The following is a 111,236-nucleotide window of genomic DNA, read 5'->3' as shown; positions in this document are numbered from 1 at the left end:
GTCTCTTCGAGACGCCGCGCCATCGACTCCGCTTGCGACTCGTCTTCGGGCGGACGTTGCACCCCGAACAGGCCGGCGTCGTCTGCTTCGTGGTGGTTCGGGAACAGCGGGTCGAGGTCGTCGTCGATGCGCCGGGCGACGCGAGCGCCGACGCCGCGCACGTCGTACGGGTTTTTCGCGTACGTCTTGAGTTGGTAGACACCGACATCGGGATGGCCGAGAAAGAGGTCTTCGCCGATATTCTGTCGTCGCTGACCCGCGACGGCCCGCCACGCGTCCGGGTCGCGGCCGTCGTCAACAACGTCTGAGAGAATGTCTTGCCAATCTCTGACGCGCATAGTAACCGCTAGCGCCGCAGTCGGAAAGAACGTGACGGTTGTGGCGATGTCGGACGTTCGATTCGGCGTCGGTCGTGGTCACTGCACAGTCCATCGCCCGGATATTGTAGAAGGTTTTACGAAATGTCGTCCCATCGACCGGTGCGATGACTCCACTGTCGATTAGCGGTCCGGAAGTAATTGCTGTCTCATTCTCGCTTTTTCCGTACGTCGCGCCACTCGTCCTCGGTTGGGTCGTCTATCGCCTCTACACCGAACTGACCGACCTTCGGCGCGAAGTCGAGTCGATAAAAGAGTAATCCAGCCCGGACTGCGACCCGTTCTCCGCGACGCGTCAGGACGCTTCAGTGCGGTGGCTTCGGAGCCGGGTCGAACGACCGACGGCTATTTGCCCGCGCCTCACCGACGATTTCGACGTGAATCTTCGCGGCCCGCTCGTCGAGGTCGGCGAGCCACGCGATGTCGAGACGCGACACGGTGAGCGCTCGCTGGCGGAGGTGACGCTTCGCCCCGAGCGCGGGACGGCCGACCCCGTCACGGTCACGCTCTGGGGGAAGTGGACTCACGCCGCCGAGCACGCCGAACCGGGGATGGACCTGCTCGTCACCGACGTGGAGGAATCGGAGTATCGCGGTGAGACGACCTACACGACCGGAAAATCGTCGTTCGTCGTCGTCGAACCCGACTTCCTCGTTGACGTGACCGACATCCGCTCGTGGGTACAGTGCTCGCGGATGTACTACTTAAACAAACTCTCGGGCATCCCGCTGAACTATCCGGTCGTCAAAGGGACCATCGTCCACGACGTGTTCGGCGACCTCCTCCGCGGCCGCGACCTTGACTCGTCTATCGACGAACGCATCGACGAACGCGGCCTCGAACTCGGCTTACTCGGGCGAGACGTCGAGGAAGTCGCGGACGAAGTCCGCCGAAACGCCGCCGCCATCGAGGGCTGGCTCTCGCAGGGCGTCCTCACCGACGAGGACGAGTGGCGCTCGGAGTACACACTCATCTCGCCGACGTTCGGTATCAAGGGCCGCGCCGACGCGCTCCGCCGCGGTTCGCCCGTCGAACTCAAAACCGGCAAGAACCTCAAGCGCGACCCGCGGTTTCAGGACAAGATTCAGGCCGCGGCGTACGCGCTTATCCTCGACGAACGCGGTGTCCCGGTCGATACGGGAACGCTCCTTTACACGAAGAACACGACACTCGACCGAACCGAAGAGTCCGGCGACCTCTCGCCCGCGAAGGACTTCTCGATTGGACGCGGTCTCCTCGAATTCGTCGTCCGCACCCGCAACGAAATCGCCGCGATGGAACACGACGTGTCGGTGCCGACGGGCTACGAGTCGAACTCGAAGTGCCAGTACTGCTTCGAAAAAGACACCTGCATGGTCGTCTCCGGCCGTCTCGGGCAAGAGTCGAAAGCTGGAGCCATCGGCAACCCGGTTCCCGAGGACGAACGCGAATACTTCGACCGCTTCTATCGCGCCATCGAAGACGAGCGGCGCGCGGTCCACAATGAGTACCGCAAACTGTGGGACCAGACCGCCGAAGAGCGTGCCGACGACGACCGAGCCATCATCGGTCTCGAACCGCTCGGCCGCGAGGAGCGACCCGACGGCACCTGGGAACTCCACGCGAAGAAGACTGACGACGCGGTGTCGAAACTCCGCGAAGGGGACGTCGCGCTCGCCAGCGACGGCCACCCTGTCGAGGGCCACGCCGAACTCGCCCGCATCGTCGAACTCGGCGCGGAAGTGGTCGTCACGACCGACGAACCCGTCCCGCTTCGCCGCCTCGACGTGTACCCGTCTGAACTCACGGTAGACCGCCTGTTGACGGCGCTTCACGACGGGGTTCTCAAAGGCTCTCCCGACCGGAAGGACGTGTTGTTCGACCGTCGTGCGCCCGTTTTTTCGGACCGCTCTACCGGAACGACCCACATCGACAACAACGAGGGACAGGACGAAGCGGTCAGCCTCGCCATCGACGCGGACGACCTCGCGCTCATCCACGGGCCGCCGGGGACGGGCAAGACCTACACTATCGCGCGAACAATCCGCGCGCTCGTCGAAGACGGCAATCGGGTCCTCCTGTCCGCCTTTACGAACCGTGCCGTGGACAACGCTCTCGAAGCACTGCGCGACCAAGGGTTCGAGGACGTAGTTCGTGTCGGGACCGAAACCGGCGTCCGAGAGGACATGCTCGACGTTCGACTCTCCCGAAGCGGCGACCCCGACACGCTCGCAGGCACACTTCACGACGCGCCGGTCGTGGCCGCGACGACCGCGACCTGTGGCTCTCGGGTGATGCGCGAGCAGTCGTTCGACGTCGCCCTCGTTGACGAAGCCTCGCAACTCACCGAACCGGGAACCCTCGCCGCCGTGAACCTCGCAGACCGATTCGTCCTCGTCGGCGACCACAAGCAACTCCCGCCCGTCGTTCGTGCCGAAAACGACCTCCAGACGTCGCTGTTCCAGCGCCTCATCGAGACCTATCCGGAGGCGTCGGTGATGCTTGACCGCCAGTACCGGATGTCACAGCGGATTCAGGCGTTCGCCTCCAAGGAGTTCTACGACGGCGCGCTCCGTCCTGCGACCGGCGCGGTAGCCGCACAGCACCCTCGTGACCTCGGTATCGACGTGCGCGACCTGCCTCCCGAACTCGAATCTCCAGTCGCGTTCATCGACCCCGACGGGCGGCGCGTCGGCAACACGAATCCGACCGAGGCCGACCGCGTGGCCGACATCGTCGCCGCCTACGAGACCGCCGGTGTCGATGCCGACGATATCGGCGTCATCGCGCCCTTCCGCGCGCAAGTGGCCGAAATCTCCCGCCGAACAGACGTGACGGTCGATACGGTAGACCGATTCCAAGGCTCGTCGAAAGAGGTCATCGTCGTCTCGTTTGTCGCCACCGGCGACCTCGACGGCCCGCTGTTCGAGGACCACCGCAGAATCAACGTCGCCCTCACGCGGGCCAAAAAGGCGCTGTGTCTCGTCGGCGACGCGGCCGCGCTCGAATCGGACCCGTTCTACGACCGACTGTTGGACTGGGCGCGGCGGTAGCCGACTCTCCTGTCTACGTTTCGCACCGCCAGTCGCTCCGCCGACAGGTTCACCTTTCTTCTGCCGTACTCCGAAGGCATGGACCTTCCACTCGGCGACGGTTCGGTCTCTGTCTCGCTTCCGTCGTGTTCGGTCGATGTGGCGCGCCCGCCGGGTGGCGACGCTATCGACCCTCGACACGCGGCGGCGTCAGCCATGGACAAGCCCCACGGCCCGCCGCTCGCCGGACTCGTCGATTCGACAGACGAGGTGGCAATCGTCGTCACCGACGTCACCCGCGACACCCCCGACGAAGTGCTCTTGGACGTGCTCTTCGACCACTTGCCGGTTCCGCGAGAGACCGTCACAATCGTCGTCGGTCTCGGTCTCCACCGGCCGATGACCGACGCGGAACTCCGTGACGGTCTCGGCGAGTACGCCGACCTCGCGGTGAACCACGAACCCGACAGCGTGGTCTCTCTCGGCGCGGTCGATGGCTGTCCCGTCGCCGTCCACCCCGCCGTCGCCGACGCCGACGTCGTTCTCTCGACCGGGATGGTCGAACCGCACCAGTACGCCGGTTTTTCCGGCGGCGCGAAGACGGTCACCATCGGCGCGGGTTCGGAGTCCATCATCCGCTACACGCACGGTCCCGAGATGCTCTCGCGGGACGGCGTCCGCCTCGGTCGCGTTCGCGGAAATCCGTTCCGTGAAACGCTCGATAGGGCCGGTCTCATTGCCGGTCCCGACTTCTGTCTTAACGTGACCAACGGTCCCGATGGATTCCTCGGTGCGGCCGCCGGTGACCCGACCTCGGTCGTTCGCTCGCTGGCGGCAACCGCCCGCGACGCCCTCTCGGTATCCGTCGAGACCGACTACGACGCGGTCGTCTGCGGGGTCGGCGCGCCGAAGGACGCAAACCTCTATCAGGCGACTCGCGCCGCGACCTACGTCGCGCTCGGCGACCGAAACCCCCTCGAAAACACCGACGCTGACGACGGCGGCCGACTCGTCGTCCCCGCGGCGCTCCCCGAGGGTGCCGGCGACGGGTCCGGCGAGAAGCGCTTTTTCGACGCGTTCTCAACGGCGACTGACGCCAGCTCGCTCTACGAGTCGATGCGAGCGGGCTACGAACCGGGTGCCCAGCGAGCCTTCGTCGTCGCGCGCGTCCTCCGGGACCACGACGTGTACGTGACGAACTCGGCGTCACCCGACGTGGTCGAATCGTGTCTCATGTCTCACCGTGAGTCTCCCGAAGACGCAATCGAACCCGGGGGTCGCGTTCTCGTCGTCCCCGATGCGCTGAGCACGCTGTTGGTCTGAACGCCCGTCATACGCACCGCTCACTTACTGACCCACCCACGCGTTAGCCAACGTCGAGGTCGATGTCGGCGTCGGCGTCGATTTCGTCGCGGACGCGCTCGTGGAACGCTCGCAGTACGGCGCTTTCGTCTTCGGCGAGCACCACGTCGCTCGCCATCAACGTCGCCAAGCCGAAGGCCCGCGGTGTCGGCGTCGAGACGCTGTGTGCGGTGACATCGACTGTCCCGTCTCGGACGGCTTCGAGTACGTCCTCGATAGCCGCGAGACTGAGTTTGTCTTCCAGAATCTCGCGGTAGGTCTCTTCTATCACGGCGAACTCGTCGAGGTCCTGTGCGAACGACAACAGCATCTCCGAGGAGACCTGCTGTTGGGCCGCGGATTTCTCGTAGCCTTTGTAGCGCTTTAGAATCATGAGCGAGCGCGTTGCGTTGATTCGGAAATAGCGTTTCAGGAGGTCGGTTCCGTCGAGGGCCGCACGAAGGTCCGCTTCGACCGTCTCGGGATTCAGGTCGCGGAGGAGTCCCGCGAGGTCCACTTTCCGATTCAGCGGCATCGAGATGGAAAAGCCGTTGTCGGCGACGGCGACCTGTACGTTCGCGTTGGTCCGGCGGGCGGCGTGGTACGCGAGCAGACGCGAGAGACCGTCGTTGAACTGCCTGCCGTAAGTGCAGTGAACGTAGTAATGGCGGCGGTAGGTTTCGCGGTCCAATTCGGTCTCGACGACCAGTCTCGACGGGGTTGCAACGCTTTCGCTCCCGGCGTATTGAACTTGCTCGTCGAACATCCGCGTGACGGCGCGGACGCTGTTTTCGTCGAGCGGGCGGTCTCTGAGCCACGACCGAACCGCGGGCGGGCCGCCGGCGTCGAGTCGTTCGACGAGTTCGGCCTGAAACGCGGCTATCTCGCGGCCGAGGTCGTACGAAAGTGGGAGTCGCTCGGAGAACCACGACGGGACCGTGGGCCGTTTGGCGGTTCGGTCAACGTACACCTTGGACCCACGGCGGTAGCGGTAGGCGAAGTTGTCGCCGCCGAGGACGAACACGTCGCCTTTCTCCAACGTGTCGAGGTAGCTTTCGTCCAGCGTGCCGACCCACTGGTCGCTCCCACGAACCAACACGTCGCAGGTGAACGAGTCGGGGATGGTTCCGATGTTCGTCATGTAGATGACGCGGGCCATCCGACCGCGTTTCCCGACGAGCGGTTCGCCGACCGCGTACTCCTCGTAGTGGTGGTCACCGTCCGGCGGGTCGTTGGTGTCGCGCCAGATTTTCGCGTAGACGTTCTTGTCTTCGAGACCGTCGTAGTCGGCGGTGAGATACCGAAAGAGTCGTTCGAAGTCGTCGTCGGTGAAGTTGCGGTAGGGGTAGGCCCGCGTGAGCGTGTCTCGGACCTCCGACTCGGGGCGAATCGAATTGATTGCCATCCCGTAGACCTGCTGTGCGGCCACGTCGAATGCGTTCTCGGGGATGAACACCCGGTCTACGAACCCCGCTTCGGCCTTCGTCAACATCACCGCGCATTCCACGAGTTCGTCCCTGTCGAGGGCGATGACCCGCCCTTCGACGGTCTGGCCGAGTTGGTGTCCCGCCCGCCCGACTCGCTGGAGAAGCGAGGCGACCGACTTCGGCGACCCGACCTGCACCACGAGGTCGATGTGCGGCATGTCGATACCGAGTTCGAGGCTCGTGGACGTGGTGACGACCTGCAACTCGCCGGCTTTCAGTTTGGACTCGATCTCCTGTCTGCGTTCTTTCGAGAGACTGCCGTGGTGGCATCCCGAGTTGGTCTCGTCGATGTCGGCGTAGGTCTCTCGAAGGTTGTGGAGGACGCGTTCTGCCCCCGAACGTGTGTTCGTGAAGACGAGCGTGTTCGTGTGCGAGGCCACGAGTTCGTGCAAGCGGTCGTAAAACCGCGTCTGCACCTCGGCGCGCGGCGTCCGAATCAGGTCGTCAGTCGGACATTCGAGTTCGATGTCGAAATCGCGGACGAATCGTGTGTCTACGATGTCGTACTCCCGCGGGTCGCCGTCTTCGTAGCCGACGAGGAACTCAGCGACCGTCTCCAGCGGTTCGACGGTGGCCGAACAGCCGATTCGCGTCGGCGACGTGTCGGCGAGGTTCTCCAGTCGTTCGAGGGAGACGGACAGGTGGGTGCCGCGTTTGTTCTCCGCGAGGCTGTGAATCTCGTCTACGACGACGTACTCGACGGTCCGAAGTTTCTCTTTGAACTTCGGCGAATTGAGCAGAATCGCCAGCGTCTCGGGGGTCGTGTTGAGGATGTGCGGCGTCTCCGAGAGCATCTTCTGGCGATCGGCAGACGACGTATCGCCGTGGCGGATGGCGTGTCTGATGTCGATTGTTTCGTCGCGGTCGGCGGCGATATCCGTGATGCCGTCGAGCGGCTCCGTGAGATTTCGATGAATATCGTTTGCGAGCGATTTGAGCGGAGAGACGTACAGACAGTAGACCGAGTTGTCGAGACCGTCGGCGGACTCGCGGTCGCGGCGGAACAACTCGTTGATGATGGCGGTGAAAGACGCGAGCGTCTTGCCCGACCCGGTGGGAGCGCAAATGAGAGCGTTCCGTTCCTCGTGGATGAGTGGAATCGCCCCGCGTTGCGGCGGGGTGAAAAAGCCGCCGTTGCCGGGGACGAACTCGCCGAACTGCCCGACCCACCATTCCTGTACGGCGGGTTCGAGTAGGTCGAGTACGTCCTCGTCGGTGACGGGCACCGTCTCGGCGTCGAAGTCGTAGTCGTCCCCCATCGCGGTGAGGAGGGAACGGCCACGCTGAGTCATTACCACGGGGTTAGCCTGCGCAGGTATGAGGGTTGTGTCGCGGAGCCGTCGTGGTTGTGTCGCGGAGCCGTCGTGGCCGGGTGCGACGAGCCGAGAGGGTAGTGGCGGAGTTGAGGCGGTGTGAGAAGAGAGTGGTGTGGTAGTCGTGTGAGCGTCGGGCCAGCGGTAGTCGTGTGAGCGAAGGCGGTCGGTTTTGTTACTCGCTCGTTCGCGGGTCAACGACGTGACGGAGCGCATCGCCGAGCACGCTGAACGACACGACCGTTACGCAGAGGGCGACGACCGGAACCGCCGAAACCCACCACGCTCGCGGGAACGACGACATGCCGGTCCGAATCGTTCGCCCCCACGACCCGGTCGTGACGACGGTGAGGTCCATGTAGGACAGCGCCGCCTCCACGAGGAGCAACATCGGAATCTGTCGCGTGACCGACGTGGCGATAGCGCCCGAGAGTTTCGGCAGGATATGTCGGCGCAGAATGTGCGGCGTCCCGGCACCCACGACCGTCGCGGCTGTCACGAACTCGCTCGCGCGGAGATGGACCGTCTCGTTACGGACGATTCGTGCGACGCTTCCCCAACTCGTGAGACCGAACACGGCGACGAGTAGGAACTGGCTTTCGCCATAGAGGAAACTCGCAATGAGGTAGATGACGAACGCCGGAAGCGTCTGTTGAACGTCTACGATTCGCATCAGTATCTCGTCGGTCCACCCGCCGCGGTAGCCGGCGACGACGCCGACGAGCGTGGCGATAGGGACGATGAGGGCGGCGACGATAGTGGCGAACGTGAGCGCCTCGCGCATCCCGTAAAGCACGAGCGTCAGCACGTCGCGGCCGATACTGGTGGTGCCGAGCGGGTGTTCCCACGTTCCGGAACAACGACCGTTTGCGACCGTGCCGAGACAGTCGTTCGAGAGCGTCGCTTCGGCGGAGGCGAAGACGGGTGCTTGGTGCGTCGCGGCGAGGTCGTACGAGAGGTCGATAAACAGCGGGGCGACGAGACCGACGACGACGAACCCTCCCACCCACAGGAGACTGAACAGTACGAGCGGTCGTCGAACTGCGTACTCCCACACCGGCTGTGCCCGCTCCGGATTAGAAACCAGCGGGGCGACGCCGTAGACCGCAAACAGGAACAACGCGGGGACGAAAAGCAGGTCGATTCTGCGAAGCCCATCGAGATACGGAAGCGAACTCACGGACGACGAGTACCACACCAGTACCGCAAACGTTGCGAGTCCCGCGATGGAGACAAGCGGCTTGCGGTCGAGTCGGTCCCCGGTGTCGGACCCCGTCTGAACCTCGGTGACTGTGTCGGTCATGCCGACCCTCCGTCGTCACCGATTCGGGGGTCGAGAGCCGCGTTTGCGACCTCCTGGAAGAAGTTTACACCGATACCGGTGAGCGCGACGACCATCGTCATTCCCAACACGACCGGCATGTCGCGGTCGAGGATGGCCTCGTAGGTGAGAAAGCCGATACCGGGGATGTTGAAGACGAACTCGATGACGAACACGTTGACGACGAGGATGGCGATGAGGTCGGCGAGAGACACCGCAAGGAGAGGGACGGCGGCGACACGAAGGACGTACCACATGACGCGAAGGCGACTCACGCCGATTGCTCGGTGTTGCCGCACGAAATCAGAGAGCGCGTACTCGCGGCCCTTCGTCCGGGCGTATCTGAGTTGTCCGGCGAAGACGTTCGCACCGACGATGAGCGCCGGCGGGACGAGAAACAGCGCGCCGGCGAGAGAAAACGGCGCGTCGGCGGGCAGTCGGTCGGGGAACCACGAGATAGTCGGCGCGATGGCGACCAAGAACACGGCCGCAATCCAGAAACTCGGGACGCCGAAGGCGACGTACGAAACGAGCGAGAGTCCGCGTCGAGACCGTGAATCACTGTCCAACGCACCTTTCAGCCCGGCCCAGATACCGCCGAGCGTTCCGAGGACGACGCCGGGGACGACGTACGAAAGCGTGTAGGTCAGGCCGCCGCCCACCATCGACAACACGGGTCGTCCGGTTGCGAACGACCGGCCCCAATCGAGGACCGTAATATCGACCAGCCACCGGATATACCGGGTGGTCACCGGTTGGTCGAGGTTTCGGGCCGCGCGGTACGCCTGTAGTTTCGCTTCGATTTTGTCCGCCTGTCCCTGCCGGGCGAGATTGTGCGCGAGAAACGCCTCGCCGGGGTCGGGTGTGAGAGCGACGATAGCAAACGCGAGCGTTACGACTGCGTAGACACCGAGGACGGCGAAGATGCCGTGTGAGAAGAATGTTCGAATGCGGGACACAATAACATTCACAGTAAGAAACATGTATGTTATGAATATTACTATCCGCCGGGCGCGACGAGCGAACACAAGGACTAACGGCTGAGGCGTGGTATCAGCGCGTATGCGCGTCACATTCCTCGGGACCGGGAGCGCGATGCCCGTTACCGGCCGTGCGCAGACCGGACTCCTCCTCGAATCGGACACGAACGCGCTTCTCATCGACTGCGGGTCGGGCGTTCTCTCTCGACTTGCCGAGACCGAAGTCGGCTACGAAGGTGTCTCGTCGGTGCTTCTCACGCATCTCCACCTCGACCACGTGTCGGACCTCATGCCGCTCATCAAGGCCCGGTGGCTCGCCGGGAAGGACCGACTCGAAATCGTCGGTCCCGAGGGAACGGCGGCGCTCGTCGACGGTCTCTTCGACGTTCACGACTACCTCGAAGACCGACTGGAGATTCAGGTCCGCGAGGTCGGTCCCCACGAGTTCGGCATCGCCGGATTCGACGTTCTCGGCTACGAAGTCCGTCACTCGATGCCGACGCTCGCCTACCGTTTCACCAACGACCAAGGAGAGAACGACTTCGTCTTCTCCGGCGATACCGAGGCGTTCGCGGGTCTCACGGAGTTCGCCGACGGCGCGTCCGTTCTCGTCCACGACTGCTCGTTCCCCGACGACGTGGACGTCTCGAACCACCCGACGCCGTCCAAAGTAGGCGACACACTCACCGGCCGCGACATCGACAGGGTCGTCCTCACGCACCTGTATCCGCACGCCGACCGGGTGACAGACGACCTCGAAGCGCGGGTCAAAGACCATTTCGACGGCGAGGTACAGGTCGCAGAAGACGGCTTAGTCATCGAGTTCTGAACGGTGGACCCGGCGGTCTCCCGCAAATCGACAGCCTATGCCGAATCGCCGCGAATCACTGTTCCCGGTGACTCGCCCGCGACGAACGCGGAGAGACCGTCCGGACCGAACACGTGAGCGGGCGCGCCGAGCGCGAGTAATTTCCGTACTTTGGCCGCCATGCCGCCGGTTACGTCGGTCGAGTCCGACCCGCCGAGTGCGTCTGCCGCGTCCGAAAACGCCGTAATCTCCGGAATCACGTCACCGTCGGTGTCGAGGACCCCGGGGACGGTCGAACAGAGACCGACGCGGTCGGCGTCGAGTCCGGCGGCCAGCGAGACGACGAGGTCGTCGCCGCTGACGATGGTTGCACCCTCCTTCGCGTGTGCGATGACATCCCCGTGGAGAACCGGGACGAATCCTTCGTCGAGCATCGTCTCGGTCGCGGCGAGCGGAAGCGACAGCGAGCCGTCACTCGCGCGCGCACCGGCCGAAAGCGGATGGACTGGCAGGGCAGACACGCCCCGTTCCGCGAGCGCGTCGAGAACGACGTCGTTCAGGCGCTTCATCGCGTCGTGAATTGCGCGGATGCCGGTTGCGTCGTGTGTGCCGGCGTCCGAAGAGACGCCGTGTTTGGCGGCGTAATGGTGGCCGAAGCTTCCGGCGCCGTGGACGACGACGACTCGTCCCGACTCGTCGAGCGTCGAAACGGCGTCTGCGGCGGCGTCGAGACCGGCCACATCGACCGTTTCGGCTTCGTCTTTGTCGGTAACGACGCTCCCGCCGAGCTTGAGGACGACGAGACTCACGCCGACTCCTCCCGCGTGGATTCAGCGGTCGAATCCGACTCCGGCGGTTCTTCGAGGCGGACGCCTTCGGTCGCCAGTTCGGCCCGGAACGCGTCTTCGCACCCCGGTGTGAACTGCAGTCCGGTCTGTGTCTCCGGCGTCGGGTCGAGCGCGACGATACAGCCGCCGCCGCCCGCGCCGGTGAGTTTCGCGCCGTAGGAGCCGGCCTCGCGGGCCGCCCAGACCATCGAGTCGAGCGAGCGGGAGGAGACGCCGAGGGCTTCCAGCAGGCCGTGGTTGAAGTTCATGAACCGGCCGAGTTCAGAGAGGAGTTCCTCGGGCGGTTCGTCGGCGTCGGGGTCCGCCTCGGCGAGGAGGGTTTCGCCCCGGCGGACGATGTCGCCGATGGTCGAGACGGTGTCGGCGGCAAAATCGTACTCCTCGCGGAGCGAGCGGACGCCGGCGACGAGTGCGCCGGTGTCGCCCGCGCCGCCATCGAAGCCGATGACGAACGGAAGCGGCGGCGCGTCGATGGTCCGGCAGTCGTCTCCTTCGACGCGGACGGCCCCGCCCATCGCGGAGCAGAAGGTGTCGGCGCGGGAGGCTTGCCCGTCTTGGACCTCGTGTTCGGCGCGGTAGGCGCGCTCGGCGATTTCGCGGGGCGAGAGTTCGACGCCGAGTTCGCGCGTCGCGGCGTCGATGCCGGCGACGACGACGGCCGCCGAAGAGCCGAGGCCGGCCCCGAGTGGAATGTCGCTTTCGACGGTGATGTCGAAGCCGGCGTCGGGAGCGTCGGCGGCGTCGCGGGCCTGTGCGACGGCCGCGTCGATGTACCCCATCGCGGCCTCGACGAGCGGTGCGGGCACGTCTACGTCCGGGTGGTCACCGGTCGAACCGCGGTACTCGACGGTGAAGCCGTTGAGACTCAGGTCTTCGGCACGGACGCGAACGTGGTCGTCGTCGCGGGCGGTGACAGAGACGGTCGCCCGTCGCTCGACGGCACACGGCACCGCCGGTTCGCCGTAGACGACTGCGTGCTCCCCAAATAGGTACACCTTGCCGGGAGCGCTCGAAACGGTCATGCTCCGGGCTTTCCGCGGGATTCGCTTAAGCGTATCCGACCGACGTCGTCACTGGCAGGCCGAGTGTCGTCCGGGTAGAAAAAACGGTCGAGATTCACGACGGTCGGGAGAAAAGCCCCGTCGGCTCCCGCGATGGACGCCGGTCTGTCGCGTCTGGCCGTGTTAGGCGTCTATCTCGACTTCCTCGTGGTCGTCGAGGTCGGCCAAGTCGTCGAGTTCGGCGTCGCCGCGGAGGAAGCGAACCGCCGCGGCGATGCCGACGAGCAAGACGAGACCGAACAGGAGCGCCATCGCACCACTGCCACCCGAGTCGCTTTCGTCGTCGAGTTCGTGGCGTTCGTCGGCTTCGTATTCGTGTTCGGGTTCGAGTTCGACGTCCTCGCCGGTCGTCTCGCTGTCCGTGTTGAAAAACGGGGCGCGGTTGCTGGGACTGAACTCGAAGCCGTCGTGCAGGTGTACCTCGAAGAGAGTGAAGTTGGCCATGTACTACTGTACGCCCAGAAAACGGATAGTCGTTGCGGCGGCGACCGGGATGAACTCTCCGGGGATTGGACTCTGTGGAGTGGAGTCGTCCTGAGTTGGAACGACGTGAGTCGGCGTCGCCGCAAGACGGCGCTCGACTGCGCCACCGCCCACGGCGACGGATTCGTTGTGTTCTTTACCGGTCCCAAACGAACGAACGATATGGACGACGACCGACGCGCATTCCTCGACGACCTGCTTACCACACCGAGTCCGTCCGGCTACGAAACCGACGGACAGCGCGTGTGGGTGGAGTACGTCTCTCAGTTCGCAGACGACGTGACAGTTGACGCGTACGGCAACGCCGTCGCGGTCCACGAAGGTTCCGGCAACGGTCCTGAAATCGCCTTCACCGGCCACGCCGACCAAATCGGCTACATCGTCCGCGACATCGACGACGACGGATTCATCCGAATCGGTCCCATCGGCGGCGCGGACCGAACCGTCTCGAAAGGCCAGCACGTGACGGTCCACGGCGACGACGGAGACGTTCACGGCGTCATCGGGCAGACGGCGATTCACCTCCGCGACGTGGGAAGCGAAGAGTACGACGACCTCGAAGAGCAGTTCGTCGATATCGGCGCGACGAACAACGGCGAGGCGACCGACCTCGTCGAAGTCGGCGACCCCGTCACGGTCGAAGCGCGCGTCCGCGACCTCGCGGGTGACCGCGTCGCGGCCAACGGAATGGACAACCGCGTCGGCACGTGGTCGGCCGCCGAAGGCCTTCGCGCCGCCGTCGAAAACGACGTTGACGCGACGGTCTACGCCGTCAGCACTGTCCAAGAGGAGGTCGGCGTGCAGGGCGCGAAGATGGTCGGCTACGACCTCGACCCCGACGCGATGGTCGCGGTGGACGTGACGCACGCGACCGACAACCCCGACGTCCCCGGCAAGCAGAAAGGTCCCGTCGAACTCGGCGAGGGACCGGTCGTCTCCCGCGGGAGCGCGAACCACCCGAGCGTCGTCTCGCTTGCCCGCGACGCCGCCGCGGAAGCCGACATCGATGTACAACTACAGGCCGCCGGTATCCGTACGGGAACGGACGCAGACGCCTTCTACACGAGTCGCTCCGGCATCCCATCGCTCAACATCGGCATCCCGAACCGCTACATGCACACGCCGGTCGAAGTCATCTCGACGACCGACCTCGACGACGTGGCCGCGCTTCTCGGGTCGATGGCGGCGCTCGCTGGCAACGTCGATTCGTTCGGCGTCGAACTCTAACACGGCAGAACGGAGCAACAATCGACCCTGTGCGTAGTTGTCGCACACGACTCCGGGCGAAAGAAAACCGTTAAAAGTCGCCACACGGTGTTTCCACGTATGGCTGGAACTATCGAAGTACTCGTTCCCGGCGGGAAGGCGAACCCCGGTCCGCCGCTCGGCCCGGAACTCGGCCCGACCCCTGTTGACGTGCAGGCTGTCGTTAGCGAAATCAACGACCAGACCGACGCGTTCGACGGCATGGAAGTGCCGGTCACCGTCGAGTACGATGACGACGGCTCGTTCAGCATCGAAGTCGGTGTCCCACCGACGGCCGCCCTCATCAAGGACGAGGTTGGATTCGAGACCGGAAGCGGCGAACCCCAGGAGAACTTCGTCGCCGACATGTCCATCGAACAGCTGAAGAAGGTCGCCGAGCAGAAGTCCTCTGACCTGCTCGCGTACGACCTCAAGAACGCCTCGAAGGAAGTCGCAGGGACGTGTGCGTCGCTCGGTGTCACCATCGAAGGCGAGGACGCTCGCACGTTCAAGGAGCGTATCGACGGCGGCGACTTCGACGACCAGTTCGACGAGTAATCGTCCCGTCGGGTCGAACCGCCCTTTCCGTCGGGCCGAGTCGGCTCGGCCCACTTTCTTCTCTCCACGACGCGAATCCAGAACACCGGTTCGTGTGTCTGCAGTCCATCATGTGTGGCTGTGGCACGCGAAACCCCCGAATTCGGGCGTTTCGGCTCCCGTTCTTCGACGGACTTAAGTTGAGCCTACTCGTCCTGCCGGACGAGGCAGGCAGTAGCCTGTTTCACTGACCCGTAGGAGCAATCCTGCGTACTACGGAGGTGAATAATGGCAGACACAATAGTTGACGCAGTCTCTCGCGCACTCGACGAGGCACCCGGGCGGAACTTCCGCGAAACGGTTGACCTCGCCGTGAACTTGCGCGACTTAGATCTTAACGACCCGTCGAAGCGTGTTGACGAGAGTATCGTACTCCCGTCTGGCACCGGTCAGGACACCCAGATTGTGGTGTTCGCAACCGGTGAGACCGCGCTCCGCGCAGAGGATGTCGCCGACGAAGTTCTTGGGCCAGATGAGCTCGAAGACTTCGGTGACGACACCGATGCGGCGAAAGACCTTGCCGACGAGACCGACTTCTTCGTTGCCGAGGCGGCACTGATGCAGGACATCGGTCGCTACCTTGGTACCGTTCTCGGTCCCCGCGGTAAGATGCCGACCCCGCTTCAGCCCGACGACGACGTTGTCGAGACGGTTGAACGGATGAAAAACACGGTACAGCTCCGCTCCCGCGACCGCCGCACGTTCCACACGCGCGTCGGTGCGGACGACATGTCTTCTGACGAGATCGCGGAGAATATCGACGTTATCGTCCGTCGTCTCGAAGCGACGCTCGAAAAGGGCCCCCTCAACATCGACTCTATCTTCGTGAAAACGACGATGGGTCCGTCCGTGGAGGTGCCCGCATGAGCGAATCTGGGTCTCGGAAGACCGAGGTCATTCCGCAGTGGAAACGTGACGAAGTGGATGAACTCGTCGAGTTCATCGACAGCTACGAGTCCGTCGGCGTCGTCGGCGTCGCCGGTATCCCGAGCCGCCAGCTTCAGGCCATGCGCCGCGAGCTTCACGGTTCGGCCGCGGTCCGTATGAGCCGTAACACGCTCGTCAACCGCGCGCTCGACGAAGTCAACGACGGCTTCGAGGAACTCAAAGAGTACATCGCCGGACAGGTCGCCCTCATCGGCACGAACGACAACCCGTTCGCCCTGTACAAGGAGCTGGAGGCGTCGAAGACGCCCGCTCCCATCAACGCTGGCGAAGTTGCCCCGAACGACATCGTCATCCCCGAGGGTGACACGGGCGTAGACCCGGGTCCGTTCGTCGGCGAACTCCAGCAGGTCGGTGCGTCCGCTCGCATTATGGACGGCTCGATCAAGGTGACCGAAGACTCCCACGTCCTCTCGACGGGCGAGGAAGTCTCCGAGGAACTCGCCAACGTCCTGGCCGAACTCGGTATCGAACCCAAGGAGGTCGGTCTCGACCTTCGTGGCGTCTTCTCCGAAGGCGTCCTGTTCGAACCCGACGAACTCGCCATCGACGTGGACGAGTACCGCGCCGACATCCAGTCGGCCGTCGCCGCCGCGACCAACCTCTCGGTCAACGCGGTCTACCCGACCGCCCAGACCGCGCCGACGCTCATTGCGAAGGCGACGAGCGAGGCCAAATCCGTCGGTCTCTTCGCCAACATCGAAAGCCCGGACTTCATGCCGGAGCTTATCACGAAGGCAGACGCCCAGCTTCGGGCGCTCGCCGCGAAGATCGACGACGAGGAGGCGCTCCCCGAGGAACTCCGCGGTGTCTCTGCGCCTAGCGCGGCCGCCGCGGACGAAGACGAATCGACTGACGAAGAAACAGCGGACGCCGACGAGGCAGACGCCGACGACGCCGCCGACACCGACGACGAAGGTGACGACGAAGACGCCGGCGACGCCCTTGGCTCCCTGTTCTAACAACACACAACGAGGAATACAACAATGGAATACGTCTACGCTGCTCTCATCCTGAACGAGACGGACGAAGAGGTCAACGAAGAGAACATCACCGCAGTCCTCGAGGCTGCCGGTGTCGATGTCGAAGAGTCCCGCGTCAAGGCGCTCGTCGCCGCGCTCGAGGACGTTGACATCGAAGAGGCCATCGAGACGGCCGCCGCTGCCCCCGCACCCGCCGCGGGCGGCGCTGCTGCTGGCGAAGTCGAGACGGCTGACGATGACGACGAAGCGGACGCCGCCGAAGAAGCCGCTGAAGAAGACGACGACGACGAGGACGAAGAGGCCGACGGTGAAGGTCTCGGCGCCCTCTTCGGCTAACTCCCGCGAGATAGACGCCGCACACGCGGCGACACTCGCTCGATAACTCCGATTTTCTTTCGACGCAACGCTGTGAGCGACGGCACTCGTTGAGGTTTTGCGCTTCGTGTCACACGAACCGTCGCGTAGCCATAGCCGTAGCTTCATACCCCAAGCCGGGCCCACCTCGGAGCGATGTCGCCCACCGGAACGGTTGGACCCGTCACACTCAGCGGACTCGACTCGACGGTCGCCGTCTTCCTCGGCGTCGCAGTCGGCGTCTGTCTCGGGACGTGTTCGGGACTCGTGCCGGGGCTTCACGCGAACGCCTTCGCGCTCCTCCTTGCGAGCGTCGCAACTGACGTTCCCGCACCGCCGGTCGCGGTTGCCGCCGCCGTCCTCGCGGCATCGACGGTGCACACGTTTCTCGATGTCGTCCCCGCCCTGGCGCTCGGCGTCCCCGATGCGGCGCTCGCACCGGGCGCGCTTCCGGCCCACAAACTCGTCCTCGGTGGGCGCGGCCGCGAGGCGCTTCGGCTGTCCGCACTCGGGAGCGGGGCCGCGCTTTGCATCGCGGTCCCCGTGGCCGTTCCCGTAACTGAACTGTTGGTCTACGGCTACCCGGTGATTCGAAATCACTTGTGGGTCGTCCTCGTCGGCGTCGCGGTCGCGCTCGTCTGGACCGAACCGACGCTCCGGGCGAAACTCACCGCCGGCGTGACAATCGCCGCGGCGACGGGCCTCGGACTCGCCGTTCTCGACCGGTCGTTCGGTGGGCCGCTCCCCGTCGGCGGTGTTCTCGCGCCGCTCTTGGCCGGTCTATTCGGCGTGCCTGTCTTACTCTCGGCGCGTCACGGGTCAGGCGTTCCGCCGCAGGGCGATACGACCCTCGCCACGTCGCCCGGTGCCGTCGCACAGAGCGTCCTCGCGGGGACGGGCGGCGGCGCGTTCGTCGGCTACTTGCCGGGCGTCTCGTCTGGCGTCGCGGGAACGCTCGCGCTCGCAGTGCTTCCGGGACGCGACCCCGACGAATCTGCGCGGGCCTACGTCACGGCGACGAGCGCCGCGACGACCGCGACGACGGTCTTCGCGCTGTTCGCACTGGCCGGATTGGGAACGCCGCGAACGGGTGCACTCGTCGCGCTGTCGGCGGCCGACCTCCCGACGGGACTCGGCATCGCGGTTCCGACGACGATTTTCGCCGGTGTCTGTGGTGCGGCGTTGGTTCCGGTACTCGGTGACCGAGCGCTGTCGGTCGCTGGCCGACTCGACCAGCGCCGACTCGTCGCGGTCGTCTGTCTCTTTCTCGTCGTTCTCTCGTGGGCGTTCGCGGGCACTGGCGGCGTCGTCGTCCTCGTTGCCGCCGCGGTCGTCGGCCATCTGCCGGTAAAACTCGGCTGTCGGCGCGTGCACCTGATGTGCGTCCTCATGGGACCGCTCGCACTCGGATGAGCCGTGTACCCCCGGCACACGGATACCCCTCGGAAGAACCCGGAAAGACAACGGTTAAAAGTCGTGCGCCGGTTTGTGAGCGTATGAGCGAGTCCGAACAGCGACACGCGCACCAGTGTGTGTCCTGCGGCATCAACATCGCTGGCATGAGCGCCGCGACGTTCAAGTGCCCCGACTGTGGTCAGGAGATTTCGCGTTGTTCCAAGTGCCGGAAGCAGAGCAACCTCTACGAGTGCCCCGACTGCGGATTCATGGGTCCATAATCATGGGAAAAGTAGCCGCTAAAATCAAGGTCATGCCGAACAGCCCCGAACTGGACCTCGACGACCTCGAGGACCTGCTCGAAGACTCCCTCCCCGAGGGTGCAAAAATCAAGGGCTTCGAGCGCGACGACGTCGCGTTCGGTCTCGTCGCCCTCCTGCCGACGGTCATCGTCCCCGACGACGCCGGTGGCACCGAGGCTGTCGAGGAAGCGTTCATCGAAGTCGAAGGCGTCGAAAGCGTCTCCGTCGAGAACGTCGGCCGTATCTGAACTGACGACCGACTTTTCTCTCACACTCGCCCCGACGAGCGACAGCGCTCGGGTCCGACAATCAGCGGTATTCCATCAACACGACGCCGAGGACGACACCGACGGTCATCCCGAACATCACGCCGAGCGACAGCGAGTTCGTGAGGACACCGAGAATCCCGCCGATGAGGAACCCGGCACTGAGTCCGATACCGAACTGCTCTGCGCTGTGGCTCGACCCTTCGTGGTCGTCGGAATCGACCATCTCGCGTTCTACCACGTCGGGTTGTGGTTGCTGGAACGACTCTGCGCTCAGCGAGACCGATTTTTGAGACATATATAATTATTCTTCGGCATAGTCAATAACCCTTCCCCGCGTTCCCACGTGACGGCAACAACCGGTATCGGGGTGGAAAAATGCGCTTTGAATACTCTTTTCTCCGTCTGAGACCGCAAAACGACGGTCGGACGTTAGAACGCGGCGTCGAACGCCTGTTCGAGGTCCGCTTTCATGTCGTCGATGTGTTCGATACCGATAGAGACGCGAATGAGACCGTCGGTAAGACCGGCTTCGAGGCGCTCTTCGCGGGGGATGGCCGCGTGGGTCATCGCCGCGGGCTGTTCGATGAGGCTCTCGACGCCGCCGAGACTCTCGGCGAGGGTGAACACGTCGGTCTCCTCGACGACGGTCGATGCCTGTTCGAGTGTGCCGTCGAGTTCGAACGAGAGCATGCCGCCGAAGTCGTCCATCTGCTCCGCCGCGAGTTCGTGTTGCGGGTGTGAGTCGAGTCCGGGATAGTGGACGGTCTCGACCGCGTCGTGGTCGTCGAGCCACGCCGCGAGTTCGCGGGCGTTGTCGCAGTGACGGTCCATACGGACGGGAAGCGTCTTGGTCCCGCGGAGGACGAGGAAGCAATCGAACGGCGACGGCGTCGCACCGACGGAGTTTTGGTAGAAGGCGATTTCCTCGTCGAGTTCCTCGTCGTCCGTGATGAGCGCGCCGCCGACGATGTCGGAGTGGCCGCCGAGGTATTTCGTCAGGGAGTGCGAGACGATGTCCGCACCGAGGTCGAGCGGGCGTTGGAGGTACGGCGTTGCGAAGGTGTTGTCTACGGCACAGAGCGCATCGACCTCGTGGGCGATGTCGGCCAGCGCTTCGATGTCGTTGACGCGCATGAGCGGGTTCGTCGGCGTTTCGACCCACACGAGCGCCGTCTCGTCGCGGACGGCTTCGCGGACCGCATCGTGGTCTGTGGTCTCGACGAAGTCGAATTCGAGGTCGTACTTCTCGTAGACCTGCGTGAAGATGCGATGGGTGCCGCCGTAGACGTCGTTGCCGGCGACGACGTGGTCTCCCGCTTCGAGTAGGTTGAGAACGGTGTTTATCGCACCCATCCCCGAGGAGAACGCACGGCCGTACGAGCCGTTTTCGAGCGCCGCCAGATTCGATTCGAGGTCAGTTCGCGTCGGGTTTCCCGTCCGGGAGTACTCGTAGCCGCGGTGGTCACCGGGACCGTCCTGTGCGTACGTGGAGTTCGCGTAGATGGGCGTCATGAGCGCTCCCGTCTCTTCGTCGGGTTCCTGACCGGCGTGGATGGCGCGCGTCTCGATGCGTCGCTCGTCTTCAGACATACGAAAACCCCCGCACCCGCTCGGGTTAAGTCCGTCCCTCCCGCGCGACCACGCGGGGGTGCCACACGCGCGGTCCGTAACGTGCAATTTATAATGACGACGCAAGTATTCGTTCTCACGACTATGCCGAGCTCCAACGGTCCGATGAAGGGGACGCGAGGAAAGCTCTCGAACAAGCCGCGTGAGCGCGGTACTTCGCCGCCGCAGCGCGCGATTGCGGAATTCGAGGAGGGCCAGAAGGTCCACCTCAACATCGACCCGAGCGTTCGTAAAGGTCGCTTCCACCCGCGTTTCAACGGTCTCACCGGTGAGGTCGTCGGAAAGCAGGGTCGCGCGTTCAAGGTCCAAATCACCGACGGCGGCAAAGAAAAGACGGTAATCGTCCGCCCCGCTCACCTGCGCGCCCAGCAGTAAGCGATGACCATATTCAAAGAAAAAATCGGCGAGGAGTACCTGACGACCTCCGAGGTCAAGGAACTCCTCGCCGAAGTTGAGGCCGAGCGCGCCGCCGACGAAGAGCGCGAGATGCGCTACGAACTGGCGCGTGCTATCGAACACGTCAACCGGTTCGCCCACCTCGACCCCGAGGAATCGCGTGAACTCGTCGAGGAGCTCGCCGAGCTCGAAAAGGTAGACGGCCCGACCGCGATCAAAATCGCGGACCTCCTCCCGCAGTCACGTGACGAACTGCGTGCGGTCTTCGCCCAACAGCGTTACGCACTCTCCGGCGACGAGCTCGACGAAATTCTCAACGTCGTCGCAAAGTACGTCTGACCGCGCGACGGCGCGGCCAACTATTTAAATATCGGCTCGCCGTAACTACTGGCATGACACGTTCGGAGAGCGGTGACGCCGACGCCACGGCCGAGTACGCTATCGTACTCGACGTACTCCGCCACGGGCGTCAAGGAGACAATCGACGGTTCGACGCCGAACCGATTGCGTACGCACTCGGCGAGTCGAACTTCCGTCTCCTCGAGTTGACCCTTGTAGAAGATGCCGACGTGAGTATCGGCGACAGCGTTGTCGTGTCGCCGACAGCCGACCGCAACGTGGTCGAATCGGTCGTAGAGGTTTCCTACGGTGACCTCTCGAACACCGCGACCGCGGAGGTCGAGTACGTCGTTTCCGACATCATCGACGCCGACGAACAGCGGTTCGTCGATTTCTACAACGACGCACAACCCATCACCTTGCGGCTCCACCAACTCAATTTGCTTCCGGGAATCGGGAAGAAACTCCGGGACAAAATCCTCGAAGAGCGAAAACGGCGCGGGCCGTTCGAATCGTTCGAGGACCTCGAAGAGCGCGTTTCGGGACTCCATCACCCGAAAGACGTGATCGCCGAGCGCATCATGGACGAACTGCAAGACAACGACGTGAAGTACAAGACGTTCGTTAGAATCGACGGATAAGCGGAACGGGACTTTTACCCGCTCCCACACGATAACACCCTCAATGACGAGCGACGGAAGCGAACAGGTCCCCGAGGCCGCCACACGAGACCCCGACGCGCTGATTCGACGAGCGGGCGTGCGTGGCGACCCGAACCGAGACCAGCACTTTCTCATCGACGACCGCGTCGTCGATCGAATTCCGACGTACCTCCCGGCGGACGCCGACCGCTCGCACGTCCTCGAAATCGGGGGCGGTCCCGGCGTTCTCACGGACCGCCTGCTTGCGGTCGCCGACCGCGTGACCGTCGTCGAACAGGACCGGTCGTTCGCCGACCATCTCCGCCGCGAGTTCGCCGATGCAATCGCGGCCGACCGCCTCACGGTTCTCGAAGGCGACGCGCTGGAACTCGAACTCCCCGAGTTCACAGCCTGTGTCTCGAATTTGCCGTACGGCATCTCCTCGGAAATTTCGTTTCGCCTGTTGCCGCGCGGCAAGCCGCTCGTGCTCATGTTTCAAAAGGAGTTCGGCGAGCGGATGGCCGCCGAATCCGGCACGTCCGAGTACGGCCGCCTCTCGGTGAGCGCCCAACACTACGGCGACGTCGAAGTCTGCGAAATCGTTCCACGAGAAGCGTTCGACCCGAAACCGGCAGTCCAGAGCGCAATCGTTCGCATCACTCCTCGCGCGCCGGATTACGAGGTTGACGACGAGGAGTTCTTCTTCGACTTCGTAAAAGCGCTTTTCACCCAACGTCGCAAGACCATCCGAAACGGCATCCGAAACACGCCGCACATCTCTGGACTGTCAGACCCGGAAGCAGTCGTTGAGGCGGCCGACGAAGACGTACTTCGAAAGCGTGCCGGGAACATGTCTCCCGAAGCGTTCGCCGAACTCGCACAGCTCGCCGCCTCGGTTGGGGTATAATCCATGTCGGTTCCCGTGTTCGCTCCGCTTTCGAATCCCTCCTTGTTCCGTTCGACGAACAGCGTGCTCCAGACCGGCGGACTCGTCGAACTCGCCTCGTGGTTCCCCTCGTTCGAACTGCGTCTCGCCGCCAGCGTCTTCACCGCCGTTATTATCGCCGTAATCTGGCGATTCGGCGCTCGGCTCCACGACATGGACGTTGGCAGTGTCTCCGGTCCCGCCTGGCACCTCGGAGTCACGCTGCTCCGTCTGGTCGTCGTCGTCCTCGGCGGCGCGTTCCTCTTTGCCGTCTGGTCGCTCTCCGGCGACATCGGGACGCTCTCTCAGCAGTACGACCTCGGAACACAGACGCTGATACAGGTCGCCCTCTCGGGGACGTTCCTCGTCGGTGCGTACGTGTTGACGTCCGTCCTCGGTCGCTTCATACAGGAGATTGCGAGCACGCGCCCCGAGATATCCGACCACCAACGCGAGATTATCTACCGCCTGGCGCAGGTTTCGACGTACCTCGTCGCAACCATCGTCATCCTCGGAATCTGGGAGGCGAACCTCGGTGGGTTCCTCGTCGGTGCCGGATTCCTCGGTATCGTCGTCGGTATGGCCGCGCGACAGACGCTCGGTGCGCTCATCGCCGGGTTCGTCTTGATGTTCTCCCGCCCGTTCGAAATCGGCGACTGGGTCGAAGTCGGAGAACACGAGGGCATCGTCACCGAAATCACGGTCGTGAACACCCGCATCCAGACGTTCGACGGCGAGTTCGTCATGATTCCGAACGACGTGGTGAGTTCCGAAAGCCTCGTCAATCGAAGTCGAAAGGGGCGGCTCCGCCTCGACATCGACGTCGGCGTTGACTACGACACCGACCTCGACCACGCCGCTTCAGTCGCACAGACCGCGGTCGAGGAACTCGACGAGGTACTGTCGGTGCCGAAACCGCAGGTGGTCGCAAAGCGCTTCGGTAACTCTGCTGTCGTCCTCGGGGTGCGCCCGTGGATAGACCGCCCGAGCGCCCGCCGTCGGTGGCGCGCCCGAACCGCCGCAATCGGTGCGATTCACGAAGCGTTCGCCGACGAGGACATCACGATTCCGTTCCCACAGCGCGAACTCTCGGGGCGCAACCATCCCGGACCGGTTCCGATCACGGACGGTCCCTCGGCGGCTTCACCTGAGACTGACGGCGGCGACGTTGCCGACGCGGACGAGGCGGAGGCCGACAGCCGATGACCGACCTCGCCGAACGGCGCGGGATGAACACGTCCGTCTATCAGCCTGCGGAGGACTCCGGACTGCTCGCACAGGCGGCGCTCGACCGCATCGCCGGGCGTGTTCTCGAAGTCGGAACCGGCTCGGGGTGGGTCGCCGAACAACTCGCAACCAAGACGGACGCCGAGGTCGTCGCAAGCGACTTGAATCCGCATGCGTGCCGACAGGCCGCCGAGCGGTCCGCGTCGCTCCGCGCCGACGGGCACCGTGGATTCGAGGTCGTTCGCGGAAGTCTCGTCGAACCCTTCCGCGAGGACTCGTTCGACGCGGTTGCGTTCAACCCGCCGTATCTCCCTGAAGACCTCGAAGCGGCCCGCGACGACTGGATGGAAGTCGCGCTCACCGGTGGCGAAGACGGCCGCGAAATCATCGACCCGTTTCTCGACACCGTCGGCCGCGTTCTCAAACCCGGTGGCGAAGTGTTTCTGCTCGTGAGCAGTCTCACCGGCTATGACGAAGTACTCGCACGCGCCGAATCGAACGGGTTCAGCCACGAAGTCGTCGTTCAGGAGTCGTATCCGTACGAAACGCTCACTGTTCTGGCCCTGGAATAACCACCACGCATTTGTCGATACAGGAAATATTATACTCCGTCATTTCTTACCGACGAGTGATGACTGAACTCGTCTCGACGACACCGGGGTTGTATCCCCTCCCGGATTGGGCAAAGCAAGACCTCTCAGACCTGAAAGGTCACCAGAAACACGACCTCATCTCCGGCGACGAGGGCACAGACATCGTGAACGCGTACGACCGCGGCCGCGAGGAAGTCGTCTCGGAGCAGGTCGATGCCGGTCTCGACCGCATCGTCGAGGGTCAACTCCGCTGGGACGACATGCTCGCGCATCCGCTGACCGTCCACGAGAACGTCGAGACGGGCGGTATCGTCCGCTATTACGACAACAACAACTTCTACCGTGACCCGCAGGTCCGCGGCGACCTGACGTTCTCCGGTGACGTCGCGGCCGAACTAGAGACGACCGCTAACCACCTCGGTGACGAGTCCCTACAGGCCGTCCTCCCCGGCCCGTACTCGCTTTCCGACCTTGCGACCGACGAACACTACGGTGACGACGCGGCGTTCCTCGACGCCATCGGCGAGTTCCTCGCCGGCGAAGTCGAAGCGTTCCCGGAACACGAGACGCTGTTCCTCCTCGAACCCTCGCTCGTGTTCTCCCCCCCGGAAGAAGACATCGACGCACGCGTCCCCGAAGCGATTTCGGCTGTCGCCGACGCCACGGATGCGAACGTCGTCGTGCACACCTACTGGGGCGCACTCGAAGAGAAAGTCTACGCGCACTTGATGGACGCCGACGTCGATGCCCTCGGCTTCGATTTCGTCGCCGGTGACCGCGACCAGACGCTCTACAACATCAACGAGTACGGCACGAAAAACGACATCGCCCTCGGTCTCGTCGATGGCCAAAACACGCTGGTCGAAGACCCCGAGACGGTCCGCGAACGCGTCGAGTGGACGCTCGACCGCGTACAGAGTCAAACCTTCGATACTGCCTACGTGACGACCAACACTGAACTGTTCTACCTGCCGGAGAATCGCGCGATGGAGAAACTCGCCGCGGTCGCCGCCGCGGCCGAAACGGAAACGGAGGTGAAAGCATGAGCCGAAACGCAACGAACCGCGAGCAGTTCCGCCCGGCGACCCACGAGAACGAACACTTCCTTCTCACCACCGTCGTCGGGTCGTACCCGAAGCCCAAGTGGCTCAACCGCGCGACCGACCTCGCATCTGACCCCGATTCGAAGTTCACGGACGAACACCTCCACGAGGCCCACGACGACGCCTGTCGCGCCATCGTTGACGAACACGAACGCGCCGGGCTCGACACCGTCGTTGACGGCGAGATGCGCCGCAACGAGATGGTCGAGTACTTCGCTCACCGAATCCCCGGCTATGAGTTCAACGGCCCAGTGAAAGTGTGGGGCCACAACTACTTCGACAAACCGTCTGTCGTCGGTGAAGTCGAGTACGACGAACCGTGGCTGGTAGACGAGTTCGAATTTACCCGCAACGCCGCCTCCCGCCCGGTCAAGGTGCCAATCACGGGACCGTACACGCTCGCCAGTTGGTCGTTCAACGAGCAGTACGACTCCGAGGAAGCGCTGGCCTACGCCCTCGCCGACCTCGTCAACGAGGAAATCGAGCAACTCGTCGAGGCGGGTGCGACGTACATCCAAATCGACGAACCCGCGCTGGCGACGACGCCCGACGACCACGCCATCGTCGGCGAGTGTCTCGAACGCATCGTCGCGGGCGTCCCCGACGAGGTTCGTATCGGCCTGCACGTCTGTTACGGCGACTACTCGCGCATCTACCCCGAACTCAACGACTACCCAATCGACGAGTTCGACGTGGAACTCTGCAACGGCGGCTACGAGCAGATTGACGTGTTCACCGACCCCGAGTTCGAACCCGACCTCGCACTCGGCGTCGTGGACGTCCACACCGCCGAAGTGGAGTCGGTCGAAGAGATCAAAGCGAATATCAAACAGGGTCTCAAGGTCGTTCCGCCGGAGAAACTCACCGTGTCACCCGACTGCGGCGTGAAACTGCTCCCGCGCGAAGTCGCATACGAGAAGATGAAAAACATGGTCACCGCCGCCCGCGAAATCGAGGCCGAACTCGACGCTGGCGAAATCGACCTCACCGCGCCCGTTCCGAAGGCGGACTGAGTGCCTACGTAGCTGAGCACCCGAACAGCTGAGCGTCCGAGGTTCGAACGGTCGCCGATGTCGATTTTTCTGTCTTGGGTGACCGTCCCGACATTCAGGGGTTTCGTTCATGCCCTCGTGATTCTCAGATTTCTAACCCGTTGGTCGAATTTATGTTGTCAGACGTTGTCCTTTCGACGGGGGTGGGAACCTGTGACTAACAAGCAATACGACGAACAGAACGACGACCAACGGTTCCCGGTCGCGCGCCGGAGTATCCTGCGTGCCGCGGCCGCTTCGACGCTACTGGGTGTGGGAACCGGACCCGCCGTCGCTCGCGGCGACCGGTCAGAAAAAGAAAACGGGCCACCGGGTAACGGGGGCAGTGGTGGTGGTCCGACGCCGAACGAACTCGATTCGATATTCGGCTTCGCCTCGGTGGGGCCGAATCCCTGCTCGGGTGACGTGGGTTCGGAGTGTTTCGAGTCGTTCAAACCGCCGGTTCGACCGGCACACGAAGTCGAGTTCCGTATCGACATTCCGGGCCTCGTGTTCGCGCTGGCCGGACAGGGCGTCCTCACCGAAGAGACGATTGGAAACCTCAACGCGGCCGTCGAAGACGGCGAACTGACGGCCGGCGAACTGACCGACCCGGACGCTGAAGTAACCGTTCAGACGCAGGGTGGGCCGATGACGGTGACCATCGAGGAAATCGCCGAACTCCTCATCGACACCCTGGCGTTCAACTTCGACCCCGCCGGACTCGCCGTCAAGCCGGGTGATATCGTGCTCTTCAGCGCCGAGACACCGGACCACGCCGTCGCGGCGTACCACGAACGACACGGACGACAGAACCGCGTCCCCGACGATGTCGGGCCGTTTTCGTCGCCGCTCGTGCCCGTCGGCGGATACTGGCTCTACCGGTTCGAGACGACCGGCGTGTACGACGTCTACTGTCCCCCGCACGAGGCGTTCGGGATGGTCATGCGAATCGTCGTCTGCGACGACGGCGTCCCCGAACCGTCGGTCGAAGAGACTGGTCGCCCGCCGGAAGCAGAGAGTCTCTTCCCGATCGTTCTCGGCGGACTCGACCCGAACATCCCGAGTCCCGCGGAGGTGTTGGCATCGGCCGCGCTCTCCCCAGAAAACATCGTTGACCAAGGCACCGTCTCGTGGAATCACGTCGTCGAAGAACACCGCGCGTCCGGCTGATACCGTACGCCGCGACGACGCGTTTTATTTTTCTCGGCGCACTGAACGTCTCTGTTCCGAATAAATTAGACAATAGATAACACATAACATAGCGTAGCGTTCGTATGGGAACTGAGGCGGCCACACCAACGACCGAAAACGTCGAACTCTGCGGTCGGTACATCGAAGAGTTTGCGAACACAGGCGACGAGACCGTCGCGGAGGCGGTACTTCACGAAGACGTCCTCACACACCAACTGGGGGCCGGCGTAGACCGTGTGGGTCGAGAGTCGCTCGTCGCGCAGATACTCGGCTTCCGCGAGGCGGTCCCGGATTGGCATCTCACCATCGAGGACGCGGTCGGCCAAGACGACCGCGTGATGTGCCGTTTGACCGCCCGTGGGACGCCGCAGAAGGCGTGGGGGAATCTCGTTCCAACGGGTCGCTCGTTCGAAGCGGACGCGTTCTTCGTCTTCCGCATCGAAGACGGACGCATTGTCGAACAGTGGAATCTGGTGAATCTGATGGGCATCGTTCGGCAACTCGGGTTGTTGCCGCCGGGTCCGCGCGTCATCGCAAAGCTGGCGGCACACCGTCTTAAGTCTCGATTCGGGTCGGCATAGCGCCGGCTTCCGGCGGGTGAACGAGTTACACTCGATCGCTTTCGGTTGCCCGTGTGAACGCGGCCGGCCCGCTCCCGCTTTCGCTACGGTGTTCGCCGATACGCCACGAACCGTCCGACTCCCGAACTAACGGCAGTTCGGACCCAACCGCATCGGATATCTGTTCCGGCGAGACGTCACACGCCGATGCGATGCGTTCGAACCGCGAGTGGCCCGTCAACCGCTCGGGAACTGGGACCCAGAGCGTTGCCGTCCTGTCGTCGGGCGTTGCGAGTGCGAGGTCGAACCGGACGCCGTCGTTGAGCGTGAATCGTGACAGGCCGCGAGCGCCTCGGCGGCGCTCCGGAACGACGTCCGTCACGACGCCGGTATCGACGTGGTCGAGCGCGCGCATACCGGCGACTCGCAGTTCGACATCTTGGATGTCTGTCGGACCGAGCACGGCCGGCTTGACGAGCGTCGAGAAATTCGTCGCTAACCGTGCTGTCAGCCACGCTCCGACTGCCGTCACGCCGAGTATAGCGACCACTCCGACGACGAACACCACCACGAGTGCGAGGAGGACCAACTCCAGTTCAACCATACGACAGGTTTATCGCTCATCGCAAAATCGTTTTTCGCGTCGAAGCCGACAGTCCGATTCGGCGACTGAATGTTTGGCGAGGTCTGCTGGCTACGTAATTCGTCGTGCGACTGTGGCGAGTACTGGTAGCTATTCACTCACCGCGCGCCGAGAACGTCCCTCCCGTCGCTGAGAGCGCGGACGAGAGGGACCGCGACGTAGCCGCCGCTCCTCTCGGGTAAGAAACTAAAACTCGAGACGAGAGCTTACTCGTAGAGCCAGGTCTCGTCGATGCGCTCGTAGTCAACCAGTTCGTCGTCGTCGAAGAACAGGCTGATTTCGCGCTCGTTTGCGCCCTCGTCCTCGTGGTCGGAGCCGTGGATGACGTTCCGACCGAGGTCGAGACCGTAGTCACCGCGGATGGTGCCGGGAGCGGACTCGGCGGGATCGGTCTCGCCCATCATACGGCGGACCTGTCGCGTCGCGTCCTGACCTTCCCAGACCATCGCAAAGACGGGACCAGAAGTGATGAAGTCAACGAGGCCTTCGAAGAACGGCTTGCCCTCGTGCTCGCCGTAGTGCTCGTGGGCGAGTTCCTCGTCGATCTGCATGAACTTGCCGGCGACCATCTTGAGACCGCGGTCCTCGAATCGGGAGACGATGTCTCCGATGAGACCGCGCTGGACGCCGTCCGGCTTGACCATCACGAAGGTTCGCTCGGCGTCGGACATTTAGTTGTCCTCCTCAGAACGACCGCGTGCGCGGCGGCCGGCTTCCGTCCACTCAAGCTCGCGTGCCTCGCGGCCGAGGAAGTAGTTCTTCTCGGCCTTCGAGTTCTTGAAGTGGAGGATGGTTCCGTCGATCTTGACGTACATCGTGCCCGTTCCGGGCTCGATTTCTTCACCGCTGTAGTCACACGTGCGCTTCTCGACCATTGTTACTGTCCTCCGATGGAGTCGGCGTCACGCTGGGTCTCGCGGAGCTGGAGGATGTCGCCCTCACGGACGGGACCCAGCACGTTTCGCGTGATGATACGGCCCTTGTTGGAGCCTTCACGGATGCGGCACTTGACCTGCATGGCCTCGCCGTGCATCCCTGTCTTTCCAACGACTTCGATGACTTCAGCAGGCGTCGAGTCGTTGGCTTGTTCGTCCGCGCTCATGGTCGGTTATCGAAGGTCCTCGACCTTAGTCGCAATGTCCTCGACATCGTCGGAGGCTTCGCCGCCGTCAACGATGGCGGCCGCGGCACTGCCGACTTCGAGACCGGCGGCGTGGCCGATGTCGTCCTGCGTCTCGACGAAGATGAACGGAATGCCCTTCTCGTCGGCGAGTTCGGGCAGGTGCATGACGATCTCCTCAGGGGAGACGTCTTCCGCGATAAGGACGAGCTGGGCGTTGCCCCGCTCGATGGACTTGGTCGTTTCGTTGGTTCCTTTCTTCACGATACCAGTATCTCGGGCGACCTCGAGCGCCTCGACGGCGCTGTCAGCGAGGTCGGCCGGTACGTCGAAGTCTACGTAAACAGCCATTGTTGTTCACCTATATCCTGCTCGCGGGCTCGACTCCCTCGCCGGCGCATCGGTCGGTCGGTCACAACCGGTAGGCACGATATCCCTACGGCGAGGAGGTTCATCAACCCCGGACAGGCTGTAACCATTCTTTGCTCCGGCCCCCATAAAAGCGCTTTCAAAATCTCGACGGCGTGCGATGGCTCCGCACGCCACGCGAGAAACGCCGATTTTTCGCGGCCCCGACGGCTACAGGCGGCCGTCGAAGAACCCGACCGAAGAACGTGAATAGGCGCGCCGACATAGCGACGGTATGACCCGCTCCGGCGACGGCGCTCGCCGACCCGACACACTCGATAGCGAGTCTCTCGCGGCCGCCCGACGCGACGAGGCGATGGCGACGAACCAACGACGACTCCTCGTCTTCGCCGGCGACAGAGACGCCGGTATCGACGCCGCCTTCGATGTCGTTCGCGGGGCCGACGTCCCCGACGACGAAGTGACCTTCGTCACGTCCCGCGAGGGGTTCCGATTCGAGCGTCTCGACCCGCGACACGCGTCGTCACTCCTCGGCACGACGCGGACCGTCGTCGTCCTCGACGCCCACGAATCGTTCTCGCCGAACGCGCTCGGCCGCGTCGCCGGTGCCGTCGATGGCGGCGGCCTCCTCGTCTTGCTCACTCCGTCGCTCGACGAGTGGGCGTCTCACCGCGATTCGTTCGACGAACGCCTCGCAGTGCCACCTTTCGGCGTCGATGACGTCGCGGGGCGGTTCCGCGCCAGACTCGTCTCGACGCTTCGGGACCACCCCGGCGTCGCGCTCGTCGACCTCGAAAACCAGACCGTCGAGCGCGACGGGTCGTACACACAGGGAATCTCGTTCGAGACGCCTGTGCCGTCAATTCCGCGCGACGCAGACCGACGGTTCCCGCGCCGCGCCTACGAGGACTGCCTGACAGCCGACCAGTCGGACGCGCTCAGCGCGCTGGAAGCGCTTCGGCGCACCGGACAGGCCGTCGTCGTCGAAGCCGACCGCGGACGCGGCAAGTCGAGCGCCGCCGGTCTCGCCGCCGGGAGCCTCGCGGCCGAGGGACGGACTGTCGTCGTGACCGCCCCCGACGAGCGAAACGCCGCCGAGGTGTTCGTCCGGGCGGAGCGACTCCTCTCCACGCTCGGCACACTCGCCGACGGAAGCGCGGACGACTACCACTTGTCGGCAACGACCGGTGGATGCATCTCGTACGTCCCACCGACCGAGGCGGGGGCCGCCGCGGCGTCTGCCGAGACCGACGCGCTCGTCGTAGACGAGGCGGCCGCGCTCCCGGTTCGGCTTCTCGAATCGTTCCTCGATACACCCGCAGTCGCGTTCTGTACGACGGTTCGCGGGTACGAGGGCGCAGGTCGCGGGTTCGCCGTCCGGTTCCGCGACCGACTCGACGACTCGGACCACGACGTCAGCTCGGTTCGCCTTGCCGACCCGATTCGGTACGCCGCCGGCGACCCGGTCGAATCGTGGGCGTTCCGCGCGCTCCTCCTCGACGCTCGCCCGCCGGTTGACCAGTTGGTCGCGGACGCGACTCCCGAAACCGTCTCGTACCGGACGCTCACGCCCGACGACCTCCTCGCGGACGAACATCGCCTGCGCGAGGCGTTCGGCTTGCTCGTTCTCGCACACTACCGGACTGAACCGGACGATTTAGCCCGTCTCCTCGATGCGCCGAACCTGACGCTCCGGGCGCTCACGCACGACGGCCGAATCGTCTCCGTCGCACTGCTCGCCCGCGAGGGCGGTCTCGACGCCGAAACGCGCCGACACATGTACGACGGCGGGCGCATCCGCGGGAACATGCTCCCCGACGTGTTCACCAGCCAACTCCGCGACGAGGACGCCGGCGTGCCCGTCGGCTACCGAGTGATGCGAATCGCCACCCATCACGCGGTTCGGTCCAGCGGTCTCGGCTCTCGACTGCTCTCGGAGATTCGAGCCGAGTTCGAGACCGACGCGGACTATCTCGGCGTCGGATTCGGCGCGACTCCCGAACTCCTCTCGTTTTGGCGCGAGAACGACTACGGGTGTGTACACCTTTCGACTACCCGTAACGACACCAGCGGGGAGTACTCCGCGCTCATGTTGCACCCGCTTTCCGACCTCGGCCGCGAACTTCACGACAGACACGCCGACTGGTTCTGTGACCGCATCGGCGACGTGCTCGGCGACGCGCTCTCTGACCTCGACCCCGACGTCGCCCGTGCGGCACTCGCCGCCGCCGACACCGACTACGACGCCGACCTCTCGGCGTACGAATGGCGCGTCGTCGTCGGGGCCTCGTACGGTCCCGGACTGTACACGACTGCGCCGGGCGCGTTCCGGCGGCTCGCACTCGCGCATCTCACGTCGCCCGGCCGCGCCTCGCTGTCGGCGCGAGCGGAGCGCTTGCTCGTCCGAAAAGTGTTACAAACGCGACCGTGGCCGGACGTGGCCGACGAACTCGACTTCCACTCCACCGCGCAGGCGATGCGCGCCCTCGGCGACGCCTACGAACCGCTCGTGGACGAGTACGGTGGCGATGCGGCACGCGAAGAACGCGACCGATTCCTGTAGTCCAACACACCGATACGCCTCCGCGACGACTGCTTCCGTATGGCCGAGTGTAGCGAACCCGACTGTGCGAACGTCGCGGCGGTCAGACTCTACATCCCGTGGGATGCCGACAGAGACGTCTGCCCAGCCCACGCGAGGGCGCTCGTCCAACAGGACGGCGTCGTCGCCGAACCGCTCGACGGCGCGGAAGAACACTGGTCGTAACGCCGCCGCTGGTGGCCGGGACTCGATTTTCGTGTCGCGCTCGCGCTCGCCGTTCCGTCGCAGAAATCAGGGTTCGAGTCTGTGATGTGATACGGCGCGTACCGCGTGCCGCGTGTCGTCTCACCGGAGCGAGGCGGCCATCATCACTTCATCGACGTAGTCGCCATCGATTTTGTAGTGATTCTCGCGGACGGCTTCGGTCTCCCAGCCGTGGCCTTCGAGGAACTCGATTGCGACCTCGTTGGTCGCCGGCACGCTGTTGTACAGTTTCTCGAAACCGTGGTCGCGCGCCCACCCGACGCCGCGGTCGAGGAGTTTGCTCCCGATGCCGTGGCCGCGGAACTCCGGCCGCGTGCCGACGGTGAGGACGGCCGTATGGCTCAATTTCTCGGCTTCGGGCAGGTCGAGATGGACCCATCCCGCGAGTTCATCTCCGACGGTTGCGACGAACACCATTCGGGAACTGACGTCGTTGTGCCGGAGAACGACTTCCTCGTGGTCGAGCACGTCGGCGACGGTCTCGGCTTCGATGTAGCGCCCCTCGTCTGCAACCTCGTGGATGGCCTCGACGAGGCTTTCGAGGTCAACGTTTTGCGCCATCCGAATCGTTACGTCGAGACCGTCGAGTTCGACCGTCTCCTCCTCGCCGGGCGCGTACGCGACCTCGACGTGTTTGCCGACCTTTCGGATGTAGCCATCGCGTCGAAGAATCGTCAGATGCGACCCGAGCGCCGCCGGTTCGAAGTTGAGCGCGCGCCGCACTTCGTCCTCCCGAACGGTTCCGTGACGCTCGATGTATTCGTAGATATCTTTCCGGTCTTTGTGTCCGAAGTTGAGACTATCAGTTACTTCCATGGTACACAATCACACCCATGGTTAATAATTGTTGTTCGTGGTGGATTCGGTGAACGACGGGTGGAGACAAACGAAAATTCGGCGTTGGGACTCAGTGTCGTGCCGGAACACAGGTCAGCAGTTGCGCCGTGTCGCGGGTGTTGTGCGTCTTGAGAAGCACTTCTGCGGCCTCCCGAATCGTGAAGTCGGCGTCGAGTTCGACCCCGTAACACCGGGTGTACAGCGAAAGCCAGTCGTTGAGCGTCCGGTGGAGCAGTCGGAACTCGCGCTCGGTGAATTCGACCATCCGACCGCCGGTCCGCGCCTCGATATAGAGTGCGACCGCCGGGCCGACTCCGTCGCGGGCGCATTCGAGGGCGCGCTCGTCGGCGGCGGATTCGGGCGGCGGGTCGAACGCCGATTTCGCTTGCCGCGCCTCGGCCGCGAGGTCCCTGACGCGCTCGCCGAACCTGACGTGTTCGGGGTCGCGGTCGGCGTCGGTCGCGGCCCGCGATGCGGTGTCGCCCGTCATCGACTACCCCCACTTGAACTCGACACCCTTGTCGCCGCGCGGGTGTTCCCACTCGGTGTCGGCGACGACGGCGCAGGTGCCGCATTCGACGCAGGGTTGCGTGTCGAGGCTGACGACGCGTTCTTCGGAGCCGTTCGTCCGGACGACTTCCTCGCGGTAACAGCCACCGCCGAAATCGACGGCCGAAACCGGGCAGGCCGTGACGGCGGCCCCACTCGCCTCGTAGGAGTTGTCGAGGACCGTGATGTGCGGCGACCCGATGTCGGTGTCGTAGGTCAGGTCGCCGATGCGGGCTTCGAGACTCGGCGGCGTCACTGAACTCTCCTCGCGCACTCGCGTCCCCAGTTCTTCGGCGATGACCGTCGGAAGCGTGACGTACGGCGTTCGCGTATCGGGCATCATCGCCGACAGCATCGGGACGTTGTAGACTCGCCCGAGTTGTCCGGAGAGGGCACGGATTCCGGCACGGCCGACGGCCGAAGTGAGCACGGAATCGACTATTTCGGTCACCCCGTCGTCCTCGGCGAGGCCACGGACCAACTCGTACCCGCGCGGCCGGAGTTTCTTCATCACGCCCTCGTCCCGAAGTTTCCGCGAGTAGCGCGTTCCCGCCTTTTCCGGTTCGTTTCGGGATTTCGCCTGCGCGTACGCCTCTGCCGCGAGCGCCCCCGCGGTGACGGCGTGATTCATCCCCTTGATGATGGCTCCCTGTGCCTGCATCTGGCCGGCGGCGTCGCCGACGAGGAGTAAGCGACCGAAGTGCGGTTCGCGGAGTGCCACCTTCTTCGAGTCGGGGACGAGTTTAGCGCTGTACTCCAGTTCGGTGTAATCGTCGCCGAGCCACTGTGCCAAAAGCGGGTGCGTCAAGAGGGAATCGAGCAGTTCGTGCGGTTCCGCCCGCTCGGCGACGAGGCTATCGAGATGGAAGACGGTCCCCAACGAGAGCGTGTCGCGGTTGGTGTAGAGGAACCCGCCGCCGCGGACGCCCTCGAAGAGGTCGCCCGAAAAGAGGTGTGCGGCACCCTCGTCGGCACCGATATCGAAGCGGTCGGCGATAACGTCGCTCGGCACGTCGGCGACGGCTTTCACGCCTTGGAACCACTCGTCGGGTTCGTCCCAGTCCATCAGCCCTGCGTCGCGGGCGAGTTCGGAGTTCACACCGTCGGCGGCGACGATAACGTCGGCCGTTATCGGGTCGAGTTCCTCGGTCTCGACGCCGACAATTTTCCCGTCTTCGCGGTAGAGACCGGTGACGTGGACGCCCGTCAGGAGCCCGCCGCCGGTCTCTCTGGTTCGCTCGTGAACGCGGTCTTCGAGCCACGAGTCCATCTTTCGACGGAGGACGGAGTCCGACCACTCGGTGTCGTGTTCGTGGAGGTTGGACAGGTCGAACGACTCGACGCGCTCGCCGGCGATGTTGTGGATGCGGTACCTCGTGATTGGTCGCTCTGACGCCTCCTCGCGGAAGTCCGGAAAGAGGTCGTCGATGGTGTACGGCGCGGATTGCTCGGCGTAGATGAGCCCGCCCGAGACGTTCTTCGACCCGGCTTCGACGCCGCGTTCGAGAACGAGCGTCTCGATGCCGTAGTTGGCGAACGTCGCGGCCGCGGCCGCACCGCCGGGTCCCGCCCCGACGACGAGTGCTTCGTAGTGTTCGTGTTCAGTCATCGTGAATCACCTCTCGGTTCGGTTCGGTCGGCGTCTGCTAGCCCGCCGTCGCTGGCGACTACCGCCTCGAACTGCCCTTCTTTCAGCGCCGTCGTCAACTGCGGGAGCACCTCGAAGAGGTCGCCTTCGATGAAGTAATCGGAGAAGTCGCGGATGCGCGCGTTCGGGTCGGTGTTGATGGCGACGATAGTGTCCGATTCGTCCATCCCGACTTTGTGCTGGACCGCACCGGAGATGCCCGCCGCGACGTAGAGTTTCGGCGCGACGACCTGTCCGGTCTCGCCGATTTGCCTGTCTTCGTGAGTGTACTGTTCGACGTGGGCGTCGAACTGGAACGACCCGGTGACGATGCCGCGTGTCACGCCGACTTCAGAATCCTCGAATTGGTCTGCGAGTTCGATGGCGAGTTCGATACCCTTCGTCGGGTCGTCGTCGATGCCGCGGCCGACCGCGACGATGACCTCGTGACCAGTCAGGTCGATACCCTCGTCCAACTGGTCGTACTCGGTGACGGTGACGCGGAACCAGTCGTCTTCGAGCGGCGCGTCGTGTTCGATGACGACGCCCTCGCGGGTCGGGTCCGGGTCCGGAACGTCGAAACTACCGGGGATGACGGACGCGCCCTGCGGGTGGAACTCCCGCGTCGGATTGTCGATGCAGAGAATCGTCGAGTACTCGAACCCCGAAAAGTCCGGCCGCTTCATGTGAAGCACGCGCTCGAACTCCTTTTTCTCGCCCGCGACGCCGGTCTTGACGGGGTTCGAGATGACTTCCTCAGTGATGTAGAGACCGGAACAGTCGCTTGCGAGACCCGAGTCGAGTTCGGCCTGCACGAGCGCCGAGAGGTCGCGGCCGTTGTTCGTCGCCGGAAAGAGCACGTACCGCGGCTTGTCGTAGTCGCGCCACTCCTCGTCGCGGCCGCCGTGGACCGCGCCCCCGTCGTGGGACGCACCCGCGCGGGCCATGTCGCAGAAGATTTCGGTGTACGGTTTGTGCTGGAAGCGGTCGAGACGGTCGTCTTCGCGGACGACGACCGCGTCCGCGCCGTAGGCGACGACGTCATCGACGTGGTTCGTCACGTCAGGACCGATGAGGATGGCGACGACTCGTTCGTCGGCCTCGTAGTCGTCGTTGTAGGTGTCCATCAACTCGCGGGCCTTGCCGAGCATCTCCTTCGACACGTCCACGAGTTCGCCCGCCTGCGTCTCGCAGTAGACCCACATGTCGCGGTAGGTCCCGCCGCGAAGCGACCGGACGTGACGCTTGTCGCGGGTCGGATGGTCGAGGTCCGGATGGCGTTCTTCCGGCGGGCGGTCGTCGATTTCGGCTTCGGCGGCCTCGTCGTCGCTCCCGCGGACCGAGTCGAGACGGTTGCGGATGAGTCGCGTCACCGAGTCGCGGTTCTCGCCCGCCGCTTCGCGTTCGAGGAGCGATTCGAGGTCGGCCACCGCATCGACGTTCTGGAGGGCGTTTCCGACCTCCGCGGTGCTCATCGACGCGAGGTCCAGTCCCTCTGTGTCGGTCGTCTCCTCGTCGTCTTCGGTGAACTTCTCGATGCGACTTTCGATGAGCGCGATTGCTGGTGCGCGGTTCTCGCCGCGGTGTTCGGCTTGGAGGATTTCCTCTAACTCGCCGCGGTCGTCGATGTCCTTGATTGCCGGGCCGAGTTCCGAAATCTCGTAGTCGCCGGGGTCGAAGTCGGTCACGGTCAGTCACCCCCCGCGGCCGCGACATCGCCGCCGTTTCCGAGCGCCGATTGCATCGCCTCCAGGACGTCCTGCATCGCCGCCGAATCGCTCGGGTTAACCATCGTCGCCTCGCGTTCTGCCGGGGCTTTCGGAATCGGGTCTACCGACGAAACGATGGTTGGCGAGCCGTCGAGACCGATGTAATCCGGGTCAACGTTGATGTCGGCGTGGTCTCGGACCGTCAGGAAGTCTTCGTACTGTTCGGCGCGCTCCTGTGTCTCCGCGCGCAGGTCTTTGAGCGTCAGACGCTCGCCCGCGGTTCGATACGACGGGACGAACTCCGGGTCGGTGACGACGAACGCCGGAAGCGACGTTTCGACCGTTTCGACCTCCTCGATGTCGCCTTCGACGAGTCGTTTCGCCCGCAATACGCCCTCGTCCTCGTCGATGTCGAGCGAGATGACGTGCGTGACAAGCGGCATATCCAGACACCAGTTCGTCTGTGGCCCGGTGTGGCCCGTCTCGCCGTCTGCGGTCTTGAAGCCCGCAAAGACGACGTCTGGCTCACCGAGTGTTTCGATACCTGCGCTGAGCGTGATGGCCGTCGCCCACGTGTCGGCGGCGGCCATCTCGCGGTCAGAGACGAGGTGAAGGTCGTCGGCGTACACGGACGCCATCGCCTCCTGAAGTACCTCCTTGTAGCCCGGTGGACCCATACTCATGACGCTGACTCGGCCGCCGTGTCGAACCCGCGTCTGCAACGCGGCTTCCAGTGCGAATCGGTCGTTTGGGTTCATCACCGTGGGCGTCTTTCCTCGTTCAAGATGCCCATCCTCGTCGAACGATACCTGGCCCTCGCGGAAGTCGGGCACACCTTTTGTAAGTACCACCATGTGCATTGAGAACACTCTCCAGTTAATGCTAGCTCATATTCATAATAATCTTTTGTACTAGTAAACTGGAACGTCTCCGAGAGCGCGTGCTCGAAATTCGGACCGAGTCGTGAAAACAGACCGTCGCGTCGCGCCCGGGTCAGTCCGCCGCGTCGCGTCCCGGTTAGATACGCCCGGCCCGTCCGGGGTCAACGTCGATGGCATCGACGGGACACACGTCAACACAAAGCATGCAGTCGATACACTGGTCTTCGTTCGTCGGTTCGGCTTTGATGTCCGATTCGGGGTGTCCGGGCGTATCAACCCACGTGAACACGTCAACCGGGCAATCCTCCAGACACGCGCCGTCGGCGAGACAGATGTCGAAATCGACGGCGACGTGCGTTCCGTGGATGCCGAGTTTCTCCGGTGGGTCTACCGGTCCCCAGACGGCGACGCCGTTTTCTTCGCCGACTTTCTCTCGGTTCGTTTCGAACTGCGGGTCGATAGCCATAGTATGTAGTGTTATTTTACTGTGACAGCAATAAATCATCCCCCGAACGACGGCCGTACGAGTGGTGTGTGGTGTCGGTCGGCGTCTCTCGTCGGTCGGGACGAGTGGTTGACTCGGTGAGATGATTAGCCTGTGGTCCGAACGTCCGCTATGGACGTGTTCTTCTGGATTGCGCTCGCCCTCTTGGTCCTCGGTGTCATCGGAAGCGTGTTACCGCTCCTCCCCGGCGCGCTCCTCTCGGTCGTCGGTGTCCTCGTCTACTGGTGGTCAACCGGCTTTTCGGACCCCGGACTCTTTGGTCTCGTCAGCCTCCTTTTCGTCGGGGTCGTCGCGCTCGTCACCGATTACGGCGCTGGCATCTTCGCCGCCCGATTCGGAGGCGCATCGACCACAACGTCGCTTCTCGCAGGCGTCGTTGGGTTCGTTCTCATGTTCCTCCTCGGTCCGATTGGTATCTTCGTCGGCGTCGCCGGAACCGTCTTCGCCGTCGAATATTACCACAACGAAGACGTCGAAGCGAGCGGCCGCCGCGCCCTCTACGCCACGGTCGGTGTCTTCGCATCCTCGGTCGTACAGGCGCTTTTGACTCTCTCGATGCTCGTCGGCTTCGTCCTCGTCGTCGCGTTCTAACTAGGGTTCCGAACCAGTCCGCGTTCGACCTCTGCGACGACCCGAGCGGGCGCGCCGTCAGCGTCGACGCGCAACGGCATGACGAGCAGGTCGAACGTCCGGCCAGTCGGAAGCGCGTCTAATCCACACAGATTCTCTACGATGAGTGCCCCGGAGCCGAGGACAGCGTGGTGAACCGGGACGCCGCCACCGCCGGTCACGTCCGGGCTGAGCGCGTCGATGCCGACCGACAGGCCGCGCTCGGCGCATGCCTGTCCGGTCGCGGGAGCGAGACCGGGATGGTCGGTCATTCGGTCTGTGCCCCACTCGTTTTCCCACCCGGTTCGAAAGACCAAGCAATCGACGCCGGGTTCGAGGCGGGACGGTATCGCGTCGGGTCCGATAAGTTCGTTCGCACCGACGTCACGGCAATCGACGAGTCGCGCGACGAAGCGCAACTCCTCGACCGAGTACGAATCCAGCGTCGCGCCATTCGGTTCCGTGTGTGCCGGGGCATCGACGTGCGTCCCCGCGTGGCTCCCGAGTTCGAGCCGTGAAACGCGGTAGCCGTCGGTGTCGAAATCGGCGTGCGGTGCGACCGAGACGGGAGGGTCACCGGGATACGTCGGCATCCCGGATTCGACGCGGCGAGTGAGGTCTACGAGGGTCACACTATTGCTACGACGCCGGCGGTAAAACGAGTGTTTGTGTTCGACTACTTGTGTGCGAAGTAGACGACCGTCTCGTCGTCGTCGCGGTCGTCAACGCGGACGAAGCCGACGCGCTCGAACTGGATGAGTTCGTCTTCGGATACGTCGCCGAAGTCGGGTTCCGCGACGCCCGTCACGTCACCGTCCATGGTGCGCATGCGGACCTGCACGCCCTCGGTCGGCACCCAGTGAATCACGTCTACGTCGCCTTCGCGGACGACGTCAAGGTCGTCGCCGGTGTGGACGAGCGTGTCGCTCTCGCGGCGGACACAGCCGAAGCCCTTCAGCCAGACGCGGTCGCCTTCGGCGGGCACGTCGCCGGATTCGAGACGAACTGCGTCGCCGACGGGGATGTCGCGGGCGCCCCGGTCTTCGAAACTCGGGTGGAGCGGCGGGTGTGCGGTGTCGGGACCGCCTTCGACCGCGAACGACTCCCCGTCTCGGACGAGGAAGTAGCGGTCTGTCTCGTCGTCAACGAGGTCGCGGTTGTTCGCGTAGATGGTGGACATCGAGAGGTCAACGTTAGACGTCGAGGTGCCGAGACCGACCATCGCGTCAACGATTGCCTGTCCGCGGATACCGCGGCGACGGAGGCTCTTGATGGTCGGCGCGCGCGGGTCGTCCCAGTCGTCGAGTTCGCCCGCGTCGATGAGTTCTTTGATGCTCGACGTTGACATCTTCACGTCGTACGCATCGACCTGGACGTGGCCCCAGTGGACGACTTCGGGGTAGTCCCAGCCGAAGTAGTCGTAGACGAACTGCTGGCGCTTCGCGGAGTCCTGGAGGTCGATGCCGCGGATAATGTGGGTGACGCCCGTGAGGTGGTCGTCGATACCGGACTGGAAGTCCAGCATCGGCCACGCGCGGTAGGACTCGGCTTCTTCGCGCGGGTGTGGCGTGTCTATCATCCGGAACGCGACCCAATCGCGCAGGGCGGGGTTTTTGTGCTCGATGTCGGTCTTGACGCGGAGGACCATCTCGCCGGACGAATACTCGCCTGCGACCATGGCTTCGAACTCGTCGAGCGTCGTCTCTGCGTCCTTGTCGCGGTGGGGGCACGGCTTACCGTTGTTCTTCAGGTTCGAGAAGTCCTCGCCGGAACACGAGCAGGTGTACGCGCCGCCCATCTCGATGAGGTCGCGGGCGTGGTCGTAGTAGGTCTCCACGCGGTCGGAGGCGCGAATCACGTCGTCGGGTTCGAATCCGAGGTAGTCGATATCGTCGAGAATCGCCTCGTAAGCCGTCAGGTCGGGGCGCTTCGTCTCCGGGTCGGTGTCGTCGAAGCGGACGATGAAAGAGCCGTCGTACATCTCTTTGTACGTCCCGATGACGGCGGGCATGCGGGCGTGGCCGAGGTGCCACGGGCCGTTGGGGTTCGGCGCGGCGCGCATCCGAACCTCGTCGTACGCCTCCACGTTCGGGAGGTCGGGAAGCAGTGAGTCGTCTGCTTCTTCCTCGGCTTCCATCTCCGCGAGTTCCTCGGGTGCGAGGTCCTCCAGTCGGTTGCGCTTCTCGGCGTTCGAGAGGCCGTTGACCTCCGCGACGACGGGACCGATAAGCCCCGGAATCTCGCCGCCGTGCTGTCTGAAGTCCGGGTTCTCTCCCATCAGTGGACCCATGATAGCGCCCACGTCCGCGTCGCTTTCGTGTTTGACCGCATTGAGGAGGGCGTGTTTCTCCGCCGCTGTCTCGATGCGCTCTCGAAGGTCGTCGTCCATTACCGTTCGATTCCGCGGCGCGCCTAAAAACAGGCCCGGATTGCGGGAACGGGTCCTCGCGCGGGCAGGGGTACGGTATATGGTACCATTTGTGAGTAAATATGGATTCCGACGACGACGATACAACTCGTGGCGAGTTGCGACGAAAAAGTGAGAATGAGCTGTTCGTTCCGGCGAGTCGCCGATACCTCAGTACCCGCGCGTGATGAGGTAGTCCGCGATGTCTCGGAGCAGATCACGCGCCTCGTTGTCGGGGAGGACTTCGAGACGTGCTTTCGCCTGCTCGGTGAGGTCTTTGGCCATGTCGCGCGCGTAGTCGATGCTTCCGGCGTCGTCGAGTTCGGCGACGGCGGTTTCGACCGCCTCTTCGGTGAGCGCTTCGGCCGTCTCGGCCTCGACGAGATTGTCCACGTCGATACCCTGTCGGCGGGCGTGTAGGGAGATAATCGTCTCCTTGTTTTCGACGAGGTCGGAGCCGCGCTGTTTGCCCAGTTTCTCGGACGGGACCGTCAGGTCGAGCACGTCGTCTTGAATCTGGAACGCGCTTCCCGACTCGATGCCGTACTGGTAGAGCGCTTCGACGACGTCGTCGTCAGCGCCCATGATAACCGCCGGGACGGCGGCCGCGGTCCCGTAGAGAACCGCTGTCTTGAGTTCGACCATTTCGAGGTACTCGTCCGGCGGCACCTCGGTCCGTCGCTCGAACTCGATGTCGAGCGCCTGCCCCTCGCAGATTTGGGTGCAGGTGGTTGCGAGGCGTCGGATCGCTTCGAGTCCGTCGGCCGGGTCCGCGCCGGTCTTCGTCAGCAGTTCGAACGCCTTGGCGTACAGCGTGTCGCCAGCGAGAATCGCCGTCTCCGTGTCGTACTCCTTGTGGACCGCCGGGACGCCGCGCCGGAGGTCGTCGTCGTCCATGATGTCGTCGTGGATGAGCGTGAACGACTGGATGACCTCGATGCTCACGGCGGCAATCATCACGTCGATGGGGTCGCCCGCAAGCGTCGGGAACGAACGGTAGTCCTCCGACATCGGTTCGACATCCGCGAGGGATTCAGCGGTCAGGAGGGAGACAGTCGGTCGGAGGCGCTTGCCGCCGGCCTGAAGGAGGTACCGCGAGGCCTCATAAAGCCGCGCTGGCTCGGCCATCGGGATATCCTCGTCGAGTGCGTCGTTGATGAGTTCGCGTCGCTGGCCAATCGCTTCGAGCACTCGCTGTTCCGTCGCGTCCGGGCTCATCACTCCACCAGTTGGATCATGTTGCCGTTCCGCGTCACGTGGACGTCACGACCGAGGGCATACCCCTGAGACTCACAGAGGTCCACGTACGGAGCGAAGCCTTTCAGGTTCTGGTGAGCCGGAATGACGTGCTGGGGCTGCAGCGCCTGCAACATCTCGTAGTGGCCTTCCTCGCGGAGGTGGCCCGAGACGTGGATTTCGTCGAAGATGCGTGCGCCCTGCATGCGGAGGAGACGCTCGGACTGGTAGCGCTGTCCTTCGTTGGTCGGCTCCGGGATAACGCGCGCCGAGAAGATGACTTTGTCGCCGTCGTCAATCTCGTACGGCGTCTCGCCGCGACCCATGCGGGTGAGCATCGCGCGCGGCTCGCCCTGGTGGCCCGTGACGATGGGAAGGTAGTTCTCCTTGCCCTCCTTCATGATGCGCTTGAAGGTGCGGTCGACGGACTTGCGGTGACCGTACATTCCGAGGTCGTCCGGCAGGTCGACGAAGCCGAGGCGCTCGGCGGTGCCGGAGTACTTCTCCATCGAGCGGCCGAGGAGGACCGGCTGACGGCCGATATCCTTGGCGAACTCGACGAGCGAGGACACACGCGAGATGTGCGAGGAGAACGTCGTGGCGACGATACCGCCATCGTAGTCCTCGACGGAGGTCATAACGTCCTTGAGGTGGCGACGAGCGACGGACTCGGAGGGCGTACGGCCCTTCCGGCCGGCGTTCGTACAGTCTTCGATGTACGCGAGGACGCCGTTGCCCTCACGGCCAATCTCGCGGAAGCGCTTCATGTCGATGGGGTCTTCGAGGACCGGCGAGTGGTCCATACGCTTGTCAAGCCCGTAGACGATTGCGCCCTCCGGTGTGTGGACGACCGGGTTGATGGCGTCGATGATGGAGTGGGTGATGTGGACGAACTCGAGTTCGACCTGTCCGGAGTCGCCGATGGACATGGTCTCGCCAGCTTCCATCTTGACGAGGTTGTTGTTGACGTTGAACTTGTTCTCGCCTTCGATCTGCTGTTTCACCAGTTCGATGGTGAACGGCGTCGCCACGACGGGCGCGTCGTAGCGGTGGGCGAGCTTGGAGATGGCCCCGATGTGGTCGAGGTGGCCGTGCGTGGGGACGATGGCCTTTACGTCTCCTTCGAGGTCGCTCATGACACGGTCGTCCGGGATGGCGCCCATGTCGATGAGGTCGAGGCTGTGCATCCTTTCGGTCTCGACGTTGTCGTGGATGAGGACCTGCGACAGGTTGAGACCCATGTCGAAGACGACGACGTCGTCTCCGGCACGAACGGCCGTCATCTGACGGCCGACTTCTTCGTATCCGCCTATGGTTGCAATTTCGATTTCCATGGTTTGTCTCGTAGTTCCGAGCATCGAAAGCCACAGTGTGGCGAGGGTGCTCACGGAAAGACGGGTGTCTGGGGGCCACCGGCCCCGGCGTCTTGCAGCTCGTCGGTCGATAGACCCCGCGTGCGAGGCGGCCCGAGTCGCGTGAATTGGGCACGCCCGCACTTACCCGCGGGTTTCTGGTACTGGGTTCTACTCGTGCGGGTACTAAAAACTACGTGGGTTCACCGCGCCCGCACGCCTGCCTGCGACGGGTCGTACACGCGAACACGGAGATTCAATTGATATGTTTCGTCGTTGGCGAGTAAAAACAGGCAATCCCTTCGGTCGGTCCGGCACCTTTAAGATAACTACGAGACGGATTTGAAACATGAGCGGCCGACCCCTCGACGTCCTCGAAGCGTCACTCGACGAACCGGTGACAGTTCTCCTCAAGGACGGAAATGCATACTACGGCGTCCTCGCTGGCTACGACCAGCACATGAACGTCGTACTCGAAGAAGCGCTGGATGAAGACGCTGTGCCCGGGGATATCGACCTCGAGCAAGTCGAAGACACAACCATTATACGCGGCGATAACGTCGTGACCATCAAAGCATGACGGGTGCAGGAACCCCTAGCCAAGGAAAGAAGAACAAGACGACGCACGTCAAGTGCCGTCGCTGTGGCGAGAAGTCCTACCACGTGAAGAAGAAGGTCTGTTCGTCCTGCGGCTTCGGCAAATCCAAGAAGCGTCGTAGCTACGCCTGGCAGTCGAAGTCCGGCGACAACTAAGAATACCGTTCGACGGTCTCCGACCGTCACTCTGTCTTCTATCTCGCCGTTCGGCGGCGAGAACGACACCGCGTTGCCGACATCCGTCTTGCGTGCTGTTCTATGCTATTTGGTACCGGTAAACATATTTCCACAGCGGATGTCCGTGCTGGGTGGCCGACAGTCGCTCCGAGAACCACCGGTACGTGTTACGTAGCTCATTGTGCCGTCGTATCTTGGAACAATGCATGGATGTGTTTATTTCTCGGTTCTAGAACCCGTCGTTACTGCATATGGACGGGTTTTTTACCCCCTCGACTCTCTATCGTCTTCCATGGCAACTGGGCGGGACGACTCCCACCACATCAGCGGACCGACCGAGAAGTGCGGTGTCGTCGGCGTCGCACTCGGCGGTCGAGACGCCGCACGACCCCTGTACTACTCGCTGTACGCCCTCCAACATCGCGGACAGGAGTCCGCTGGCATCGTCACCCACGATGGCTTCCAACAGCACAGCCACGTCGAGATGGGTCTCGTCGGCGACGCGTTCGGCGCGGACGATTTGGACGGGCTGAACGGGTCTGCTGGTATCGGTCACGTCCGTTATCCGACCGCCGGTGACGTGTCGAAGTCGTGCGCTCAACCGTTCGCCGTCTCGTTCAAATCCGGGTCGCTCGGTCTCGCACACAACGGAAACCTCGTCAACGCCGACGAACTCCGCGACGAACTGGAGAACGTCGGTCACGCCTTTACCTCCACGGGCGACACCGAAGTCATCGCCCACGACCTCGCGCGCAACCTGCTCGAAGAGGACCTCGTCCGCGCGGTCAAACGAACCATGGAGCGAGTCCACGGCTCGTACGCGCTGACGATTATGCACGACGAAACGGTGCTCGGCGTCCGCGACCCAGAAGGCAATCGGCCGCTGTGTATCGGCGAGGTTGACGACGGCTACGTCCTCGCCTCCGAATCCGCCGCTATCGACACGCTCGACGGCGACCTCGTCCGCGACGTCCGCCCCGGCGAACTCGTCGTCCTCAAGCCCGACGGCTCCGGCTTCGATTCGTACCAACTGGTCGAACTCGACAACACCGCTCACTGCTTTTTCGAACACGTCTACTTCGCCCGTCCCGACTCCGTGATGAACGACGAACTCGTCTACGAGGTGCGGCGCGGACTCGGCCAAAAACTCTGGGAGGAAGGCGGCGTCGATACCGATGTCGTGATGCCCGTTCCCGACTCGGGCCGCGCGTTCGCCTCCGGATACGCCGAGGCGGCCCAAGAGGACGGCGCTGGCGTCGAATTCGCTGAGGGCCTGATGAAGAACCGCTACGTCGGCCGGACGTTCATCATGCCGACCCAAGACGAACGCGAACGCGCCGTCCGCCTGAAACTCAACCCGATAAAAAGCACCGTCGAAGGCAAGTCCGTGACTCTCATCGACGACAGCATCGTTCGGGGAACGACCTCGACGCAACTCGTGCAACTCCTCCGCGACGCCGGCGCGGCCGAAGTGCACATGCGAATCGGTGCGCCGCCTATCGTCGCGCCCTGTTACATGGGCATCAACATGGCTACCCGCGAGGAACTCATCGCCTCGGACAAGTCGGTCGAAGACGTGCGCGAGACGATTGATGCCGACAGTCTCGGCTATCTCTCTATCGACGCCATCGCGGAGGTGCTCAACAAATCCCGTTCCGACCTCTGTCTCGGATGCGTCACCGGCGAGTATCCATACGACATCGACGACGAAGCGACCGACCGCGACGTCACCCGTCCCGCGGTCGATGCCGGCGCGCCGCTGAGCGACTGACTACTCGCTCAAAAACCCGGTAGCATAGTCAACGCGGCGTTTCTTTTACTCCGAGTCCGTACCCTCGTGTGTACTTCGACTCGCCGGGAACCGGGTGGCGAGACGGAGTACGGAGTGCGATACTGAAGGCGGGGTGGTTGTGAGTCTGCGGGGATTTCCGCACACCCCCCTTCGTGACCTGCCGGTCGAGACGCGCACTATGCACCCGTCTCGGAGACCGCCACGGACGACTGTCATCGCGGTGTCCGGACGGGACACTCCCTTTCAGCGACATTTACCGACTCAGTCACCGATTCGGCTCACGAGACACCCAACGAGCAACGAGCCGTTCGACTCAGTAGACGACGTAGAGGAGCAGATACACGACGTTTCCGAGCACGAACGATACGAGCCACAGCGACGCCGCGATACGGCCGAACCGGGCGTGTTGCGTCCCGAAGACCTCCGAGATGGGTCGCGTCAGCGCCAACAACATGGCGTAGTAGACGACTGGAACACAGATGACGGCGAGGAGGATGTGAATCGCCAGCGTCGGGAGATAGATGAACTGGTAGACGACCTCCGGTCCTTGGGCCGGGAACGGCGTCGTCCCTTTGACCACGACCTTGTAGAGATAGAGGACGAGGAACGTCGCAAACAGGAGAAACGAAGCGAGCATCATGCGCTGGTGTTTCTCGACATCACCGCGTTTGATGAACCGAACACCGGTGACGATGGTCACGATTGCGACAGTGCTGATGAGCGCATTCGCGTGTGGAATCGCGTCGAACACGGCGTCAGGTGCGGTCGGAATCGCCGCGCGCGGTATCGCCCCGAGCACCGCGCCGAAGACGAGCGCGAGCGAGACGACCGAGAGGAGGGCGGTCAGGCCGCGGACGTGGTCGCGTGCACGAAATTCCATAGCTGTAGTGGGGGACGTAACGGCAAAATCGTTCTGTCCGCGGCCGCCCCACGACGCCTGCAAACGCCCGACATTGCCGAGTCGAAAGGAAAGTCATTTAAATTACCGCGGGGTAACGTGGAATGCAGTAAGACACAGCGAGCGTGGGTAGCCAAGCCAGGCCAACGGCGCAGCGTTGAGGGCGCTGTCCTGTAGAGGTCCGCCGGTTCAAATCCGGTCCCACGCATCGCAAGATGCAGGTGACGTCCCTACACGGACATCACCCACGCACAATCCTTCCGAACACTACTCCCCCGAGAGACTCCTCTCGGTGGGTTTCTACGCCGTCTCTACACCACACTGATAGTGACTGCGTTGTGACAGTGACTGGTTGGCTGTCTCTGAGCCGACCGACCCGTCCGCCGAGAGCAACTGCTGTACGACCCGTGTACTGTGCCTGCGTCGTCAGTATCCCGCCCCGACCTGACGCCGTGCCGCGAGTTTAAAAGGGTAGAACGAGTAACACGCGCCATGGCCAAGTACTCGACGAACCGGGGCGGTGGTGGCTCCGACGGAGACAGTTGCGAACTCTGCGGTCGGACGACGACGAAACTCCGCCGCGCGAACGTGGCCGGCGCTGACCTCCTCGTCTGTTCGGACTGCGCGCCGCACGGCGACAACCGCCACACAGACAGCAAGCGCGAATCGACCGACAGCACCCGCGACGACTCCGAACGAAGCCGACGCAAGCGCGCCGCACAGCGCACGGCCAAGATGTACGATAACGCCAAAGGCGACTCGAAACACTGGGAAAAAGAGGGGACGAACTACGAGAAAGACCGGCTCCCGTATCTCGTCTCCGGATACGGCGGTACCGTCGAATCCGCCCGCCAAGACGCCGGGCTTCAACTGTCCGAACTCGCCGCAGAACTCGACCTCGAAGAGAAACAACTCCTCGCTATCGAACAGGGCCGGGCGACGCGTGCGAACGTCGGTGGCTCTGTCATTCGCGCGCTCGAAGAGCGCCTCGATGTGTCGCTTGTAGACGAGTAGCACGCTTTTTCTTCTTCGGGCGTCTCGACGCCCACATGTCGCAGTCTCTCGCACCCGACTCGCCCGCAGTTCGGTCGTTCGAATCGGCCGTGACGCGCATCGACGGTCGGTCGGTCGTCCTCGACGAGACGTATTTCTATCCCGAAGGCGGCGGGCAACCCGCCGACCGCGGCGTTCTCGGCGGTGTCGAAGTCGAACACGTCCGGTCTGAAGACGAAACTGTCGTCCACGACCTCGCCGCAGTCCCCGAATTCGAGGTCGGCGACGCGGTAACTGGCGTCGTTGACGACGATTTCCGAACCTACTGTATGCGGGCGCATACCGCGAGCCACGTCCTCTACGGTGCAGGTCGCCGCATCTTCGACGACCTCGGTTACGGCGGCTTCGACATCTCTGCGGAGAAAGTGCGCGTCGATTTCGAAACGACGACCGAGGTTGACGACGACGCGCTCGTCGAGTTAGAGCGACTGGTCAATCGCACCGTCTGGGATGCGCGAGCAGTCTCGTGGAACGAGATTTCGGTCTCTGAGACCCGTTCGCGCGACGAAATCGCGTTCAACGTCAAAACTGAAGCGGGCGTTTTCGCCGACGCCGACGCGGTTCGCGTCGTCACCATCGACGGGTGGGACTGGGCGGCCTGCGGCGGCACCCACGTCTCTAACACCGTCGAAATCGGTCCCGTCGCCGTTCTCGACCGGTCGAATCCCGGTGAAGGACTCGCTCGCGTCGAGTTCGCAGTCGGCCCGACAGCGGTTGCCCACAGCGCCGACGTACGGGCCGCCTCGTACGCGGCGGCCCGCGCGCTCGGAACGAATCTCAAATCGCTCGGTGAGGTGGCCGCAGACGTAGTTGCGACGAGAGACGAACTCGAATCCGAACTCACCAACCTGAAAGAGACCGTCCTTCGCGCGCGGCTGGCTGACTTCGAGACGGTCGAACGCGACGGTCGGACGTGGAAAATCGGCTCAGTATCGGGATTCGACGCAAACGAAGTCGGCGACGCGGCGAAGGACGCACGGCGTGAGACCGACGCCGACCTATTCGTCGCCGTCGGCGAATCGAACGCGCCGTTTCTCGTCGTCGCCAGCGCCGGAGACCTCGCCGCCGACGATGTCGTTTCCGACGTGACAGACGAGTTCGGCGGCGGTGGCGGCGGTGGGCCGACGTTTGCACAGGGCGGCGGTCTCGGTGCCGCCGCCGACGAGGTGCTGGCGTACATCCGTGGCTGAGGCGTGTGACCGCCGGCCGCCCGCGTCGCAGACGCTGGCGACGACGCCGGACTCGTTAGTCCGCTGACGCGCGCGCCGACACTTCAATCATCTTTTTCAATGACGGTCCGTACAGACGAGCATGGAAACCGTAGGGTCTGCAACGGGACTGACCGAGGAGCAACGGGCCATCCGCGACGTGGTCCACGAGTTCGCAGTCGAAGAGATTCGCCCGACTGCACGCGAGGCCGACGAGACGGAGACGTTCCCCGAAGACGTGTGGGACGGTCTCGCCGAACTCGATTTGACCGGTCTCACCGTCCCCGAGGAGTACGGTGGATTCGGTGCCGACCGTGCGACCTACGCGGTGGTCAACGAAGAGGTCGCCTACGGCCAACTCGCCGTTGCGACCGCCCTTTCGGTCCACTGTCTCGCAACCGAGTGTATCGCCGAGTTCGCCACCGAAGAACAGAAAGAAGAGTGGCTTCCGAAGATGGCTCGTGGCCGCCCCGTCGGTATGTTCGGTCTCTCCGAACCCGAGGCTGGTTCGAACCCCGCACAAATGTCAACCGTCGCCCGCCGCGAGGGCGACGAGTACGTCATCAACGGGAAGAAACAGTGGATAACGAACGGCCAGCGCGGCGGTGTCTGTATCCTCTTTGCCAAGACGGACCCCGAGGACCCGTCGTCGGTCACGCAGTTCCTCGTTCCCAAGGAGGCCGGCTACGAAGTCGGCAAGAAAGAAGAGAAACTCGGTCTCCGCGCGTCGGACACGACGGCGCTCATCTTCGACGACGTCCGAATCCCGGCCGAAAACCGACTCACCGAGGTGGGCAAGGGACTCTCGGCCGCGTTCCGCATCCTGACGGGCGGCCGTATCGGAATCGCTTCGCAGGCCGTCGGTCTCTCGCAGGCCGCCCTCGACGACGCTATCGACTACGCGAACGAACGCGAGCAGTTCGACAAGCCCATCTCGAAGATTCAGGCGATTCGCCACAAGATTGCAGACATGGGGACGCAGGTTCACGCGTCGCGCATGCTGGTCCGCGAGGCCGCCCGCGTCGCCGACGCTGGTGACGACCCACGAACCGCCGCGTCGATAGCGAAGTACTTCGCAAGCGAGGCCGCGGTTGACGTGACCAACGAGGCCGTACAGGTCCACGGCGGCTACGGCTACACGACCGACTTCGACGTGGAGCGATACTACCGCGACTCGAAGATTACGACCATCTACGAGGGAACGAGCGAGATTCAAAAAGAAATTATCGCGCGGTCGCTCCTCGACTGAGTTCGCGCACGCGCGATTCCCAACTCCGATGCAGGCGGGTCACAGAGCGGGTGTTCCGCGCGGCGGTATCGAGGACCTCCCGAAGCGTCTTTTCGCTCCGGTCCCGTACTGCGTTCAATGATGCTCCCCGACCTCTCGAATTTCGACGCCGTCGTCTACGACCTCGACGGCACGCTCGTCAACCTCCGCGTTGACTGGAACGAGGCCGCCCACGACGCCGCGCTCGTTCTGCGAGACGCCGGCGTGGACGCCGACTCGATGGACCTCTGGGGGATGCTCGACATTGCCGACGAGGCCGGTGTCCGCGACGAACTGGAGCAGGAGCTATCGGCACACGAGCGACAGGGTGCATGGGTCTCAGACCGCCTCCCCCTCGCTGATCATCTTCTGGACGACGGCGTTCCGTCGGGCGTCTGCTCGCTCAACGCCGAGGGTGCGTGTCGGGTCGCACTCGACGTACACGACCTCACGGACTACGTTGACGCCGTCGTCGGCCGCGACACGGTAGCGACGCAAAAACCGGACCCCCAACCGCTCCTCGAAACACTTGGTCGGATGGATACCGACCCCGGCGCCGCGGTGTTCGTCGGCGACTCCGTCCGTGACGAGACGACAGCAGAACGCGCCGGCGTCGCGTTCAGATACGTCGATGGCGGCCCGTCAGGAGTCTAACCCGGGCAGACGGTTGCTGGCAGGCGGCACGACCGCTCCGCGAGACGGCGTGCCGCACACCCGCGTCACGTCTCGCGGCGATACCTATCGCACGACGGGTGTGGCCGCGTTCTCCGTGATAAAGTCCCGTCTCCGCGTCGCCCGCCGCCCGAACGACACGTCTGAATCGCCGAGGGCGTTAAGCCCGCCGAGTCCTACCACCACGACATGGGATTCCCGGTTACGTACTACTGTCCGCACTGCGGCGCGGTCGTCGAACTCGAACGAGGCGGCTATCTCGCGGATAAGTCGGTGACGCCGTATCCGTTAGAAGGGTGGGCGTACGCCGACCCAGCCGAGGCATTCGAAGATTCTGACGGCGTCCACTTCGTCTGCGGCGAGAGCGACGCACCCGGCCTGACGTGGACCGAAGCCGTGAGCGACGCCGACGACGTGGAGAACCCGGAGAGCGATGCACCGTGCGGCCGCGAGTTCTACCTCTCGTTCGTAAAGTACGAACACGGCCGCGAGGTGGAGGCAGTCCCCGAAAGCGACTACGTCGTCATCGGCGGGGACGGACCGCCGAGTCCGAGAGGCCCGGACGCTGGCCCACGTGGGCCGGATGGGTTCTAACTCTCGAGAGACGGGTCGATTGTCGTGAAGAGACGCTGAGATAGCAGTTCTCACTACGAGTTCAATAGCTCACCCGTCGAACGAGTGGTATGATTCCCATTCAGTCCGGAAGCGGTCTCGCCGACGCGTTGTTCTTCACGCCGTTCGTCATCCTCGGAATCGCCATTATCGGCTTCGGGACCGCGATTCTGTATCTCGAATACAGAAAGGAGATGGCGCTCATCGAAAGCGGCCAGTACGCGGACGTTAACAACGACCCGCGAGCGTGGATTCTTGGCGGCGGCCTATTACTCCTCGCGCTCGGGCTGGGAAACGTCGTCTCGTCGGTCCTCTCCGGTGGTACCGTCGGCGAGGGTATCACGGCCGCCTTCGTCGGTCTCGCGGCGCTCGTGTACTACTTTTACAAGCGCCAGGCCGTTGCGGCCGCGGGCGCCTGAACCGCCGTTTCTCGCTTCGGTTTACCCCTTGATGTTGCAGACGGGGAACGTACGGACCACTTTGTCACCGATTCCTAACTCGTCCGAAACGCGGACAACCTCGTCTACGTCCTTGTAGACGCCAGGCGCTTCCTCGGCGACTGTCGCACCCGACTGTGCCTTGACGAAGATTTTCTGTTGCTCGCGGAGTTCTTCTTGTACCGTCTCGCCCCAGAACTCCTGTTTCGCCTTCGTGCGACTCATCAACCGACCCGCACCGTGGGCGGTCGAACCGAACGTGAGGTCGAGCGAGGAGTCGCCGCCGCGGAGGACGTAGCTTCCGGCACCCATGCTCCCGGGAATGATGACAGGCTGTCCCACGCCAGCGTACGCGGGCGGGAGTTCGGGTCGGCCCGCGGGGAACGCTCTGGTCGCACCCTTACGGTGGACGTAGAGTTCTCGGTCCTCGCCGTCAACGGTGTGGACTTCCTTCTTGGCGATGTTGTGGGCCACGTCGTAGAGCAGTCGCATCTCCATGTCTCGCCAGTCGCGGTCGAATACGTCGGCGAACACCTCGCGCGTTCGGTGCATGATGAGTTGGCGGTTCACCCACGCGAAGTTGATGGCGGCGCACATCGCGCCGTAGTACTCCTCGGCGAGTTCCGATCCAGCGGGTGCGGCGGCCAGTTCCTTGTCCGGCAAGTCGTCGAGGAGGTCGGCGTGTTCCTTCTCGATACGGCGGAGATAGTCCGTACAGGTTTGGTGGCCGAGACCGCGAGAGCCACAGTGGATGAGGACGACGATTTGGTCGGCTTCGAGACCGAACGACTCGGCCACGTCGTCGCGGTACACGTCGGTCACCCGCTGGACTTCGAGGAAGTGATTCCCGGAGCCGAGACTGCCGATCTGGTTTCGGCCGCGGTCTTTGGCCTTCTGTGAGACGTATTCGGGGTGCGCGTCGTCGCGGAAGCCTTCGTCTTCGCAGTGTGCGAGGTCGTCGTCGGTCGCGTAGCCGGCGTCGAGCGCCCACTCCATCCCGTGTGCGAGGATATCGTCGATGGTTTCTGCATCGCCCTTGACGACGCCGCCGCCGCCGAGACCGGACGGAATCGCCTCGAAGAGGGCGTCAACCAGTTCCGCCTCCTTCCCCTGGAGGTCTTCGTAGGTGAGGTTCGTCGTCATCATGCGGACGCCGCAGTTGATGTCGTAGCCGACCGCGCCAGGCGAGATACAGCCATCTTGGGCGTCAGTCGCGCCCACGCCGCCGACGGGGAAACCGTACCCCTGATGGCCGTCAGGCATGCAGATGGCGTGTTTCGTGATACCTGGCAGGTGCGTCGCGTTTCGCAACTGTTCGAGCGTCTTGTCCTGTCCGATCTGTTCCAGCAACGCCTCGGAGGCGAGCACCCGCGCGGGGGCGTTCATCTCGCCCTCCTGCGGAATCTCCCAGACGTGCTCACGAACTCGTCGCAGTTCGATGGTGCCGAACTCGCGCGTGGTCATGTTCGAATAATCGAGACGGCGACTCAATAGGATTCCGTCACGCGCCGCGCGCGGTTGCGACGTTTTGGCGTGTTTCGATCCGTTTCGGCCCGACCGAGACGGGTCAGTCCGCACCCGCGGGTCGGCCGGGTGTCTCACCGTCGTCGGTGACCTCGCGGCTGGAGGTGCGGCGTCTACCGAGAACGGCCCGCAACCGGTCACGAGCCGTGCCGAGACGAGACCGAAAAGCGAGATGTGCGCCAGCACGAGGTCGTCCGGAATACAGCAGAGAAACCGCGACAGAAGGTATGAAACGATTGAATCTGAACGTCACACGTCGAAGACGACGTACGCGTCCCACTCCTCGTCGGTCCGTTCGAGTCGCATCTCGGAGTACGTGACGGCCTTCACGTCCCGAGCGTCAACGTCGGTGAAGGGGATGCCGCGCGCCGAGGCGTCAACGACCCACTCGTCGTCGGCCTCGCGGACTATCGACTCGTGCGCGGCCGGGAGGACGCCGCGCACGTCACGTTCGTAGATGAGGTGGTCGAGATAGTCGAACAGCAGTGCCTCCAGACTCTCCGCCCGGACGGAAAACGAGAATCGCTCGCCCGTCTCGACTAACTGGTCGCACATCGCCGCGGTGAGACCGTCTGCGACCGCCGCGAACGCGTCGCCGAGGGTTTCGCCGGTGGCTTCGACCGCCACGTCGGCTGTATGTTCCCGGAGTGTGAAACTCATAGCTGACACAGGGTGACCGCGTACCGTCGTCCTTTCGGTCGTCGGCGCGCGCGACACGACCGGAAGACGGCGTTCCATAGCACCCGCCGGAACTCCGCGCGTCGCGTCCTGACGGACGGTGGAGTTATATTCTCGCTCCGGTAACCTCGGACTGTGAGCGTCAACGTGGAGATGCGGACCGACGCCCCCGGCCAAAAGGAGTACGCTGAGGACGCGTGGGACCTGAAAGAACGAATTCGGGTCGATGAGGGCCTCCTGAAGCAACGCCGAGGCTTCTTCATGGACGCCTACCGCCGGTCGATGACGTATCTCCTCTTCGAAAACGACGCGCTCGTCGCCTTCGCTTCGACCCGACGCGACGGATACATTCTCTTTCTCGCCGTCTTGCCAGAGGCCCGCGGCGAAGGACACGGCAAACGACTCGTCGCCGAAGTCGCAAAGGAACACCCAGTCGTGACCTGTCACGCTAGAACGACGAACCGGAACGCCCTCGACTTCTACGAAAACATCGGCTTCACGGTTCGCCGGCGAATCGAGAACTACTACGAAGACGGTGGCTCGGCATTCTACCTCCGACTCGGCGAGGAAGCGGGTCTCAGAGAGCGTCTCTCCGAGTTCTTACTCCGATAACAGGCCCGCTGGCGAGTTCTCGTCCCGACCAAAATCGCTCCTGAGAGCGGTTGCCCGCATCCTTAATTTTTATTCGCTTCGTAGTAGTATGACAGTGTATGTACATCGGAGTGCTCACTGTCCCGCTCGGAAACGAATCTCTCGACGGTGCGCTCGACTATCTGTCGGGTATCGGCGTCGAGGGCGTCGAACTCGGCGTCGGCGGCTGGCCCGGCGAAGACCACGTTTCGCGGACGGCCGTCCTCGACGACGAGGACAAACAGGCCGACCTCCTCGCCGCCGTCGAGCGCCGCGAGATGCAGATTAGCGCGTTAGCGACGCACAACAACCCGCTCCACCCTGACGAGGAGACAGCGGCCGACGCGGACACGGAACTCCGAGAGGCAATCGAACTCGCCGACGCGCTCGGCGTGGACACGGTTACGTGTTTCTCCGGTCTCCCCGCGGGCGGTCCGAACGACGAGGTTCCGAACTGGATTACGGCACCGTGGCCGACAGAGCACGCCGACGCCCACGAGTACCAGTGGGACGTTGCCATCGACTACTGGTCCGACCTCGCCGCCTTCGCCGACGACCACGGCGTCGATATGGCCATCGAGATGCACCCGAACATGCTCGTCTACGAACCCACGGGCATGTTGAAACTCCGGGAGGCGACAAACGAGCGCATCGGCGCGAACTTCGACCCTTCGCACCTCTACTGGCAGGATATCGACGTCACCGAGGCGATTCGTTTCCTCGGCGACCACGACGCCATCCACCACTTCCACGCGAAGGACACGAAGGTCTACGACCACCACTCGAAGGTCAAAGGCGTTCTCGACACCACCTCCTACGCCGATACGGCCGACCGCTCGTGGCTCTTCCGTTCTATCGGCTACGGCCACGACGAAGGCCACTGGAAGGACGTCGTCTCCACTCTGCGCATGGTCGGCTACGAGGGCGTGCTCTCTATCGAACACGAGGACGCGCTCACGTCCTCGAACGAGGGATTAGAAAAGGCCGTGGACGTGCTCGACCGGGCCGTCTTCGAGACGCAACCCGGCGACGCCTACTGGGCGGAGTGATTCTGTATGAGTGACTCTAATTCATCATCTGAACCCCTCAAAGTCGGTGTCCTCGGCTACCGCTTCATGGGCAAAGCCCACTCCAACGCCCTCGCGCGCCTCCCGATGTTCTTCCCCGACGCGCCCGACGTCGAGCGCTCCGTTATCGTCGGCCGCGACGAGGAGGCCCTCGCCGACGCCGCCGACCGATTCGGCTTCGAATCGACGGCGACCGATTGGCGCGACGTCGTGGACGACGTTGACGTGTTCTACAACCTCGGACCGAACCACCTCCACGCGGAACCCTCGATTGCGGCCCTCGAAGCCGGCGCACACGTCTTTTGCGAGAAACCGCTCGCGCCGACGCTCGACGAGGCAGAAGCGATGCGCGACGCCGCCCGCGACGCCGACGGCGTGGCCGGGTGTGCGTTCAACTACCGCTTCGTCCCGGCGATTCAGTACGCGAAAGGCCTCATCGAAGACGGCGAACTTGGGGAGATTCGACACGTTCGCGGGCGCTATCTTCAAGACTGGCTCGTTGACCCCGAAGCGCCGTGGGCGTGGCGCATGGACAAAGACCTCGCCGGGTCCGGCGCGCTCGGCGATCTCGGCGCACACACCATCGACCTCGCGCGCTTCCTCGTCGCCGACGTCGCGGGCGACATCGAACGCGTGTCCGGCCACCTCCAGACCTTCGTAGACGAACGACCGGTCCCCGGAACGGACGAGTACAAACCCGTCACCGTCGATGACGCCTACACTGCGCAGGCCGCGTTCGAAAACGGCGCGGTCGGCTCGTTCGAGGCGTCCCGGTTCGCCGACGGCCACAAAAACGACCACACCATCGAGATTCACGGCTCCGATGGGAGTCTGACGTTCTCGCTCGAACGCCTCAACGAACTCAGGGTGAAGACGGGCGACGCCCGCGGCTACGAAACCGTGCTCGTCACCGACGAATCGGACCCCTACGTGAGAAACTGGTGGCCGCCGGGCCACGTCATCGGCTGGGAACACACCTTCGTCCACGAGAACTACGAGTTCCTCTCGGCGGTCGCAGACGGTAGCGAGTTCCACCCGTCGTTCGAGGACGCCTACGAAGTACAGAAGGTTCTTGACGCCATCGAGCGGTCGGACGACAGCGGCGAGTGGGTCAGTCTCGAATAACGGGGCTGAAAACGGCCCAGCAGATTTCATGCCTATTCTCTGCTATGTTCGTTGATGGTCTTCAGCCAGCCGCTTATCTTCGATCTTCGGCCTGTTGGTCTTCGGTACGGCTGTCAGTGTCGTCGCTGGCATCGTAACTCGGCGTCTACACGGCCCGTCGGTATCTCGACTATAACTTGGAACTACGGCGCTCGTCGCTGGAGCGATCTTTCCGCTTGCCACGCTCGGTTCAGCGTACTTTCGTGTCGTCCCCGGTGCCCTCGGGACAACCTTGTGGTGATCGCTACTATCGTTTCGCCCCCGATTGGTGCGCTGTTTGGGTTCCTCGGCTTCCCAAAAAACATCAGTGAAGGCGTGTGCTCGCGTCGATTGTATTCGGCGCCGACTGTCTCGTACTGTTCGTTGGCGCACTCTTCGTTGGCCAACCCTGAAAACCGCAACAGCGAGTGTACGAAAGAGAACGCGACTCAGAACGTCAGCACGCCGTCGTCGGTGATGACCTCGTCGATGAGTTCGACCGGCGTCGCGTCGTAGGCGGGATTTTCCAGTTCGATGCCTTCGACGGGTTCGAGCATGACTTCACTGGGTGACCGAATCTCGTTTTCGAAGCGGAAGCCGCCATCCACGACTTTCGCGCCGGACCCGACGACGGTGACGGGAACGCCGACCTCGTTGGCGGCGGCGACGAGTGGGAACGTTCCGATGCGGTTGTAGAGCGTCTCTTCGACGATGCAGTCCATGCCGATGATGACCCGGTCGCACTTGGGCAAGAACAACCCCGACGCGCCGTCAACCATCAGATGCGGTTCGACGTCTTCGACGGCGGCGAGTTCGCGTGCGAACTTCCGGCCGAGATATCGCGGGCGGGCCTCGGTGACGTAGGCGGTGAGTTCGGCACCGTCGGCGACAGCGATTTCGACGGCTTCCATCACGGTTGACGAATAGTCGTGGGTGAGGAACGTATCGCCGTCTTCGATGGTCTTGGCCGCCTCTTGGGCCGCGCGGCGCTTTCCGGTCTCGACGTTTTCGACCACGCGAGCGATGGTCTCGTGAGTGAGTTCCCGCGCTTCGTCGAGGCTGTCGGTCTCGCCTTGGACACTCTGGAGTACGTCCTGCAGTGCGTTGTAGAGCGACGCGTGCGAGGGGTTCGCGCGCTTGAGTGCGCCGACGTTCCGTTCGAGGTCGCGTTCGAACTCCTCGACGGTCGCGTAGTCGCGCTCGGTCAACTCTGCGAGCGACTGCGTGGCCTTGACGGCGACGACCGAGGAGCTGTGCGTCTGCATCTCACGAATCTCCTCGATGGTCTCGTCTATCATACGCGAACGTCGCTGTATCGTGTGAAAGAGTTTCCGGCACTCATCGCCGGCGCGTCGGGTTCGGGAACGGCCGGGATGTCGATTCCGCGGTTCGAGACCTCAGTTTTCGCTGTTTGTTTGCCCGTCGGTGTTGGGAGTGCTCCCGCCGTCACCCGCGTCGGTTCGCTTGGCGTACACGAACAGCGCGACGGCCGTCACGAACCAGATGACGGCACCGACTCGAATGGCGAACTCGGCGCGCGCACCCCACGTCTGGAGACCGGCGTTCAACGAGAGGAGCGCGACGATAGGCGACCCGACGAGAATCGTCGTCACGAAGGTCATCTGCATGACCCACCCGTAATCGACGCCCTCCGGATTCGACCGCTCGACTGGTTGCACGTGTAGAGATATCATGACGGGGGCTAATGCGTGCCGGTTTGGACTCGTCCCGCAAGGGTGACGCTCATAACCCGGACGTGCGAACGGCCTGCATGGTCACGGTACGTTCCCTTCGGTCGAAGGCTGGAGACGAGCCAATCACGATGCTCACGGCGTACGACGCATCGACGGCTCGAATCGTCGATGACGCCGGTATCGACGTGATTCTCGTCGGCGACAGCATGGGCAACACGGAACTCGGCTACGACTCGACGCTACCGGTCACGGTCGAAGAGATGCAGAGCCGAACCGCCGCCGTCGCGCGCGCGACTGACGACGCTCTCGTCGTCGCCGACATGCCGTTTCTCTCCTTTGGCGTAGACGAGGCGTCGAGTATCGAACACTGCGGACGGATGCTGAAAGAAGCCGATGCCGACGCGGTCAAACTCGAAAGCGGGCCGCACACCGTCGAGTTGACCGAGCGACTCTCGCAACTCGGGATTCCGGTGATGGCGCACCTCGGACTCACGCCACAGCGCGTCAAGCAACTCGGCTACAGCAGACAGGGGACCGACCGCGACGCCGCCCGCGAAATCCTCGACCTTGCGAAGGCGCACGTCGAGGCCGGCGCGTTCTCGCTCGTCCTCGAACACGTCCCCGCGAACGTCGCAAAACAGGTCACAGAAGCACTCGACATTCCGACAATCGGCATCGGTGCCGGGCCGGACTGTGACGGACAGGTCCTCGTCATCGACGACGTTGTCGGCATGAGCGACCACGTTCCGCCGTTCGCAACCACGTTCGGCGACGTCAAATCCGAGATGGAAAACGCCGTCGAGGGCTACAAAGATGCTGTCGAAGCCGGCGAGTTCCCGGCCGAAGAACACAGTCACGTCGAAGACGACCTCGACGAGTTGTACTGAACTGACGGCCGTCCAGCGGGGAGTCCACCGAGGAGTCTGTTATTCGACCCGTCGGTCGAGGAACGAAGTCACCGCATCGTTGAACGCCGCCGGTTGTTCTAACATTGCGAGGTGAGCGGCGTCTTCGATGGTTCCGAACTCGCAATCGGGGAGTTCGTCGTCGAGATACTCGTGGTACGATGGCGGCGTCAGACGGTCGTATTCGCCGACGAGCGCCAGGGTGGGGACGGTGAGTTGGTCGAGTTCGTCGCGCACATCGAACGTGTGACACGAGCGGAAATCGCGTCGGACCACGGCGTGTCCCGCGTCGTACATCGCCTGTTTCGAGCCTTCGCGGAACCGCTCGTCGTCGGTGTGGAACAGTTTGTCGTCACCGTGGAGAAACGAGACGGCGCGGTCGAAGTCGTCGTCGAGCCAATCCAAGAGATCGTCGAGGACGGCGAGTTTGGCCCCGGTTCCGGTGAGGACGAGCGCGTCGAGGTCGAAGTCGCGTTCGAGCGCGAGCGTCAGCGCGACGGCCCCACCGAGGGAGTTGCCGACGAGAACGCTCGCGTCCGTCGCGTCGGCGACGGCGACCACGTCATCGACGTAGGCAGAAAGCGTCTCGTATCCCGGGTCGGCATCGACATCGTCGCTGTCGCCGTGGCCGCTCAGGTCGAGCGCGGCGACCGGGTAGTCGCGGGCGATACGGAACTGTCCGCGCCAGACGGCGTGTGAGCCGCCACTGCCGTGAATACAGAGTATCGTCGGTCTGGTCCCGTCTGCACCGCGATGCCGGTATGCTATCGTCCGTCCGTGGTGGTCCACCGTAGCCGCATCCATGGTGAGATTTGTACGCCCCGAGCGAATAAAGCCCCACGCCGTAGCCGACTTTCTCGGTTGCTCGGCGTGTCGAGTCCGAGTTACTGGTGTAGCCACTAGTTTGACGTTACTCCGGTGAGAACTACATGGTGAGGCGTGATGGGTGTGAACCGCAATTCAACCGAAATATACCAATACGCTACCGTCGCCCGATTAACCAGAGTAAAGCTTAAATAACTAAAACGCTAACCTGAGGTTAGACTCATCATGAGCATGCAACAGTTCACCGGTGGAGACGAGCGTTTCGCCCGCCGGTACGAATACGAAGACAGCTGGGTCATCGCGGCCGACGTCGCTCTCACGGCGGACGAAATCGACGTCGATATCGTCGGTTCGACCGCCATCGTCGTCGCCGACACTGGCAACCGCGTGACCGAGACGGAGTTCGAACTCCCCGAAGGCGACGCCGACGTGGAGGTTCGAAACGGCGTGCTCACCATCACCATCCACAAGTAAATGAAACTCATCGTCAAACCGCTCAAACAGAAGGACGCTGGCCGCGGACTCGCCGCAATCGACCGAGCCGCCGCCTCACAACTCGACCTCGAAGGCGGCGACTTCATCCGTATCGAGGGACCGAACGACGGCACGGCAATCGCGCGGGTCTGGCCGGGCTATCCCGAAGACCAAGAGACGGGTATCATCCGTATCGACGGACGGCTCCGACAGCAGGCCGGCGTCGGCATCGACGACCGCGTCAACGTGGAAAAAGCGGACGTGAAACCCGCGAACCGGGTCACCATTGCGCTCCCGCAGAACCTCCGTATCGGCGGCAATATCGGGACGTACATCCGCGATAAGCTCTCCGGACAGCCCGTCACGCAGGGCCAGAGCATTCAGCTCCCGCTCGGCTTCGGCTTCATGAGCGCGTCGAGCCAATCTGTCCCCATCAAAATCGCCTCGACCGACCCTGACGGGACGGTCGTCGTCACCGACAACACCGAGTTCCAAGTGAGCCAAAAGCCCGCCGAGCAAATCAAAGACGCCGCATCCGGCGGTGGAACCGGTCCCTCGGTGACCTACGAAGACATCGGCGGTCTCGACAAGGAACTCGAACAGGTTCGGGAGATGATCGAACTCCCGATGCGCCACCCGGAACTGTTCAAGCGCCTCGGCATCGAACCGCCGAAAGGCGTGCTCCTGCACGGCCCGCCGGGGACCGGCAAGACGCTCATCGCCAAAGCCGTCGCCAACGAAATCGACGCCTCGTTCCACACCATCTCCGGTCCGGAGATCATGTCGAAATACTACGGTGAGTCCGAAGAGCAACTCCGTGAAATCTTCGAGGAGGCCACGGAGAACTCACCGGCAATCGTCTTCATCGACGAACTCGACTCTATCGCGCCCAAGCGCGGCGAGGCCGGCGGCGACGTCGAACGCCGCGTCGTGGCCCAACTGCTCTCGCTCATGGACGGGCTGGACGAACGCGGCGAAGTCGTCGTCATCGGCGCGACGAACCGCGTGGACGCTATCGACACGGCACTCCGCCGCGGCGGTCGTTTCGACCGCGAAATCGAAATCGGCGTTCCCGACCGCGACGGCCGCAAGGAGATTCTGCAGGTCCATACGCGGAACATGCCGCTGACCGACGATATCGACCTCGACGCCTACGCCGACAGCACCCACGGCTTCGTCGGTGCCGACCTCGAATCTCTTGCCAAGGAGTCGGCGATGCACGCGCTTCGGCGCATCCGCCCGCAACTCGACCTCGACGCCGAGGAGATAGATGCCGAGGTCTTGGAGACGCTCCGCGTCACTGAAAGCGACTTCAAAGAGGCGCTCAAGAGCATCGAACCATCCGCGCTCCGCGAGGTGTTCGTCGAAGTACCCGACGTGACGTGGGAGGACGTCGGCGGTCTCGGAACCACCAAGGAACGCCTCCGCGAGACCATCCAGTGGCCGCTCGAATATCCCGAGGTCTTCCAGACGATGGATATGGACGCCGCGAAGGGCGTCTTGATGTACGGCCCGCCGGGGACCGGCAAGACGCTTCTCGCCAAGGCCGTCGCCAACGAGGCCGAGTCGAACTTCATCTCCATCAAGGGACCGGAACTCCTGAACAAGTTCGTCGGCGAGTCCGAAAAGGGCGTCCGCGAGGTGTTCAAGAAAGCCCGCGAGAACGCGCCGACGGTCGTGTTCTTCGACGAAATCGACTCCATCGCGGCTGAACGCGGCCGCGACTCCACGAGTTCGGGCGTCACGGAGCGCGTCGTCTCGCAACTCCTGACCGAGTTGGACGGACTCGAAGCACTCGAAGACGTGGTCGTCATCGCGACGACGAACCGGCCCGACCTCATCGACTCGGCGCTCCTGCGCCCGGGTCGTCTCGACCGCCACGTCCACGTCCCCGTGCCGGACGAGGACGCGCGTCGCGCTATCCTCGACGTGCACACCCGGAGCAAGCCGCTCGCCGACGACGTTGAACTCGATGCAATCGCGTCGAAGACCGAGGGCTACGTCGGTGCAGACATCGAAGCACTCGCCCGCGAGGCGTCGATGAACGCCTCCCGCGAGTTCATCCAGAGCGTGACGAAAGAGGAGATCGAAGAGAGCGTCGGCAACGTTCGCGTGACGATGGAGCACTTCGAGAACGCCCTCGACGAGATCGGCCCGAGCGTCACCGACGACGTCCGCCGCCGCTACGAGGAGATCGAAGAGCGCTTCCAGAAGAGCGACGTCAAACGCGACCGCCAAGGCGAGGTCGGGCGGACCTTCCAATAAGGCGGGTCGGTCACCACTCCACCGGTCTGCACCCGATTTCGGCGCTCTGGCCGCCCCGTTTCACGCTTGTTCCCGGCTCTTCACTCACACAGTTCGGCCCGGTCGCGCCCGTTGTGAACCTTATCACGTCGCATTCGAACCCATCCGAAACGGCGTAACCGATACGTTCTTATTACTCTTGTCTGCTATGTAGGAGTACGCGGTTCTCGGGATACGCAATTTTCAACGAATTCTGCGTTTGTTTCACCGGAAATCCGGTGTGCCCCGTTTGGTTTGTAAAACTATGTACTCGGATTACGGTAGTCGTTTTTGCGTCTCGTGAGAATACTCGCGGCTACAGAACTCCGAGGAAATTCCAGAGACTGACTGGAATCTATGGACAAACAGCCCGGACGATGGACGCGGCACTCAGAGGGTGGACGCGGCACTCGGAAAACTGACGAAAGAGTCGAAAAATCGTGTCGTCGGTCGCGGCGCGCGAGTCGTCTCTCAGGCGTCGATGTCGTCGAGAATCGCTTCCGCGTGGCCCTCGGGCGAGACGCCTTCGTAGACGTGTTCGATTGTGCCGTCGGAGCCGACGACGTACGTGTTGCGGAAGACGCCGTCGAACGTCTTTCTGAACATGTTCTTTTCGCCGTAGGAGTCGTACTTCTCCGAGATCGCTCCGTCTTCGTCGGACAGGAGCGTAAACGGCAGGTCGTATTTTTCGGCGAACGAATCGAGGTCCGAAACGGGGTCGTCGCTGATGCCGAGGACGGTCACGTCCTGTGCTTCGAACTCGTCCCACGCGTCGCGGAAGCCGCAGGCTTCGGTGGTACAGCCCGGCGTGTCCGCACGTGGGTAGAAGTAAACGACGACGCGCTCGCCGCGGAAATCAGAAATCGAGACGGTGTCGCCGTGTTGGTCGCGCAGTTCGAAGTCGGGGGCTTCGTCGCCAATTTCGAGCATTGTGCTCAGTTCAGGCGGCGCGAAGAAGGGTCTTTCTCACTCTAGTTTTTCGGCGGCACCGCGTTCGACCAGTGGGTCGGCGTTGGCGGCGGGAAGCGTCACCACGTCCTCAGTAGTGAGGTCGTACTCGCGTTCATCGACACCGAGAATCGTTCCCACGTCGGCCGTGATGCGGACGGTCTCGCGCTCGTCGCCGAGTCCGGCAAGCGGGTCGTCTTCGGCCGGTTCTGTGTCTGCTGTCGGGGTCGAGTCATTGGTGACGGCCGCCGCTTCGTCCGCCGGTCGGTCGGCCGCGGGCGTGCTGTCGTTGCTCCCGTTTTCGTTCCCGCTCCCGCTCTCACTTGCAGGCGTGGGCGTGGTGTCTTGTGCGGACTGCGACGCCGAATCGCTCGCGTCAGCGCCCATCGCGTCGGCGAGGACGCCGCCGGCGTCCGCTGTCCCCGTGTCGGATTCGGTCGCGGCCCCAGCGGTTTCGGGGCTAGGCTCGTCCGGCGGAATCGTCGGGTCGGAGTCGGATTCTCCTGTGGCACCAAACGCCGGTGTGGTGGCTGACGACGAATCAGATTCCAATCCGGCTTCCGTCGGCTCTGCGGTCGCCACGTCGCCCGCCGAAATCTCGGGCCGAGCGGAGTCGGCGGCCGCAACGTCTTCGAGCGCCGGGAGGACGGTCCCGCGATTCTTCTCGATTCGCGCGACCAAGTCGTCGAACAGCCGCTGTTCTTCGGTGGTCAGGCCGTCGGTCTCAGAAGCCATCCCGGCGGCGGCGAAACTTGCGGCCTTGACGACTTTGCCGACCCGGCGTTCGTAGATTGAGGTGACGACCTCCTCTGCGGTCTCGATTTCGTCGGTGAGACGTCGAATATCGGGCGAATAGGGCGTCCCGAGCTGTTGGGCTTTCTGCTCTCGCTTCGCTTTCTGCTGAGCGATATACTCCGCGACATCCTCGTAGAACGACTCGCGGAGTTGCTGTAAGCTATCTTTCTGTCGCTCCGTTCGAAGCACACTCCTGAGGTCGTCTACGTTCATTCTGTCACCTTCTCTGCTCGACCGCGGGTCATGAGAAACACCCCGAGGCTTTCGCGTACCGATTGGACGCCGGATTCGAGTGTAAAGCTATCGCCATCGAACGTCACCGCACCGGGGTCGGTGACTTCGACCGTAATCTCGCTCCCGCGGAACCGGTCGGGGACGGCATCGACAAGCGGGTCGAAGTCGTCGATTTCGTCTCGGTCGAGCGGTTCGACGACGAGTCCGGAACCGCCGTGGAGGCTCTTTGGGAGCCGAATCAACCGTTTCGTGTCGGTCGTCACTGGCTCGTCGATTGGCGACGTTTCGGCTTCGACAGTCTCCTGTGCGAGCGCTTCGACCAGTGTCCGAACGCCGGGGCCGCCGGCTTCGACGTTGCCCTCGCGGATTGCGTCCGGGTTGTTCTGAAACGCGCCGAGGATCGTTTTTGCCCGGCCGTCGCCGATGCCGTCGAGTTCCTTGAGCCGTTCGAGCGCGGCGTCTTCTTCCATCTCCAGCAGGCCATCGACGAAGTCGAGGAGTCGGCGGTGGGTTCGGCGTCCCCATCCGCCTTCGGTTCGGAGGACGCGTTGCGTCGTCGTCCCGTGCTGTCGCGTCTCGATGAGAGCGTCGAAATCGAGGTCGATGGCGCGAATGTAATCGACAACTTCGCGGCGCGCCTCGCTGTCGAGACCGCGGACGGACTCGTCGCGGACGTGGACGTGGTAGCCGCGGCCGCCGGAGAAGACTGCCTGCATCTCGTCGAAGTCGAAGTCGAAGTCGGTTTCGAGCAGGTCGAGCAGGTCCAAAAGCGCCTGTTTACCCGCTTCGAGCATGTCGGCGTAGCCGGTCGCTTCGGGGTCGATGTCGGGGAGGTGGTCGGCGTCGATGTCGAAGACGAGGTCGGCTTCGCGCCAGCCTTTGTCGTCCATCGTGGCCGCACCGGGGTCGGCGAAACGGGCCGACGAGAAGTAGACGTGCCGGGGCGCACTGCGCGCGAGGTAATCCGAGAGTTCGCCCAAATCGAGTAACGATTGGTGACGGTGCATCCGCGTTCCGCCGGCGGACCACGGGATGACGCCCCACTCCCGCTCGCTCGGTGCGGGTGGGAGCGGAACGTCGGTGCTCCGGTAGTAATCACCGAAGCGTCCTTCCAGATACTCGCGTGTGCGCCCGTCCATACACCCCGGATTCCCGAGGCGGGACTAAAGCGATTACGTCTCCGTGCGCCCGTGGGCGAGCCTCTCACCGTGCGCACGTTTTTGTTGCTTGTTAGTGAATGTCTATCCATGTCTGGGATGGCGTACACACGGCTTGGAACGACCGGTCTCGAAGTATCGCGGCTCTGTCTCGGCTGTATGAACTTCGGGTCCGGCGCGACGTGGATGATGAACGACCGCGAGGCGAGTCTCGAACTCTTGGACCACGCGCTCGACGCCGGTATCAACTTCCTCGATACGGCGAACGTCTACTCCCGCGGTGAGTCCGAAGACATCGTCGGCGAGGCAATCGCCGACCGCGACCGCGACGAACTCGCTCTCGCCACGAAAGTCTACTTCCCGATGGGCGACGGCCCGAACAAATCTGGTCTCTCCCGAAAACACATCGTCGACCAGGCGCACGCGAGTCTCGACCGTCTCGGCACCGACTACATCGACCTCTACCAGATTCACCGATGGGACGACCGCGTGCCCATCGAAGAGACGCTTTCTGCCCTCGACTACCTCGTCGATGAGGGACTCGTCCGCTACATCGGCGCGAGCACGATGTCGGCCTACCAGTTCACGAAGGCGCTCTACACCGCCGACGTAGAGCACTTTGAACGGTTCGCCTGCATGCAACCGGAGTACAACGCGGTTGACCGCCACGAGGAGGCGAATCTGCTCCCCGTCTGCGAGGGCGAAGGCGTGGGCGTCATTCCGTGGTCGCCACTGGCCGGCGGGTTCCTCACCGGAAAATACGAACGTGACGGCGAGATTCCCGTGGACACGCGAGCGGAATCCGACGAGTACACGTCGGACCGCTTCACCGACGAAAACTGGGACGTTCTCGACGAAATCCGCGACATCGCCGACGCGAAAGACGCGACGCCGGCGCAGGTGTCGCTCGCGTGGTTGCTCCACAAACCGGTCGTGGACGCGCCAATCATCGGCCCTCGTCGTCTCGATCATCTCGACGAGAACGTCGGGGCGCTCGAAATCGACCTGACCGACGAAGAGATGGCGCGCATCGAAGCGCCGAAGACACCGCGGTGGCCCGCACCGGACAAAGACTAATACCTCTGAAAACAAACATAGCTAATAATAATTATAGATTTGTTAACTGGATTCCGGAGTGTCGGTAATATTGACAAGTAATTTACTACAACAGCGGTAGTGGCCAGCACCAAAACTATAAATAATTACTAATTGTAGGTTACAAACTGTAATGGTTGATACTGACTCACACACAGGTACTCGGGCCAGAGTTTCTCGCCGTAGCTTCGTCAAGGCCGCTGGCGCGTCAGGCGTCGCTGTTGGTCTTGCCGGTTGTATTAGCACGGGTGGCGGCGACGGAAACGGCGGCGGAAACGGCGACGGAGACACGGATACGCCGATTAACACCGACGCGCCGACCGAAGACATCACGGTTCAGTGGGCGGCGGACACCCGCGTTGCGGACGCCGAAGACGAGGTCTTCCAAGCGCTCCGCGACGCTGGTTTGCCAGATAATATCTCGCTTGACATCATCGCCGGGTCGCAGGTAACCGATAACCGACAGGCCCAATACCAGCAGTGGTTGTCCGGCGGCCGGTCGGAACCGACGTTGCTGATGATGGACAGCGGGTGGACGATTCCGTTCATCGCACGCAACCAACTCCAGAACTTCACACAGTCGCTCCCGTCCGAACTGACCGAGACGGTCGAAAACGAGTATTTCGAGGCGAGCGTCGCAACCGCCAAAGGGGTCAACGGTGACCTCTACGGCCAACCGTTGTTCCCTGACTTCCCGACGATGCAGTATCGAAAGGACCTGCTTCGAAACGCGGGCTACACTGACGACGACTTCGACACGTGGGCGACCGAGTCGATGTCGTGGGAGGACTTCTCACGAATCACGAGCGAAGCGCTCGAAGCCAACCCTGACATCCAGTACGGATACACGTTCCAAGCGAACGTCTACGAGGGACTTTCGTGCTGTGACTTCAACGAGTTCATGACCTCTTACGGTGGCGCGTACTTCGGTGGCCGCGAGAACCTCTTCGGTCCCGTCGGCGACCGCCCGATTACGGTCGAAGAAGAGCCGGTCCTCGACTCCATCCGGATGGTTCGAACTCTCATCCACGGCGAGGACGACGAACACGCTCTCGACGGCATCACGGGGAAGGTCGCACCGGAGGCGGTTCTTCAGTGGACCGAAGAACCGTCGCGGCAACCGTTTACGACCGGCAACGCGATTATGCACCGCAACTGGCCGTACTCCATCGTCATCAACGGCGCAGAGCCGTCCGAGGAGAACGACCAGACCGGCTTCGGCGAGGACCTCGGCGTCATGCCGATTCCGTACGGCGTCACGGCCGACGAGGCCCAGTACGAGGGGACCGGCGGACCCGTCGCCGCCCTCGGTGGCTGGCACATGACGATGAATCCGAACTCGTCGGACGCACAGAAGCAGGCCGCGGTGCAAGTGCTTCGAACGATGCAAGACGAACAGTTCCAACTCGATCTGTTCCGCATCATCGGCTGGATTCCGCCGCGTCCGTCGCTTCTCGACTCCGACGAAGCCGCCGAAGTCGAAATCGTCGGCCGCCACCTTGACGCGCTGAAGGTTGCCGGCGAGAACGCGATTCCCCGTCCCGTCACCGTCGTCTGGCCACAGCAGTCCGGTCGCATCGCTCAGGAAGTCAACGCCGCGTACGCACAGGAGAAGTCGCCCGAACAGGCAATGTCTGACCTCGCGTCGCAACTCGAACAGATCGAGCAAAACGCCTAACCCAACGTCCAGAGAATCCACAAATAAATATACAAGTTACCATTTGACATGGCTACAGAACAACAATCCGGGGAGGCGATTTCCGAGCCCCGACGAACCGGCCCCTACGCGTCGGTCATCAACTGGATGGAGATGCTCTCGGAGACACAGTTCGCGTACCTGCTTCTCGCCCCCGCACTCATCCTCTTGGGCGTCATCGCGGTCTACCCGCTGGCATCGACGTTCAGCATGTCGCTTTTCGCCGACCGGCTGACGGGGACCGCGCGGCTTGGCGAGTTCGTCGGGTTGCAGAACTACATCGACCTGTTCACCGGCGCGCGGAACTTCGCACTTCCGTCGGCGTTCCTTCCGACGTTCAGCACGGAGTTCCCTTTCGTCACGGACATCTACTCAAGCGCACTCATGGTGACGCTCATCTTCACCGCGTTCAGTGTGCTGTTCGAAACGCTCATCGGCTTCGGTCAAGCACTCATCTTAGACCAGGACTTCCGTGGTCGAAGGTGGGTCCGTGTCGCTATCATCATCCCCTGGGCGGTACCCATCGTCATCCAAGGAATGATCTTCTTCCTGATGTTCCAGCCGAACATCGGGTTCCTCGTCGGCACGAGCGAAAACCCGGCGCTGTTGAATCAACTCGGTTTCATCGGAACGACGCCACTGCGCGACACCGCTGACTCGCTGTTCCTCATCATCGTCGCCGACGTGTGGAAGACGAGCGCGTTCATGGCGCTTCTCATCCTCGCCGGAATGCAGAGCATCGACCGCTCGCTCTACGACGTGGCGAAGGTCGCGGGCGCGTCACGCTGGCAACAGTTCAAGCTGATTACCTTCCCGCTCATCCTGCCGACGGTACTGGTTGCGATGCTGTTCCGCACCATCGACGCGATGCGCGTCTACGGTATCATCGAGACGATGGCCGGCTGTCAGACCGTCCCGTCGCTGTCGTGTCTCGTCGTGACGACGTTCAACACGCCACTGTACGGAACGTCGGCGACAGTCGCGTTCATCACCGCCGGCATCATCGCCATCGTGGTGTCGGTCTACATCGTGAACTTCGCAAGTGAGGGAGTCTAACATGTCGAACGAAAACCCCGGAATCGGCCTCGGTGCCGACGACGCAGAGATGAAACGCGGCCCGCTCGGTCGGTGGGTCAATACGGCCATCAAGAACCCGGATAGAGCCTACCGTTCGATGTTCTACGTCGCAATGGTGTTCTTCCTCGTCACGACGCTGTTCCCGTTCTACTGGCTTCTCGTCTTGGCGCTCACGCCGAACAACCTGATTTCGAACATGGGCCTGCTCCCGAAAGGGTTCAACCTGACCGTGTTCATCGAGATGTTCCAGCGGGTGCCGTTCCACTGGTACATGTTCAATAGCTTCGTGCTCGGCATCACGACGACGGTGCTCGTGTTGCTCATCGCAAGTCTCGCCGGCTACGTCTTCGGACGCCTGCGATTCCCCGGGAAGGGCATACTCATGCTCGGCATTCTTGCCATCTCGTACTTCCCACCGGCGGCGTTCCTCATCCCGCTTTTCGAACTGTTCACCGGCAACACCGCCATCAGCATCGGCTCTGTGACCGTTTCGTCGCCGGACCTGTTCAACACGCCCGCACCGATGGTGTTCCCGTTCAGCGCGCTGTTCCTACCACTGTCGATATTCATCCTCACGACCTTCTACGGACAGATTCCAGACGGGTTGGAGGACGCGGCGCGAGTCGAAGGAACGACACGGCTCGGGGCGCTGTTCCGCGTCATCGTGCCGCTTTCGGCACCCGGCGTCGCTACCGCGGGAGTGCTCACGTTCATCTCCGTGTACAACGAGTTCTTCTTCTCGTTCTTGATGAACAACGGCGAAGCCGGCTCGTGGGCACCGATTGTCGCCGGTATCCTGAAATATCAGGGCCAGTTCGACACCCCGTTCAACCTGATGGCCGCCGCTTCCATCGTGGGAGTCTTACCCGTGGCCATCCTTGTCATAATCGCACAGGAGCGTATCGTGAGTGGACTGACTGCAGGAGCACTGAAAGAGTAACCATGGGAGACGTTAAACTCGAACACGTAAGCAAGCACTACGGCGATGTAACGGCAGTTGACGACATGAACCTCGAAATTCAGGACGGCGAATTCATCTGTCTCGTCGGTCCGTCGGGGTGCGGAAAATCGACGACGATGGAGATGATAGCCGGGTTGACCATCCCCTCAGAGGGTGAGGTCTTCATCGGCGACCGCGAGGTCACGAATCTCCCGCCGAAGGACCGCGGAGTGGCGATGGTGTTCCAAAACATCGCGCTATTCCCGCACATGAATGTCTACGACAACATCTCCTTCGGGCTTCGCCTCCGAAACTACGACAAAGAAGAGATTCAACGCCGGGTCGAACGCGCCGCCGACGTCGTTCAACTTGAGGGGATGCTCGAACGCATGCCCGACGAGATGTCCGGTGGCCAGCGCCAGCGCGTCGCTATTGCCCGCGCAATCGTCCGAAATCCCGGCGTGTTCCTCATGGACGAACCGCTGGCGAACCTCGACGCGAAGCTTCGCGTCCACATGCGGACGGAACTCCAACGCCTCCACAAGGAACTGGACACGACCATCATCTACGTCACCCACGACCAAGCGGAGGCGATGACGATGTCCGACCGCATCGCCGTCATCGACTCGGGGCGACTCCAGCAAATCGACCCGCCGTTGGTCTGTTACAACGAGCCTGCGAACCTGTTCGTCGCCGGGTTCATCGGGTCGCCGTCGATGAACTTCCTCGACGGCGAGGTAACCGACTACGGGTTCGAATCGACGTACATCAACGTCGAGTTCGACCCCGCGGAAATCGGCGTCGAGGTCGGAACCGACGTGACGATGGGTATCCGCCCGGAGGACGTCTACCTCATCGAAGACGAGCGACAGGTGGCAAACCCGAGTCACCAAATCGACGCGATGACCGACGTATTGGAGCCGATGGGCGACGAAATCTTCGTCTACCTGAAGCTCTCGGAGGAGGCACACGCCGACCTCGAAGACGCGACCGGTGTCATCAACGACCAACTGCTGATGAGCGTCTCACCCGACACGGACGTCGAAGAAGACGAAGACGTGACGGTCATCCTCGACCGCACCAGGGTCCACCTCTTCGATACGGAGACCGGAAAAGCGCTCAGCCACGGTATCGAGAGCATGGTTCAGGCGAGCGGCGCGCCCGGCACGGAGGCAGAAAGCGACGACTGACGGACGACTCAGGTGTCCGCTGTCTCCCGAACACCCTCCCACCGTCCGACTGACCACCTGCCAAGCCCCTCTCATCGAACCACCGAAACCCGATGGACGGCGCGGCCCGCACCGAACACCACACCGTCGAACTCGCACAGAACCGAACCAAACGACCACACGACACTCACAGCATCCACACCATGGTTACCGAACTCGGCCTGCTCTATCTCGGCGGGATGACAGTCCTGTTTTTCTTCTGGGCGTACGGCATCGTTTCGTTCGTCCTCGACGTGAAAAACAAGTTCATCCCGAAGGGTCGGCAGTACCTCCGCGGCCGCAGGCAGTTGAAAGAAGAACAGCAACGCGAACAAGAACGGAAGGAACGCGAGGAACAACTCTACTAAACTGAGTCGCCGTCGGCCGTCGATATCGGCGGCATCGCCGGCTCCATCGCGGCTTCCGGTAAATCAGCCTAAAGAACGTGAAACTTAACACCAGTAGTAGTTAATAATCGTCTCATGAGTACATCGTCATCGACCCGAGTCGGAATCGTCGGACTCGGAAACATCGGCCATCACCACGCGGACCGTCTGCTCGACCTCGGTGCCACCCTCGTCGGCGGTCTCGACATTCAGGCAGACGCCCGTCGCCAGTTCGGAGAGAAGTACGACGTGAATACCTACGAAGAGAAAGCGGAGTTGTTCGACAACGTCGATGCGGTCATCATCACGACGCCGAACCGCTTCCACGAGGAGTACGCCGTCGCCGCGCTCGACGCGGGACTCGACGTACTGCTCGAAAAACCGCTCGCACACTCGCTCGAATCCGCGGAGCGAATCGCCGACGCCGCCGAGCAAGCGGACGGATTCTGCATGGTCGGGTTCAACAACCGCTTTGCGAACCCGGTCGAAGTCGTCCGCCACCACTACGAAAACGGCCGCTTCGGCGACATCACGCACGTCGAGGCCAACTACGTCCGCCGCCGCGGGATTCCCGGCCGTGGCTCGTGGTTCACCTCGAAAGACGTCGCCGGCGGCGGGTCGCTCATCGACATCGGCGTCCACGCCATCGACCTCGCGCTTTACTTCCTCGACTTCCCCGAGGTCGTCGAGGTCTCGGGCGTCACCCGCTCTGAGTTCGGCGACCGCGACGACTACACCTTCGTCGAGATGTGGGGCGACGATGTCGGCCCGGAAGGGTTCGACGTTGACGACTCCGCGACCGCGTTCATCCGCACCGCCGAGGGAACGACAATCTCCCTCGAAGTCGCGTGGGCGACGAACCGCCCGACCAACGACGAGTTCTTCCTCCGCGGTACCGAAGGCGGCGTCCGATTCGACCGCGCGAGCCACGACCTCGAATTCTACGAGGGCGGTGTCGGCGGCGGAAACCACCTCTCGACTGCCGACGTGGAGACACAGCGCAACGACACCCACAAGAGCGAACAGGCGGTCTTCCTCGACGCGGTTGCGGCGGGCGAACACCCCGGCCGCAATACGGTCGAACAGGGACTCGCCGTCCAGCGCGTCATCGACGCTATCTATCAGTCGTCCGAGACGGGCCGTGCGGTCCGCCTCGACACCGTCGAGACGCCGCCGGTGAACTAACCCTCCAAACAGCGAAACACTTCCAGCATGTCTGTCATAGACACACTCAAACACTCCGAACACACCGGCGAGAATCGGTGTCTGCCGTGTACCGCGGTCAACGTCTTCGTCGTCGTGCTCGTCGGGTTGGCTCTCGGCGTCGTCTGGCTTCCGGTCGCCGGATTCGTCGCCGTCGCCGTCGGGGCGCTTTTCGTCTACTTTTGGGGGTACGTCGTCCCCGGCACGCCCTCGTTTGCGCCGCCGCTCGTCGCGGCGGTGGGTCTCGGCGGCGTCTTCGGCCACGGCGAGGACGACACCCGACAGTCAGAATCGCTCGACGCCAACGTCAGCCCTGACGTGATGCTCTCGACGCTCCTGAACGCGGACGTGTTGGTGGAAGATGAAGACGGCCTGTTTTTGACAGACGACGCCCGCGGCGAGTGGGAAGAGACGATGGCGACGCTCCGGACGGCATCGGACGAAGACGTCGCCGACGCGGTTGCGAGCGCCCTCCCGTTCGAAGCGACGGTCGCACCCGAATTCGACGGCTTCTCCATCGACGGCCCGTCCATGTCGGTGTGGCTCTCGCGCCCGCAAGCAATCGCGGACGTGGCGACGCTCTACACTGTGGTCGAACGCGGGGTTGACTCGATGGTCGCGCTCGCCGCGACAGAGCCGATGCGAATGTTTGCCGACGTGTGTCCAGAGTGCGGCGGTCCGGTCGAAGAGACGACGACTCGAAATTGCTGTGGCGGCACTGCCGGACTCCACGACTCGCCGGAACACGACGTGCTCGGCTGTGTCGACTGCGGCGCGGTCGTCTACGAGTTCCACGAAGAATAGTGGTCGAGCGTTCGGATTCGAATCCGAGTCCGGGTTTGATTCCCAGTCCGGGTTTGATTCCGAGTCCCAGTCCGAACCCGCGTCCGACCCAAGTCCGTTAGTACTCTGCGGAGCGCCGGTCGCTCGGATTACGACTCAGGCGAACTGGTCGCGGTCCGGCACTTCGTCGCGGCCGAGCACGATTTCCTGTCCTTCGATATCTTCGAGTGCGGCGACGAGACCGCCGACCTCGACGATACCTTCGTCGGTCTCGATATGAAGCGACGCGACTTCTTCTGTGTCTTCGAACGCCGTCTCGATGACGCGGCCTTCGACGACGATGGGGTCGCCCGTTTCGACGTCGCGGCCGGAGACGGAGGCGTAGAAGTCGCCCTCGATTTCGCGGATGTCCTTGACGGCGCGGCGAATCGAGGCGTAGCGGCGCGGGAAGGGTCGGCGCTTGCCGTTTGCAACGATGGTCTCGGCGGTGCTCCAGAGAACGGTCCCGAAGAACCCGCTGACGAGGAAGCCGAGCGCGGAGCGGTTGAAGATGACGCCGTAGCGGTCGCGGTCGTCGCGGAGGGCGTCCTGCGTGGCGTAAATCGAGTACTCGCCGTCGGCGACGGCGAGAACGGGCGAGGTGATACCGCGGCGAGCGCGAGCGATCGTCGCCACGTCGAGGTAGTTGAACTCGTCCGGGTCGGGTGCGCGAGAGGCGGGCGTGACGAGCAGGTCGATGCTGACGCCGCTGTCGATTGCCGCCGCGAGGTCGTCACGGAAGCGACGGAGCAGGTCCGGCGTCAAAGAGAGCACGAGTTCGTACTCGGCCGCCTCGATGATTTCCTCGATGTATCGGAGGATGGTCGAGCGCGATTTGACGAGCGAGACTGCTTCTGTGTCTCTGGCGGGCGCCGTGTAGCGCGCCTCCAGTTCCTCGATGAGTTCTTCGAGGGAGGTTTTGACGTTCGAGAAGGCATCGTCGGGGTCAACCGCGACGATTTTCATGGGCCGCGACTCTCGGAGTTCGACGAGGCCACGATCGGAGAGACTTCGAACCGTGTCGTACACGCGAGGTTGCGGGATACTGGTTCGGTCGGCGATTTCGCTCGCCGTCAACTGTCCGTGTTCGAGGACGGCAAGGTACGCGTCGATTTCGTACTCGCCGAGATTGAAGCGCTCACCGACTCGCTCCATGGTGAGCCGCAGTTCGTCAGCCATGGTCGTGACGTGTACGGCATCACCTAAATCATTTACTGACAAGCGAGTAGCACAGAATTCCGAAAACAGGTGGTACCAGCAGTCGGTGTTGGACTCCGAATCGAACGCGGCAGTGTCTCTCACCTGCACACGTGGGCATCTGGAAGTTCCGGTTCGCCCTCGGCGACCCGCCACCGTATCCTGGACCCCCGCAGTGGCAACCCTTTTTTCGCCCCTTCCCGTTGCGAGTCTCATGCACGGAGTCGAGGGGGGAACAGGCGTGCAGGCGGCCGGGAGCGGAGCGGTGCCGACTCCCGAGTCGTCCCTGCCACTCGTCGCGCTTCAATCGGGAGCGATACAACCGCCGGAGTTCGTCCCCGAGTTCCTGTTGGTTCCCGGTTGGCGACTCGTCGTGGCCGCCGTCGTCGTCGTGTTGGCGGTCGTTCTCTCGAAGTACGTCGTCCGCCTGCTCGGTCGCCCCGTCGCCAGACAGTTCACCCGTCAGAGCGTCGCACAGACGGTTCTGCGGATCGTCCGACTCGCTATCATCCTCTCTGGTATCGGGGCCGCCGCGAACATCCTCGGTCTCGAACTCGGGAACATCGTCCTCTCTGTGACGGTGTTTTCGGCCGTTCTCGGTATCGTTCTCGCACCCATCGTCGGGAGCGTCGTCAACGGAGTGTTCGTCCTCGCCGACCAACCCTACGAAATCGGTGACATGATCGAACTCGACAACGGAACCCGCGGGTTCGTAGAGGAGATCAACCTCCGGTACACCAAGGTGTTCACGCTCGACAACACGTTCCTCGTCATGCCAAACTCGAACATCCGCAACCGCGACGTCGTCAACTACTCCGCCGAGGACGAACGCACGCGTTTGACGCTCGACGTGCTCGTCACCTACGAATCCGACATCTCGACCGCCCGTAATCTGGTCGAACGCGCGGCCCGCGACTGCGAAGAGGTCCTCGAAGGCGGCCCGGACATCCGAATCGGAAGCGCTCGCTACCCGGCGAAGCCGACCGCGTACATCGAATCGTACGCCGACAACGGCGTTCTCTTGCGACTCCGATACTGGGCGATGAAACCGTACAAGATGCTTAAAATTCAGTCGGAGGTACAGACGAAACTGTGGTCTCTCCTCGAAGACAGCGATGCGAACGTCGAGTTCGCCTACCCGCACACGCACCTCGTCTTCGACGAGACGAGCGGCGCGGTCCGCATCTTCGACGACGAGTCAGAAGACGGGCGTCACGTCGTCGCGTCGCCACCGGGTGGAAACGGAGATGCGGCGGGTGCGTCGGGGGCGTCTGACGAATCGAGTTCGTCGGCGTCGCCGGACGACGTGTAGGAGCCAGAAGTGGGGAGTGGGAGACTGGGAGCCAGAAGTGAGGTGTCGGAAGCGGCATACCGGCGAGATGAAAAACGACGCTCAGGTGTCGGCGCGGACGGTGATAACCGTGCAGTCGAGTTTTTCACGGAGGAACACGTCGATGTCGGGGTCGTCGAGGAATCGCCGGAGCATCCTCCGCCAGCGGCTCGCCTGCTTCGATCCGATGACGACGATGTCGGCTTCTTCGGCCGCGACTTCTTCGAGAATCGTCTCCTCGACGAGAAAGCCGCGACGGACGACGTACCGGGCCTGGACGAGCGGGCCGAACTCGCGTTCGACCGCTCGCTTGAGTTCCGTCCGCGTCACGCCGCGGTTCGACTGGTAGAGGTCCACGTGTAACACCGTCAACTCGGCGTCGCGCTCTCTGGCGACTCGAACGGCCTCTTCGAGCGTCGCCCGGGAGTGCTTGGAGAGCGGATACCGGACCGGAACCACGACCCGTGTCATATTGTCAGCATCCACTCACTGCGCGTGCGTGAACTTTTCCCTCTCGGACGGGTTCGCCGCCGTCACGACGGGAGACAGAACAGTTAATCCGACGCGGGCGCGCTAGACCGGCGTTCGATTCGCCCCTCGATTTCGGCGTCGAAGCCGACCTCACGGGCGTATCGCGCTATCACGTCGTGTTGAATCTCGAACTCGCCGGCGCGGTGGGCCTGTGTGAGCGCCGCGAACTCCACGGAACTGTGCAGGAGGTAATCGCTCGTCGCAACCGTATAGAGCGCGTCGGGGTCGATTGGGTCGCCGCCGACGAAGGCTTCGACCACCTCGTCGCGTGCGTCGTCCCAGACGATTCGCGCGCCACTGATGTGGGCGTGCCACCACTCCGGTTCGCCGAAGCCCATCGCCGACCCGCGGGCGGCCCCGAAAATTTCCAGCAGTTCCGCGCCGGTCACCTCGGCGACGACGAGGTGGCCTTCGAAGGGAACGAGACTCACGATATTGGCGTGAGTCACGTCGGGACCGACCGGCGGGCCAGAGCGGATACCGCCGCTGTTTTGCAGTCCAACGTCGGCGTCGGTCGCCCAGCGGTAGGCGTCCGCGATGGCGTTTCCGACCCGGCACTCGCCCGCGGCAACGGTCTCCTCCGAGCGGTCCATCGGTCGGTCGATTCGACAGAGCACGTCGCCGAGACCGGCGGCATCGACGCGGCCGCGAAGCGCTTCGACGAGCGATTCGTCGGGGAGGTACTCGGACGTTCTGTGGCGCACCGTCTCGATTCGGTCACCGTCGAGTCTGACTTCCCAGATGACGTGGCCGTTAGCCCCGGGGCGGACGATTGGAACGCCGTCTACCACGTCGTCGCGTTCAGCGTGCACGTGGCCGCCGAGTACGAGGTCAACGTCACAGCGACGGGCGAGAGCGTCGTCGCCACTGCCGAGGTGCGAGAGTGCGACGACCGCGTCTACGTCAACCTCCTCGCGGATGTCGTCGACGGCCGCCGCAACGGCCTCGTAGGGGTCGGTGAACGTGAGATCGACGGCTTCCGGGTTGGTCGCGCTCGTCGCCGGGGCTGTGACGCCGACGAAACCGAGCGTCAGACCGTCGATGTCGCGGGTGGCCCACGGCACGGTTCCTTCGGCGGCGGCGAAGCGACCGCCGGTTTCGTCGCGGACGTTGCACGTAATCCACGTGGGCCGACTCGCGGAGACGAGTTCGCGGGTCCGAACCGGACCGTAGTCGAAGTCGTGGTTGCCGAAGGTCTCGAAGTCGGCATCGACGGCGTGGTAGAAATCGAGGGCCTGCCCACCGCGTTCGACGAGCGACAGGACGCCGGGTGAGGTGTTGTCGCCACTGCCGACGACGAGCGTGTCGTCGTCGTCGAGGGCGGAGACGCACCCGGCGAGGCGACCGGCCCGCATGGGGTCGTCGAAGACGTTCTCGATGTCGGAGTAGTGGAGGAGACGAGGCATTCGCTTCTCGAATGTGGGGGCGCCGGTGGACAAGAAGTCATCGGGACGACACGCAGGTGACGTCGGCGAGACGGAGCGGCCGCGTGGTCTCCCGCCGACGCCGCCGCGGGACGGTCTACTCTTGTTTTGCTTCGAGTTCGAACGCGACGGTGACCTCGGCTTGGTATTCTCGCGTCTCGACGGACGCGACCTCGACGCCGAGTTCGTCTACTTCGACCCAGTGGACGCCCGCCAGCGTCTCTTCCGCCCGGTCGATAGCTTCATCGACCGCGGCGTCGAAACTCTCGTTACTCCGACCGATGAGGGTGATTTTCTTAAACACCATCTCGGCTGACCATTCGTCGTACTATCACAAATAATCATTCCTGAATTCACACGACAGGAACGCGGTTTCTGCGTGTCCGAATCGGTGCGCCGACGCGTCGACTATCGCCGAACAGCTCTGAGAGACGCGAGACGAAAACGCACGCAACCTCGTTCAGTTGGCTGTCCCGTCGAGTCGCTGTCGAAGCGCCCCGACCACGTCTGTCAGGTGGGCGGTCCCCCACGTAGCGACGATGACGCCGCCGATGGCGTCGAACACGAGGTCCAAGAGCGTGTCCTCGGGACCGTACTGCGTCAGGACGGAACTGGCCCCGGCGAGTGACGAGATACCTGAGATGGCGAACTCGATGACCTCCCAGAAGACCCCGAACGCGAGGACGAAAAGGAGGATGAAGACGAACGTGAATTTGGACGGGAGGTAGATGTCGGCCGTGTGTTCGTCCACCGCGCGGACGGTCGCATAGCCGGCGGCGGCGACGACAGACGACGACAGCGCGTGGGTGAAGTGGTCCCACCACCAGATGCCGGCGTAGAAACTCGTCTCGGTGCCGGGGAGACCGACAGTTCCGAGTGCGTGGAAGAACGCCGCCGAGGATATCCAGAGCGTCAGCCCCGCGTCCATCGGGATTCGATAGTCGCGTTCGAGTATCGCCGGGAGGTAGGTCACACCGAGACCGACCGACGCATTGACGACAATACCGAAATCGGGCCGGTCGAGACCGATGAACACCAGCCCGACGAGCACGAGTTGCATCACCCGCGAGAGCTGTTGTTGGCGGTGTTCGTCGATGTGGAGCCTCGACCGAATTCTCATCTGGACTCACCATCTTCGGCGGGTGTCTCGCTCGCTGCTGCGACGTCTGCCGGGATGCGCTCGCGCGACCTCGCCCGGCGGCGGAAGTAGTGTTCGAACAGCACGCCGCCGACGAGACCGGAGACCGTCGCGGCGACGAAGTCCCACATCAAGCCCGCTTCGATGGCATCGTCTCCCCGGCCGTTGAACAGCAGTTCGGTCCCGAGGTAGATGTCGGAGAGCCACTGGACGACCGCCCAGACGCCCGCGGCGGCCATCGTAGCGATGACGACGAAGAAGATTGCGAACGCCTGATTCATCCGAACCGGGGTGAACACGTCCAACTCAACCGCGACGATGAGTGCGACGGCGGCGACCGCGAGATACGTCGAAACGCGGCCCGTAAACGTCACGCCACCGATGGTCTGCCCGCGAACGAGGACGCGGGCGACGACCGGGAACGAGGCGAGCGCGACGACTTCCCACGGGAGCATCGCCTGCGGTTCGCGGAATGCGACGGCCGGAACGACGGTGAGCGCGGCGACGACCGTGGCGAATCCGCCCCAAACGAGGTCGCCGCCGGTAACGACGCTTCCGATGGCGACCGCCGCGAGAAACCCGGCGAACAGCCACGCCAGTGCCGCGTTGAGTCGTCTACTGCGGACGAATCGACGGAGTCCCGTCTGCGTGGCCTGTGTCATGCCCGTTCGTTGGCGACGGGCTGAGAAAACGTTTGGGCGCGAATCGCGCCGGTTACGCGGGTCGGTTCGGGTTACGCGTTGGCGCCGTGGACGACCTCGTAGTCGTCACCTCCGTTGTCGGAGACGCCGATAATTGCCCACTCGTACGGAAGGTCGATACCGCGAAGTCGCTCACGAAGCGCGTTGATGTGGTCGTCCCACGTGACGAAACAGCGAAGCCGGTATCGCGGTTCTGTTCCGCCGTCTGTAAGCGCCGGACGGCAGTCGCTCGCTTCGCGCGAACTCAGTGCGGTCACTTGGACCGTACGCCACTTGCGTTCAGCCAGCATATCGGGACCGTCGCCCGAGACGGTGTAGCCGAGCCGGCCGAATATCGACCGAGCCTCCTGAACAGGAGGCATCGAAGCCTGGGCCATGCAGGTCAACGTACACTCGCACTTGTGATAAAGATTGCCACGGTATCGGGTGACAGCATTAAACGAATGTATCGTTCCGGCGGCGATTTTACTCGTGAGCGGCGTCCCACTCGTCGGGTTTCCGGACGTTTCCACACTCGTTACACTCGACGCGGCCCATCGTATCCATCGCCGTGTCGAACGAATCGCAGTTCCCACAGCGGTAGCCCCACCGTGTTTCGGCGTTATCGGTCGAGTAAACGACGTAGAACGGACCCTTCGACCCGCGTTCGAACTCGTCGCTTGCGACGAAGACAGTTTTGCCACCCGGTGCTGTCTGTGATTTAAGTTGGCTCATAGCACTCGGTTGGACGGCCGATGGCTTAAGAAGTCGGTCCCTACGTGCGGAACGATTCGCCACACCCGCAACTGCTCGATGCGTTCGGGTTCTCGACGTTGAAGCCGGCCCCTTGCAGACCGTCTTCGTAGTCGAGCGTCGCGCCGCCGATGTAGTTCATACTCGAGGGGTCAACGAACACGCGGAGACCGTGTTGTTCGACCACCGTGTCGTCGTCTTCGGGTTCGCCGTCGAACCGCATCCCGTAGGACAGGCCGGCACACCCTCCCTGCTGGACGAACAGGCGAAGCCCAGCGATGTCTGTGTCCATCGACTCACCTTCGAGGAGCGAGATGGCTTCGTCGGCGGCCGCGGGCGTTATCGTAACGGCCGCATCGCCGCCGCCACTCGCGGTTTCCGTGCTCATACTACCCGTTATACTGTGGGAACGGTTAACTGTGGCGCCGGTCGAAACCGACCGCCGACGAGACGGAAGCGATTGTTGGCTGTGTCTGCGGCGCTCGTCGGCCGACATTCAGTCTTCGAACCGCTCGCGGACGCTCCGTGCGTGCGCGTCAAGCCCCTCTGCTTCGGCGAGCGTCGTAATCGTCTCCGAAAGTCCAGAGAGTGCGTCGCGGTCGAGTCGCTGAACGGTCGTCGAGCGGACGAAGTGGTCCACGGAGAGACCGCCCTGTCGCTTCGCGCTCGCACCGGTCGGGAGCACGTGATTCGTCCCGGAGGCGTAGTCGCCCGCCGCAACGGGGGTGTACGGACCGAGAAAGACGCTTCCAGCGGAGTCGATGCGGTCGAGGAGGGCCTCGTCGTCGTCGGCCTGAATCGACAGGTGTTCTGCGGCGTACTCCTCGGCGAACAGGACCGCTTCGGACATCGACCGAGCGACGAGAACGCCGGACGCGTCGTTTTCCAGCGCCGTTTCGATGGTCTCGGTTCGCGCGCTGTCCGCCGCCTGTCGCTCGACTTCCCCGACGATTTCGTCGGCGAGCGCGGCGTCGTCGGTGACGGCGACGACCGAGGCGTTCGGGTCGTGTTCGGCCTGCGCGACGAGGTCGGCGGCGACGAATCGGGCCTCGGCGGTCTCGTCGGCGACGACGAGCACTTCGGAGGGACCGGCGAGGAAGTCGATGTCAACGTCGCCGCGCACTTCGGCTTTCGCCGCGGTGACCCACTTGTTGCCCGGGCCGACGACCTTCTGGACGGCGTTTACGGTTTCCGTCCCGTAGGCGAGCGCGGCGATGCCTTGTGCGCCGCCGACCGAGTAGACGGCGTCGGCACCGGCGACGTGCATCGCGGCGAGCGTGACCGGATTCATCGTGTCGGCCGGCGGCGTGGCGACCGCGACGTGTTCGACGCCCGCGACCTTGGCCGGAATGACGCCCATGAGGACGCTGGACGGGTAGGCCGCCGTGCCGCCGGGCGCGTAGACGCCAACGCGGGAAAGCGGTCGGTAGCGCCGGCCGAGTTCTCGGCGTCCGTCGTTTCCGAACGTCTCGCGCCACTCCTCGGGGACCTGTCGCTCGTGGAACTCGCGGATGTTCGCCGCCGCGGTTTCGATGGCCTCGCGCACGTCGTCGTCGATTTCGTCGTAGGCGCGTTCGGCCGCGTCGGTCACGTCGATGTTGCCGACTTCGACGTCGTCGAACTCGCGGGAGAACTCCCGGAGCGCGACGTCTCCTTCCCGGTTGACGCGTTCGACGATGTCGTGCACGTCCGAGCGAACGTCGGCGACGCCGGCGTCTCGCTCGAAGAACGCGCGTCGAGCGTCGGGACCGAGGTCGGCCAGTTCGCGTGCCTCGATGTTCATATCTCGCGTTAGCAGGCGGCCCGAAAAGTCGTTGCGGAAGCGGTGGCCCGCTTCGAGGCTCCGAAACCGGCTTAGATAACGTCTCGGCGCTCCGCGTACGTGAGCGTCTGCTCGTCGGTTTCGATGGTCGTTTGAATCGTAATCCACCCATCGGCCTGCTGTACCGCGAATGCCTCGGTGAGAGAGAGTTCGACGCGTCGGGTCGTCGTGTAGGAGTCGCCGGCTGGGAGACCGCCGACTTCCTCTTTGCCCTGCCAGATTACGTCGTCGGTGTCGGTGCTGTTGCCGACGAAGATACGGCTGTAGACGGTGGTGTCGGCGGCGCGTTCGTCCTGTTGGTTGGTCAGCGTGCTCGTCACGTCGCGGCAGGTCTGTCCGCACGTTTCGATGCTGTCTATCTCGAAGACGAACGGCGGGTCTGCGCTCTCCTCGTCCGGCGTGGACGTGTCTTCGGTCGGCGTGCCGCGTTCTGCTTCTTCGCTTGGTGTCGGAGACGACATCTGAGTCGGTGTTGGCGTCTGCGTGGGGAAGTCACTACTGGATGCGTCGCCGTCTTCCACTCCCGAACCGAATCCGGGTGCGAGTCCGGTGCCGAACGCGACGCCGAGTACAACCACGAGTACGACGATGGCGACCGCGACTGCGCTTCGTCGCTTCATCGTCCGTCGGAACGTGCCGAGCGCCTATGAAATGGTAAAATAGTTCACGTCAATTTGACCGAATACACTCGATAGGGTTCGTTTAGCCGCTATTTGTAAGTGCTTAACCCGGGTGTTGACGGCCCGCTGAAGGCGAGCAGTGAGCCAACCCACACAAAACCCGGCAGTGAGCGTTCGGTGACGTGAACACACTGCACGTCTCCGAGACTCGGGAACCTAAGGCGGTATCGACGTTATAACCTGCGACCGCCTGACCCTGCCTACCTGTCCTAGCTATCCGTCTCCGAGCACGCCGCGCATCGCGTCGAATCCGGCGGCGACGTCCACGTCTGCGCCCTGTGCTTCCAGCGCCTCACCGAGCGCCGCCACGAGAAGTGCGACGTTTTCGGGGCGTGCCGAGTAACCCATACAGCCGATTCTGAAGATGTCGCCCGCGAGCGCGCCGAGACCGCTGGCGATTTCGAGGTCGTAGTGTTCGAGCACGTAGTCGATGGCGTCGTCCGCGTCGATACCGTCGGGGGCGACCACCGCGTTGAGACTCGGCAACCAGCAGTCGTCTGTGGGATTCAGCCCGAGACCCATCGCTTCGACGCCCGCCTTCAGCGCGCCCGCGACCCGGAGGTGTCGTCCCCACCGGTTTTCGATACCTTCCTCGGCGACCAACCTGAGCGCCTCTCGAATCGCGTAGACGTTGCTGATGGGCGCGGTGTGGTGGTACGACCGCTCGTCACCCCAGTAGCCTTCGAGGAGCGATAAGTCGAAATACCACGACCGAGTCGGGTGCTCGCGCGACAACACCTTGTCCATCGCGCGGTCGCTGAGCGTCAGCGGACTCGCACCCGGTGGGCACGAGAGACATTTCTGCGGGCCGGCGTAGGCCACGTCGATGTCCCAGTCGTCAACTTCGAGTTCGACGCCGCCCAGGGAGGTCACGCAGTCGGCGACGACGTAGGCGTCGTGGGCGTGAGCGATGCGCGTCAGTTCGGGGACGTTCGGTTGCCTGACGCCGGTCGATGTTTCGGCGTGGACGAACCCAAACACGTCCGGTTGGTGCTCGTCGAAAGCGGCCTGTACGTCGGCGGAGTCGAGCGGTTCGCCCCACGGTGCATCGACGCGAACGACGGTGCCGCCGGCGCGTTCGGCCATCGACGCCATGCGACCGCCGAAGTAGCCGTTCGACGGGACGAGAACCGTCTCGCCCGGTTCGACGAGGTTGCCGATAGCGGTCTCCATCGACGCCGAACCGGTTCCAGACACCGGAATTGTCCACTGGTTGTCGGTGCGGAACACGTAGCGCATGAGTTCCTGTACGTCGTTCATAATCTCGATAAACGACGGGTCGAGGTGGCCGACGAGCGGCGTGGACATCGCTCGGAGGACGCGCGGGTGAACGTCGCTCGGGCCGGGACCCATCAGCGTTCGGTTCGGCGGTACGAGTTCACCGACAGCGGGGGTTGTTATCATGGTCTTGTTTGACGTGCCACGTAGTGAGACAAAATAGATGTGGTTTTAGGAACAGGTTCGGCGAAAAATCCGCCTTCGTGTTCGTCAGTCTCGTCGCATCGTCCGCGACTGAGAACCGACCGGTTCACGTCGCTCGTCTCGTCACTGCGGCGGGTTCCGCGGGTAGTTCCCGACACCCGTCTGCAACTCACCTTCGACGACGACCCATCCGCGCCGGTCCGCCGGAACGTCGTACGCGTAGATTCGGTCGGTGTACTCGTTGTAGTTCCACCCACCGACCCACCACGAGTTCGTCCCGTAGAGTTCGATGCTTACGGAGACGGTCGTCGTCTCCGGACCGTCGTACTGCAGGTAGACCATCGAATCGTAGGCGTAACACCGTGTCTCGTCGGCTTCGTGCGGCCACTCGCAGGGCACCGCCCGCACGTTTTGACGCGGTTCGAAAATCGGCTCTGTGCCCTCGGGCGACCGCGTGTCGATAGAGCGGTTCACCGTCGCGTCCGCGTATAGGTCCACTGCGTCGTGTTCGACCCGGACCGTGTTAGCGTCGTTCTGGTCGTACTCGCGTTCGGATATTTGCTCCCAGCGAACCAGTCTGTCGTTCTCGATGACGGCCCGGTGGTACGTCGGGTCGGCGGGTAGCTCGTCGGCTCGAATCCGAAGCATCGGGCCGTACTGCGTGTCCACCACGTCGTAGGACCACGTTTCGGGGATGAGGTACTCCCTCGATTCGACGTTGGCGGCGACCGGTGACGAGTTGTTTTCGACCGGAAGCGGGACGAACATCGTCACGTTCGAAATCGGCTCGTCTGCCGAGACGCGGACGCTGTAGTCGTACTGGCTCCCGTAGGAGTCGAGAAACGAAAGCCGGCCGACCGCCCAGAGACCGCCCGCGGCGACGGCGACGACGAGGACGACGACGATGGCGACGATACCCAGCGTGCGGCGATTCATCGGTCTCACTCACGGTTTTCGGGCGAACTACCGGGTGTATCCGCCGAACCGCCGCCTGACTCCACGAACGCGGCGAAGTCGGCGACGAACGACTCGACTTCCTCCCAATCTGTGTACTCGTAGTCCCGCGAGGTATCGGTGTCGCCGGTTGCGTCGGCGGCGATACGCTTCATCATCATGCGGGTGAGAAAGCCGTACTCCGAGTAGCGAAGCGCGCCACCGAAGGCGGCTATCTTGTCGGGGTGCCAGCCGCTTTCCCGGATGAACTCGTCGATGTATTCCGCGACGTGAGCGCGAGCGGACTCGTCATCGACGGCCGACGAGAGCGAGACCTGAAAGAACCCGTTCGGGCGCGATTCGATGTCCGCGCGGTTCTCGCGGACGAATCTGTACACCGTTTTCGCGTGTTTGCCCATGTGAATGGACGACCCGACGAGCACCGCGTCGAAGTCGGCGAGCGACACGTCGCTTCTGCGGTCGGCAACCGAGACGCGCGTCGTCTCGTGGCCGCGGGAGTCGAGCATCTCGGCGATGCGTTCGGCTATCTTTGCGGTCTGTCCCTCACGCGACCCGTACGCAATTACGAATGACGACATCCCTCTCCACCACTAGGCCTATTCGAGCGCTCGCTCCTTAATCACAAATACAGGCTCTCAGACCGCGAGAAACGGATGCACCTCGTGCGAACACACAGTAGGAACTATTTTGACGATTTACGAATCACTTCCGAATACAACTAATGAATACTTCGATGGGAACCTACCTCGTCACGCAGTCCGACCGCTCCGACGGGCGGACGACGACTGACGTGGTACGAGCCGCGGTTCGCGGCGGCGTCGATATGGTGCAACTCCGCGAGAAGCACGCAAGCGCCCGCGAACGATACGAAATCGGGCGGGAGATTCGAGAGGTGACGGCCGATGCGGGCGTCTCGTTCGTCGTCAACGACCGGGTCGATATCGCCCGCGCAATCGACGCCGACGGCGTTCATCTCGGCGACGACGACGTTCCGGTCTCCGTCGCGCGCGAGCAACTCGGGCCGGACGCTATCGTCGGCCGGTCGGTTTCGACTGTCGCGGGCGCGAACGCGGCCGAAGACGCCGGTGCGGACTACCTCGGCGTCGGTGCCGTCTTTTCGACAGCCACCAAAGAGACCACCCCGGACCAGTCCGAAATCGGCGTCAAACGCATCGCTTCGGTCGCCGACGCGGTCTCGATTCCACTCGTCGGTATCGGCGGTATCACGCCGTCGAACGCGCCCGAAGTCGTCGCCGCCGGAGCCGACGGGGTCGCCGTCGTCACCGCCATCACCGCCGCTGACGACCCGGAGACCGCGACACGACGACTCGCGTCGGCCGTCTCGGACGGGAGGGACCGCCGATGAGCAGTCTCGACGCCGACCGCGGAATCACGCTCGACGACGCGCTCACGGCCGTCGCAGACGCACAACCGCTCGTCAACTCGGTCACGAACGACGTCACCATCAACGACGTGGCCAATATCACGCTCCACTGGGGCGGCCTGCCGGTCATGTCCGACGATGAGCGCGAAGTCGGCGATATGGTCGCCATCGCCGACGGCTGTCTGCTCAACATGGGGACCGTAAGCGAGTCGGGCGAAGAGACGATGCTCACCGCCGGGATGGCCGCGAACGACCACGGCGTTCCCCTCGTCGTTGACCCCGTCGGTGTCGGCGCGACGCCGACCCGCACTCGGGTCGCAGACCGTCTCGTCACCGACCTCGACGTGGACGTGCTCAACGGCAACTACGGCGAAATCTCCGCACTCGTCGGCGAGCACGCGGAGGTGCGCGGCGTCGAGTCCATCGGCGAGTACGCCGAAATCGCCGCGACCGCAGTCGAGTGCGCCCGCCAGACCGGTGCCGTCGTCGTCGCGTCGGGCGAGACCGATATCGTTGCGACCGAAGCCGCCGCGTTCGAGGTTCAGGCGGGTCATTCGATGATGGGCGAAGTCGTCGGCACCGGCTGTATGCTCGGCGTGACGCTCACCGTCTTCGCCGCGGCACTCGACGACCCACTCGACGGTGCACTCGCCGGAACTGTCGCCTACGGACTGGCCGGCGAACTTGCGGCCGACGGGGCATTCGGAGACTACCACGGCCCGGCGAGCTACAGAATCTCTTTCCTCGACGCCGCCGCGGGACTCGCCGGTGCGGAGACCCCGGCTCTCTCCGGCCGAATCGAACGGATCGAGGTGCGCTGAGATGCCGCCGATACAGCCGACTCCGCGGACGCCGCCGTACGCGGTTACGATTGCGTCCAGCGACTCCGGCGGTGGCGCGGGAATTCAGGCCGACCTGAAGACCATGACGCGACTCGGCGTCTACGGTGGCTCGGTCATCGTCGCCGCGACCGCCCAGAACTCCCGCGGTGTCGAGGACACGCACGTCCTTCCGGCCGACGCGATTCGCGCGCAGTTCGACGCGCTCGCCGACGACTTCGATATCGGCGCAGTCAAACTCGGGATGTTAGCGACGGCGGAGGCTGTCGAGACGGTCGCCGACTGCCTCGCCGACTACGACGGTCCGGTCGTTCTCGACCCCGTGATGGTCGCTACCTCCGGCGACAGACTCCTCGCCGAAGACGCCATCGACGCCTACACCGACCTGTTCGCGCAGGCGACGCTCGTCACGCCGAACGCAGACGAGACCGAGGCGCTTACCGGCCGTTTCCCCGACACGGAAGCCGCGCGCCACGCGGCCGCAGACCGGTTCTTCGAGTGGGGTGCCGATGCCGTCCTGTTGAAGGGTGGCCACGTCGAAACCGACGACTCGACTGTCACCGATGCGCTCGTCACGCCCGCGGAGACGACGACGTACATCAACCCCCGAATCGACTCCGCGGCCACGCACGGCTCTGGCTGTACGCTGTCGAGCGCAATCGCCGCCCGACTCGCTCGTGGCGACGCTCTCTCGGAGGCGGTCGAACGCGGTATCGACTTCACGCACGCGGCGCTGTCGGAACCGGCGGCTGTCGGCGACGGCGCGGGAAGCGTCAACCATCTCGTCGGTGGCGACTGGGCGGCGTTGGACGGCTAAAATTCACGACTGTTCGACCGCCGGACCGTCCGACTCAGAATTTCCCCCATAGTCGCGTCAGTTCGTCGGCGACGTCCGTACCGTCTTCGTGGTGTTCGACGGTCCAGTCGAGTTCACCGTCTCGAACGGTCAACTCGAAGCGGTCGAGCGCGGCCACGTAGACGGTTTCGTGGTGGCCGTCGCGCCGCGGACGTGTCCGTTCGTGGACGAGTTCCGCGTCCGCTAAGCGTTCGAGACGGCGGTAAATCGTCGAGACCGAGACGTCGCACTGCTCGCTGAGTTCTCGTGCCGAATGCGGTTCCGCGCTCGTCGCGGCGAGGATGGCCCGGACGTGTCTGTCGTCGAAAAGCGAGGTGAGCGTTTCGAGGTCAGACTCGTCCGTCACTGTCGGGCCTGTCATTCTTCGGTAGTATAAGTGCTGTCTCCGGTGGTCGGACGCCCACGGCCACAGGACAGCGGCCGCACCACAGTCCAGACTGTAGCCGTGCCGGCGCGCCGGTATCGTTCATCGGAAGGTAGATGGCAGAACTGGAACACGAGACGGGGGTTCATTGGAGGGCCGATTTGACGCGGGACGACGCACGGCACTTTTGGTGTCGCCTCCGGCACATTTCATATCCCTCCGTCGGCCGCAGGCGACTGCAATCCAGCGAGAAATTTTTATACGTGGACGTCGCGGTCGCCAACAACCTCAAAAAAGTGTCTCGACGGTATCCCGCCGTCTTCGACGCGTTACGCGCTGGCCGTCGCGTCCATATCTGGTTTCGTCGCCATCTCCAACACGCTCCGCGAGCGGAGGAGAAGCACGCCGAATCCGACCTTCGCGGTGAGGTCGAGCACCATGAACGCCGCCGTCTCCCAGTACAGCGGGAGGACGCCGATGGTTCCCTCGGTCCCGAGAATCCAGACCACGGGGTACAGGAGCCACAGGAATATCATCAGGTTTCGAAGCGTGCTGAACAGTTGTGCGACCTCGCCCGACTTTTCACGGGCCTGTTCGGACAGCGTACCGACGAGGACGTACAGCAGGACCAACAGCGCACCCGTGCTGATACCCCACCAGAGGATGCGGTACGCGGCGACCTGTTCGAACGCGGCGATGACGCCGGTCACGATCATGAACACGTCAAGACCGACGAGCGTCGCGATGGTGTTTCGATTCGCGCCGGCTAACAGCGCGAGGTCAAACAGTAACAACGGCGTCGTGAACACCCAGTCGGCGTACCGCGCCCAGTAGATGTCGAGCGTCTGATTCCCGACTTGAACCTCCGTGAGACCGAACCCGGTCGCCATCAGGAGGTACATCGCCGCCGCGATAGTCGTGATGAATATCGTGGCGATGTAGAATTTCTGCATTTCGGGGTCTCTGACGCCGCGACCCCGCCCGACGAAATACAGCGTGCCGACTGTCATTCCGAGCGTTCCAACCCACAGCCATATCGACTCTGCGCCTGGCGTTGCCATATCCCCAGTTACGGTTGTGTAGACAAAAGCTAGCACATATTCAATAATTTTGTACAATCATGTTTCGAAACCGAATGTCTGGCTGTGTATCACCAATGTCGGCAGTCATACGAGGATACACACGAAGGCTGAACAGTCATCACATCCGACGGATGAGCGGACCGACTGAGTTTTATTGCCCGCTTGCGCACCCGTCGCCGTACGGTATGGACAGCGACGAACGTTTCGAAGACCCGATTGCGTCCGCACTCCTCAGCGACTCGCACTACGAACAGCTCCGAATCCGGCGGTTTAGTCTGTTCAAGCAATCGCTTCCGCGAAAGCTCGCGTGGCAGAGCCTCATCCTTGCCGCGTTGACTATGGTTCTCCCGTTGGCGATGACACTCCCGGCATCGACGCGGGCGTTGTTCCCCGATGGCGACCCGCTGTGGGCGGCGCCGAAGATTCTCCTCTTGGGGGCGTACGCGGGCGCTATCGAGACTGTCGCCGCGCTCGGTCTCGTCTACGTCGGCTATCGACGACTCACGCGCGGCGGCGCGTTGAGCGAGCGCGAAGCGCGACAGCTACTGAACATCGAAGACGTGGCGTCGATGATAAGCCTCGTGACCGGCTTGTTCGCCGTCGTCGCCGTCAACGGTTTTTTCCTCCTCGGCCACGGCGGCAAACCGGCCATGTCGATGTTTCTCGCCGCGGGCGGGAACAACCCGTTCGCCGGAACGCCGATTCCGGTTCCGGTATTCGGCGTCGCGGTGACTGCCGGCGTGCTGTCCATCCTCGTCTTCGCGGCGAGTCGCGTGTTCGACCGTCTGCTCCCGGTCTGATAGAAGCGACACTCGTCACTGGTCGGCGCGAGAAAACGACCGATTCCCTTCCGGAGACCCGGTAACACTCACGTCAGCAGAGACTCAAGTCGTCTCGGCCCATACTCCGAGACGATGGCAGACCACACCCCGACACCGGGTATTCACCACGTCACGTGCATCGCCGGCGACCCACAGCGAAACATCGACTTTTGGGTCGAAACACTCGGGCTTCGTCTCGTCAAGCGCTCTATCAACCAAGACGACCCAAGCGCGTACCACTTTTTCTTCGCCGACACCGAGGGGACGCCCGGAACGAGCATGACGTTCTTCCCGTGGGAGACGCTCTCGCGTGGAACGGTCGGAACGGGGCAAGTCTCTCGAACCGCGTTCCGAGTTCCCGAAGGGAGCCTCGACTACTGGGAATCCCGGTTCGACGACTACGGCGTCGAGTACGACGACCGAATCGAGCGATTCGGCGAGACCGTGTTGCCGTTCCGCGACCCCGACGGACTCCCTGTCGAACTGGTCGAAGTCGAGATTCCCGCGGACGACCCGACCGTTCCGTGGACCGAGTTCGTCCCCGAGTCGGTGGCAATTCGAGGCTTCCACTCGGTGACGTTGTGGGTGGCGGACCAGAAGCCGACCGAAGACCTTCTGCGGACGATGGGGCTGACGGAAGCCGGTACCGAACAGTCACAGGGCGACACGCCGGGAGACGAGCGGACACGGTTCGCCGCCGCCGGCCCGGTCGGTGCGTACGTCGATATCGTCCCGACAATCGAGAGTAGCCGACAGGGCCACGGGACGGTCCACCACGTCGCGTTCCAGACGCCGACCGACGAGGACCAACACGCGATGCGCGAGGCCGTCCAGTCACACGGTCTTCGCCCGACGAACCAAATCGACCGCCACTGGTTCCGCTCCGTCTACTTCCGAGCGTCGAACGGCGTCCTGTTCGAACTCGCCACGAAAGACCCGGGTTACACCAGCGACGAACCGCTCTCTGACCTCGGCGGCCGACTCGTGCTTCCCGGCGAGTTCGAAGCCCGGCGCGAGCAAATCGAAGCGGGACTGACCGACGTGACGATACCGTCGGCCGAGTCAGCCGAGGCAGACGACTAACGTAACTCGTTGTGGCAGTCACCCTGCCGCGGCAGTTGCGCTCCGAGAGACGTATATACTCCCGGACCAGTCCGGCACCAGTCACTCACCGTTCCGACGGGAACCAACAGTCGATGGCATCACAGACGCCTCGGTCACCGCGCGAGAGCCAGAGAGGAGATGACGAGAGGCAGAAACGGGACAGCCAACGGTCGGCCGGCGACACTGAATCGGAATCGACTGCTCTCGTCTCGCTCGACGGTGACCGACAGGTCGCATACGCCACCTACGGAGACCCTGACTGCAAACCAGTCGTGTTTCTCCACGGAACGCCCGGCTCCCGGCGGCTCGGTGCAGTGTTCGACACCGCCGCGCGAGAACGCTCGATACGCGTGCTCGCTCCCGACCGGCCGGGATACGGACGCTCGACCCACTGGGACGAGTACTCGATGCGCGACACGGGCGCGGTCGTCGAAGCCGTCCTCGACGATGTCGGTGTCGCCCCCGCCGGCTTGGTCGCCTTCTCCGGCGGTGCGCCGTATGCGCTCGCAACCACCGCGACCCGACCGGAGTTAGTCACCAGCGTCGATATCGTCGCCGGAGCGACGCCGCCTGCGTGTTCGGACGCGACGCCCGCAACACAGCGTCTTCTCGGCGCGTTGGCGGCCAACACACCCCGAATCCTCCGCGGTCTCTTTCGCGGACAGGCGTGGCTTGCAGACCGCGCCTCCCCATCGTTCGTCGTCTCGCAGTACACGACAGACACCCCGGCAGAAGCGGTGTCCGACCACGTTGCCGCCGTCGTGAAGGACGATTTCGTCGAGGCCATCGCGGGGGGCGGCCGGGGCGTCGTTTCGGAGTTCCGCGAGACGACGTCTGCGTGGGACCTCTCGCTCGACGACATCGACAGGGAGGTGCGTGTGTGGCACGGCGAGCGCGATACGAACGTCCCCGTAGACGGCGCTCGGCGGTTGAACGCGAAGATACCGAACGCACGAATGCACGTCTTCGACGACGCAGACCACCTTCAGACGCTCGTGCGAAGTATCCCTGCGGTCTTGGACGCTCACGAACGCGGCGATTGACGCCGATGATAACTGGGCTAGCGTTGACTCACGTCCGGGACGACCGGGACGACGTTGACTGGTCTCGAGCCGACCGAGACCACGACGTTTGATATGCGACTCGGCCGAACGGTCGCCAATCGCGGCATGAAACGCATTCTCTTTTCGATCACCTACCCAGACCGGCTCGTCCACCCGCTTCATCGACGGCTCGTGGCTGAATCGTCGGTGGAGCGAGCCGAGCTACTAATGTGGAGTCCCACCGAGGACGCGACGACGTTGCTTTGGTGTGACGGCGACCGAGCGGCTACAGAGCGGGTCGTCTCCGGCATCGACTCGCTCGTGTCGTGCCAGTTCGTTCCGGAGACCGACGGCACGTACGCCTTCCTTCGGCAGGACGGCTACGAGTTCCCGACAGCGGTACTGGACGTCATCGCGGACTCTCGGGTGATATTCCTCCCCCCGGTGACGTTTTTCGACGACGGGAGCGTTCGGTGCGAGACCGTCGGGGAAGCGGCGGCGCTCAGCGCGTTTTACGAGGCGCTTTCCGAACTCGGGTCGGTGAGCATCGAACGGGTGTGTGATTTCGAGCGACGGCACTCGCCGTCTCGGCTCTCTTCTCGCCAGCGAGCGGCACTGGAGACTGCGGTCTCGGTGGGGTACTACGAACGCCCCCGCGATGGCTCGGTCGCGGATGTCGCGGACGCGCTGGGATGTGCGACGAGCACGGCGGGGGAACTGATACGAAAAGCCGAGGCCGCGGTGATCGAAGCGTACGTCGAGCGTGACTAACTCGTGGGTCGGCAGTCGCTCGTCGCTTCTGTCCGACTGGTGTCCAACCCCGGCCACTCGGGAACTGAGTGAGCTACCGGAAGCCGCGCGTGGTGACCTAACGAAGCGACCAATTCGGATACCGAGCGCTCTTCGGTGTGTCTCGAAGATATCGCCCGGGACACTAACGGCCGGTATCATCCCGAGGCGGCGTGCCGCGTCAACCGGGAAACCCTCGTGCCAGGCGGTCCGTCTTTCGGGCGCGGACGCTCCGAAGTACGCCGGCGAATGCCGGCCAGTAGGTGTTACGTACCCGGGTTCGCCGTGCTGTCATCGCTCCCGATGTGGGACAACTCGGACGGGGACTTGAGGTACGCACTCGACTCTAATTCACGCGTGCTAAAACGCCTTCCGACCCGGTCGCCCCGTCTCGTCGTCGGTAAAGAAGACCGCCCGGACGCGAACGATCTGTCCCTCGGCCCGAACGTAGTACAGGCGGTCCTCGGCCCGATGGACCGCCGGAAGTGCGTTGAGGTCCTCTCGGAGGTCGTCGTAATCGCTCAAGCAGTCCGAGATGGTCATCTCTCGTGGGTGGCCGCCTGAAGACGCTTCGACGACCTTCTTCACCCACGGACTCTCTTCGACGCGCGGGTCGGAGATGTCCACGACAGTAGCGTTTTCGGGAACGTGTCCGACTAACTCCCCTTGGAGGAAAATCTCAGCGGACGAACAGCCACGAAACGAGGAACACCCCGCGAGCGACCCCGAAAGGCCGACACTCGCCGTGATGAGGCTACGGCGGAGAAATCGACGTCGAGGTTGATTCGGGGTCATCGAATGACAGGAATTCAGAAAAACAGATAAAGCTTCTGTCAGTTACAGTGAATATTCCGATTCGCGCAACTGGACGTACTTACCGTTCCGGAATTTGAGCTTCGTCCGCTTGTACTGCGTGGCGAGTTTCGCGGCGCTGAACCCGGCGCTGAGCTTCGTCGCGCTGAACGCCTTGTAGCCTTCGTCCTTTTCGAGGAGCTTTCGAGCCGCCTTGAACGATTTGTCCCAGTCGCCCGGGCCGTACTCGTGGACGATGTCGGCCATCGCGACGTTTCGTAGAACCTCGTCGCCTATGGCGTCCTTCCAGCGGGCGTTGTACTCGCTTAGGTCGCCGCTCGCGGCGAGTTCGCCAGCGATGGCACCCGTGCGAACAGCCACGTGGTCGCCTCCCTCGTGGAACGCGGAAGTCGCGCCCATGGCACCGCCGGTGACGGCGATTCCCGCCGCAGTCGGCGAGTCGATGGGTCGCGTCGAGGAGATAGAGTAGGTCTCCGTTCCCTTCGTCTTTCCGCGGTCTTCGACGAGCGGGAAGTCCTCGTCGATGTCGTATTCGTCGCCGTACTCCTGTTCGAGTAGGCGGCGGACGTACTCGCGGCCCTGCGGAATGCGCTCGTCGTCCTCGCGGAGCAGTTTGTAGTCGTTGCGGTCTTCGACCTCGTCGATGTCCATTCCGATGGGCATCGTGAGGCCGACGCGGCAGACGTTGTTGTCGTTCGGGAACACCCACGGGTACGCCGTGTGGCCGGGCATGTAGCCCCACCAGAATTTGATAGCGCCGTCAACCTCGTCGAACAGTTCCGGTGGGAACTCGCGGTGTTCTTGATACGCGATGTGGTTGACTTCGGGCGAGGCGAGTCTGTCGGTAATTTCGAACGGCAGGAGGTCGTCGAGGACCTTGTTCGTGACCGTCCGTTGTGGGCCGTCGGCGAGGATGAGGAAGTCCGCACCCACGTCGTCACCGTTTGCGAGGCGGACGACGTGGCGCGGGTCGTCTTCGGTCCCCGTCGCGTCGAGGTCCGTCTCTACGTCGCGGACCGAGGCTTTGAGACGGTATTCAGCGCCAGCGTCCTCGGCGCGACTGCGAAGCCAGTTGTCGAACTTCGCTCGGTGAAACGTGTACCCGAACTCGTCGTACGAGGCGTCGATGCCGGTACTTCGGAGAACCACCGATTCGTTCGGGCCGATGAATTCGGCGCGGTCGAGGACATCGAGAATGATACCCTCCGGCAGTTCGTCCGGATGGATGTCCATGATGTCCACCCAGTAGTCGAGGATGCCAGCCGCGTCCGTCGAATCCGGGCCGAGACCCTCTCGGTCCGCACGGGGGACGCCTTTTTCGAGGACCAAAGCGGAGGCACCGACCGAGGCCGCGGCGTGTGCCGCCGACGTGCCGGCCGGGCCGCCGCCGACGATGGCGACGTCTACGCGTTCCATATCGCAACAGCGCTTCGCTCGGGTATTAAACCCCCTGAACCGCCGCGATGGAACGACCCGGCGGTGTCGTGCGCTTCGACGCTCGGTTTCGGCGTTACGCGATTCGAACCGCCGTCGTCTTCGGCTCGTGTACCATCTCAAAATACCGCGTCTGATAACCAGAGACGGAGATTTATGCAGACAACCGCGTTACGTGCGGACTAATGACCGGTGACGAGTCGGGCGACGAGCGTGAGCCAGTGGTTTTCCGCGACGAAACAGGCGACCTTGTCTTCGTTGACGGCGGTCCCGCACCCAAGGGCTACGCTCCCGTCGCGTGGAAACTCGGTGAAGATGGGACACGGTTCGTCGTTGACCCGACTGTTGACGCGGTAGCCGTCACCCGAACGATTTCGAAGCGACGGCCTCGAAGTCGAGAACCAATCGGCTGATACCCCGCGTTTCCAGCGCCCCCGAGTGTGCCGATTCGGACAGATTCATCACTCGCTTCGAGAGTTATCGACCATGAGCGAACCCGACGTCGCGGTCCTCCGACAGAAGATACACGGTCTCTCCGCCGAATCGTACGCCGAAACGCTCCGTAAACGCCTCCCAGACCGAGCTATCGCCGTTGCCCGCACACCGAGCGAAGAACGGGAGTTGCTCACTCGCGCTCGCGTCGCAACCGGCTTCACCGTCGATGTAGACGCACTCGACTCCGCCGCGAATCTCGACTTGTTCGCCTGCGTCTTCGCCGGAACCGGTCACCTTCCAATCGAGGAACTGGAAGCGAACGAGGTGGCCGTCACCAACGCCTCGGGCGTTCACGGACCCAATATCGCCGAGCAGGTGCTCGGGAGCATCCTCTATTTCACCCGCCGGTTCCACGTCGCGGAACGCCAGAAACAACACAACCGCTGGCAGTCCTATCCGACCCACGAACTACAGGGTTCGACGGTCACCGTCGTCGGTCTCGGTGCCATCGGGCAAGCCGTCGTGGACCGTCTCGAACCCTTCGGCGTGGAGACCGTCGGCGTCCGCTACTCGCCCGAAAAAGGCGGTCCGACCGACGAAGTCGTCGGCTTCGACGACGAGCGCGGTCTCCACACGGCGTTCGCCCGCTCCGAGTACGTCGTCATCGCGTGCCCGCTGACCGAAGCCACGCGCGGTCTCGTAGACGGAGACGCGTTCAAGTCGATGGCTCCCGAGACCGTCCTCGTCAACATCGGTCGTGGGCCGGTCGTCAAGACCGACGCCCTCGTCTCGGCGCTTAGAAGCGGCGGTATCCGCGGTGCGGCGCTCGACGTGACCGACCCCGAACCGCTCCCGTCGGGCCACGACCTCTGGGACTTCGAGAACGTACTCATCACGCCCCACAACGCGGGCCACACGCCGAAGTATTGGGACCGCATGGCCGACATCATCGCCGAAAACCTCGATAGATTGGACGAAGGCGACGACGACCTACGGAATCGGGTCGTCTAATCCGAGTCGAATCGTCCCTGCCACTGCGACGTTGGTGAGACGACGACCGGGTTCCGCACCGAAACTAACAATTTGTCAAACACTCTCGGTTGAGACGTGCAGTTCTCAACGTGGCGGTGGAATCGAATACTTGCGTTCTTCGGCGGCGTTGGACTCCTCTTTTTCGCCCCGTGGACCGGTCTCTCGCCCGCCCTCCCGGAGTGGACGATAGACGTGTTGTTGTCCGTGCCATTCGGATTGTGCATCTACGGGTTCACCGAACAGCCGCGAAAAGTGATTGTACAGGTTCCGGTCGGGACGGTACTCGGAATCGGGATACTCGCCCTGTACCGGGCGTCCGGTGTGCTCCTGTTTTGACGACGGCGTTCGGGTCGCGGGAGACGCCGCGGCGACTCGTCCCTACTCGTCGCGCGTGAGCGCCGGGTTCGTCACCGCGCCGTTCGCCGCAGAGCCGAAGTCTCGCGCGTACTTCGCCAGCACGCCAGCGGTGTACGCCGGCGGCTTTGGTTCCCAGTCCTCCTTCCGGGCGTCGAGTTCCTCGTCGGAGAGAGCCACGGAGAGTTCGCGGTTCGGAATATCGACGGTCACTTCGTCGCCGTCTTCGAGAAGCCCGATTGGGCCGCCCGCGGCGGCCTCGGGAGCGACGTGCCCGACCATCGGCCCGCGCGTCGCGCCGGAGAATCGCCCGTCGGTGAGAAGCGCCACGTCGTCTTCGTGACCCTGTCCGACGACGGCGGCGGTGACGCCGAGCATTTCGCGCATTCCGGGACCGCCGCTCGGCCCCTCGTTTCGGATAGCGATAACGTCGCCGGACTCGATGTGGCCGTCCTGCACGTAGCGCATCGCGTCTTCTTCGTTTTCGAACACGCGGACGGGACCGGTGTGGTGGAACTTGTCGTCGCCGGTCACTTTGAGCACCGCGCCGTCGGGTGCGAGGTTGCCGGTGAGAATCTTGATTGCGCCTTCGGACTGGTAGGGTTCTTCGACCGTGTAGAGGTAGTCCTCGTCGATGTCCTCGTCGGCCGGCAGGTCGAGGCGGTCGAGTTCCGCTTCGATGGTGCGGCCCGTGACGGTCATCGCGTCGCCGTGGAACAGGCCCGCTTCGACGAGTCGGCGCACGACAATCGGGATACCGCCGACCTCGTGGAGGTCTTTCATGACGCGCGTGCCGCCGGGTTGGAGGTTGGCAATCTTCGGAGTGCGCCGGGATATTTCGTCGAACTCCTCGATATCGAGTTCGACGCCCGCCTCGGCGGCGAGTGCCAGCAGGTGGAGGACGGCGTTCGTCGAACCGCCGATAGCGACTTGGAGGGCGATAGCGTTCTCGAAAGACTGCTTCGTGAGGATGTCGGAGGGACGGCGGTCGTTTGCCACACAGTCGAGGACGGCCGCACCGGCGCGGCGGGCGACATCGTATCGCTCGTCGGACTCCGCGGGTGCGGAAGCAGAGCCGAGCGGGGCCATTCCGAGCGCTTCCGAGATGGAGGCCATCGTGTTCGCGGTGAACATCCCGCCACAAGAGCCTGCACCGGGACAGGCGTGGCGTTCGAGGTCGTCGAGTTCGTCGGCGCTCATGTCGCCTTCGGCGTAGGTGCCAACGCCCTCGAAGACGTTCTGGACGGTCACTTCGCGGCCATCGTGTTGGCCGGGCATGATAGAGCCGCCGTAGAGAAAGACCGACGGGAGGTCGGTCCGGATGGATGCCATCATCATTCCGGGGAGATTCTTGTCACATCCTGCGATAGTGACGAGGGCGTCCATTCGCTCGCCGAAAGAGACGAGTTCGACCGAGTCGGCGATGACCTCGCGGGAGATGAGCGAGGCTTTCATCCCCTCTGTTCCCATCGAGATGGCGTCCGAGATGGTGACGGTCCCGAACTCGATTGGCATCCCACCGGCGTCTTCGATGCCGTCGATGGCCGCGTCGGCCACGTCGTCGAGGTGGACGTTACAGGGCGTGATGTCGGCGGCGGGGTTCGGCACGCCGACCATCGGCGACGAGAGGTCCTCGTCGTCGAATCCCATCGCGCGGAACATCGCTCGGTGCGGGGCTTTGTCAGGACCTTCTGTGACCTCCGTACTCCGGAGGCTCGGGTCCTTCCCGCTGGAGAACACGTCGTCTGCGTCCTCCTCGTGTGGGGACTGCTGGCTCATACCTCTCCGGAGCGGGTCTGCAAACTTAAATGGACGCGACCGGGCAGACGTTGCAGTCGGATTCGACCGACGGGACCGTCGTATTGCGGGTACATATCAGTCGCTCACGGCGGCCCGCTCTCACGACGAACGCTCGCGGAACGCCGGTTATGGGTCGTCGCGTCTGGCGAGTCCCGCGAGGTGGGGCGCTTCGGCGACGATTATCTCGGCGGTTCCGAGTCGCGCGGCGTTCTCGCTTCCCGGCAGGCAGAACGTCGGCGTGTCGTCGACGATTCCTGCGGTCGCGCGCGTGCCGACGACGCGCGTTCCGATTTCGTCGAACGAGAGGTGCCGGAACAACTCGCCGAAGCCGGGAAGCGTCTTATCGAACAGTTGCGTGGCGGCTTCGACCGTCTCGTCGTCCGGCGTGACTCCGGTGCCGCCGGTCGTGACGGTTACATCGACGTCGCCACGGTCGGCCATCCGCGAGATTACGGTCTGTAGCTCGTCGTAATCGTCGTCTACGACGCGCCGGACCGAGACCGAGTGGCCCGCCTCGGTGAGAGTCGTCTTGATGGCGTCGCCCGCGGGGTCGTCTTCGACGTCACGGGTCGATGAGACCGTCAAAACCGCGATGTCGAGTGCTTCGACGTCGTGTTCGTGGTGCTGGTGGTGGTCATCATGGCCGTGGATGTGGTCATCGTGGCTATGACGGTGGTTGCGGTCGCTGTCGTCGTTGTTGTCATCGTGGTCGCCGTTGTCGCCGTCATCGTCGTGTGTGTCGCGGTCGCCGTGGGCGTCGTGATTGCCGTGGTCCTCGTGGTCGCTCACGAATTCCGCTTCGTCGTCGGGCGACAAAGTTCCCGTGACACCCGCAGGCGTCGGTCACTCGTCGCCGTCGAGTGCGGCGTCGGTCACGAGCGTCGCTTCCTCGCGGAGCGAGTCGAATTGGGCTTTCGCCCACGAGACGGCGTCGTCCTCGTCGTTGCGGGCGATTCCGCCGACGCCGGTGTCGGTGTAGACGACGATACCGGCTTCGTCGCCGACCGTCCAGAGACCGAATCCGAACGGGACGTCGGTGCGGTAGATGGTCACCGTCTCCCGACGGAGTTGTTCGGCGATGACGGCCCGCGAGTCCGGCGTGTCCACGAGTTTCTCGAACAACTCGTTCGAGAGAATCATCTCGACTGTGGTTCCGCCCGCGGTCGCCGTCTCGTAGAACGGCCGGAGTTGCCCGGCGAGCGCGACCGGGGCGACGCCGTAGAGGCAGTCTGCGTCTTCGATGCTCCCGAACAGCCGTTGCATGACGCTGTCGGGTATCTGTGGCGTGGACGTGTGCACCGTCGCGCCGCTGAAAAACACCGGGTCGAGCGGCGCGTCCGGCGGAAGCATCGAAAGGAGGTCTCGTGCCGTCACGATACCGCGAAGCGAGCGAACGCACTGGTTGAATGCGTCGAGCGCGGCACGCCCCGTGAGAGTCGTCTCGTAGACGTTCCCGCGCCGTTTGACGACCCCCGCATCGACGAGGTTTCGGAGAGCACGGTTGACGGTTGACCGTGAGACGTCGAGGTCGTCGGCCAACGCCCGCTTGTCACGGGGGCAGTCTCTGAGTTCCGCCACGATGGTTGAACGACTCACGAGACACTGTAGTAGCGCTTCGGCACCGCGATTTTGGTTCACGTGTACAGCGCACCTCTGTTGGGACCGAATCAACCACTTAGTTGGCCGGATATTCGTTCGCCGCGTCTCGGAACGCGAGCTGTCTTTGCACCGTATTATTTGGTCCGGGGGCGCATGAGATATATGTTTTTTATTTGTCTTCTCACGGCCGAACCGACTTCGACAACTGCGGAAGATTCGGAAAGTTGTTTAGCGTAAACTTACACTTTAGTCGTTCCTCTCCGTCGGTCGGGTCGAGATGAAAGCGGTCCAATTCAGCGACCATGGCGGGCGAGACGTGCTCGAATACGGCGAGTTTCCCGACCCCGACATCGGCCCTGACGAAGTGCTCGTTGACGTGAAGGCGGCGTCGCTTAACCACCTCGACATCTGGACGCGACGCGGGCTTCCGGGTCTCGACCTGGAGATGCCGCACATTCCCGGTAGCGACATGGCCGGCGTCGTCACCGAAGTCGGCGACCGCGTCACGCGGTTCGAGGCGGGCGACCGCGTCGCGCTCCTCGCGGGAGTCGCCGACGGAGGCGACGAGTTCTCGCGGAAGGGCGACCCGACGCTCGCCCCCGACTACCGCGTTATCGGCGAGCACATGCGCGGCGTTCACGCGGAGTTCGCGGCCGTCCCCGAGGCGAACCTGGTTCCCGTCCCCGAGGACGTTCCGTGGGAAGTTGCCGGGTCCGCTCCGCTCGTCTTGCAGACGGCGTGGCGTATGCTCATCCACCGCGGCGAACTCCGTCCCGGCGAGAAAGTACTCGTTCTCGGTGCGTCCGGCGGTGTCGGCCACGCGGCCGTCCAAATCGCAGACTACGCGGGTGCGGAAGTCTACGCCACAGCCTCGACAGAGGAGAAACTCGAATACGCCCGCGAATGCGGCGCGGACCACGTCATCAACTACGAAGCGGAGAGTTTCTCGAAGAAAGTGTACGAGATGACCGACGGCCGCGGCGTCGATATGGTCGTAGACCACATCGGCGAGGAGACGTACAAAGACTCCCTCCGAAGCCTCACCAAGGGCGGCCGCATCGTCACCTGCGGCGCGACGACGGGACCCGACCCGGGTGCCGGTCTCAACTACATCTTCTGGAACCAACTGTCCGTCATCGGCTCGACGATGGCGACGCCGGGGCAGGCCGACGAAGTGCTCGAATTGGTGTGGGACGGGACGTTCGAACCGCGAATTCGGGAGACGCTTCCGATGAGCGAAATCAGCCGCGCACACGAACTCATCGAGGAGCGACAGGGCTTTGGCAAAGTGGTCGTAATCCCAGATAGTGAGCTCTGATACCACGTCCGGGGGCGAGACCGGGACTCGGTCCGATGCCTACGTTCACCGACCGGGTGAGACCGACATCGGCAGGGACGAACCGGAGCCGAAGGGGTTCGGCAACCGCGGGTGGATACTCGTCGCCGTCGTCGCGCTCTGTTTCCTCGTCGTTCCGGGCGCGGTGTATCTCGTTCCCTCGCTCCCCGCGGAGTTCGGAGTTCCGTACCTCGCGGCGATGCTGGCGTTGCCGATGCTCCCGGCGGTGCTCCTCGGTCTCGTCGCCGTCTGGTCGATGACCGCGGCGACGCGCGGCGGGGACTAACCAGAAGCGACGGAGGCGAGTCGCTCCGGTGGGCCGCGGCGACGACCGACCCGGACGATGCGCGCCGACGACAGATTCGAACGAAACGAAAGTCTGGTTTTCCAACACGAAATTCGCTGACGGAAGCGTATGTTCTCCGCCGCCGAGCGGTCGAATTGCGGTCCCATATAAACGATTCCGACAAGGCTTATCTACTATCATGCATGGTATTCACATGCACTGATGTTCGAACGATTTTCCAGTGGGTACTACCTCGGCCGGATGTACGTCGAACCGTACGACGGCACTGAGGCGGCGATCCACCACACGGAACACGAGGAACTCAACGAGTGTGTCTACGCGACGGGACGCGGTGTCGAGCGAACCGACTTCCCGCTCGTAATGAAACTCGACAGCGCGCACTTCCCGGTCGTCGGCGACGAGGGAATCCCGTCTGGTACACTCGCACTTCCCCGTGACGTGGTGGACTCCCACGCCCTCCCTGACGACCGTCCGGTGCTCCTCGCTGACGCTCCCCGCGCGGCGGAACTGCTCCGATACGCTGGCTACGACCTCGACGGCATCGACGACCTCATCCCGGCATAGTCGCCGTCGAACGTTTTTCTTCCCCGCTATCGCGCCTTCGACACTGTAGTCGAAGCGTCGTCAGTCGCGTCGGTAGAGGCATCGCTCGTCACAACAGTAGAAACACCGTCAGCACGGAAGAGAACCGTCGCCCAACAGAGCAGAGACCCGCCTCGCAACACAACAGATACTTCGCCGCATTACTCGACGCTTCGACCCACGTCCGAACCCTCAAGTGGTCGGCCCGCACGCTTCCGCGTATGCTGGACGAGTTGTTGGGTCGGGCCGAACTCAAAGCACGCATCGCAGAGTTGGAAGACGAACGCGATGCGCTCGCGGGCCGTCTGGAAGGCGAGTCGGACCGACGAAAGGACGCAGTTCGTGCGCGACAGGACGCAGAAGCCGAAATCAACCGCCTCGAAGACAGGGTCACCGAACTCGAAGACCGCGTCGAACGGCTCTCGGGCGACGACGACTCGCTCGACTTCCGCGGGACCGACGACCTCCGCGGCGACCGCCTCCGCGAGGTGCTCGCCCGTCTCGAATCCGTCTCGACCGCCCCCGAAGGCGCGCTGACCGCCGTCATCGACGACGACCGCTCTGTCCCCTCGTCGGTCGAATCGGCCTTCGGCGACCGGGCCTCGCTCGTTCGCCGGGCCACGCCTTGTATCGCCCTCACCGACGACGCCGGACTCGTGAGCGTCGCGCTCTCACCGCCGCGTCTCCCCGAACCCTTCGATGCGTGGGCCGACAGCTTCGACCTCGATTCGGCGTGGTTCCACCCGACCGACGCAACCGTCGTCGCGCTCGTCCGCGCCGACCTGTTCGCACTCGGCCGGTACGAAGACGGCGGGTTACAGTACGTGACTGGATTCGAAAGCGACGTGAAGTCGGCGCACTCGAAAGGCGGCTTCTCGCAGGCGCGCTTCGAGCGCATCCGCGACGACCAAATCGCCGACCACATCGACCGGTGTCACGAGGCGCTCGACGAGTACGCGGGCGATATCGCCGAACGCGACGCCAACGCCGGATACGACACTAACACCGACGCCGACGCCGATTCCGACCTCGTCGTTCTCGGCGAACGAACCGTTCTCGGCGAGTTCCGCGACCGAGCAGGGCTGACTGCGACGGTCGATGCCAGTGGCGACCCCGAAGCGGCGCTCGCGGAGGCCTCGCGGGAGTTCTGGACGACCCGTCTCTACCGTCTTTAAATTGGCTCCAAGACCGACTGCCGTGTGCCCCCACGTTGCTGGTCCGGTTCCCAACAGTCACTGCCGAATCGACTGTCCTTTTAGGGTGTCATTACGTGGCATCCAGTATGAGCGACCCACAGCGAGTCGTTGTTCTCGCCCACGAGAAGTTCCCCGACCGCGCGAAAACCGCCACGGGCGTTCTGAAGTACGCCGATTACGATGTCGTCGCCGTCCTCGACCGCGACAATCCCGGCACGTCGGCGGCTGACCACCGCCGCGACCTGCCCGACGTACCGATTATCTCCGCGATGTCCGAAGCACCCGAGACCGACGCCCTCCTCGTCGGAATCGCCCCCATCGGCGGCGGCTTCGACGAGACGTGGCGCGAGGACGTTCGCACCGCGCTCGAACGCGGTTGTGACGTTATCGCCGGGCTTCACTACTTCCTCGAAGACGACGACGAGTTCGCCGCGCTCGCCGCCGAACACGGCTGTGAAATCAACGACGTTCGCAAGCCACACGACGAAATCGGCGTCGCGCAGGGAACCGCCGCCGACGTTGCCGCCGAGGTCGTCCTCACCGTCGGAACAGACTGTTCTGTCGGCAAGATGACCGCGACGCTCGAACTCGTCGAGGCCGCCCGCGAGCGGGGCATCGACGCCGGCTTTATCCCGACGGGCCAGACCGGCATCATGATTGCCGGCTGGGGCAACCCGGTAGACCGCGTCGTCAGCGACTTCACCGCCGGCTCGGTCGAAGAGATGATTCTGGAGAAAGGCGACGAACACGACGTGCTCTTCGTCGAAGGCCAAGGGAGTATCGTCCATCCGGCGTACTCCGCGGTCACCTGCGGCATCCTCCACGGGTCGATGGCCGACAAACTCGTCCTCTGTCACGAAGCCACCCGCGAGGTCGTCCACGGCTACGAATCGTTCGAACTCCCCGCCATCTCGGAGTACGTCTCCTTGTACGAACGCCTCGCCGACCCGGTCCACGAGGCCGACATCGTCGGCGGCGCGCTCAACACGTCGCACGTCGATGACGACGACGCCGCGGCCGACGCGGTCGAATCGTTCGCCGACGAACTCGGCGCGCCCGCGGTGGACCCAGTTCGGTTCGACGCCGCCGACCTCATCGACGAGGTGTTCTGAATGCTCTCGACCGAGTTCGAGCGGCTTTCCATGCCGCTCGCCGACCCGTTCGGCATCTCCCGCGGCGTCCAGACCGAAGCCGAAAACGTCGTCGTCCGAATCGAAGACGAAGGCGGCATGACGGGCATCGGCGCGGCCGCCCCATCGTCGCATTACGGCGAGACCGCAGACACGGTCGAAGCCGTCCTTCCCGACCTGCTCGCGGTCGTCGAGGACATCGGCGACCCGCACGCAATCGAGCGCATCGAGCGTCGGATGGCGGAGACCGTTCGTCGAAATCCGGCCGCCAGAACCGCCGTGAGCATCGCGCTTCACGACCTCGCGTCGAAGCGACTCGGCGTCCCACTCTACCGGTTGTGGGGTCTCGACGCCGAGCGGACGCCGACCTCCTCTTTCACCATCGGACTCGACGACCTCGATACGATGCGCGAAAAGACGAAAGACGCCTACGAGGCGGGCTACGACGTGCTCAAAGTCAAACTCGGAACCGACCGCGACGAGGCCGTCATCGAGGCCGTCCGCGACGAAGCGCCCGGCGTTCGGATTCGTGTCGATGCGAACGAGGCGTGGACGCCCCGCGAGGCCGTCGAGATGTCCGGATTCCTCGCCGATCACGGCGTCGAATTCGTCGAACAGCCCGTCCCCGCCGAGGACTACGAGGGACTACAGTTCGTCTACGACCACGGCGCGCTCCCCATCGCGGCCGACGAGTCCTGCGTCACGGCCGGCGATATCCCCAAGATAGCAGACCGCGTCGATATTGCGAACTTGAAGCTCATGAAGTGCGGCGGTCTCGTGGAAGCAAAACGCGCCATCCACACCGCCCGCGCCCACGGGTTAGAGGTCATGCTCGGGTGCATGATAGAGACGAACGCCGCCATCGCCGCCGGCTGTCATCTCGCGCCGCTCCTCGATTACGCTGACCTCGACGGGTCACTCCTCCTTGCGAACGACCCCTACGAGGGCGTGCCGATGCCGAACGGCAACATCGACCTCGCGGGACTCGACCGCCCGGGAATCGGCGTCCAACAGAAGTAGCCCCGAGTCCTGTCGTCAGGACTCCCACTCGATGTCGTCTGTTCTCGTCTCCGAGCGTAACACGAACGGACCAATCGAGAGCGTTCGCTTTGCGACCGTCGAGATTCGGAGGACAGCGGCGGCGAGGACCGAAAACGGAGCCAACGAGACGGCGGTCACGGCGGCGACGACCAACAGGAGATTCGAGACGCCGACGGTACTTCCGGTGACGGTACCGAGGTCGTTGAGAAAGAGAATCGCGCCGATGCTCACCACGAGCGCGGGGACGGCGGCGTAGAACATCGACCGCGAGAGATTGACGAGTTCCCACCGAAAGTAGAGCGTCTTGACGTGTTCGCGGGCGGGACCAAACAGTTCGAGCGCGTCGCGGAGGTCCGAAAGCGCCGCTGTCGTCTCCGCCGGGAGAGCGTCGTCGTGGACGCGGCGGAGTCGCGCCGCCTGATAGAGCTTCCACGAGTAGTTGAGGTCGAGCGCCGCGGACAACACGTCGAACGTGCCGAACTGTTGTCCCTCCAAGCGGTCTGCAACCGCCGCGGCGTTGCCTTCGACCTCCGACGCGAACTCGTGGACGCGCGCGGCGGGGTCGTCGTCGGCACCACTCACACGGTGTTCGTCGGTGACGGTCGATTCAAGCCTTCGCGCGCGGGCGGCGATGCTCTCGGCGAGTGCGCGCAAGAACGCAGATGGCTCCGGGGGCGCGACCGGCGCGTCGAGCAAGTCGGCGACGTCCTCGCGGAACGACAGCGACCCCTCGATTCGCTCGCGCTGGTCGCCGAGCGGCCCCAATTCCCGTGAGAGGACGAGTTGGTTGATACTGACGACGAGTGTGACGCCGGTGATGATCGCCGTGAGAAGCGCCTGTGCGAGCGTTTCGACCGGGTCGGAGGCTTCGACGGCTGATTCGAGCGGGCGCGGGTCGAGCACGCCGAGACCGACAATACTGAGAAAGACGACGACGAGCGGGGCGACCGCGACGAGTCGGCGGTCCGCGCCGAGGTAGACGCGGAGTTTCGCGCGACTCGCCGTCCCGCGTTTTCGCATCGCGTCGTCAGGCTCGCCCGGGGACGGCCCGTCGTGGTC

At 63.5% G+C, this 111,236-nt stretch carries 120 protein-coding genes and 1 tRNA gene (2 of these 121 cut by a window edge); 66 read left to right on the top strand and 55 right to left on the bottom strand.

What is annotated here, in order from left to right:
• A protein-coding gene (locus C440_RS11065) for a hypothetical protein (RefSeq protein WP_008320571.1) crosses the window boundary here: on the bottom strand, positions 1-338 show its 5' portion. It extends 223 nt beyond the left edge of the window; 338 of the gene's 561 nt are visible here — the first part of the coding sequence; it begins with the start codon at positions 336-338; the stop codon falls past the left edge of the window.
• Between the two features lie 146 nt (positions 339-484).
• Between C440_RS11065 and C440_RS17555 the strand changes: the two genes are divergently transcribed.
• The 3 genes from C440_RS17555 (at position 485) to C440_RS11055 (ending at position 4,711) form a co-directional block, all read left to right on the top strand.
• Entirely contained in the window at positions 485-637 is a 153-nt protein-coding gene (locus tag C440_RS17555) for a hypothetical protein (RefSeq protein WP_161605930.1), read from the top strand.
• A gap of 117 nt (positions 638-754) precedes the next feature.
• Positions 755-3,409 carry an ATP-dependent helicase gene (locus C440_RS11060; protein WP_008320570.1) on the top strand — a complete coding sequence of 885 codons (2,655 nt, stop codon included), beginning with the start codon at positions 755-757 and terminating at the stop codon, positions 3,407-3,409.
• 78 nt (positions 3,410-3,487) lie between these two features.
• Positions 3,488-4,711, top strand: coding sequence for a lactate racemase domain-containing protein (locus C440_RS11055; protein ID WP_008320569.1), 1,224 nt, complete (start codon positions 3,488-3,490; stop codon positions 4,709-4,711).
• Positions 4,712-4,754: 43 nt separating this feature from the next.
• Here C440_RS11055 and C440_RS11050 read toward each other — a convergent pair whose 3' ends face one another.
• The 3 genes from C440_RS11050 to C440_RS11040 form a co-directional block, all read right to left on the bottom strand.
• Positions 4,755-7,508: an ATP-dependent helicase gene (locus C440_RS11050; RefSeq protein ID WP_049915729.1), complete on the bottom strand. Its 2,754-nt coding sequence runs from the start codon at positions 7,506-7,508 to the stop codon at positions 4,755-4,757.
• 196 nt (positions 7,509-7,704) lie between these two features.
• Positions 7,705-8,832 carry an ABC transporter permease gene (locus tag C440_RS11045; protein ID WP_008320567.1) on the bottom strand — a complete coding sequence of 376 codons (1,128 nt, stop codon included), beginning with the start codon at positions 8,830-8,832 and terminating at the stop codon, positions 7,705-7,707.
• The gene (locus C440_RS11040) at positions 8,829-9,833 is read right to left on the bottom strand and encodes an ABC transporter permease (RefSeq protein ID WP_008320566.1); all 1,005 of its coding nucleotides are present in this window, start codon (positions 9,831-9,833) and stop codon (positions 8,829-8,831) included. The genes C440_RS11045 and C440_RS11040 overlap by 4 nt, the downstream gene beginning before the upstream one ends.
• 79 nt (positions 9,834-9,912) lie before the next feature.
• Here C440_RS11040 and C440_RS11035 point away from each other — a divergent pair, with 79 nt between their 5' ends.
• Positions 9,913-10,659 carry an MBL fold metallo-hydrolase gene (locus tag C440_RS11035; RefSeq protein WP_008320565.1) on the top strand — a complete coding sequence of 249 codons (747 nt, stop codon included), beginning with the start codon at positions 9,913-9,915 and terminating at the stop codon, positions 10,657-10,659.
• Between the two features lie 35 nt (positions 10,660-10,694).
• On the opposite strand, the gene C440_RS11030 is transcribed toward C440_RS11035, so the two are convergent.
• The 3 genes from C440_RS11030 to C440_RS11020 form a co-directional block, all read right to left on the bottom strand.
• Entirely contained in the window at positions 10,695-11,447 is a 753-nt protein-coding gene (locus C440_RS11030; RefSeq protein WP_008320564.1) for an isopentenyl phosphate kinase, read from the bottom strand.
• Positions 11,444-12,508, bottom strand: a complete 1,065-nt coding sequence (mvk, locus tag C440_RS11025; RefSeq protein WP_008320562.1) for a mevalonate kinase — start codon at positions 12,506-12,508, stop codon at positions 11,444-11,446. The genes C440_RS11030 and mvk overlap by 4 nt, the downstream gene beginning before the upstream one ends.
• Before the next feature lie 162 nt (positions 12,509-12,670).
• Positions 12,671-12,991, bottom strand: a complete 321-nt coding sequence (locus tag C440_RS11020; RefSeq protein ID WP_008320561.1) for a hypothetical protein — start codon at positions 12,989-12,991, stop codon at positions 12,671-12,673.
• A gap of 201 nt (positions 12,992-13,192) precedes the next feature.
• On the opposite strand from C440_RS11020, the gene C440_RS11015 reads away from it, so the two are divergent.
• The 8 genes from C440_RS11015 (at position 13,193) to C440_RS10980 (ending at position 19,099) form a co-directional block, all read left to right on the top strand.
• A complete protein-coding gene (locus C440_RS11015) occupies positions 13,193-14,257 on the top strand; it encodes a zinc-binding metallopeptidase family protein (RefSeq protein ID WP_008320560.1) in 1,065 nt (354 codons plus the stop codon).
• A gap of 99 nt (positions 14,258-14,356) precedes the next feature.
• The gene (locus C440_RS11010) at positions 14,357-14,833 is read left to right on the top strand and encodes a 50S ribosomal protein L11 (RefSeq protein WP_008320559.1); all 477 of its coding nucleotides are present in this window, start codon (positions 14,357-14,359) and stop codon (positions 14,831-14,833) included.
• Positions 14,834-15,100: 267 nt separating this feature from the next.
• Positions 15,101-15,739, top strand: a complete 639-nt coding sequence (locus C440_RS11005) for a 50S ribosomal protein L1 (RefSeq protein WP_008320558.1) — start codon at positions 15,101-15,103, stop codon at positions 15,737-15,739.
• Complete coding sequence (locus C440_RS11000; protein ID WP_008320557.1) at positions 15,736-16,779, top strand: 50S ribosomal protein L10; 1,044 nt, start codon at positions 15,736-15,738, stop codon at positions 16,777-16,779. Before C440_RS11005 ends, C440_RS11000 begins: the two co-directional genes overlap by 4 nt.
• Positions 16,780-16,803: 24 nt before the next feature.
• Positions 16,804-17,136, top strand: coding sequence for a 50S ribosomal protein P1 (gene rpl12p, locus C440_RS10995; RefSeq protein WP_008320555.1), 333 nt, complete (start codon positions 16,804-16,806; stop codon positions 17,134-17,136).
• A 174-nt stretch (positions 17,137-17,310) separates the two neighbouring features.
• Entirely contained in the window at positions 17,311-18,567 is a 1,257-nt protein-coding gene (locus tag C440_RS10990) for a tripartite tricarboxylate transporter permease (RefSeq protein WP_008320554.1), read from the top strand.
• An 83-nt stretch (positions 18,568-18,650) separates the two neighbouring features.
• Positions 18,651-18,830 carry an HVO_2753 family zinc finger protein gene (locus C440_RS10985; protein ID WP_004042997.1) on the top strand — a complete coding sequence of 60 codons (180 nt, stop codon included), beginning with the start codon at positions 18,651-18,653 and terminating at the stop codon, positions 18,828-18,830.
• Between the two features lie 2 nt (positions 18,831-18,832).
• A complete protein-coding gene (locus C440_RS10980) occupies positions 18,833-19,099 on the top strand; it encodes an elongation factor 1-beta (RefSeq protein WP_008320553.1) in 267 nt (88 codons plus the stop codon).
• A gap of 61 nt (positions 19,100-19,160) precedes the next feature.
• Here C440_RS10980 and C440_RS10975 read toward each other — a convergent pair whose 3' ends face one another.
• Positions 19,161-19,415, bottom strand: coding sequence for a hypothetical protein (locus C440_RS10975; RefSeq protein WP_008320552.1), 255 nt, complete (start codon positions 19,413-19,415; stop codon positions 19,161-19,163).
• Between the two features lie 134 nt (positions 19,416-19,549).
• On the bottom strand, positions 19,550-20,710 hold the full coding sequence (locus C440_RS10970; RefSeq protein ID WP_008320551.1) for a cystathionine gamma-synthase: 1,161 nt from the start codon (positions 20,708-20,710) through the stop codon (positions 19,550-19,552).
• Between the two features lie 123 nt (positions 20,711-20,833).
• Between C440_RS10970 and C440_RS10965 the strand changes: the two genes are divergently transcribed.
• The 10 genes from C440_RS10965 (at position 20,834) to C440_RS10920 (ending at position 28,779) form a co-directional block, all read left to right on the top strand.
• On the top strand, positions 20,834-21,124 hold the full coding sequence (locus C440_RS10965) for a 50S ribosomal protein L21e (RefSeq protein ID WP_008320550.1): 291 nt from the start codon (positions 20,834-20,836) through the stop codon (positions 21,122-21,124).
• Between the two features lie 3 nt (positions 21,125-21,127).
• Positions 21,128-21,484, top strand: a complete 357-nt coding sequence (locus tag C440_RS10960) for an RNA polymerase Rpb4 family protein (protein WP_008320548.1) — start codon at positions 21,128-21,130, stop codon at positions 21,482-21,484.
• A 53-nt stretch (positions 21,485-21,537) separates the two neighbouring features.
• Positions 21,538-22,125 carry a DUF655 domain-containing protein gene (locus C440_RS10955; RefSeq protein WP_008320547.1) on the top strand — a complete coding sequence of 196 codons (588 nt, stop codon included), beginning with the start codon at positions 21,538-21,540 and terminating at the stop codon, positions 22,123-22,125.
• Between the two features lie 43 nt (positions 22,126-22,168).
• Positions 22,169-23,032, top strand: coding sequence for a 16S ribosomal RNA methyltransferase A (locus C440_RS10950; protein WP_008320545.1), 864 nt, complete (start codon positions 22,169-22,171; stop codon positions 23,030-23,032).
• Positions 23,033-23,035: 3 nt separating this feature from the next.
• Complete coding sequence (locus tag C440_RS10945; RefSeq protein ID WP_008320544.1) at positions 23,036-24,256, top strand: mechanosensitive ion channel family protein; 1,221 nt, start codon at positions 23,036-23,038, stop codon at positions 24,254-24,256.
• On the top strand, positions 24,253-24,849 hold the full coding sequence (locus C440_RS10940; RefSeq protein ID WP_008320543.1) for a HemK2/MTQ2 family protein methyltransferase: 597 nt from the start codon (positions 24,253-24,255) through the stop codon (positions 24,847-24,849). Before C440_RS10945 ends, C440_RS10940 begins: the two co-directional genes overlap by 4 nt.
• A gap of 59 nt (positions 24,850-24,908) precedes the next feature.
• Positions 24,909-25,916 (top strand): 5-methyltetrahydropteroyltriglutamate--homocysteine S-methyltransferase, encoded by a 1,008-nt coding sequence (locus C440_RS10935; RefSeq protein ID WP_008320542.1) that lies wholly within the window; start codon positions 24,909-24,911, stop codon positions 25,914-25,916.
• Positions 25,913-26,986 (top strand): methionine synthase, encoded by a 1,074-nt coding sequence (locus C440_RS10930; protein ID WP_008320540.1) that lies wholly within the window; start codon positions 25,913-25,915, stop codon positions 26,984-26,986. The genes C440_RS10935 and C440_RS10930 overlap by 4 nt, the downstream gene beginning before the upstream one ends.
• 192 nt (positions 26,987-27,178) lie before the next feature.
• Positions 27,179-28,177, top strand: a complete 999-nt coding sequence (locus tag C440_RS17930; RefSeq protein WP_008320538.1) for a cupredoxin domain-containing protein — start codon at positions 27,179-27,181, stop codon at positions 28,175-28,177.
• A 104-nt stretch (positions 28,178-28,281) separates the two neighbouring features.
• Complete coding sequence (locus C440_RS10920; RefSeq protein WP_008320536.1) at positions 28,282-28,779, top strand: ester cyclase; 498 nt, start codon at positions 28,282-28,284, stop codon at positions 28,777-28,779.
• Positions 28,780-28,804: 25 nt separating this feature from the next.
• Here C440_RS10920 and C440_RS10915 read toward each other — a convergent pair whose 3' ends face one another.
• The 5 genes from C440_RS10915 to rpl7ae form a co-directional block, all read right to left on the bottom strand.
• A complete protein-coding gene (locus C440_RS10915) occupies positions 28,805-29,362 on the bottom strand; it encodes a hypothetical protein (RefSeq protein ID WP_008320535.1) in 558 nt (185 codons plus the stop codon).
• A gap of 245 nt (positions 29,363-29,607) precedes the next feature.
• Positions 29,608-30,072, bottom strand: coding sequence for a nucleoside-diphosphate kinase (gene ndk / locus C440_RS10910; protein WP_008320533.1), 465 nt, complete (start codon positions 30,070-30,072; stop codon positions 29,608-29,610).
• On the bottom strand, positions 30,073-30,276 hold the full coding sequence (locus C440_RS10905; RefSeq protein ID WP_008320532.1) for a 50S ribosomal protein L24e: 204 nt from the start codon (positions 30,274-30,276) through the stop codon (positions 30,073-30,075).
• A 2-nt stretch (positions 30,277-30,278) separates the two neighbouring features.
• On the bottom strand, positions 30,279-30,503 hold the full coding sequence (locus C440_RS10900; RefSeq protein ID WP_008320531.1) for a 30S ribosomal protein S28e: 225 nt from the start codon (positions 30,501-30,503) through the stop codon (positions 30,279-30,281).
• 6 nt (positions 30,504-30,509) lie between these two features.
• Entirely contained in the window at positions 30,510-30,872 is a 363-nt protein-coding gene (rpl7ae, locus tag C440_RS10895; protein ID WP_008320530.1) for a 50S ribosomal protein L7Ae, read from the bottom strand.
• Between the two features lie 292 nt (positions 30,873-31,164).
• Between rpl7ae and tmcA the strand changes: the two genes are divergently transcribed.
• Positions 31,165-33,453 (top strand): tRNA(Met) cytidine acetyltransferase TmcA, encoded by a 2,289-nt coding sequence (gene tmcA, locus C440_RS10890; RefSeq protein WP_008320529.1) that lies wholly within the window; start codon positions 31,165-31,167, stop codon positions 33,451-33,453.
• A 39-nt stretch (positions 33,454-33,492) separates the two neighbouring features.
• Complete coding sequence (locus C440_RS17800) at positions 33,493-33,657, top strand: hypothetical protein (protein WP_008320528.1); 165 nt, start codon at positions 33,493-33,495, stop codon at positions 33,655-33,657.
• Positions 33,658-33,777: 120 nt separating this feature from the next.
• Here C440_RS17800 and C440_RS10885 read toward each other — a convergent pair whose 3' ends face one another.
• From C440_RS10885 to C440_RS10860, 6 genes are all read right to left on the bottom strand, one after another.
• Complete coding sequence (locus C440_RS10885; protein ID WP_008320527.1) at positions 33,778-34,512, bottom strand: GNAT family N-acetyltransferase; 735 nt, start codon at positions 34,510-34,512, stop codon at positions 33,778-33,780.
• A 91-nt stretch (positions 34,513-34,603) separates the two neighbouring features.
• A complete protein-coding gene (locus C440_RS10880) occupies positions 34,604-35,023 on the bottom strand; it encodes a hypothetical protein (protein WP_008320526.1) in 420 nt (139 codons plus the stop codon).
• Between the two features lie 3 nt (positions 35,024-35,026).
• A complete protein-coding gene (locus C440_RS10875) occupies positions 35,027-36,691 on the bottom strand; it encodes an FAD-dependent monooxygenase (protein WP_008320525.1) in 1,665 nt (554 codons plus the stop codon).
• On the bottom strand, positions 36,688-38,397 hold the full coding sequence (locus C440_RS10870) for an electron transfer flavoprotein subunit alpha/FixB family protein (protein ID WP_008320524.1): 1,710 nt from the start codon (positions 38,395-38,397) through the stop codon (positions 36,688-36,690). Before C440_RS10870 ends, C440_RS10875 begins: the two co-directional genes overlap by 4 nt.
• A 2-nt stretch (positions 38,398-38,399) precedes the next feature.
• Positions 38,400-39,278 (bottom strand): electron transfer flavoprotein subunit beta/FixA family protein, encoded by an 879-nt coding sequence (locus C440_RS10865; protein WP_049915724.1) that lies wholly within the window; start codon positions 39,276-39,278, stop codon positions 38,400-38,402.
• Positions 39,279-39,435: 157 nt separating this feature from the next.
• Positions 39,436-39,765, bottom strand: coding sequence for a 4Fe-4S dicluster domain-containing protein (locus C440_RS10860; RefSeq protein ID WP_008320522.1), 330 nt, complete (start codon positions 39,763-39,765; stop codon positions 39,436-39,438).
• Positions 39,766-39,915: 150 nt separating this feature from the next.
• Here C440_RS10860 and C440_RS10855 point away from each other — a divergent pair, with 150 nt between their 5' ends.
• Positions 39,916-40,395, top strand: coding sequence for a DUF456 domain-containing protein (locus C440_RS10855; protein ID WP_008320521.1), 480 nt, complete (start codon positions 39,916-39,918; stop codon positions 40,393-40,395).
• On the opposite strand, the gene C440_RS10850 is transcribed toward C440_RS10855, so the two are convergent.
• From C440_RS10850 to C440_RS10835, 4 genes are all read right to left on the bottom strand, one after another.
• A complete protein-coding gene (locus tag C440_RS10850; protein WP_049915721.1) occupies positions 40,392-41,045 on the bottom strand; it encodes a cyclase family protein in 654 nt (217 codons plus the stop codon). The genes C440_RS10855 and C440_RS10850 overlap by 4 nt on opposite strands.
• Before the next feature lie 44 nt (positions 41,046-41,089).
• Positions 41,090-42,802 (bottom strand): glutamate--tRNA ligase, encoded by a 1,713-nt coding sequence (locus C440_RS10845; RefSeq protein ID WP_008320519.1) that lies wholly within the window; start codon positions 42,800-42,802, stop codon positions 41,090-41,092.
• 189 nt (positions 42,803-42,991) lie between these two features.
• Positions 42,992-44,038: a geranylfarnesyl diphosphate synthase gene (gene idsA3, locus C440_RS10840; protein WP_008320518.1), complete on the bottom strand. Its 1,047-nt coding sequence runs from the start codon at positions 44,036-44,038 to the stop codon at positions 42,992-42,994.
• Positions 44,038-45,390: a ribonuclease J gene (locus C440_RS10835; protein WP_008320517.1), complete on the bottom strand. Its 1,353-nt coding sequence runs from the start codon at positions 45,388-45,390 to the stop codon at positions 44,038-44,040. The genes idsA3 and C440_RS10835 overlap by 1 nt, the downstream gene beginning before the upstream one ends.
• 367 nt (positions 45,391-45,757) lie before the next feature.
• On the opposite strand from C440_RS10835, the gene C440_RS10830 reads away from it, so the two are divergent.
• The 3 genes from C440_RS10830 (at position 45,758) to purF (ending at position 47,953) form a co-directional block, all read left to right on the top strand.
• Positions 45,758-45,988: an LSM domain-containing protein gene (locus tag C440_RS10830; protein ID WP_008320516.1), complete on the top strand. Its 231-nt coding sequence runs from the start codon at positions 45,758-45,760 to the stop codon at positions 45,986-45,988.
• Entirely contained in the window at positions 45,985-46,161 is a 177-nt protein-coding gene (locus tag C440_RS17135) for a 50S ribosomal protein L37e (protein WP_004042936.1), read from the top strand. Before C440_RS10830 ends, C440_RS17135 begins: the two co-directional genes overlap by 4 nt.
• Positions 46,162-46,474: 313 nt before the next feature.
• A complete protein-coding gene (purF, locus tag C440_RS10825; protein WP_008320515.1) occupies positions 46,475-47,953 on the top strand; it encodes an amidophosphoribosyltransferase in 1,479 nt (492 codons plus the stop codon).
• Positions 47,954-48,287: 334 nt separating this feature from the next.
• On the opposite strand, the gene C440_RS10820 is transcribed toward purF, so the two are convergent.
• The gene (locus C440_RS10820) at positions 48,288-48,854 is read right to left on the bottom strand and encodes a DUF420 domain-containing protein (RefSeq protein WP_008320514.1); all 567 of its coding nucleotides are present in this window, start codon (positions 48,852-48,854) and stop codon (positions 48,288-48,290) included.
• A gap of 141 nt (positions 48,855-48,995) precedes the next feature.
• Here C440_RS10820 and C440_RS10815 point away from each other — a divergent pair.
• From C440_RS10815 to C440_RS10785, 7 genes are all read left to right on the top strand, one after another.
• Positions 48,996-49,080 (top strand) — tRNA-Leu (locus C440_RS10815).
• Positions 49,081-49,364: 284 nt separating this feature from the next.
• Complete coding sequence (locus C440_RS10810) at positions 49,365-49,886, top strand: helix-turn-helix domain-containing protein (RefSeq protein WP_008320513.1); 522 nt, start codon at positions 49,365-49,367, stop codon at positions 49,884-49,886.
• 35 nt (positions 49,887-49,921) lie between these two features.
• Positions 49,922-51,115: an alanyl-tRNA editing protein gene (locus C440_RS10805; protein WP_008320512.1), complete on the top strand. Its 1,194-nt coding sequence runs from the start codon at positions 49,922-49,924 to the stop codon at positions 51,113-51,115.
• A gap of 121 nt (positions 51,116-51,236) precedes the next feature.
• Complete coding sequence (locus tag C440_RS10800; RefSeq protein WP_008320511.1) at positions 51,237-52,382, top strand: acyl-CoA dehydrogenase family protein; 1,146 nt, start codon at positions 51,237-51,239, stop codon at positions 52,380-52,382.
• Between the two features lie 117 nt (positions 52,383-52,499).
• Positions 52,500-53,054, top strand: coding sequence for an HAD family hydrolase (locus tag C440_RS10795; RefSeq protein ID WP_008320510.1), 555 nt, complete (start codon positions 52,500-52,502; stop codon positions 53,052-53,054).
• A gap of 207 nt (positions 53,055-53,261) precedes the next feature.
• Entirely contained in the window at positions 53,262-53,666 is a 405-nt protein-coding gene (locus tag C440_RS10790) for a hypothetical protein (protein ID WP_008320509.1), read from the top strand.
• 89 nt (positions 53,667-53,755) lie between these two features.
• Positions 53,756-54,103: a hypothetical protein gene (locus C440_RS10785; protein ID WP_008320508.1), complete on the top strand. Its 348-nt coding sequence runs from the start codon at positions 53,756-53,758 to the stop codon at positions 54,101-54,103.
• Between the two features lie 21 nt (positions 54,104-54,124).
• Here C440_RS10785 and C440_RS10780 read toward each other — a convergent pair whose 3' ends face one another.
• Both C440_RS10780 and C440_RS10775 read right to left on the bottom strand, forming a co-directional pair.
• A complete protein-coding gene (locus C440_RS10780; protein WP_008320507.1) occupies positions 54,125-55,585 on the bottom strand; it encodes an RtcB family protein in 1,461 nt (486 codons plus the stop codon).
• 309 nt (positions 55,586-55,894) lie between these two features.
• Positions 55,895-56,305: an archease gene (locus tag C440_RS10775; RefSeq protein WP_049915762.1), complete on the bottom strand. Its 411-nt coding sequence runs from the start codon at positions 56,303-56,305 to the stop codon at positions 55,895-55,897.
• A 153-nt stretch (positions 56,306-56,458) separates the two neighbouring features.
• Between C440_RS10775 and C440_RS10770 the strand changes: the two genes are divergently transcribed.
• The 3 genes from C440_RS10770 to C440_RS10760 all read left to right on the top strand — a co-directional run bounded on the left by C440_RS10770 (position 56,459) and on the right by C440_RS10760 (position 59,145).
• Positions 56,459-56,935, top strand: coding sequence for a GNAT family N-acetyltransferase (locus C440_RS10770; protein WP_049915720.1), 477 nt, complete (start codon positions 56,459-56,461; stop codon positions 56,933-56,935).
• Between the two features lie 98 nt (positions 56,936-57,033).
• The gene (locus C440_RS10765) at positions 57,034-58,002 is read left to right on the top strand and encodes a sugar phosphate isomerase/epimerase family protein (protein WP_008320504.1); all 969 of its coding nucleotides are present in this window, start codon (positions 57,034-57,036) and stop codon (positions 58,000-58,002) included.
• Positions 58,003-58,008: 6 nt separating this feature from the next.
• Entirely contained in the window at positions 58,009-59,145 is a 1,137-nt protein-coding gene (locus C440_RS10760; protein WP_049915718.1) for a Gfo/Idh/MocA family protein, read from the top strand.
• Positions 59,146-59,612: 467 nt separating this feature from the next.
• Here the strand turns inward: C440_RS10760 and C440_RS10755 are convergent, their stop codons facing one another.
• Both C440_RS10755 and C440_RS10750 read right to left on the bottom strand, forming a co-directional pair.
• The gene (locus tag C440_RS10755; RefSeq protein ID WP_008320502.1) at positions 59,613-60,461 is read right to left on the bottom strand and encodes a translation initiation factor eIF-2B; all 849 of its coding nucleotides are present in this window, start codon (positions 60,459-60,461) and stop codon (positions 59,613-59,615) included.
• Positions 60,462-60,560: 99 nt separating this feature from the next.
• Positions 60,561-60,842 carry a DUF5822 domain-containing protein gene (locus tag C440_RS10750; protein WP_008320501.1) on the bottom strand — a complete coding sequence of 94 codons (282 nt, stop codon included), beginning with the start codon at positions 60,840-60,842 and terminating at the stop codon, positions 60,561-60,563.
• 92 nt (positions 60,843-60,934) lie between these two features.
• Here C440_RS10750 and panB point away from each other — a divergent pair, with 92 nt between their 5' ends.
• Positions 60,935-61,744 carry a 3-methyl-2-oxobutanoate hydroxymethyltransferase gene (gene panB / locus C440_RS10745; protein ID WP_008320500.1) on the top strand — a complete coding sequence of 270 codons (810 nt, stop codon included), beginning with the start codon at positions 60,935-60,937 and terminating at the stop codon, positions 61,742-61,744.
• Positions 61,745-61,783: 39 nt separating this feature from the next.
• On the opposite strand, the gene C440_RS10740 is transcribed toward panB, so the two are convergent.
• Positions 61,784-62,566 (bottom strand): alpha/beta fold hydrolase, encoded by a 783-nt coding sequence (locus C440_RS10740; protein ID WP_008320499.1) that lies wholly within the window; start codon positions 62,564-62,566, stop codon positions 61,784-61,786.
• Between the two features lie 246 nt (positions 62,567-62,812).
• Here C440_RS10740 and C440_RS10735 point away from each other — a divergent pair, with 246 nt between their 5' ends.
• Together C440_RS10735 and C440_RS10730 are read left to right on the top strand one after the other, a co-directional pair.
• Positions 62,813-63,061: an Hsp20/alpha crystallin family protein gene (locus C440_RS10735; RefSeq protein ID WP_049915713.1), complete on the top strand. Its 249-nt coding sequence runs from the start codon at positions 62,813-62,815 to the stop codon at positions 63,059-63,061.
• Complete coding sequence (locus C440_RS10730; RefSeq protein ID WP_008320497.1) at positions 63,062-65,326, top strand: CDC48 family AAA ATPase; 2,265 nt, start codon at positions 63,062-63,064, stop codon at positions 65,324-65,326.
• A gap of 489 nt (positions 65,327-65,815) precedes the next feature.
• Here C440_RS10730 and bcp read toward each other — a convergent pair whose 3' ends face one another.
• The 3 genes from bcp to priS are packed head-to-tail and all read right to left on the bottom strand — an operon-like array spanning position 65,816 to position 68,460.
• Positions 65,816-66,274, bottom strand: coding sequence for a thioredoxin-dependent thiol peroxidase (gene bcp / locus C440_RS10725; protein ID WP_008320496.1), 459 nt, complete (start codon positions 66,272-66,274; stop codon positions 65,816-65,818).
• A gap of 36 nt (positions 66,275-66,310) precedes the next feature.
• Complete coding sequence (locus C440_RS10720; RefSeq protein WP_008320495.1) at positions 66,311-67,300, bottom strand: DNA replication complex subunit Gins51; 990 nt, start codon at positions 67,298-67,300, stop codon at positions 66,311-66,313.
• Positions 67,297-68,460 (bottom strand): DNA primase small subunit PriS, encoded by a 1,164-nt coding sequence (priS, locus tag C440_RS10715; protein WP_008320494.1) that lies wholly within the window; start codon positions 68,458-68,460, stop codon positions 67,297-67,299. Before priS ends, C440_RS10720 begins: the two co-directional genes overlap by 4 nt.
• Before the next feature lie 108 nt (positions 68,461-68,568).
• Between priS and C440_RS10710 the strand changes: the two genes are divergently transcribed.
• The 8 genes from C440_RS10710 to C440_RS10675 all read left to right on the top strand — a co-directional run bounded on the left by C440_RS10710 (position 68,569) and on the right by C440_RS10675 (position 76,887).
• Positions 68,569-69,555, top strand: coding sequence for an aldo/keto reductase (locus C440_RS10710; RefSeq protein WP_049915710.1), 987 nt, complete (start codon positions 68,569-68,571; stop codon positions 69,553-69,555).
• 151 nt (positions 69,556-69,706) lie between these two features.
• Positions 69,707-71,251: a substrate-binding domain-containing protein gene (locus C440_RS10705; RefSeq protein ID WP_008320492.1), complete on the top strand. Its 1,545-nt coding sequence runs from the start codon at positions 69,707-69,709 to the stop codon at positions 71,249-71,251.
• A gap of 126 nt (positions 71,252-71,377) precedes the next feature.
• Positions 71,378-72,325 carry a carbohydrate ABC transporter permease gene (locus C440_RS10700; protein WP_049915761.1) on the top strand — a complete coding sequence of 316 codons (948 nt, stop codon included), beginning with the start codon at positions 71,378-71,380 and terminating at the stop codon, positions 72,323-72,325.
• A gap of 1 nt (position 72,326) precedes the next feature.
• Positions 72,327-73,286, top strand: coding sequence for a carbohydrate ABC transporter permease (locus tag C440_RS10695; RefSeq protein ID WP_008320489.1), 960 nt, complete (start codon positions 72,327-72,329; stop codon positions 73,284-73,286).
• A 2-nt stretch (positions 73,287-73,288) separates the two neighbouring features.
• Entirely contained in the window at positions 73,289-74,476 is a 1,188-nt protein-coding gene (locus C440_RS10690) for an ABC transporter ATP-binding protein (RefSeq protein WP_008320488.1), read from the top strand.
• A 182-nt stretch (positions 74,477-74,658) separates the two neighbouring features.
• Entirely contained in the window at positions 74,659-74,862 is a 204-nt protein-coding gene (locus C440_RS10685; RefSeq protein WP_049915759.1) for a hypothetical protein, read from the top strand.
• A 114-nt stretch (positions 74,863-74,976) separates the two neighbouring features.
• The gene (locus C440_RS10680) at positions 74,977-76,065 is read left to right on the top strand and encodes a Gfo/Idh/MocA family protein (RefSeq protein WP_008320486.1); all 1,089 of its coding nucleotides are present in this window, start codon (positions 74,977-74,979) and stop codon (positions 76,063-76,065) included.
• Between the two features lie 27 nt (positions 76,066-76,092).
• Positions 76,093-76,887, top strand: coding sequence for a hypothetical protein (locus C440_RS10675; RefSeq protein ID WP_008320485.1), 795 nt, complete (start codon positions 76,093-76,095; stop codon positions 76,885-76,887).
• 135 nt (positions 76,888-77,022) lie between these two features.
• Here C440_RS10675 and trmB read toward each other — a convergent pair whose 3' ends face one another.
• Positions 77,023-78,084, bottom strand: coding sequence for an HTH-type sugar sensing transcriptional regulator TrmB (gene trmB, locus C440_RS10670; RefSeq protein ID WP_008320484.1), 1,062 nt, complete (start codon positions 78,082-78,084; stop codon positions 77,023-77,025).
• 232 nt (positions 78,085-78,316) lie between these two features.
• On the opposite strand from trmB, the gene C440_RS10665 reads away from it, so the two are divergent.
• Entirely contained in the window at positions 78,317-79,414 is a 1,098-nt protein-coding gene (locus C440_RS10665; RefSeq protein ID WP_008320483.1) for a mechanosensitive ion channel family protein, read from the top strand.
• 81 nt (positions 79,415-79,495) lie between these two features.
• On the opposite strand, the gene C440_RS10660 is transcribed toward C440_RS10665, so the two are convergent.
• The 13 genes from C440_RS10660 to C440_RS10600 form a co-directional block, all read right to left on the bottom strand.
• On the bottom strand, positions 79,496-79,903 hold the full coding sequence (locus C440_RS10660) for a universal stress protein (protein ID WP_008320482.1): 408 nt from the start codon (positions 79,901-79,903) through the stop codon (positions 79,496-79,498).
• Positions 79,904-79,986: 83 nt separating this feature from the next.
• Complete coding sequence (locus tag C440_RS10655) at positions 79,987-81,369, bottom strand: bifunctional metallophosphatase/5'-nucleotidase (protein ID WP_008320481.1); 1,383 nt, start codon at positions 81,367-81,369, stop codon at positions 79,987-79,989.
• A gap of 115 nt (positions 81,370-81,484) precedes the next feature.
• Positions 81,485-81,694, bottom strand: coding sequence for a dodecin (locus C440_RS10650; RefSeq protein WP_008320480.1), 210 nt, complete (start codon positions 81,692-81,694; stop codon positions 81,485-81,487).
• Positions 81,695-81,847: 153 nt separating this feature from the next.
• The gene (locus C440_RS10645; RefSeq protein WP_008320479.1) at positions 81,848-82,507 is read right to left on the bottom strand and encodes a hypothetical protein; all 660 of its coding nucleotides are present in this window, start codon (positions 82,505-82,507) and stop codon (positions 81,848-81,850) included.
• On the bottom strand, positions 82,504-83,187 hold the full coding sequence (locus C440_RS10640; protein ID WP_008320478.1) for a hypothetical protein: 684 nt from the start codon (positions 83,185-83,187) through the stop codon (positions 82,504-82,506). Before C440_RS10640 ends, C440_RS10645 begins: the two co-directional genes overlap by 4 nt.
• A 71-nt stretch (positions 83,188-83,258) precedes the next feature.
• Positions 83,259-83,603: a DUF7116 family protein gene (locus C440_RS10635; RefSeq protein WP_049915707.1), complete on the bottom strand. Its 345-nt coding sequence runs from the start codon at positions 83,601-83,603 to the stop codon at positions 83,259-83,261.
• A gap of 88 nt (positions 83,604-83,691) precedes the next feature.
• The gene (locus tag C440_RS10630) at positions 83,692-83,940 is read right to left on the bottom strand and encodes a DUF5816 domain-containing protein (RefSeq protein WP_008320476.1); all 249 of its coding nucleotides are present in this window, start codon (positions 83,938-83,940) and stop codon (positions 83,692-83,694) included.
• 40 nt (positions 83,941-83,980) lie between these two features.
• Positions 83,981-84,346, bottom strand: a complete 366-nt coding sequence (locus C440_RS10625) for a HesB/IscA family protein (RefSeq protein ID WP_008320475.1) — start codon at positions 84,344-84,346, stop codon at positions 83,981-83,983.
• Between the two features lie 108 nt (positions 84,347-84,454).
• On the bottom strand, positions 84,455-85,741 hold the full coding sequence (gene hisD / locus C440_RS10620) for a histidinol dehydrogenase (protein ID WP_008320474.1): 1,287 nt from the start codon (positions 85,739-85,741) through the stop codon (positions 84,455-84,457).
• Between the two features lie 71 nt (positions 85,742-85,812).
• Complete coding sequence (locus tag C440_RS10615) at positions 85,813-86,400, bottom strand: hypothetical protein (RefSeq protein ID WP_008320473.1); 588 nt, start codon at positions 86,398-86,400, stop codon at positions 85,813-85,815.
• Positions 86,401-86,673: 273 nt separating this feature from the next.
• On the bottom strand, positions 86,674-87,813 hold the full coding sequence (locus C440_RS10610; protein WP_152417875.1) for a pyridoxal-phosphate-dependent aminotransferase family protein: 1,140 nt from the start codon (positions 87,811-87,813) through the stop codon (positions 86,674-86,676).
• Positions 87,814-88,005: 192 nt separating this feature from the next.
• Complete coding sequence (locus C440_RS10605; protein ID WP_008320470.1) at positions 88,006-88,818, bottom strand: hypothetical protein; 813 nt, start codon at positions 88,816-88,818, stop codon at positions 88,006-88,008.
• A 5-nt stretch (positions 88,819-88,823) separates the two neighbouring features.
• Complete coding sequence (locus tag C440_RS10600) at positions 88,824-89,414, bottom strand: flavodoxin domain-containing protein (protein WP_008320469.1); 591 nt, start codon at positions 89,412-89,414, stop codon at positions 88,824-88,826.
• A gap of 155 nt (positions 89,415-89,569) precedes the next feature.
• Here C440_RS10600 and thiE point away from each other — a divergent pair, with 155 nt between their 5' ends.
• From thiE to thiD, 3 genes are read left to right on the top strand one after another with little or no spacing between them, the layout of a single operon-like run.
• Positions 89,570-90,202, top strand: coding sequence for a thiamine phosphate synthase (gene thiE / locus C440_RS10595; RefSeq protein ID WP_008320468.1), 633 nt, complete (start codon positions 89,570-89,572; stop codon positions 90,200-90,202).
• Positions 90,199-91,041 (top strand): hydroxyethylthiazole kinase, encoded by an 843-nt coding sequence (gene thiM / locus C440_RS10590; RefSeq protein ID WP_008320467.1) that lies wholly within the window; start codon positions 90,199-90,201, stop codon positions 91,039-91,041. Before thiE ends, thiM begins: the two co-directional genes overlap by 4 nt.
• 1 nt (position 91,042) lies before the next feature.
• The gene (thiD, locus tag C440_RS10585) at positions 91,043-91,876 is read left to right on the top strand and encodes a bifunctional hydroxymethylpyrimidine kinase/phosphomethylpyrimidine kinase (RefSeq protein ID WP_008320466.1); all 834 of its coding nucleotides are present in this window, start codon (positions 91,043-91,045) and stop codon (positions 91,874-91,876) included.
• A 34-nt stretch (positions 91,877-91,910) separates the two neighbouring features.
• Here the strand turns inward: thiD and C440_RS10580 are convergent, their stop codons facing one another.
• Together C440_RS10580 and C440_RS10575 are read right to left on the bottom strand one after the other, a co-directional pair.
• Positions 91,911-92,276: an ArsR/SmtB family transcription factor gene (locus C440_RS10580; RefSeq protein ID WP_008320465.1), complete on the bottom strand. Its 366-nt coding sequence runs from the start codon at positions 92,274-92,276 to the stop codon at positions 91,911-91,913.
• Positions 92,277-92,608: 332 nt separating this feature from the next.
• A complete protein-coding gene (locus tag C440_RS10575; RefSeq protein WP_008320464.1) occupies positions 92,609-93,340 on the bottom strand; it encodes a bacteriorhodopsin in 732 nt (243 codons plus the stop codon).
• A gap of 206 nt (positions 93,341-93,546) precedes the next feature.
• On the opposite strand from C440_RS10575, the gene C440_RS10570 reads away from it, so the two are divergent.
• The 4 genes from C440_RS10570 (at position 93,547) to C440_RS10555 (ending at position 97,100) form a co-directional block, all read left to right on the top strand.
• Positions 93,547-94,161 (top strand): hypothetical protein, encoded by a 615-nt coding sequence (locus tag C440_RS10570; protein WP_008320463.1) that lies wholly within the window; start codon positions 93,547-93,549, stop codon positions 94,159-94,161.
• Between the two features lie 114 nt (positions 94,162-94,275).
• On the top strand, positions 94,276-95,265 hold the full coding sequence (locus tag C440_RS10565) for a VOC family protein (RefSeq protein WP_008320462.1): 990 nt from the start codon (positions 94,276-94,278) through the stop codon (positions 95,263-95,265).
• 113 nt (positions 95,266-95,378) lie between these two features.
• Positions 95,379-96,329, top strand: coding sequence for an alpha/beta fold hydrolase (locus C440_RS10560; protein ID WP_008320461.1), 951 nt, complete (start codon positions 95,379-95,381; stop codon positions 96,327-96,329).
• A 93-nt stretch (positions 96,330-96,422) separates the two neighbouring features.
• Entirely contained in the window at positions 96,423-97,100 is a 678-nt protein-coding gene (locus C440_RS10555) for a helix-turn-helix domain-containing protein (RefSeq protein WP_049915757.1), read from the top strand.
• 378 nt (positions 97,101-97,478) lie between these two features.
• Here the strand turns inward: C440_RS10555 and C440_RS10550 are convergent, their stop codons facing one another.
• Together C440_RS10550 and C440_RS10545 are read right to left on the bottom strand one after the other, a co-directional pair.
• A complete protein-coding gene (locus C440_RS10550; RefSeq protein WP_049915702.1) occupies positions 97,479-97,913 on the bottom strand; it encodes a hypothetical protein in 435 nt (144 codons plus the stop codon).
• A gap of 42 nt (positions 97,914-97,955) precedes the next feature.
• On the bottom strand, positions 97,956-99,347 hold the full coding sequence (locus C440_RS10545) for an NAD(P)/FAD-dependent oxidoreductase (RefSeq protein WP_008320457.1): 1,392 nt from the start codon (positions 99,345-99,347) through the stop codon (positions 97,956-97,958).
• A 203-nt stretch (positions 99,348-99,550) separates the two neighbouring features.
• On the opposite strand from C440_RS10545, the gene C440_RS10540 reads away from it, so the two are divergent.
• The 3 genes from C440_RS10540 (at position 99,551) to C440_RS10530 (ending at position 101,168) form a co-directional block, all read left to right on the top strand.
• On the top strand, positions 99,551-99,778 hold the full coding sequence (locus tag C440_RS10540) for a hypothetical protein (RefSeq protein WP_008320456.1): 228 nt from the start codon (positions 99,551-99,553) through the stop codon (positions 99,776-99,778).
• Between the two features lie 73 nt (positions 99,779-99,851).
• Positions 99,852-100,811 carry a D-2-hydroxyacid dehydrogenase gene (locus tag C440_RS10535; protein WP_008320455.1) on the top strand — a complete coding sequence of 320 codons (960 nt, stop codon included), beginning with the start codon at positions 99,852-99,854 and terminating at the stop codon, positions 100,809-100,811.
• 96 nt (positions 100,812-100,907) lie between these two features.
• Complete coding sequence (locus C440_RS10530) at positions 100,908-101,168, top strand: hypothetical protein (protein WP_008320454.1); 261 nt, start codon at positions 100,908-100,910, stop codon at positions 101,166-101,168.
• Between the two features lie 42 nt (positions 101,169-101,210).
• Here C440_RS10530 and ilvD read toward each other — a convergent pair whose 3' ends face one another.
• The 3 genes from ilvD to C440_RS10515 form a co-directional block, all read right to left on the bottom strand.
• Entirely contained in the window at positions 101,211-102,965 is a 1,755-nt protein-coding gene (ilvD, locus tag C440_RS10525; protein ID WP_008320452.1) for a dihydroxy-acid dehydratase, read from the bottom strand.
• Between the two features lie 147 nt (positions 102,966-103,112).
• A complete protein-coding gene (locus C440_RS10520) occupies positions 103,113-103,775 on the bottom strand; it encodes a MogA/MoaB family molybdenum cofactor biosynthesis protein (protein WP_049915700.1) in 663 nt (220 codons plus the stop codon).
• A gap of 54 nt (positions 103,776-103,829) precedes the next feature.
• Positions 103,830-104,624, bottom strand: a complete 795-nt coding sequence (locus C440_RS10515; protein WP_049915695.1) for a helix-turn-helix transcriptional regulator — start codon at positions 104,622-104,624, stop codon at positions 103,830-103,832.
• A gap of 238 nt (positions 104,625-104,862) precedes the next feature.
• On the opposite strand from C440_RS10515, the gene C440_RS10510 reads away from it, so the two are divergent.
• The 6 genes from C440_RS10510 (at position 104,863) to C440_RS10485 (ending at position 110,156) form a co-directional block, all read left to right on the top strand.
• The gene (locus tag C440_RS10510; protein WP_008320448.1) at positions 104,863-105,903 is read left to right on the top strand and encodes a zinc-binding dehydrogenase; all 1,041 of its coding nucleotides are present in this window, start codon (positions 104,863-104,865) and stop codon (positions 105,901-105,903) included.
• Positions 105,893-106,207 carry a hypothetical protein gene (locus C440_RS10505; RefSeq protein WP_008320447.1) on the top strand — a complete coding sequence of 105 codons (315 nt, stop codon included), beginning with the start codon at positions 105,893-105,895 and terminating at the stop codon, positions 106,205-106,207. The genes C440_RS10510 and C440_RS10505 overlap by 11 nt, the downstream gene beginning before the upstream one ends.
• Before the next feature lie 222 nt (positions 106,208-106,429).
• A complete protein-coding gene (locus C440_RS10500; protein ID WP_008320446.1) occupies positions 106,430-106,792 on the top strand; it encodes a DUF5802 family protein in 363 nt (120 codons plus the stop codon).
• Positions 106,793-107,031: 239 nt separating this feature from the next.
• Positions 107,032-107,985 (top strand): Vms1/Ankzf1 family peptidyl-tRNA hydrolase, encoded by a 954-nt coding sequence (locus tag C440_RS10495; RefSeq protein WP_008320445.1) that lies wholly within the window; start codon positions 107,032-107,034, stop codon positions 107,983-107,985.
• Positions 107,986-108,092: 107 nt separating this feature from the next.
• Positions 108,093-109,118: a DUF1611 domain-containing protein gene (locus C440_RS10490; RefSeq protein WP_008320444.1), complete on the top strand. Its 1,026-nt coding sequence runs from the start codon at positions 108,093-108,095 to the stop codon at positions 109,116-109,118.
• Entirely contained in the window at positions 109,119-110,156 is a 1,038-nt protein-coding gene (locus tag C440_RS10485) for a dipeptide epimerase (RefSeq protein ID WP_008320443.1), read from the top strand.
• Positions 110,157-110,171: 15 nt separating this feature from the next.
• Here the strand turns inward: C440_RS10485 and C440_RS10480 are convergent, their stop codons facing one another.
• Positions 110,172-111,236: the 3' portion of a hypothetical protein gene (locus C440_RS10480; RefSeq protein WP_008320442.1), read on the bottom strand. 6 nt of this gene lie beyond the right edge of the window; 1,065 of the gene's 1,071 nt are visible here — the last part of the coding sequence; its start codon lies beyond the right edge, outside the window; the stop codon is at positions 110,172-110,174.

The sequence above is a fragment of the Haloferax mucosum ATCC BAA-1512 genome, from assembly GCF_000337815.1.
Classification (GTDB): domain Archaea; phylum Halobacteriota; class Halobacteria; order Halobacteriales; family Haloferacaceae; genus Haloferax; species Haloferax mucosum.
The sequence above is the reverse complement of the archived record's forward strand: the minus strand, read 5'-3'. Positions and strand labels throughout refer to the sequence as shown.

Coding starts and splice junctions, on each gene's coding strand:
- C440_RS17555 (WP_161605930.1), top strand. CDS start 485: ATGACTCCACTGTCGATTAGCGGTCCGGAAGTAATTGCTGTCTCATTC.
- C440_RS11055 (WP_008320569.1), top strand. CDS start 3,488: ATGGACCTTCCACTCGGCGACGGTTCGGTCTCTGTCTCGCTTCCGTCG.
- C440_RS11050 (WP_049915729.1), bottom strand. CDS start 7,508: ATGACTCAGCGTGGCCGTTCCCTCCTCACCGCGATGGGGGACGACTAC.
- C440_RS11045 (WP_008320567.1), bottom strand. CDS start 8,832: ATGACCGACACAGTCACCGAGGTTCAGACGGGGTCCGACACCGGGGAC.
- C440_RS11040 (WP_008320566.1), bottom strand. CDS start 9,833: ATGTTTCTTACTGTGAATGTTATTGTGTCCCGCATTCGAACATTCTTC.
- C440_RS11035 (WP_008320565.1), top strand. CDS start 9,913: ATGCGCGTCACATTCCTCGGGACCGGGAGCGCGATGCCCGTTACCGGC.
- mvk (WP_008320562.1), bottom strand. CDS start 12,508: ATGACCGTTTCGAGCGCTCCCGGCAAGGTGTACCTATTTGGGGAGCAC.
- C440_RS11020 (WP_008320561.1), bottom strand. CDS start 12,991: ATGGCCAACTTCACTCTCTTCGAGGTACACCTGCACGACGGCTTCGAG.
- C440_RS11015 (WP_008320560.1), top strand. CDS start 13,193: ATGGACGACGACCGACGCGCATTCCTCGACGACCTGCTTACCACACCG.
- C440_RS11010 (WP_008320559.1), top strand. CDS start 14,357: ATGGCTGGAACTATCGAAGTACTCGTTCCCGGCGGGAAGGCGAACCCC.
- C440_RS11005 (WP_008320558.1), top strand. CDS start 15,101: ATGGCAGACACAATAGTTGACGCAGTCTCTCGCGCACTCGACGAGGCA.
- C440_RS11000 (WP_008320557.1), top strand. CDS start 15,736: ATGAGCGAATCTGGGTCTCGGAAGACCGAGGTCATTCCGCAGTGGAAA.
- rpl12p (WP_008320555.1), top strand. CDS start 16,804: ATGGAATACGTCTACGCTGCTCTCATCCTGAACGAGACGGACGAAGAG.
- C440_RS10990 (WP_008320554.1), top strand. CDS start 17,311: ATGTCGCCCACCGGAACGGTTGGACCCGTCACACTCAGCGGACTCGAC.
- C440_RS10985 (WP_004042997.1), top strand. CDS start 18,651: ATGAGCGAGTCCGAACAGCGACACGCGCACCAGTGTGTGTCCTGCGGC.
- C440_RS10980 (WP_008320553.1), top strand. CDS start 18,833: ATGGGAAAAGTAGCCGCTAAAATCAAGGTCATGCCGAACAGCCCCGAA.
- C440_RS10975 (WP_008320552.1), bottom strand. CDS start 19,415: ATGTCTCAAAAATCGGTCTCGCTGAGCGCAGAGTCGTTCCAGCAACCA.
- C440_RS10970 (WP_008320551.1), bottom strand. CDS start 20,710: ATGTCTGAAGACGAGCGACGCATCGAGACGCGCGCCATCCACGCCGGT.
- C440_RS10965 (WP_008320550.1), top strand. CDS start 20,834: ATGCCGAGCTCCAACGGTCCGATGAAGGGGACGCGAGGAAAGCTCTCG.
- C440_RS10960 (WP_008320548.1), top strand. CDS start 21,128: ATGACCATATTCAAAGAAAAAATCGGCGAGGAGTACCTGACGACCTCC.
- C440_RS10955 (WP_008320547.1), top strand. CDS start 21,538: ATGACACGTTCGGAGAGCGGTGACGCCGACGCCACGGCCGAGTACGCT.
- C440_RS10950 (WP_008320545.1), top strand. CDS start 22,169: ATGACGAGCGACGGAAGCGAACAGGTCCCCGAGGCCGCCACACGAGAC.
- C440_RS10945 (WP_008320544.1), top strand. CDS start 23,036: ATGTCGGTTCCCGTGTTCGCTCCGCTTTCGAATCCCTCCTTGTTCCGT.
- C440_RS10940 (WP_008320543.1), top strand. CDS start 24,253: ATGACCGACCTCGCCGAACGGCGCGGGATGAACACGTCCGTCTATCAG.
- C440_RS10935 (WP_008320542.1), top strand. CDS start 24,909: ATGACTGAACTCGTCTCGACGACACCGGGGTTGTATCCCCTCCCGGAT.
- C440_RS10930 (WP_008320540.1), top strand. CDS start 25,913: ATGAGCCGAAACGCAACGAACCGCGAGCAGTTCCGCCCGGCGACCCAC.
- C440_RS10920 (WP_008320536.1), top strand. CDS start 28,282: ATGGGAACTGAGGCGGCCACACCAACGACCGAAAACGTCGAACTCTGC.
- C440_RS10915 (WP_008320535.1), bottom strand. CDS start 29,362: ATGGTTGAACTGGAGTTGGTCCTCCTCGCACTCGTGGTGGTGTTCGTC.
- ndk (WP_008320533.1), bottom strand. CDS start 30,072: ATGTCCGACGCCGAGCGAACCTTCGTGATGGTCAAGCCGGACGGCGTC.
- C440_RS10905 (WP_008320532.1), bottom strand. CDS start 30,276: ATGGTCGAGAAGCGCACGTGTGACTACAGCGGTGAAGAAATCGAGCCC.
- C440_RS10900 (WP_008320531.1), bottom strand. CDS start 30,503: ATGAGCGCGGACGAACAAGCCAACGACTCGACGCCTGCTGAAGTCATC.
- rpl7ae (WP_008320530.1), bottom strand. CDS start 30,872: ATGGCTGTTTACGTAGACTTCGACGTACCGGCCGACCTCGCTGACAGC.
- tmcA (WP_008320529.1), top strand. CDS start 31,165: ATGACCCGCTCCGGCGACGGCGCTCGCCGACCCGACACACTCGATAGC.
- C440_RS17800 (WP_008320528.1), top strand. CDS start 33,493: ATGGCCGAGTGTAGCGAACCCGACTGTGCGAACGTCGCGGCGGTCAGA.
- C440_RS10885 (WP_008320527.1), bottom strand. CDS start 34,512: ATGGAAGTAACTGATAGTCTCAACTTCGGACACAAAGACCGGAAAGAT.
- C440_RS10880 (WP_008320526.1), bottom strand. CDS start 35,023: ATGACGGGCGACACCGCATCGCGGGCCGCGACCGACGCCGACCGCGAC.
- C440_RS10875 (WP_008320525.1), bottom strand. CDS start 36,691: ATGACTGAACACGAACACTACGAAGCACTCGTCGTCGGGGCGGGACCC.
- C440_RS10865 (WP_049915724.1), bottom strand. CDS start 39,278: ATGCACATGGTGGTACTTACAAAAGGTGTGCCCGACTTCCGCGAGGGC.
- C440_RS10860 (WP_008320522.1), bottom strand. CDS start 39,765: ATGGCTATCGACCCGCAGTTCGAAACGAACCGAGAGAAAGTCGGCGAA.
- C440_RS10855 (WP_008320521.1), top strand. CDS start 39,916: ATGGACGTGTTCTTCTGGATTGCGCTCGCCCTCTTGGTCCTCGGTGTC.
- C440_RS10845 (WP_008320519.1), bottom strand. CDS start 42,802: ATGGACGACGACCTTCGAGAGCGCATCGAGACAGCGGCGGAGAAACAC.
- idsA3 (WP_008320518.1), bottom strand. CDS start 44,038: ATGAGCCCGGACGCGACGGAACAGCGAGTGCTCGAAGCGATTGGCCAG.
- C440_RS10835 (WP_008320517.1), bottom strand. CDS start 45,390: ATGGAAATCGAAATTGCAACCATAGGCGGATACGAAGAAGTCGGCCGT.
- C440_RS10830 (WP_008320516.1), top strand. CDS start 45,758: ATGAGCGGCCGACCCCTCGACGTCCTCGAAGCGTCACTCGACGAACCG.
- C440_RS17135 (WP_004042936.1), top strand. CDS start 45,985: ATGACGGGTGCAGGAACCCCTAGCCAAGGAAAGAAGAACAAGACGACG.
- purF (WP_008320515.1), top strand. CDS start 46,475: ATGGCAACTGGGCGGGACGACTCCCACCACATCAGCGGACCGACCGAG.
- C440_RS10820 (WP_008320514.1), bottom strand. CDS start 48,854: ATGGAATTTCGTGCACGCGACCACGTCCGCGGCCTGACCGCCCTCCTC.
- C440_RS10810 (WP_008320513.1), top strand. CDS start 49,365: ATGGCCAAGTACTCGACGAACCGGGGCGGTGGTGGCTCCGACGGAGAC.
- C440_RS10805 (WP_008320512.1), top strand. CDS start 49,922: ATGTCGCAGTCTCTCGCACCCGACTCGCCCGCAGTTCGGTCGTTCGAA.
- C440_RS10800 (WP_008320511.1), top strand. CDS start 51,237: ATGGAAACCGTAGGGTCTGCAACGGGACTGACCGAGGAGCAACGGGCC.
- C440_RS10795 (WP_008320510.1), top strand. CDS start 52,500: ATGATGCTCCCCGACCTCTCGAATTTCGACGCCGTCGTCTACGACCTC.
- C440_RS10790 (WP_008320509.1), top strand. CDS start 53,262: ATGGGATTCCCGGTTACGTACTACTGTCCGCACTGCGGCGCGGTCGTC.
- C440_RS10785 (WP_008320508.1), top strand. CDS start 53,756: ATGATTCCCATTCAGTCCGGAAGCGGTCTCGCCGACGCGTTGTTCTTC.
- C440_RS10780 (WP_008320507.1), bottom strand. CDS start 55,585: ATGACCACGCGCGAGTTCGGCACCATCGAACTGCGACGAGTTCGTGAG.
- C440_RS10775 (WP_049915762.1), bottom strand. CDS start 56,305: ATGAGTTTCACACTCCGGGAACATACAGCCGACGTGGCGGTCGAAGCC.
- C440_RS10765 (WP_008320504.1), top strand. CDS start 57,034: ATGTACATCGGAGTGCTCACTGTCCCGCTCGGAAACGAATCTCTCGAC.
- C440_RS10760 (WP_049915718.1), top strand. CDS start 58,009: ATGAGTGACTCTAATTCATCATCTGAACCCCTCAAAGTCGGTGTCCTC.
- C440_RS10755 (WP_008320502.1), bottom strand. CDS start 60,461: ATGATAGACGAGACCATCGAGGAGATTCGTGAGATGCAGACGCACAGC.
- panB (WP_008320500.1), top strand. CDS start 60,935: ATGGTCACGGTACGTTCCCTTCGGTCGAAGGCTGGAGACGAGCCAATC.
- C440_RS10740 (WP_008320499.1), bottom strand. CDS start 62,566: ATGGATGCGGCTACGGTGGACCACCACGGACGGACGATAGCATACCGG.
- C440_RS10735 (WP_049915713.1), top strand. CDS start 62,813: ATGAGCATGCAACAGTTCACCGGTGGAGACGAGCGTTTCGCCCGCCGG.
- C440_RS10730 (WP_008320497.1), top strand. CDS start 63,062: ATGAAACTCATCGTCAAACCGCTCAAACAGAAGGACGCTGGCCGCGGA.
- bcp (WP_008320496.1), bottom strand. CDS start 66,274: ATGCTCGAAATTGGCGACGAAGCCCCCGACTTCGAACTGCGCGACCAA.
- C440_RS10720 (WP_008320495.1), bottom strand. CDS start 67,300: ATGAACGTAGACGACCTCAGGAGTGTGCTTCGAACGGAGCGACAGAAA.
- priS (WP_008320494.1), bottom strand. CDS start 68,460: ATGGACGGGCGCACACGCGAGTATCTGGAAGGACGCTTCGGTGATTAC.
- C440_RS10710 (WP_049915710.1), top strand. CDS start 68,569: ATGTCTGGGATGGCGTACACACGGCTTGGAACGACCGGTCTCGAAGTA.
- C440_RS10705 (WP_008320492.1), top strand. CDS start 69,707: ATGGTTGATACTGACTCACACACAGGTACTCGGGCCAGAGTTTCTCGC.
- C440_RS10700 (WP_049915761.1), top strand. CDS start 71,378: ATGGAGATGCTCTCGGAGACACAGTTCGCGTACCTGCTTCTCGCCCCC.
- C440_RS10695 (WP_008320489.1), top strand. CDS start 72,327: ATGTCGAACGAAAACCCCGGAATCGGCCTCGGTGCCGACGACGCAGAG.
- C440_RS10690 (WP_008320488.1), top strand. CDS start 73,289: ATGGGAGACGTTAAACTCGAACACGTAAGCAAGCACTACGGCGATGTA.
- C440_RS10685 (WP_049915759.1), top strand. CDS start 74,659: ATGGTTACCGAACTCGGCCTGCTCTATCTCGGCGGGATGACAGTCCTG.
- C440_RS10680 (WP_008320486.1), top strand. CDS start 74,977: ATGAGTACATCGTCATCGACCCGAGTCGGAATCGTCGGACTCGGAAAC.
- C440_RS10675 (WP_008320485.1), top strand. CDS start 76,093: ATGTCTGTCATAGACACACTCAAACACTCCGAACACACCGGCGAGAAT.
- trmB (WP_008320484.1), bottom strand. CDS start 78,084: ATGGCTGACGAACTGCGGCTCACCATGGAGCGAGTCGGTGAGCGCTTC.
- C440_RS10665 (WP_008320483.1), top strand. CDS start 78,317: ATGCACGGAGTCGAGGGGGGAACAGGCGTGCAGGCGGCCGGGAGCGGA.
- C440_RS10660 (WP_008320482.1), bottom strand. CDS start 79,903: ATGACACGGGTCGTGGTTCCGGTCCGGTATCCGCTCTCCAAGCACTCC.
- C440_RS10655 (WP_008320481.1), bottom strand. CDS start 81,369: ATGCCTCGTCTCCTCCACTACTCCGACATCGAGAACGTCTTCGACGAC.
- C440_RS10650 (WP_008320480.1), bottom strand. CDS start 81,694: ATGGTGTTTAAGAAAATCACCCTCATCGGTCGGAGTAACGAGAGTTTC.
- C440_RS10645 (WP_008320479.1), bottom strand. CDS start 82,507: ATGAGAATTCGGTCGAGGCTCCACATCGACGAACACCGCCAACAACAG.
- C440_RS10640 (WP_008320478.1), bottom strand. CDS start 83,187: ATGACACAGGCCACGCAGACGGGACTCCGTCGATTCGTCCGCAGTAGA.
- C440_RS10635 (WP_049915707.1), bottom strand. CDS start 83,603: ATGGCCCAGGCTTCGATGCCTCCTGTTCAGGAGGCTCGGTCGATATTC.
- C440_RS10630 (WP_008320476.1), bottom strand. CDS start 83,940: ATGAGCCAACTTAAATCACAGACAGCACCGGGTGGCAAAACTGTCTTC.
- C440_RS10625 (WP_008320475.1), bottom strand. CDS start 84,346: ATGAGCACGGAAACCGCGAGTGGCGGCGGCGATGCGGCCGTTACGATA.
- hisD (WP_008320474.1), bottom strand. CDS start 85,741: ATGAACATCGAGGCACGCGAACTGGCCGACCTCGGTCCCGACGCTCGA.
- C440_RS10615 (WP_008320473.1), bottom strand. CDS start 86,400: ATGAAGCGACGAAGCGCAGTCGCGGTCGCCATCGTCGTACTCGTGGTT.
- C440_RS10610 (WP_152417875.1), bottom strand. CDS start 87,813: ATGGGTCCCGGCCCGAGCGACGTTCACCCGCGCGTCCTCCGAGCGATG.
- C440_RS10605 (WP_008320470.1), bottom strand. CDS start 88,818: ATGAATCGCCGCACGCTGGGTATCGTCGCCATCGTCGTCGTCCTCGTC.
- C440_RS10600 (WP_008320469.1), bottom strand. CDS start 89,414: ATGTCGTCATTCGTAATTGCGTACGGGTCGCGTGAGGGACAGACCGCA.
- thiE (WP_008320468.1), top strand. CDS start 89,570: ATGGGAACCTACCTCGTCACGCAGTCCGACCGCTCCGACGGGCGGACG.
- thiM (WP_008320467.1), top strand. CDS start 90,199: ATGAGCAGTCTCGACGCCGACCGCGGAATCACGCTCGACGACGCGCTC.
- thiD (WP_008320466.1), top strand. CDS start 91,043: ATGCCGCCGATACAGCCGACTCCGCGGACGCCGCCGTACGCGGTTACG.
- C440_RS10580 (WP_008320465.1), bottom strand. CDS start 92,276: ATGACAGGCCCGACAGTGACGGACGAGTCTGACCTCGAAACGCTCACC.
- C440_RS10575 (WP_008320464.1), bottom strand. CDS start 93,340: ATGGCAACGCCAGGCGCAGAGTCGATATGGCTGTGGGTTGGAACGCTC.
- C440_RS10570 (WP_008320463.1), top strand. CDS start 93,547: ATGGACAGCGACGAACGTTTCGAAGACCCGATTGCGTCCGCACTCCTC.
- C440_RS10565 (WP_008320462.1), top strand. CDS start 94,276: ATGGCAGACCACACCCCGACACCGGGTATTCACCACGTCACGTGCATC.
- C440_RS10560 (WP_008320461.1), top strand. CDS start 95,379: ATGGCATCACAGACGCCTCGGTCACCGCGCGAGAGCCAGAGAGGAGAT.
- C440_RS10555 (WP_049915757.1), top strand. CDS start 96,423: ATGCGACTCGGCCGAACGGTCGCCAATCGCGGCATGAAACGCATTCTC.
- C440_RS10550 (WP_049915702.1), bottom strand. CDS start 97,913: ATGACCCCGAATCAACCTCGACGTCGATTTCTCCGCCGTAGCCTCATC.
- C440_RS10545 (WP_008320457.1), bottom strand. CDS start 99,347: ATGGAACGCGTAGACGTCGCCATCGTCGGCGGCGGCCCGGCCGGCACG.
- C440_RS10540 (WP_008320456.1), top strand. CDS start 99,551: ATGACCGGTGACGAGTCGGGCGACGAGCGTGAGCCAGTGGTTTTCCGC.
- C440_RS10535 (WP_008320455.1), top strand. CDS start 99,852: ATGAGCGAACCCGACGTCGCGGTCCTCCGACAGAAGATACACGGTCTC.
- ilvD (WP_008320452.1), bottom strand. CDS start 102,965: ATGAGCCAGCAGTCCCCACACGAGGAGGACGCAGACGACGTGTTCTCC.
- C440_RS10510 (WP_008320448.1), top strand. CDS start 104,863: ATGAAAGCGGTCCAATTCAGCGACCATGGCGGGCGAGACGTGCTCGAA.
- C440_RS10500 (WP_008320446.1), top strand. CDS start 106,430: ATGTTCGAACGATTTTCCAGTGGGTACTACCTCGGCCGGATGTACGTC.
- C440_RS10495 (WP_008320445.1), top strand. CDS start 107,032: ATGCTGGACGAGTTGTTGGGTCGGGCCGAACTCAAAGCACGCATCGCA.
- C440_RS10490 (WP_008320444.1), top strand. CDS start 108,093: ATGAGCGACCCACAGCGAGTCGTTGTTCTCGCCCACGAGAAGTTCCCC.
- C440_RS10485 (WP_008320443.1), top strand. CDS start 109,119: ATGCTCTCGACCGAGTTCGAGCGGCTTTCCATGCCGCTCGCCGACCCG.